The sequence below is a fragment of the Parabacteroides caecihominis genome, from assembly GCF_023656785.1.
GTDB classification, from domain to species: domain Bacteria; phylum Bacteroidota; class Bacteroidia; order Bacteroidales; family Tannerellaceae; genus Parabacteroides; species Parabacteroides segnis.
Window position 1 is genome coordinate 1 of sequence record NZ_JAMOKS010000010.1, and the last position, 115,343, is coordinate 115,343.

Annotated in this window: 60 protein-coding genes (1 of these 60 running past the window's edge); 7 read left to right on the plus strand and 53 right to left on the minus strand. The window is 43.0% G+C overall.

Annotated elements, in window-relative coordinates:
• Window positions 1–202 precede the first annotated feature (202 nt).
• From NBH14_RS10020 to NBH14_RS10275, 52 genes are all read right to left on the minus strand, one after another.
• Entirely contained in the window at window positions 203–3,229 is a 3,027-nt protein-coding gene (locus NBH14_RS10020) for a SusC/RagA family TonB-linked outer membrane protein (RefSeq protein WP_186959018.1), read from the minus strand.
• 156 nt (window positions 3,230–3,385) lie between these two features.
• A complete protein-coding gene (locus NBH14_RS10025) occupies window positions 3,386–4,342 on the minus strand; it encodes a FecR family protein (RefSeq protein WP_186959019.1) in 957 nt (318 codons plus the stop codon).
• Between the two features lie 10 nt (window positions 4,343–4,352).
• Entirely contained in the window at window positions 4,353–4,964 is a 612-nt protein-coding gene (locus NBH14_RS10030) for an RNA polymerase sigma factor (RefSeq protein WP_128133070.1), read from the minus strand.
• Window positions 4,965–5,191: 227 nt separating this feature from the next.
• Window positions 5,192–7,456, minus strand: coding sequence for a glycosyl hydrolase family 95 catalytic domain-containing protein (locus NBH14_RS10035; RefSeq protein WP_186959020.1), 2,265 nt, complete (start codon window positions 7,454–7,456; stop codon window positions 5,192–5,194).
• Between the two features lie 156 nt (window positions 7,457–7,612).
• Window positions 7,613–11,212 (minus strand): glycosyl hydrolase, encoded by a 3,600-nt coding sequence (locus NBH14_RS10040; protein WP_186959021.1) that lies wholly within the window; start codon window positions 11,210–11,212, stop codon window positions 7,613–7,615.
• 125 nt (window positions 11,213–11,337) lie between these two features.
• The gene (locus NBH14_RS10045; RefSeq protein ID WP_250817390.1) at window positions 11,338–13,125 is read right to left on the minus strand and encodes a RagB/SusD family nutrient uptake outer membrane protein; all 1,788 of its coding nucleotides are present in this window, start codon (window positions 13,123–13,125) and stop codon (window positions 11,338–11,340) included.
• An 18-nt stretch (window positions 13,126–13,143) separates the two neighbouring features.
• Complete coding sequence (locus NBH14_RS10050; protein WP_250817392.1) at window positions 13,144–16,362, minus strand: TonB-dependent receptor; 3,219 nt, start codon at window positions 16,360–16,362, stop codon at window positions 13,144–13,146.
• A 265-nt stretch (window positions 16,363–16,627) separates the two neighbouring features.
• Complete coding sequence (locus NBH14_RS10055) at window positions 16,628–17,638, minus strand: FecR family protein (protein WP_186959023.1); 1,011 nt, start codon at window positions 17,636–17,638, stop codon at window positions 16,628–16,630.
• 67 nt (window positions 17,639–17,705) lie between these two features.
• The gene (locus NBH14_RS10060; RefSeq protein ID WP_186959024.1) at window positions 17,706–18,254 is read right to left on the minus strand and encodes an RNA polymerase sigma-70 factor; all 549 of its coding nucleotides are present in this window, start codon (window positions 18,252–18,254) and stop codon (window positions 17,706–17,708) included.
• A 376-nt stretch (window positions 18,255–18,630) separates the two neighbouring features.
• On the minus strand, window positions 18,631–20,847 hold the full coding sequence (locus tag NBH14_RS10065) for a glycoside hydrolase family 3 C-terminal domain-containing protein (protein ID WP_186959025.1): 2,217 nt from the start codon (window positions 20,845–20,847) through the stop codon (window positions 18,631–18,633).
• Between the two features lie 13 nt (window positions 20,848–20,860).
• On the minus strand, window positions 20,861–23,305 hold the full coding sequence (galA, locus tag NBH14_RS10070; RefSeq protein ID WP_186959026.1) for a beta-galactosidase GalA: 2,445 nt from the start codon (window positions 23,303–23,305) through the stop codon (window positions 20,861–20,863).
• Window positions 23,306–23,333: 28 nt separating this feature from the next.
• Window positions 23,334–25,070, minus strand: a complete 1,737-nt coding sequence (locus NBH14_RS10075) for a discoidin domain-containing protein (protein WP_186959027.1) — start codon at window positions 25,068–25,070, stop codon at window positions 23,334–23,336.
• A gap of 120 nt (window positions 25,071–25,190) precedes the next feature.
• Window positions 25,191–27,455 (minus strand): GH92 family glycosyl hydrolase, encoded by a 2,265-nt coding sequence (locus NBH14_RS10080; RefSeq protein ID WP_186959028.1) that lies wholly within the window; start codon window positions 27,453–27,455, stop codon window positions 25,191–25,193.
• Window positions 27,456–27,581: 126 nt separating this feature from the next.
• Window positions 27,582–29,864: a hypothetical protein gene (locus NBH14_RS10085; protein ID WP_250817393.1), complete on the minus strand. Its 2,283-nt coding sequence runs from the start codon at window positions 29,862–29,864 to the stop codon at window positions 27,582–27,584.
• A 443-nt stretch (window positions 29,865–30,307) separates the two neighbouring features.
• On the minus strand, window positions 30,308–32,548 hold the full coding sequence (locus tag NBH14_RS10090) for a hypothetical protein (RefSeq protein ID WP_186959029.1): 2,241 nt from the start codon (window positions 32,546–32,548) through the stop codon (window positions 30,308–30,310).
• On the minus strand, window positions 32,545–34,686 hold the full coding sequence (locus tag NBH14_RS10095; RefSeq protein ID WP_250817395.1) for a glycoside hydrolase family 95 protein: 2,142 nt from the start codon (window positions 34,684–34,686) through the stop codon (window positions 32,545–32,547). Before NBH14_RS10095 ends, NBH14_RS10090 begins: the two co-directional genes overlap by 4 nt.
• A 324-nt stretch (window positions 34,687–35,010) precedes the next feature.
• Window positions 35,011–37,692, minus strand: coding sequence for a glycoside hydrolase family 38 N-terminal domain-containing protein (locus NBH14_RS10100; RefSeq protein ID WP_186959031.1), 2,682 nt, complete (start codon window positions 37,690–37,692; stop codon window positions 35,011–35,013).
• Between the two features lie 5 nt (window positions 37,693–37,697).
• Entirely contained in the window at window positions 37,698–38,105 is a 408-nt protein-coding gene (locus tag NBH14_RS10105; RefSeq protein ID WP_028729562.1) for a cupin domain-containing protein, read from the minus strand.
• Between the two features lie 8 nt (window positions 38,106–38,113).
• Window positions 38,114–39,181: a uroporphyrinogen decarboxylase family protein gene (locus tag NBH14_RS10110; protein ID WP_186959032.1), complete on the minus strand. Its 1,068-nt coding sequence runs from the start codon at window positions 39,179–39,181 to the stop codon at window positions 38,114–38,116.
• 20 nt (window positions 39,182–39,201) lie between these two features.
• Window positions 39,202–40,356, minus strand: a complete 1,155-nt coding sequence (locus tag NBH14_RS10115; RefSeq protein WP_186959033.1) for an MFS transporter — start codon at window positions 40,354–40,356, stop codon at window positions 39,202–39,204.
• Window positions 40,357–40,417: 61 nt separating this feature from the next.
• A complete protein-coding gene (locus NBH14_RS10120; protein ID WP_186959034.1) occupies window positions 40,418–41,413 on the minus strand; it encodes a LacI family DNA-binding transcriptional regulator in 996 nt (331 codons plus the stop codon).
• 148 nt (window positions 41,414–41,561) lie between these two features.
• On the minus strand, window positions 41,562–44,468 hold the full coding sequence (locus NBH14_RS10125) for a glycoside hydrolase family 38 N-terminal domain-containing protein (RefSeq protein WP_186959035.1): 2,907 nt from the start codon (window positions 44,466–44,468) through the stop codon (window positions 41,562–41,564).
• A gap of 832 nt (window positions 44,469–45,300) precedes the next feature.
• Entirely contained in the window at window positions 45,301–47,043 is a 1,743-nt protein-coding gene (locus NBH14_RS10130) for a DUF7402 domain-containing protein (RefSeq protein ID WP_186959036.1), read from the minus strand.
• Between the two features lie 20 nt (window positions 47,044–47,063).
• The gene (locus tag NBH14_RS10135) at window positions 47,064–50,039 is read right to left on the minus strand and encodes a LamG-like jellyroll fold domain-containing protein (protein WP_186959037.1); all 2,976 of its coding nucleotides are present in this window, start codon (window positions 50,037–50,039) and stop codon (window positions 47,064–47,066) included.
• A 101-nt stretch (window positions 50,040–50,140) separates the two neighbouring features.
• Window positions 50,141–52,876 carry a glycoside hydrolase family 38 N-terminal domain-containing protein gene (locus NBH14_RS10140; protein WP_186959038.1) on the minus strand — a complete coding sequence of 912 codons (2,736 nt, stop codon included), beginning with the start codon at window positions 52,874–52,876 and terminating at the stop codon, window positions 50,141–50,143.
• A gap of 221 nt (window positions 52,877–53,097) precedes the next feature.
• Window positions 53,098–54,888: a RagB/SusD family nutrient uptake outer membrane protein gene (locus tag NBH14_RS10145; RefSeq protein WP_186959039.1), complete on the minus strand. Its 1,791-nt coding sequence runs from the start codon at window positions 54,886–54,888 to the stop codon at window positions 53,098–53,100.
• 15 nt (window positions 54,889–54,903) lie between these two features.
• A complete protein-coding gene (locus tag NBH14_RS10150) occupies window positions 54,904–57,963 on the minus strand; it encodes a SusC/RagA family TonB-linked outer membrane protein (RefSeq protein ID WP_250817397.1) in 3,060 nt (1,019 codons plus the stop codon).
• Window positions 57,964–58,762: 799 nt separating this feature from the next.
• Complete coding sequence (locus NBH14_RS10155) at window positions 58,763–60,196, minus strand: family 43 glycosylhydrolase (RefSeq protein ID WP_250817399.1); 1,434 nt, start codon at window positions 60,194–60,196, stop codon at window positions 58,763–58,765.
• A gap of 6 nt (window positions 60,197–60,202) precedes the next feature.
• A complete protein-coding gene (locus NBH14_RS10160; protein WP_186959040.1) occupies window positions 60,203–62,098 on the minus strand; it encodes a right-handed parallel beta-helix repeat-containing protein in 1,896 nt (631 codons plus the stop codon).
• A gap of 98 nt (window positions 62,099–62,196) precedes the next feature.
• On the minus strand, window positions 62,197–64,461 hold the full coding sequence (locus NBH14_RS10165; RefSeq protein WP_186959041.1) for a hypothetical protein: 2,265 nt from the start codon (window positions 64,459–64,461) through the stop codon (window positions 62,197–62,199).
• 84 nt (window positions 64,462–64,545) lie between these two features.
• Window positions 64,546–67,053: an outer membrane protein assembly factor BamB family protein gene (locus NBH14_RS10170; protein ID WP_250817401.1), complete on the minus strand. Its 2,508-nt coding sequence runs from the start codon at window positions 67,051–67,053 to the stop codon at window positions 64,546–64,548.
• Window positions 67,054–67,729: 676 nt separating this feature from the next.
• On the minus strand, window positions 67,730–70,249 hold the full coding sequence (galB, locus tag NBH14_RS10175) for a beta-galactosidase GalB (protein ID WP_186959042.1): 2,520 nt from the start codon (window positions 70,247–70,249) through the stop codon (window positions 67,730–67,732).
• Window positions 70,250–70,263: 14 nt separating this feature from the next.
• A complete protein-coding gene (locus NBH14_RS10180; protein WP_186959043.1) occupies window positions 70,264–72,546 on the minus strand; it encodes a hypothetical protein in 2,283 nt (760 codons plus the stop codon).
• 375 nt (window positions 72,547–72,921) lie between these two features.
• Window positions 72,922–74,706, minus strand: a complete 1,785-nt coding sequence (locus NBH14_RS10185) for a RagB/SusD family nutrient uptake outer membrane protein (protein ID WP_128134614.1) — start codon at window positions 74,704–74,706, stop codon at window positions 72,922–72,924.
• A gap of 14 nt (window positions 74,707–74,720) precedes the next feature.
• Entirely contained in the window at window positions 74,721–78,146 is a 3,426-nt protein-coding gene (locus tag NBH14_RS10190) for a TonB-dependent receptor (protein WP_128134615.1), read from the minus strand.
• Between the two features lie 149 nt (window positions 78,147–78,295).
• The gene (locus NBH14_RS10195) at window positions 78,296–79,258 is read right to left on the minus strand and encodes a FecR family protein (RefSeq protein WP_250817403.1); all 963 of its coding nucleotides are present in this window, start codon (window positions 79,256–79,258) and stop codon (window positions 78,296–78,298) included.
• A 376-nt stretch (window positions 79,259–79,634) separates the two neighbouring features.
• Window positions 79,635–81,941, minus strand: coding sequence for a glycoside hydrolase family 3 N-terminal domain-containing protein (locus NBH14_RS10200; protein WP_186959045.1), 2,307 nt, complete (start codon window positions 81,939–81,941; stop codon window positions 79,635–79,637).
• A 92-nt stretch (window positions 81,942–82,033) separates the two neighbouring features.
• A complete protein-coding gene (locus tag NBH14_RS10205; protein WP_128134825.1) occupies window positions 82,034–83,107 on the minus strand; it encodes a uroporphyrinogen decarboxylase family protein in 1,074 nt (357 codons plus the stop codon).
• 1 nt (window position 83,108) lies between these two features.
• Window positions 83,109–83,780 (minus strand): cobalamin B12-binding domain-containing protein, encoded by a 672-nt coding sequence (locus NBH14_RS10210; protein WP_128134824.1) that lies wholly within the window; start codon window positions 83,778–83,780, stop codon window positions 83,109–83,111.
• A 10-nt stretch (window positions 83,781–83,790) separates the two neighbouring features.
• The gene (locus NBH14_RS10215) at window positions 83,791–84,855 is read right to left on the minus strand and encodes a uroporphyrinogen decarboxylase family protein (RefSeq protein ID WP_046145329.1); all 1,065 of its coding nucleotides are present in this window, start codon (window positions 84,853–84,855) and stop codon (window positions 83,791–83,793) included.
• 30 nt (window positions 84,856–84,885) lie between these two features.
• Entirely contained in the window at window positions 84,886–87,579 is a 2,694-nt protein-coding gene (locus NBH14_RS10220; protein ID WP_186959046.1) for a glycoside hydrolase family 38 N-terminal domain-containing protein, read from the minus strand.
• Window positions 87,580–87,729: 150 nt separating this feature from the next.
• On the minus strand, window positions 87,730–88,722 hold the full coding sequence (locus NBH14_RS10225; RefSeq protein WP_128134823.1) for a LacI family DNA-binding transcriptional regulator: 993 nt from the start codon (window positions 88,720–88,722) through the stop codon (window positions 87,730–87,732).
• A gap of 130 nt (window positions 88,723–88,852) precedes the next feature.
• Window positions 88,853–89,431: an RNA polymerase sigma-70 factor gene (locus NBH14_RS10230; RefSeq protein WP_128134822.1), complete on the minus strand. Its 579-nt coding sequence runs from the start codon at window positions 89,429–89,431 to the stop codon at window positions 88,853–88,855.
• A gap of 364 nt (window positions 89,432–89,795) precedes the next feature.
• Window positions 89,796–91,148, minus strand: coding sequence for a TolC family protein (locus tag NBH14_RS10235; RefSeq protein WP_186959047.1), 1,353 nt, complete (start codon window positions 91,146–91,148; stop codon window positions 89,796–89,798).
• A gap of 22 nt (window positions 91,149–91,170) precedes the next feature.
• Window positions 91,171–92,289: an efflux RND transporter periplasmic adaptor subunit gene (locus NBH14_RS10240; RefSeq protein ID WP_128134820.1), complete on the minus strand. Its 1,119-nt coding sequence runs from the start codon at window positions 92,287–92,289 to the stop codon at window positions 91,171–91,173.
• 45 nt (window positions 92,290–92,334) lie between these two features.
• Window positions 92,335–93,597, minus strand: coding sequence for an ABC transporter permease (locus NBH14_RS10245; protein WP_186959048.1), 1,263 nt, complete (start codon window positions 93,595–93,597; stop codon window positions 92,335–92,337).
• A gap of 13 nt (window positions 93,598–93,610) precedes the next feature.
• Window positions 93,611–94,876: an ABC transporter permease gene (locus NBH14_RS10250; RefSeq protein ID WP_128134818.1), complete on the minus strand. Its 1,266-nt coding sequence runs from the start codon at window positions 94,874–94,876 to the stop codon at window positions 93,611–93,613.
• Entirely contained in the window at window positions 94,863–95,552 is a 690-nt protein-coding gene (locus NBH14_RS10255; RefSeq protein WP_186959124.1) for an ABC transporter ATP-binding protein, read from the minus strand. The genes NBH14_RS10250 and NBH14_RS10255 overlap by 14 nt, the downstream gene beginning before the upstream one ends.
• Before the next feature lie 400 nt (window positions 95,553–95,952).
• Window positions 95,953–97,485, minus strand: coding sequence for a right-handed parallel beta-helix repeat-containing protein (locus NBH14_RS10260; RefSeq protein ID WP_186959049.1), 1,533 nt, complete (start codon window positions 97,483–97,485; stop codon window positions 95,953–95,955).
• Window positions 97,486–97,509: 24 nt separating this feature from the next.
• The gene (locus tag NBH14_RS10265; RefSeq protein ID WP_128134817.1) at window positions 97,510–99,099 is read right to left on the minus strand and encodes a RagB/SusD family nutrient uptake outer membrane protein; all 1,590 of its coding nucleotides are present in this window, start codon (window positions 99,097–99,099) and stop codon (window positions 97,510–97,512) included.
• A 16-nt stretch (window positions 99,100–99,115) separates the two neighbouring features.
• Entirely contained in the window at window positions 99,116–102,187 is a 3,072-nt protein-coding gene (locus tag NBH14_RS10270; RefSeq protein ID WP_186959050.1) for a SusC/RagA family TonB-linked outer membrane protein, read from the minus strand.
• A 320-nt stretch (window positions 102,188–102,507) separates the two neighbouring features.
• On the minus strand, window positions 102,508–106,617 hold the full coding sequence (locus NBH14_RS10275) for a hybrid sensor histidine kinase/response regulator transcription factor (protein WP_186959051.1): 4,110 nt from the start codon (window positions 106,615–106,617) through the stop codon (window positions 102,508–102,510).
• Between the two features lie 144 nt (window positions 106,618–106,761).
• Between NBH14_RS10275 and NBH14_RS10280 the strand changes: the two genes are divergently transcribed.
• Together NBH14_RS10280 and NBH14_RS10285 are read left to right on the plus strand one after the other, a co-directional pair.
• A complete protein-coding gene (locus NBH14_RS10280) occupies window positions 106,762–107,484 on the plus strand; it encodes an MBL fold metallo-hydrolase (RefSeq protein WP_186959052.1) in 723 nt (240 codons plus the stop codon).
• A gap of 18 nt (window positions 107,485–107,502) precedes the next feature.
• Entirely contained in the window at window positions 107,503–107,880 is a 378-nt protein-coding gene (locus NBH14_RS10285) for a VOC family protein (RefSeq protein WP_186959053.1), read from the plus strand.
• A gap of 28 nt (window positions 107,881–107,908) precedes the next feature.
• On the opposite strand, the gene NBH14_RS10290 is transcribed toward NBH14_RS10285, so the two are convergent.
• Window positions 107,909–108,382, minus strand: a complete 474-nt coding sequence (locus tag NBH14_RS10290; RefSeq protein WP_186959054.1) for a GyrI-like domain-containing protein — start codon at window positions 108,380–108,382, stop codon at window positions 107,909–107,911.
• 248 nt (window positions 108,383–108,630) lie between these two features.
• Here NBH14_RS10290 and NBH14_RS10295 point away from each other — a divergent pair, with 248 nt between their 5' ends.
• From NBH14_RS10295 to NBH14_RS10315, 5 genes are all read left to right on the plus strand, one after another.
• The gene (locus NBH14_RS10295) at window positions 108,631–109,596 is read left to right on the plus strand and encodes an ROK family protein (RefSeq protein WP_007654811.1); all 966 of its coding nucleotides are present in this window, start codon (window positions 108,631–108,633) and stop codon (window positions 109,594–109,596) included.
• Between the two features lie 83 nt (window positions 109,597–109,679).
• Complete coding sequence (locus NBH14_RS10300) at window positions 109,680–110,216, plus strand: NUDIX domain-containing protein (protein WP_186959055.1); 537 nt, start codon at window positions 109,680–109,682, stop codon at window positions 110,214–110,216.
• A 151-nt stretch (window positions 110,217–110,367) separates the two neighbouring features.
• Window positions 110,368–113,367 (plus strand): tetratricopeptide repeat protein, encoded by a 3,000-nt coding sequence (locus NBH14_RS10305; protein ID WP_186959056.1) that lies wholly within the window; start codon window positions 110,368–110,370, stop codon window positions 113,365–113,367.
• A gap of 9 nt (window positions 113,368–113,376) precedes the next feature.
• Window positions 113,377–115,176, plus strand: coding sequence for a TonB-dependent receptor (locus NBH14_RS10310; protein WP_186959057.1), 1,800 nt, complete (start codon window positions 113,377–113,379; stop codon window positions 115,174–115,176).
• 87 nt (window positions 115,177–115,263) lie between these two features.
• A protein-coding gene (locus NBH14_RS10315) for an MATE family efflux transporter (RefSeq protein WP_186959058.1) crosses the window boundary here: on the plus strand, window positions 115,264–115,343 show its 5' end (the start). Its footprint extends 1,252 nt past the window's final position; 80 of the gene's 1,332 nt are visible here — the first part of the coding sequence; the start codon lies at window positions 115,264–115,266; its stop codon lies beyond the right edge, outside the window.

The window sequence follows — 115,343 nt, forward strand, 5'->3', positions numbered from 1 at the left end:
TTTCATTCTTTTCTTGCCGGCACATATTCAATTACTGAAAGACAGAGATACGAAAAATTTCCTCTTTAAAGAACGTTTGGAACGAATTCGACTCAAGGATATCAATGAATGGGCATCAAAAAAACTATCGCCAAACCTAGTCTCCATGCGGAATCAAACACTAAAAAAAGTATGCTAAAATGAGAACACTTTACTGAACACCCTACCCTGCAGCCCCCTGGAAAAATAATTCAAGAGCCAGCCCTTTCCATTCACCACCAACACGAAAACCGTAATTAACAGGATTAGATTTATGATTAGCTATAACATCTTTATCGTAACCATCTATCGTTCCATCTGGTTTACCCTCTGGACCAGAAATATCCACATAATCTATTGACCCTAACTGAGGTACACGACCATGAATACGATAATTTCCAAAATCTGTCCCGTTACCATATTGATCTCTCAATTTTTGCAAATCCTCTTCCGTACGGATAATATCTTTTGCTACATATCCTTTCAAATAATCTGTATATTTACCATTCGGATTATCCACCCATTGTCCATTTTCTGCAAAATCTTTCAATTTCACTTTAGATACACCATAACCCAAATTACCTTTAACATACCAGGAAAAATCACCAGCAAGACCATTATATCCAATTTCCAAATCAAATCCCTGTGCCCTGGCTTTACCATAATTTTCCGGAGGCATCGTTGCTCCAAAACTAGAAGGTAAAGATATTATACGGTCACCCAAGATATCATAAGTGTATTTATTCCAATATTCTGCAGATACAGAAAAATTTTCCAAGAAACGAGTATCAACTCCCACATTAATAGACTGAGATTTTTCCCATGTAACTAAAGGATTCACAATACCAGAGTAAGCAATACCCTTTTGTAATGCATCACCAAAATACATAGAACTTCCATTAGTATATGTTTCCAGCCATCTCCACTGATTCACATTAACACCATCAACTATAAGTTGATCCTGTCCTGCTAAACCATAAGATGCACGTAGTTTCAATTGTTGAACATTTGATATTTTATTCATGAAAAAGTCTTCCTTTGCTATATCCCATCCTGCAGAAACAGCAGGGAACCAACCGAAGCGTTTTCCCGGAGCAAAAAACATAGATCCATCCCGTCTAACAGAGGCTGTAAGCATATACTTATTAGCATAGGAATAATTTATACGCCCAACATAAGAAACACGTGCCGATTCTGATTCAGAACCATCAACAGTTGAATCCACCGAATTTCCACTAGTAGCAAACCATTGATCCTTTACAATTATGGGAAAATCATTACGTCTTCCATCAAATTTATTCATGAAACCTTCTGCTTGTTCATATACCAACAAAGCATCAACTAAATGTTCTCCGAATGTACGATTATAGTTTACTTGAACATTCAATTGATAATCGTTATTTCTTTGAAACGCATTATATAAGTTTTCACGGTCCGGGTCACCACTAAGTATAACAGAGCCATCAGGACGGTTAGACATAATATGATTATTCCCCCCTTCTATTTCAAACCCATACAACGTGTGTTTTTTATCAAATGACTTTGTATATTGATTATTAAAGTTCTTACTAAATATACCTTTAACGGATAATCCTTCAACAAACGGAATTTTATATTCTAAAGAGATTAAAGCATCAACCATTTGGTTGGAGCGTTTCCAGTATCCACCATTCCTCATTCGTTCAATAGGATGAGCAATCCAACCAGCATACACAGGCTTTCCATCAATATATGGTGGTATATTCCAATTCATATTTAACAATTTACCCCAAAGATTATTCAAATCATCAGATTCATAATCATACGTAAAATTAAAACGATGACGATCCCCATATGTATTACTCAATGACAAAGAGGCTGTCAAATCTTTTGTTATTTTTGCGTTGATATTTGCACGCAAATTATATTTCTTATAATCTACATTCGGTAAAAAGCCCTTTTGATAAAAGAATGCCCCCCCAATATAATAATCTACTCGATCATTTCCTCCTGTTACATTTACAGCATGACGTGTATTAATCGGTGTTTCATAAGCTTCGTCATACCAGCTATATGCTCCTGTTTTTGCAAAATAAGCATACTCATCTTCAGAAAAATGATTTGAACTTGAAGGATCAGAAAAAACAAAATTAGTTAAGTTCATATGTGTTACAGCATCATTAAACTCCAATATTTTTGTAGGATGTTCAATCGTAACAGAACCTGAATATTGTAAAGTAGGCTTCCCCTTACGTCCTTGTTTTGTTGTAACCAACACAACGCCATCTCCTCCGCGAGAACCATAGATAGCAGTAGAAGCGGCGTCTTTCAACATAGAAATCTCATTTACTTCGGACTGGTCCAATGCATCAAATGCGGCTTTTGAACGGACAACACCATCAATAACGAAAATAGGATCTTGTGAATTCCATGAACCACTGGCACGAATTCTAATTTTAGATGATATACCAGGTGTACCTGTTGACTGAGTAACATTAACACCAGCTAAGCGTCCAGCTAAAGCATTAGATAAATTAGATACAGGGATAGACTCTATGACATCAGCCTTCATTGTTGAAATAGCTCCCGTCACCGTACTCTTTTTCATTGTACCATAACCAACAACAACAACTTCATCCAAATTTTGAGTGTCTTCAGTCATGATAATTTTATAAACCGACTGGTTTCCTACAGGTACTTCTTTGGTAGCATACCCAATATATGAAACAAGCAACGTCATGCCCGTTGAAACATCAAGACTAAAATTACCATCTATATCAGTTATAGTACCAGTAGTTGTTCCCTTAATCGAAACATTTGCACCAATAATCGGTTCATTATTGTTATCAAGAATTGTCCCGGATATTTTAATAATCTTTTCTTCTCCCCTTGCATTCTTGGCCGCAAGATAAATTTGATTATCCTCTCTTTTCTCATAGAACAAACCGGTTCCATTCAATAGTTTATTCATGGTCGCATCTATTGACTGATTGTTGACTTCGAAGGATACTGTTTTATTCAGATCCGGTAATTGATTACTGTAAAAAAAACGATAGTCTGTCGCCTTTTCGATAGTACGTAACGTTTGTTTGATGGTTTGTTGCTTTACATCGAGTGTTATCTGTGCAAAAACCGAAGTGGAGAGAAAGGCTGAAATACATATAACCCCTGCCTTTTTCATAATATTTCCTTTTTTCCTAAAAGAAGAAATAGTTTCTGATTTTTTATTCATACTTTTGTGTAGCATTAAAAGGTTAATTACTAGAGAGTGTTTACATGCAAATACTCCACTCTCTTGATTGACTAATAAGGGGAAGGTGTTGGAAGCACTTTCCCTTTTTTGTATACATATGCTTTTTTCTACGTCATATCGATAAAATTTAAAAGGTTAATCACTATAGAGTTCTATCACGTCATCTTTTTTCTTATAAGAGATAGAAGATGTAAATTGCAAAGCATATAGTGTTGATTGCAAGCTGGCATTTTTCAGTGTACCGGAGAAAGTAATGCTATTCAGTTTATCGCTTTTAATCTCAAACTTCACATTATAATTACGCTCCAGCAGTTTGATAATATTCAGGATCGGCTCATCGTTGAATACCATTTCATTATTCATCCAGGCGATAAACAACCGATCATCCTCCTCTTGTTTCTTTGTCATCCGGGTATCTGCCAACGAATAAACAGCCACTTCCCCCGGACTTAAATTAAGGGACTGGTCCGGCGATGAAACTATAACCGAACCTTCTGCCAGATAAGTCGTGATATTTTCATCATCAGGATAAGCATGGACATTAAATGAAGTCCCCAAAGCACGTACCTGAATATCGCCGGCTTTTACAATGAAAGGAGATTGGGCATCCTTTGCTACATCAAAATAGGCTTCGCCGGTCAGTTCTACCTGACGCTGTTTCCCGTTAAAATGACTGCCGTAACGCAGTTTGGAATCGGCATTCAGATGGACTATTGTGCCGTCCGGCAAGGAAATATCCGACTTTTGTCCGTGACCTACTTCTACGGTCATATCGTTATATTTGGTTAACAACCGGTTTTCGTTCCAATAGAACAATGATATGGCAACGGCACCGAAAACTGCCGCGCAGGTAGCCATACGCATAAAAAACCTTCTGATATTTATCTTTGCAGGATTGGCCGTTGCTGTGATAGCCTTAAAAATCCGCTCGTCTACCGAATCAGGCATATGACCGAAGGAATGATCCCATATTTCATCAAAATCATCCGTCCACCTGTCTGGATCATTCAACAGCCCGGCTAACTGACGTTTCTCACTTTCGGTAGCTTTATTGTCGTAGAATTTATCTAATAATTCAATCTGTCTGCTCATAGTTATTTCTTTAAAATAAGAATGAAAAAATAGGATAAAGTAATAAAGCTATGCCATTCAGCAGGTCACCCCTGTTCGCTCTCAGCATCTGGGTAAGGAACTTCGTCGACTGTTTCAGATGACTCTCCACCGTGTTTTCCGAAATACCCAGCAGGCTGGCTATCTCCTTTTGCGAAAGATGCTCGATGTGTTTCAAACGATATACTTTTTGTCTGGCGGGTGGCAACATGGAGATGATACGCTCCACTTCCTCCAGCAACAGGTTCAACTCGACTTCATCCTCCACACAATTCTCGGCTACCCTGACATTCTCTATCTGTGAGATCATCAATTGTTCCTGAATACGTTTTGCCGTTTCTTTCAGGAACAGGTTACGGGATACCTTTTTCAGATAACCCTGAAATGAAAATTCAACCACAATCTTCTTCCGGTTCTCCCAGATAATGATAAATGTCTCCTGCACAACTTCCTCTGCCATCGAATAATCGCCGTGCGAAAGCCGGATGACAAACTGAAAGAGAGTATGTTTATATCTATTGTAAAGCTCTGTGAAAGCTTTAAAGTTATCAGACACGATCTCCCTCATTAACTGTTGGTCTGATAACTGCTCCATTTTGTGCATTCGTGGTATTTTTTCTATAAATGATACATTGCATTATTACCGAATCTATATTAAGGATACTATACCGTTATAGTTTCCGTGATTCGAGTACAATTATTTAACATTGTTTTGCATAAGCGAGGTAACGGACTGGTAAAATGATGGCGTTACCATACAAATATAAAAGCAGCTATTACTATAAAAAATAGCAAATAGCTGCTTATTAAGTGGATTATTATTGCAGACCTTTATTTCTCAATTGCAAACCGGTACGTCTGACCGGCCTCTGTCTTCATTTTTATAAAATCACCGTCCACGGTTCTCTTACCGGCAACAGGGTCTGTAATCTCGACTTTCTTACCTTTCCACGGATTCTGCAAAGTTAAATCGCGACCTTTCTCACTGACAAGAGTCAAAGAAGTAACTGCTCCGCCTTTCAGTTCGCTGGAAACCAAGAAAGCGCCATCTACCCGGATCTGATGGAACGACGCATCCTTATCGCGAGGCCATACAGGAAAGACACGGACAATATCCTGGTGTCCCATACAGAGCATTTCGTTGATCGTATTAGGTACCGTGCTCCAGTTTTCGATGCCATGCGGGTTACCTGCTTGGAATCCATTCGGGTAAGTGTGTTTTGAATAAGCGTTCAAACGAACTAAGATGCTATCCGGTTTATAACCGATCCGCACAGCTGCCGGGAAAAAGCTGTTACTTCCATTAGAATCCAGCCAACGTTGCATTTCATCGACTGTGTTATAAGCAATCTCCAGCAACTTGGGATCACTGTTCAGACCGATCTGGCCTGCGGGATAAATATGCTGGATTCCCAGTGTGTTTCCGTCCCACCAGTCGCAACCTTTTTCCGTATACCGGAAGACTGTCTTACCGTTTCGCTCCTGCAACGGATAATCGGAAAGATGCTCGTTGATAAACTGCCACTGTGTTCTCTTTTCTTCATCGACTCCTAAAAGAGCGCTCATATCAGAAACGGTCTGCATCACCATCCGCACCAGTCCCAATGAAAGAATAGGATTCATCGTCCCGACCATACCTTCATGGATCGCATCATTATAAATGACATAGCGGTCACCTTCACGTGTCAGGTAATTCTCCCAAAAGGTGGCAACCCCTTTTACGAAAGGATACACTTTCCGGGTATAGGCTTCATCCCAGGTATGATAAAACTGCATAGACATATTAACGACAGCATAGGCAGAGTTGCTTTTTTGTCCCCAGAACATACCTTCGTCTTCTATATTTCCGCTTTTAATCCAGTCATAATAATAGGTATCCATGAACGGAGTCCTGCGGGTCGTCTCAACACCTAATGGTCCCGCACCTACAGGCAGCAAAATACCTCCCGGAATACCGGTGACTTTCTCCGAGTAATAGTTACCTCTCTCTATCTGTGCTAGCATAGAGGAAATATAGGGATCAGCCTGCTCAATCCTGTTTGCCGAGTAAAGCGCATAATAAGGGGCCATATGGTTATAGTTCAGATGATAATCCCCATTCCAGTAAGGACGTTCCTTCGTGATCCAAGTACCAAAAATAGAGGGTGGAAAATCAATATCCCGGCAACAGGAGCCCATACCATAAAGAGATAGATAATATTGTTTTTCAATTACACTGTCCGGTATGCTGACATACGATTTTTCCCAATAATTCCGCCACCATTCTTTATGGCTTTTCTCTATCTCAGCCTGTCGTGCCGGAGTAAAGTCTTCTACTTTTTTTATGACGGTAGCCACACAATCGTCACTCTTGAAATTGCTGGAGAAGGCACACACCAAACGGACCGTTTTTCCCGGTTCCAGGGTGAATTTGCCATCCGTAGATCCGCTCACCCGTAACGCCATAGCTCCTTTAATCGGTATATCGACAGAGTCTACAAAGGCACGGGATAGATACTCAATACCATTCGGTTTCGTCTCATGCTCCCTGACATCGGGGAATATCCGTTCACGAGGCGGATTATCAATCTGTTCTTCTTTTCCCAAGAAAGATATTCCGACTGTACCTTCCACAGAACCATTCCCTTCCATATTCAAATCCACAATCAACATATCTTCCGTGGCAGGAACAAAGGCTTTATAGGAAACGGAAATATCCCCTTTGGTAAAGCGGGCGGTCGATACGGCATCATATAGCTGTTGTTCCACCAGATAGGAGGCATCTTTCAATTGAGGGATATCCAGTTCTATCTTACCCAGAACAAGAGGAAATGATTCGTCCAAAGCAGACTTCAGTCTCCAGAAATCATTCCTGGCGACATAAAAGACCTGCGACTCCGGTGTTCCCGACAAGGCAACCCCGGTAAAACCATTCCCCAACAAAGGTGCATCGACCGAATGCGGTGCAGGTATACGTTTAGGAGGTTCCGTAAAGCGAATGGTGTGTTTTCTTATGATATTTTCTGCCTGACTTTCCTGATGATTAGCTTGATCCGTACAAGCAGAAAATAAGAGTGTACTCAATACGGACAGGGATAGTATTAAATTCTTCTTCATTTGTAAATAAATTGTGCTCCGCTAAGGGATATACTGTTCAATTATATGTTTTCATTTCAAATACAAATATAAAAGCAGCTATTACTATAAAAAATAGCAAATAGCTGCTTATTGTGTGGATTATTATTGCTTTTACAATAATAACAAGCTCTCTGATTATTCACATATGCTCAACGAGACAGGACCTAAAAGTCCGGCAACCCCATCTCCCTTATATGGAGTCGGGATCGTCTGATAATGATTCGACAACGTGCTATAAACCAAGACTTCCAATTGGTTATCACCTTGTTTAACATACTTGCCTATCTCTACTTTATATGGCGGCCTCATCAGTATGCCCACCTCTTTACCATTAACTTTTACCTCACAGGAAGCATTTACATTGCCCAGGTCCAGAATGACTTTACCGGATGCTTCGGCTTTTGGTATTGTTATCTGCTTTCTGTAATACATTCCACCTGAATAATATTTCAAGGCTCCGGTCTCCGACCAATTACCGGCATCCAAAAGCCCTTTCCCTGTTTTTATTTTAATGGGTTCACAAATCGCACCAGTCCCCTGATAACCGGGTTTTCGTTTGATCGAAAAAGCGACCAGGCCAACTTTCTTCCGAGTTTCAGGAAAGATAACCCGATACTTTCTCATCCCCGAAGAATCTTCGGATAGAAATCGGATATTCCCTTTTTCTATTGCTTTCCCATTAAACCATACTTTCAAATCGCTTCCGGCTATCATCATGTCCATTTCCTGCATTCCCGGAACAGAATTAAAACGATAATTCCAAGTAAGATTCTCTCCTCCGTAAGGATCATACAACAAATAATCTCCTAAAGCCCAGCGTGTAGAAATTATTTTGTCGTATGAAGACGGCTTTGCCGGGGTAACGGATGATGCAGGGAAAAATACAACGGAACTTCTCTTTCTAAAATCCCGATACGTACCTTTCTGAAACTTGAATTTACCTTTCTCTGTATTTGCATATGCTACAGTACATGGATGCCATCCTTCTTCCAACCAGATATTTTCATTCGCAGGCTTCTGGTCGATCAAAAGAAAATCAGGTTTAACACCATCTATTTCGATCCTATATGAGCCTGTTACAGGGACATAGACTTTACTTTTGTATATTTGATGCGCTCCCTGGTCCAAAATGAAAAAGCCATCGCTGACTTTACCTTTCAAACCATGCCATCCTTGTGATCCCGGATTGTCAAAAACACCATACTGCCATGAAAACTCCAACATCTCTCCTGACGATTCATTTCCTTGTAACACATTATCCAACGGGATATCCGTGGACGTACATTCTGTGACAAATTGAGGTCCAAACCCATACACACTTTCAGGCCATTCCGAATCATCGAAATCTGTCGACATCCAGTTTTGAGGAGAAAAAGCAGCCGGTCGATGTTTAAAAGAACGCGCCTCAGCACCGATAACATCCGAAGCCGGAAAACGATAATCCCCCCATTTATTATCTAATGTCGGCAACAATTCCGTCTCCCACAAACCTGTAATTAAGGATCGGTATATCAACTTCGATTCCTTTTTACCTTCAGGCATTACAATGGGTGTTCCTTTTGAAAAGACAAACAAATACGAATTATCCGGTTCTTTATCCAATCGGAGCCATGTTCCTTCTTTTGTTTGGCGAACAACCGGATAATCGGAGATTGTTCCGTCAGAAGCATTCCAAAGTTCAACTTTACCCGTAGCTCTGAAAAAACATTCTGTACCTTCAGGCACGTCCATAACCATATAGACATCACGTTCTCCCACATATCTATGTAAAACCTTCCCTTCTCCGGTTCCTGATATAAAATCCGGAACAATCAAAGATTTTATCTGCTCCGACACCTTATCCTCCGACATATACAATCCTACTCCCCCCGAATCATGAACCTGTTTCTTTACTTTTTTCCCTTGAGAAACTTCCAGGGATGTCGCACCGAATACTTCCCGGATAATTGCATCCGCTTTCGAATCGTTTTCTCCCATGCTAGTACTGGCCTTCGGCAACTCGCCTGTTGCTATTATTATCCCTCCCGAACGATAAAAGTCCCGTATTTTTAATAAAGAAGAATAATGCATCGCTTTCATATCTGCCAAAATCAATATACGATACTTTTCTCCCGAGATATTCAAACAGCCGTTCTCTACTTTTGATTTTTGCAATGACCTGTAATCCATAAAATCATAATCCAAACCGGAATTACTAAGTTTCATTGCCTGTTCAAACGCAATCTTTGTGTTAGCATCCGGATAGGCCTGCATCGATTCCGTAGGATACATCAAGGCTATATCACAGACATGAGTACCTTGACTCATCAGAAAACTCAATCTCTCTGTATATTGAAGCCATTGTTTCATATGCGGCCAATAAGGCATTCTGAAATGAAAACAGGGCGGAGCCCATTCCCACCAACCACCATGTGTGGAATAATATAATCCATGCATACAGACTAAATTTCCACCTGCCATAAAATGATGGTCCATTTGTTTGGTCAGCCATGAGCCCGTACTTCCCCATCCCATACTATGAAAAGCCTCAAGCCATGTTCGCGGACGTTCATATAAATGAGCTATTGAACTGGATACTTTCGTTTGCAAAAAACTAGAGCCGGTCGATGGAGCATCATTCCCCGGAGCTGTGTACCAAGAATTAGCCCTGAAATAATCGATGTATGCCAACGGTTCCATCCCACGTCCAAAATTATCGCTTCCATAAATCAAACCGCGTGAAGCATGCCAATTATAAATGGGCTGAAAAAAGCGTTCTTCCGCCAAATCCATTAATACATCACAATAATCCAAACGTATCTTTGGTGTTATATCTCCGATACTTTCTTTCAAAGCAGGAAGATAAAGTGTGATATCATACCCTTTCCTTTTTTCAAATTCCTCCTTAAAGTCCTCCGACCAGGACCCTATTTTAATAGGATAAGACAATTCATCCTGAAAAAAATAGTTCATGCCCCCCGAAGCTGCATCTCCCATATTCTTTTCAAAACGATCAAAATACACGTTCACATATTCTCTTCCGATATCCGGATGCAACAAATGACTTTTTTTCGTTGAAAGAATATATATTTTATAGTCTTTCCCTTCCGGAGCACTCCACAAAAGTTTTCCGCCTGATATATATTCTGTCAGATCTATTTTCCCTGGCCAGGCAACAGCACCGACCAATCTTTCCGGAATGTCATAAATAAAAGTGGTCCCTCCCCGAACAGAATCAGACACAATCTCCAATTCACCTTGATAATTCTGAAATTTTTCTTCTTTCAACAACTCATCCGTATAATACCCATTACCAATCCATCCTATGGTATAATCATCCATACCTAATCCGATGTTTTTCCGGGAACACTCTTTGGCAAACCAATTCCAGAAATTCCACCAATCTCCGGAGAACACCTTAGGCCTTCCTGCTTCTGTTTTTCCGGAAAGTCCATATCCGTCTTTCATTTCTCCGACATCCACTTCAGGGTCCATGTGTATATAACTTACAGCAAAACCATCTGTCGCAGATGCAGATAAAATATCAAGCTGTTCTTTCATTCTATCCTTATTCAAACTATCACCATTCCACCAATAAAAAGGAACGTTTCCATATCCCTTCGGAGGGTTGGCGAATTCAGAAAAGATATCCGTATCTTTTTTCGGATATCCCTTATATCTTTGTGACTGAGCATAAGTTACCTGACAGGAAAAAAGGTAAAAAGCAACTATTTGAAGAACGACTATCTTCCTCATAAATAAATTATTATTTTGTATTTTATTCGAAATCATAAACATCTGGTCATATAAAGAGGCTTCCCTTTTTACCATGGGAAACCTCTTTACTAATTTATTCTTGTCTTTAAATAACGACAAGATTATTACCAACCGGGATTTTGTTCCAGTACTACATCTTTATTCGTATCAATAACCGTTTGAGGAATAGGCCAAAGATTAAAGGGTTTTGTCAATGTTAATCTCGGATAGTCCCAATATGAATATTTTTTTATACGATCGGCAGCAACTGTACCTCCCATGCGAAGCAGAGTATTCCAACGACTCTCTTCATACATCAATTCACGGGTTCTCTCGTCAAGGATCAAATCAAGACTAACATCATTAGCAGTCACCAAGTAACTACATTTTGCCCGTGAACGTAACATGTTTATGTCAGATGCGGCACCAGACTTGTCTCCGACTCTCAATTTGGCCTCGGCACGCAATAAAATGGTTTCGGGTAAACGTATCAGATAATCATCACGGAAAATGCTGCGCAATACCCTGCCATCAGCCGCCAATGTATAAAAATCAGGACCTATTTTACATGATATCGGATATATCAAGGTATAAGCACCATCGTCATATTTACCATTTTGATCTTTTTTATAAAGAACATCCCATGGAATCTGTTTTCCATAGTATTCGGATGTTTTTATATTTCCCAAAAAGACACGGCGTAAAACAGCCTCCGAATTACGTATATCTTCACCCCATTTTCCTTCATAAACACCATCACGAGAATAAGGAGTAGGAGTTACCTGGCTACAACCAAAACCCCCGACGTCTTCCATCTGACCACCGATATGCGCTCCTCCCTGATCTCTGAAAACAGGTCCATAAATAGCAGGATAATCCAAACATGCCAAACTTCCGTCGGACTTATATACCTCATAATCTGATTGAGCACACCATATGGCTTCAGTGTTCCCATCCTGATAATCCTGATTTCCTACCTGGAAAAGATCCCAATAAACATTTCCTTCTATAGGATAACCTGCTGATGAATAAGTCCGGTCAGCAGTCTGTTCTACTGCCGAAGTTGCATAATAGAACTCCGGACCTTCATTTTTACGTGCACCGAAGCGCTCTGTCATAAGACTGTAAGTACCAGAATCTATAACATCATTGGCATACGAAATAGCCTTATTATATGCACTGGCAGCATCACCGCCTTCCGCTTCCAGCAACACACCCTTATCAATGTACAATTGGCAAAGATTATGCTGAACAGCCGCCCTTACCAAACGTCCGGCTTCCGCTGTTGTAACAGGCAAATCGTTTATGATATTTTCCATTTCATCGATAGCATATTGATAGGTCTCCATACGTGTCGAACGTTTATAATCATATTTAGGAGTAGAAGTTATTTCTGTTACCAACGGAACTCCACCAAATAGTTCTCCTAAATTTCTGTAAGCAAAAGCCCTGAAGAATCGGGCCTGAGCAATTATATAAGCTTTGTCGGATTCCGAATTCCACATTATATGCTCTAAATTTGTGGCATAAATGGCGGTATTGGCAGCATTAATCAGATAATAAAATGCGGCATATGTATCTTTGAATACCCCATATTCCGAATTAATTATACTGTAATCATTAAACCGGTAAGAATAACGTATAGTCGGTACATCCAGCACATCTGTTCCGTTACCCATTCCATACGACCACAAATTCAATTCTCCAAAGTTATTGTAAGGACAATATATATTATGTACTTTGATATAGCAAGTAGTAAGTACTTGATCTACCTGTTCGGAGGTAGTAAATACATTGTCGATTGTGTAAAATGTTTCAGGATCTTCTTCCAGAAATTTATTATCGTCACAACCAATGACAGTAAAGATTGCCATTAATAGCAATAACGTTTTATATATATATGTTCTTTCCATTGTTTTATAAAATAAAATTTAGAAACTCAAATTCAAACCCAAAGATACGTTCGTCATTATCGGATATGTCTGACTCAATGCAGTGCTACCTGTTTCCGGATCACCACCGTCCCAACCGGTAATCGTTGCCAGGTTTTTCCCTGTGATGAACATTTTAAAATTATTAATTCCCATATTCTTCACCCATGGCTGGTTGAATGTATACGAAAGCGTAACATCCTGTAAACGTACATAAGCCCGGCTTTGTAACCCCAGGAAATAGCTATCTCCTGTAAAAGTTGCAGACGGATATTTGTTACTCGGATTCGCCTCTGTCCAATAAGGAATGTACAGACCGTTGGAAGCAAACCACTTTCTATCCCCGCCTGTTATATAAGCGTTCGTATTTCCGGCCTGATAATAACCGTTACCTCCGAATACACCGGCAATCATAACATATAATTCCCAGTTTTTATATTGCAAAGTGTTACTTAAGTTAAGCTTGAAATTAGGAGCTTTATTCCCTATGATAGAACGATCTTTTTCATTAATCACTCCATCGTTGTTTTTATCCACATACTTAGGAGTTCCGGCAGAAACACCATTGGCTTTCATATATTCAGTATCATCCGTCTGAACAATTCCATCCTGTTCATATCCGAAAATAGAATGTATCGACTCCCCTATAAACAGGCCATTTCCAATATCATCATCTTCCTTTCCATCACCATCAAGATCCTCTCCATACAGATGAACCAACTTATTACGGTTCAACCAGAATGTCAGTCCCGTAGTCCAGTTAAATTCCTTATTCTGAATATTGACAGTCCGTACAGTAGCTTCCACACCTCTGTTTTTGACTTCTCCCATAGAAGAATACATACTTGCAAATCCCGTCATAACAGGAATCGACCGGGAGAAGATCTGGTCATATGTTTTAGAGAAATAAACATCTACATCGACGAATAAACGACTATTCAACCAGGTTGATTCAAATCCCATATTCCATGCTTCGGTTGTCTCCCATCCCAAGTCTGAATTACCGATAGTACTCTGGTTAATACCGTATGACGGTTTTCCTGAATTACCAAAAGGATAATATATCCCTCCGGAATGGCCGGTTGCAACCTGTGACAATGTGGAATATTGTGTTAATCCTTGATTTCCGTTTTTACCCCATGAAAGTTTTATCTTCATATCATCCAGAAAAGCCACACCTTTTATAAACGGTTCATTGGTGATACGCCAGGCTGTTCCTATGGCCCAGAAATTACCCCATTTGTTATTTGCACCAAAAACAGACGAACCGTCTCTCCTATAAGAAGCTGTCATATAATAAGTGTCGTCAAACGAATAAGATGCTCGTCCAAAATATCCGATATTCGTTCTTTTCCAGTTATTCAAAGAAATTTTCTGTGTAGAAGCGTAATGAAGGCCGTTCAACCCTAAAGCTGTGTTCCCGTTCGATGCAAAGTCACTACCCGACAAAGTTTGAGATTCATACTTCTGATAGTCACGAGTCGCTACAGCTGTCAGATCAATGCTATGTTTTCCAAATACCTGGTTATAATTTAAAATATTATCAATCACATAACTGGTTGTTCTTTCGTTTGCCATACTACCTCCGGCACTACTTAAATAACTATTTTGAGTTGCAACAGAGTAACGAGAATCATCATCATACGATCCGACCGGAACATTGTATGACTCATGCGTAAAGTCACCGGATTTCCTGTAATTAAGATTTCCTGCATAATTGAAACGGTAACTTAAACCGGAAATCCATGGGCATTTAACTACGGCATATGCATTTGCACGAAGATTATCACGAAAGTCTACATTTTCTTTCTTCGACTCATCATCGATCCCCCACAAAGGATTACCTCTACCACGTGTACCGTCAGGTATAGCTTCAAGCATCCCATTCGGTCTGTACATCATTGCATACGGAGATAATATTGTAGCAGACCAGATATTAGCACCAAGGCCGGAATAATCTGTTCGGGTATATGCAGCATCAAGACCGATCTGCAGCCAACTTGTAATATCGGTATCTATCTTAGCTAATACTGAAACACGTTCATAATCATCTCCTTTTATCACGCCACCACTCTCAGTATAAGAAGCAGACAAATAGTAATTCATTCTATCCCCTGCTCCGGATACAGCAGCCTGGTAATCCTGGGTCCATCCTGTCCGTGAGATTTCATCCAGCCAATTGATTTCTTTCCCTGAATTCAAATTCAGTTCTTCCTGAGGAACCAAAAAACTATAATCAGAATATCCGTTTGCCGCAGAAGTTGCATCAAGCCACTGTTCGCCATTCATCAGTTCCGGTTTAAGATGCCACGACTGCATGCTTCCTTTTGCATTAAAATGGATGACCGGCTTGCCTTGCTTACCTTTTTTAGTTGTAATAATAATTACTCCGTTAGCAGAACGGGAACCATATGCAGCAGCTGAAGTAGCATCCTTCAGGACATCATAAGAAGCTATATCATTAGGGTTAATATCATTAACACTTCCCATAAATATAACTCCATCTACTACCACCAACGGATCGTTTGAACCAGATATGGAATTCTGTCCGCGAATCTGCATAGAAGGAGTTCCCCCTGCCGTATTTGTAGCACCAATATCAAGTCCGGTCACATTTCCTTTCAGGGATTCCAATGCATTTGTATTTGTCGCCAAAGAAATCGGAGAATTCTCCAGCTTGACGGAAGATACAGAACCTGTAAAATCTTTTCTTTTAGTTGTTCCGTAACCGATCACAACGATTTCATCCAAAGATTGTAAATCTTCTTTCAACAGAACATCCAAATGTTCTTTGTTTCCCAAACTGATCTCCTGGGTAATATATCCTATATAGGAAATTTGAATTACCACATTCTCCGGCACTTCCAAGATAAAATTTCCATCAATATCAGTGATGGTTCCAATTGTCGTTCCTTTTACAGAGACATTCGCTCCGATAACAGATTCCCCATTCTGATCCTTGACTGTACCATTAATTTTTCGGGATTGACTACTTTGACTGTTACGCGATATTTTCAGAATAATCTGTTTCCCTACCACTTCATAGCTGATTTGTTTTCCCGCAAAAGCTTTTTTCAAAATAGCATCCAGACTTTCCTGGCGAGCCTCCACTGATACCTTTTGTGACTGATCTACTGTCTGATCCAGCATAAAGGAATAATCAGTTTTTGTTTCTATCTGTTTAATTAACTGCCGAAGCGATTCATTCTTTATTGACAAATCAATTTTTTCACTTTGGGCATAAGTAGAATTGAATATAAATAACGCAAGTAATAACGGAATTAACTTCCTTCTTAATTTAAACATTATGTAATAGCTTTAAGATTATAAAATATATTATATCTTTGCCTTTATATATCAATTAGTTATTCTGTCTAATTTTCGGCAGGATAAAAGTACAGGTATATATATTTCAAAAGGCATGGAGATTAGGGGTCTCTGTGCCTTTTACGCATAAGGCAAAACACGTCTGATAAAAGACACTCTATTTATATCTGATCGTCACCTCCTTTCCGTCCAGTTTATACTCTATCGGAGATATCTTATTGATCATCTCTAATAATTCCGTCAATGATTCCGTCTTAATTGTAAACCAATAAGACTTAAGGGTATCCACATTAGATAATGTAATATCCACTCCATACCAACGCTCCAATTTCTTCCATACTTCTTCCACTGGAGCACCATCAAACTTTAACAGGTTATGCCGCCAACTGGCTTCGATTTCCGCATCACAGGATTCGACCCGACAAGACAAATTCTTTTTAGAAACTATGGCTTCCTGATTAGGAGATAAATAAGTCAGCAAATTCTGGCCGGTAGCCGATAACAGACTTACTTTACCACGAAGCAGGGCAACCATAATATTCTCTTCATCCGCATAGGTACTGACATTGAAGGCCGTACCATGCACTTTGACATCTACTTCCCCGGCTTTCACAATAAATGGATATTGAGTATCTTTCTTTACATCAAAGAATGCCTCTCCTTCCAGATTGACGACACGGTCGTATGTACTATATTGATAATTATAAGATAAACGTGAACCGGAATTCAACCAGACAAGCGTCCCGTCAGGCAAGACAAGTTGTGTTTTTTGTCCGGGAGGAGCTATAATCACATTTTCAAACTGAGCAGCCTGCCAGGATTTTTCCGGGTTATTGATCAGAGAAGACAAAGCAAAACCCAGAACCAACGCCACGACAGCCGCTACGGAAGAGACGCGGATCAACAGGGAACGTGAATACAACGGAACCTGTTTCACTTTATGCCGGATACGGTCCTGTATCTTTCCCCAAACCATTTTCTTATCCGGTATCACATAAGCAGAAGTGTCCAAACGGACAGCTTCCCACTGCTTTCTTAACTTATCCAGTAAAAGGTGATGTCCTGGCTCTTCGTCAAGCCAGCGGATAACCTGTTCCTGCTCATCGGCCGTACATTGCCGGGAGAGGTATTTCGCCAATAGTTCGTAAGGTATCTGTTTTTCGTCCATATTCTGCTATTTTATTCAGTAGACACATGGACTGGGTCAAAACCCCCAAAAGGATATGAATATTTTTTTATTCTTCTGTCAGTTTTAGTAAAAGGAAGAGAAGGGCAATGGTTTCATCAGAGTGTGCAGTCAGATATTCCCGGATCTTTTTAAGTGCGATACCCATCTGATTTTCAACAGTCTTTACGGATATATCTTTTACTTGTGCTATTTCTTTATAGCTTAGTTGCTCTTCGCGGCTCAAGATGAATATTTCTCTACATTTCTCCGGCAAAGACTCAACGGCGGCTTGCAATAGCTGATAGAATAACTCCCGGTCAACACAATCTATGGATTCGTTCTTCTCCAACTCGATGCGGGCCCATTTCTCTAACAGGACATTGTGGTTTTCTTCATCACGCAAATAATTCAACATCCGGTTACGGGCACTATTATAAAGAAAGGTCTTGATGTACTGAACGTCTTTTCCTTCGTAATCTTCCCAAAGGTTTACAAAGACATCCTGCACGACTTCTTCTATCACCTGATAATCACGGGTATAATAATTCAGGAAGCGGCATATAATTTCAAAATATTCATTATATGCATCTTTGAATGTGCTCTCGTTAATAATCATAGCAATATAGTTTTTTCTCTGTATATAATAGTAAAAAGCGGATGTCTCATCTCCTTATATCCCCGCGCAAAAATAAGTAAATAAATAATTATACAATCAATATCGGAGTAAAAATAACAAAGCTTGCAGTAATTGATCCCAACAGATATGAAAACGGATCAATCGCCTGCAAGCTCGTATACCGAAGTGTTCGTTCTATCTCCCTTCCGGTTATTGGTTATTACAAGGGAGGCAGTGCTGTTTGGCTGCTTTTCCCTGTTATTTACAGCTGATTCTTTTTGCGTATCACAGCTGTGATACAAAAGAAATCCATCTGTGAAACAAACGGAATCCAACTGTGATATGAAAGGAGCACAGTTGTGATATGCAATAGAAATTAATAAACTACATATTTCTCCCCTTCAATCTTCAGTTCCCCGAAGCTACCTTCCGATTTATAAGGCTGGCCGCCGCCGATATATAATTCGACTGTGCCTTCTTTCTCGACCTGGTTACCCTTTTCATCCACCAAAGACAGTTCTTCGGGAGAAAGGGTGAAGGTTACCTGTCGGCTTTCACCTTTATCCAGATGGATACGTTTGAAACCTTTCAGGGCACGTAAGGGAACACGGGTGTTGCCGTTCTGCGGATGGGATACGTACAACTGAACCACTTCGTCGCCGGCACGCTTTCCGGTGTTCGTTACGGTTGTGGTTACCTGAATGCTTTCTCCGGTCTTGACGGTGGAGGCATTCTGCAAAGGAGCATACCCGAAGGTTGTATAACTCAAGCCATAGCCGAACGGATATCTTACATCGCCTTTGAAATAACGATACGTACGGTTCGCCATCGAATAATCCTCGAAATCCGGAAGATCCTCGTCATTCATATAGGTAGTCAACGGCATACGGCCGGCCGGGTTATAGTCGCCAAAGAGAACATCGGTGATGGCATCGCCGGCAGCTTGTCCGCCGTACCAGGCTTGCAGGATCGCATCGGCATTGCGGCTCTCCCAGTCGAAGCTCATCACGGAACCGGACATATTGACCAGGATCAGCGGACGGCCCGTCTTTTTCAGTTCCTTCATCAGTTCGGTCTGCACGGGAGGCAGTTTCATCGTTGTACGGTCACCGCTGGCAAACCCACCGTAACCGGCAGCTCCGGCATCACCGGCTTCGCCTTCGTAATCAGCGCTGATACCACCCACGAAAATGATAATGTCTGCTTTCTTAGCCTGAGCAGCCACCTGGGCAAAAGAAGGAGCGCCTTCGAGTTTCTGAACAATACCGACACCTGTCAGCGTATCGATCTGAATCGTATTGCCAAAACGTTTCTTCAAACTCTTGTAGGGGGTTATGATTTCGCTCGGAACACCAAAATAATTGGCTAGCAATGTGCTGCCATTATCCATATTCGGACCGATTAAAGCAATCCTTTTAATCTTGGAAGCATTCAGGGGAAGTATATTCTTGTTATTCTTCAATAAGACCATCGACTCTTGCGCCATCTTGTAAGCATGTGCCTTATGCGCATCGCATTCGATCACTTCACGTCCGATCGTAGCATACGGTACACGGTCGGCCGGATCATACATACCCAGCTTGAATTGTATTTTGAAAAGACGAGCCAAAGAAACATTAATGTCCTTCTCTGAAATAATACCTTGCTGAACACCCTCCTGAAGTTTCTGATACAAATTACCACACTCCAAGTCTGTACCTTTCAGTACAGCATCAGCCACAGCCTCTATATCATTGCTATGTGTTTTATGATGATGGGCAAAATCAGTCACCGCCCAACAGTCGGAAGTGACATAACCGTCAAACTTCCACTGGTTGCGAAGAATATCCTGCAACAACTCATTGTGACCACAGCAAGGTTGTCCTTCCAGTCGATTGTAGGCACACATCACGCCATGCACTTTCGCCTTCGTCACCAACTCGCGGAAAGCCGGCAGATACGTATCCCATAAATCATACAAAGAGGTACGTGCATCAAAATAATGCCGATTGCCTTCCGGTCCGCTATGCACAGCATAATGCTTGGCACAAGCTACCGCTTTCAGATAATGCGGATCATTACCTTCCAAGCCACGGACAATGGCCGTCCCCATCTTACCTGTCAGATAAGGATCTTCACCATAGCACTCCTGCCCACGTCCCCAGCGGGGATCACGGAAGATATTGATATTCGGAGTCCAATAAGTCAAGCCACGGTAGATTTCGCCGGTCTTGCCTGCTTTCAGGTCTTCATTGAACAGGGCGCGTCCTTCCGAAGAGGTCATATCCCCCATCTTCTGCAAAGCTTCCGTGTCGAAGGTGGCAGCCATACCGATCGCCTGCGGAAAAACAGTCACCTTTTCCTTCGTACGAGCCACGCCATGCAACGCTTCGTTCCACCAGTTATAAGCAGGAATACCCAAACGGGGAACAGCCGGGGCGGCATGCTTCATCAACTGGACTTTTTCTTCCAGCGTCAGACGGGAAATGATATCCTGTACCCGAACATCCAATGGAAGGTCCGGATTACGAAACGGATAGTCGTACGTTTGTGCCGTCAGGCCGCCCCAAGAGAGAACGGCCAGTAACACGATACTTTTCAGTTTGCTTTTCATGTGATTGCCTATTTTATTTGGTTACTTCTACAATTATCTTACTCTCTTTCAACCCTTCCGATACAGCAGTCAATTCGATAGGTTGTCCGGAACGGTCACTGGTGACAAGTACTTGGGCATAGCCGTTAAAAGCATTCCGGTGTACATCGCTGCCGGCAGGGAAGACATCAGGTTCTTGACTACAAGGATTACCATTACCCACTCCCAGGATCTTGCCGTTACGGACATCGAAATGAATTCCGTTTTCAGCAGTAGGTACTACACGTCCTTTGGCATCCAACACTTTTACGGTAATGATAGCAACGTCGTTACCATCGCCCTGGATAGAAGTTCCGTTTTCACTGACCAGTTGCAAGGAAGCCGGATTTCCGGTAGTTTCCACCAACTCGGTGTATTTCTTTCCGTTCTTCTTTCCTTTAGCCAACAGCTTACCCGGGGTATATTTAACACGCCAAGCAGGAATATCGAACTTTTCAACCGTCTTTTTACCCAGGCTTTTACCATTCAGGAACAATTCCACCTCATCCATATTGGTATACAGATGTACATCGACCGAATCCGTACCGATTCCATTCCAATGGGGAAGCACATGCAACACCGGCTCTTCCGTCCACCAAGCCTTGTAATACCAGAATGCATCTTTCGGGAAGCCGCAATAGTCTAATATTCCGAAATGAGAAACTACACCCGGCCAGAAATGCAACTGCGCCTCGCCTCCATAATCGAATCCGGTCCATACGAAAGCACCGGCAACAAACTTGCGTGCATCGACATAACGCATCCATTCTTGTGCACGTGCTCCCCATCCCGGAACATCACGATCGTAAGCCTGATGGAAACCTTTCTTTGCATCAGTCTCATAAATACCACGCGTCATCACCGTACTTGCCTCTTCGGTGAAGATACAAGGCAGGTTCGGGAACTTTTCATGTACTGCGTCGATATTGCCTATTTTGTAATAATTAGAACCTTGTACATCTACGGCATAGGTAAAACCTTCCCCCCAACTACCGTTCATGGCAGCCGTGCACGGACGAGTAGGATCCAGTTTGCGCTGGACGGCTTTCATGCGCTCAACAATCATACGCCCCTTCTCTGTTCCCTGTATGGCTGGTTCTTCGTTTCCCAAACACCAAATGATAACAGACGGATGATTCCTGTCACGGCGAATGATTGTCTTCAGCTGGCTCAGACCTTCATCACTGGAGCTCAATACACGCAGTTCATCCATGACCAGCATACCCAGCGTGTCGCAAGCATTCAAGACAGATTCCGTCGGAGGATTATGGGAGGCGCGGTATGCATTTACTCCATACTCTTTCAGACGGGCGATTCGCCACGCATTCAGCTGGTCAGGAACGGCAATCCCCACACCGGCATGATCTTGGTGGCAGCATACCCCCTGAATCTGTACACGTTCGCCATTGAGGAAGAAACCTTCGTTGGCATCGAAACGGATGTCACGGATACCGAAAGAGGTATCGTAGCTATCGACCACTGCCCCATCCAACAAAATATCAGTATGCAACGTATAAAGCGTCGGAGTCTTCAACGACCATAAGTCAACCTGCCGTACATCCATGTATGTTTCCACCTCTTTCGTTTCCAACGAGGGTACGGTAAGGGTTGTACCAGACTTGTTTACTTCTTTCCCTTGACAGTCGATTATACTGTTTTGCACAATAAGATCGACCGATTTACCACTTTGGTTCGTCACTTCTATCTGTGCCTTCACACGGGCTTCCTTCTTTTGCAGATCCACTTCGCTGGTGACAAACGTCCCCCATTGCGGGATATGCACGGGAGCCGTGCGGGTCAACCATACATTCCGATAAATACCGGCACCTTCGTACGACCATAATTCGGAATGAGTCGCATCTACACGGACGGAAATCACATTTTCCGCATCCTTTTCATAATTCAGGCATTCCGTTACATCGAAGACCAAAGGTACATAACCGCTCTCACCGCGTCCTAAATAGACACCGTTCATCCATACCTGTGCATCACGAAAGATACCCTCAAACTCCAGCGTATACCTATCCCCTTTTACCAACTCGGGAGTAAACCGTTTCCGATACCAGCCCACACTGTTTTCGGGTGCACGTCCGCCCAACTTGCGGTATCCTTTCATCTTGAATTGCTCTTGGCTATATCCCAAAGCCATCCCCCAGTCATGAGGCAAAGAGATCTTCTCCCACTTGCTATCGTCAAACCGTTGCGTATGAGGAATAGCCAAACGTGATTCCTGGTCTGCATCCAGCATAGTCGACTCCTGCAAAAAGGCAATCTTAGAGAACGACAATGCCTGCCCGTAATTAAAATCCTTCTCCGGATTGGCCGCATGCCCTTTAGCAAAAAGCCAATCCTGATTCAACAACTCTCTCTCCCGCTGTGACTGGGCACCCAGCCAGAGGCAGGGGAGTAATAACATCACTGTAAAAATCAATCTTTTCATTTCTCTGATCTATTGTTTCTTAAATGGATTAACGGCAGACCTCCACCTGTTCGGTCCGGGTAATGCCGTTTTCGTTATAAGTATCTATCGTGAAATAATAAGTAACTCCTTTATTCAGGCTGCCGATCTCCAGCGAGGTCTCTCCCATCACCTGGAAATTACTATACAGCTTGTCTTTGGCAATGCCATAACGGACAATATACCCCTGGGCATGCGGCACTTCGTTCCAGGCCAGGCTGACTTTACACGGGTCTTCTTCATTCCGCTTAACCGTAAAGCCGTTCACCGGACGGGGTTTGCTGCCTAAGCCGTTACCGAATATCCTCAAATCGCGGACCGAGAGGTTGGACGATACGGTATATTCCTTATTCTGTAGTTTGATATAGCGTGCCTTGAACGGTTCTTCAAACTCGATATAATCGTGCGGGGTATCCGTCTTTTTCGTGCTGTAATCCACTACCGGATACCAGTCCTCCCCATTCACCGAGGCATAAATCACATAACTCTGGTAAACACCCGGAACGAAGCCCTTCTGTTTGGCCCCATATTCATCGAAATTGACCTGAATGGCATTGACAGACGAAAGATGTTGCAAATCCACCTGCAACCATTCCGTATCGTTGTTGGTAGCGGCAACCCAGGCCGTACGCGAATCCTCATCCACGATGTTCTCTGCCGGAAAACCATCCAGCGTAGAGGAAGCAGTAACCGTCTTGCCGTAAGAAAGCAGCATCCAACCGGGTTGGTTGCTGCCGGAAGCCTGTCTTTTTCCCGTAGGTAAAAACATCGGATAGTCACCGAGATAAGTATCCGTATAGAGATAGCCGTCTTTGTCGAAACCAGCCGGAAAGAAAGAGACACGCCGTTCGAACATATGCCGGACGGAAATAGAATTGGTCGCCGCCTTCCAATAGTTTTCGTTACCTACGGTAAACATACAACCATGCCCGGCTCCCCCGATAAAGCCTGTCGGCTTATAAGAGACCGGACTGTTTTCCATATAGGTAAAAGGGCCCGAGGGAGAGTCGCTGACATACGTTCCGTCGGCATACGATTTCCATTCGGTTCCGGGAGCGGCATATTGTAAATAATATTTCCCCTGATGAGCCGTCATCCAGGCTCCTTCGATATAAGGGCGGCGGGGCAATTCGTTGTGTTCGCCTGTCCGTTCCCAGCCATATTCTTCTTTATTACTGTTGAAACAAGTAATCACTTCTGTCCGGGCCTCCAGGGTGTTCAGGTCCAAAACCTGTGCATAGATAGGGTCTACGGGCGAACAGCCGTAGTACATATAGAGATTATCCCCTTCCACATAAAAAGCGGGGTCCCAGTAAGACCAGATTTCCTTCACCGGTTCCCACTCGCCCGTTTCCGGTGCAGCCGAACGGTACAGCATGCCTTTCCCATGCGTAGAACCGACATAATAGAGATGGTCTTTATGTATAAAAAGCCCCGGTGCATAATCCTCTATCGGCAACACGGAATCGGTGATGAAGACATGTTTCCAATCTGTAAAATCCTCGGAATACCAGTAGCCGGACGACTTAGAGGCAAACAGGTAATATTTGTCTTTAAACGACACCACAACAGGGTCGGCAGCTTCGCGAATCCCCTCACCTCCATCTATTTTCATAAACCGGTAGTTGAGGTTGACCGGGTTACAAAAGGTTTTCGGGGACTGGGCAATCTTTGCCTTTATCAGATGAGTATCCTGGCAACCGATCAATAACGGTGCAATCAGAAAGGTTAGCAACAAACTTTTCATACTTCTTGTACAAATTACATCTTATTATTATGTTTTTCAAGCATCTACGGCCACAAATATACAGACTATCAATCATATAAACAATAAAAACGCACATATTTATTGTATACATAACAACATCTATATCATATCTTCTCCCTTCATTTCGAATACCAGTTCTCCTCCCTGCAATACTTCTTCGAAAGTAATATAGGTTCGCTTCAATTCCTCCCCGTTCAAAAAGACTTTATCGACATAGATATTGCTATCGGATAGATTTCTGGCCTTTATAATAAAATCCGTACCCGAAGGCAGTTTGATCTTTGCATATTCAAACAAAGGAGCTCCCAACTCATATTGGCCGGAAACCGGGTCCATCGGATAGAAACCTAAGGCACTAAAGACATACCAGGCACTCATCTGCCCCGTATCTTCATTCCCGCATATGCCATCCGGCGTATTATTATACAAGGTTGTCAGTACCTGATTGACATACTTCTGGGTTTTATATGGCTGCCCCACTTTATTATACATATAAATCGTATGATGACCGGGTTCGTTGCCATGGGCATATTGTCCGATCAGGCCGGAGATATCACCGGATACATCGTCGCCCTCCAATGCAGAAGACATTGTGAAAAGCGAATCCAGGCGGGCAGCCAGCCGTTCCTTTCCGCCCACCAAAGCCGCCAACCCTTCCACATCGTGAGGAACAAAGAAAGACCACTGCCAGGCATTCCCCTCGCAATAATCATCCTTACGATGCGAAGATGCCAACGGAGCAAAAGGTGTACGCCATTTACCCTCTTTTGTCTTTCCCCTGACAAAGCAAATATCAGTATCAAATACATTTTTATAATTGAAAGACTGTTCATTGAAATAAGCGGCCTCTTCGCTTCTTCCTATCTGTTCGGCAAAACGTGCCAGTGCCCTATCATCGAAAGCATATTCGAGTGTGCGGGCCACCGATTCCATTTCCATATCACAAGGGACGTAACCGTATTTCCTATAATTTTCCAATCCGACGAAATACCCCATCGAATACCCGCATGTATCCTTCATCGCCGATTCGGTCATTGCTTTGAGAGCCAGTTCCGTATCGAAACCGATAATACCGTTCAAATAAGCATTGGTAATTACGGGAAGCGAATGTATTCCGGTCATTTGATAATTCTCAATGCCCCACAACGTCCAGATAGGCAACTGTCCGGCATATTTATAATGCTCCAGCAACGTTTTTACATAGTCTTCGGCCACCTCCGGATGAAGCACCGAAAGAAGCGGGCAGGCCGCCCGGAACGTATCCCAAAAACCGATGACTCCCCCGTAATAATCGAACCCGTCCGTCTGATGGACCAGCCAATCCGGTCCCCTGAAACAATGATCCACATCAGAAAATAAAAACGGATACAGCATCACATTATGTAAAGAAGTATAAAACAACTCTTTCTTCTTACGGTCTGTCGTTTCGATTTCTATCTGCCCTAACACATCGTGCCACTTGCCGGCGGCCTCTTCGCGGATGGCATCAAATGTTTTATTTTTTGTCTCTGCCCAAAGATTCTTGGCAGCCCCCTGTGTATCCACCGAAGAGAGTGCCGTCCGGACCTCCAATTCGCCCGTATTACTCTCAAAAGTCAATAAAGCCTTTATATTCGTTCCTTCTGCCGAAGTCATCCCTTCCATTCGACGGTCGTCGACATATAAAACGCACTCTTTAATAGGGGAAGAAAAGGTGGAATAAAAATAAACCTGTTGCCCCGGCGTCCATCCGTTCGAGCAACGATATCCACGAACGGTATACGGATCAATCCATTCAAAAGCCGACGCATACACCGTATCGACATCATGCTCGCTTTGTATGGTACAAGCACTTTCCGAGCCATATTTTAAATCGACAATCACCGGTATCTCACCTTCAGAGGCATACGTATACCGCTGTAGGCCACAGCGTCGGGAAGCCGTCAGTTCAACCGTCAATTGTTTATCATATAAACCGACAGAATAATATCCGGGTTCGGCCTTCTCGTCTTTATGGGATAATACCGCCTGATACTGTTTTGAATAAAGTTCTTCGTCCGTCATACCGCTATTCAAAGGTAAGGGCATAAATAAGATATCCAGAAAATCGGCACATCCTCCGCCACTTTTATGCAGATGGCTGAAGCCCAGGATAGAGGGATCGTCATAATGATAGCCGGCACCATACGGACGCGTATCCGCTCCTATCTGCATCATCCCGAACGGAACAGACGCCACAGGAGCCACCCTTCCTTCCAAACCGGTCCCAATCCATTTATTTACATATTGATTATTACTGTCTGCCTCATTCCGGCAGGCAATCAGCAGGCAGAAAAGCAAGCCACTTAACAGACGATAGCTAAAAGATGATGAAGAAATATACATAGATTATTATTTAAAAAGATTCAAGATTCAAACGACAAATAACACAATAGTGCCACTATGCATAGCACTATAGAGCTACTATATGTAACACTATAATGCTATCCTTAGTGACACTACTGTGCTATTTTAATAACCTTTCGCCCGTTTCAGGTCAAAGGTTTCCACACTTTTTCCATCGACAAGCCGATGAAGCGTCCAACTGTTACCGTCTGCGCCTGCTTCCAGCCGCCAGTCGTAGGACGGGTCGCGCAGGAGTTTCTTTATCGCACGGGGGAAAGCGTTGGCATGGCGGGCATCTTCCCAGGTACGGATCGCAGCAAATATCTGATCTTTCTGCGGGCAACTTTCCACATCTTTCTGGTTGATCGCCAAGAAGTAAGTGGCCCCGTAACCGACCGAGATTGCCTGTACATGTTCATACTGCTCAACGGTAGAGGTATCTTTAATGGCAAAGTTTCCACCGAAAGAGACCGGGTAATAATTGGAATAAGTCACATCGCGCAAGTCTTTTCCCTGGCTGGTGGCACTGCCCCACTCGCGGGTATCGATATCATAGAGGTTACGTCCGCCACCGACATTCCAGACACTCTGGTAATGCCACGAACCTTCCGACAGGGTAGCGCCGGAGAAACGGATATAGGGTACTCCCAACTCTTTCGCCCGACCGAACATTTTCCGGAAGAAACGTTTGGCGGAATAGTAACCGTGACCGTTATTGAACAGGAATTCCTGCCCGTCGAAGTCGTAGAGGGTCAAACCGCACAGATGGGATACATCGGCATAATATTCGGCGATCTTGTCCTGGAGGGCCAGATTCGGGATAATGCCTTCGTAACCGTAATTGATGGTTACCTGCAATTTATAGACGGTATCATTCGCCTTATGTGCGGTTGGCTTGGTTCCCCAATAACCTCTGGTCACATTCTTCAGGGTATAAGGGGCTGTTTCGGAGACACCCAGGTAATGAATCAGTTCGCCGCCGATCTTTACCATATTCAGATTTTCACAATGTCCTTCCCAGCTGGCTATTTCTTCCAGATAGGTAGGATCGTCCACAATGATAACGGTATCTTCGGGGGAAAGGTCTTTCATCAAGATGCGTTTCTGCTGATAACACAGGCTATCGCTCGGAACAGGGCTGGCATCCTTCGTGCCCGGCGCCAGTGAATTCGTTATATTGACACGTCCCAGCATGATACCTTTCGCGGCCGCCATGTCGGCAAATTCACGGTGGGATTTGTTACCCGAGTGAAAGCGGAAAGGTTTCTTTTCCTGGTTCCTGCCGTCCAGATAACCTTCATTGGCACGGTCGGGACGCAAGAAACCCTGGTCGTAGGCATGGATAGCCGGGAAACCGAGTTTGGCGGTATAGGAAATGATGCTGTCGTACTGGTTTCCGCTGGTCATAACATCGGGCGAATAGGCGGCTGGGTCTTTAATCCATTTTCCATTGACAGTCGGATGAGGCAGTCCTTCGGACAGGACGATATTCTGTATCACGTCCATCAAAGCCGTGCTGTCGGGACTTCCCCACAAGGCGATGGAAGAACCGATAAAATCGACTCCCGGAATCGGTTCCACATCGATATGGTTCGGAATATTGGCCGGCATATTAGGAATCAGGGAATAATGAACCTGACGACTTTTCGTACGGTCGCGCGACTGATAATTCAAAAAGATACGTCCCAGACTATCGACCATCGCGGCATTTCCGTACATGATGCGGTAATAAGGTTCTTTATTGGCATAGAAAGCGACGTCGCTGATGCCGTTTCCGCCCAGTGTAAACACCTGTCCTTCATGCAGGCTGTCCGGCAACGGGAAACGTTTCGCGTCGGGCGTATGAATGATATATTGGAATGGAGCCGCATCCCCTTCTATATCAGCGGTACCGCCAATGGTATTGTCGTTGAGGGCAAGCATACCGATGCTGTAATTGACTACATCGCTGGTATCGCGGGCCACTCCGATGATTTCGCCCAGCAGATTGTCGATATTGGTATAATAGGAACCCCATTGGATGCAGTCGATGCCATTCCGGGGTTCGAGGCTGTTCAGGGTCAGTTTGAAATATTTATCGGCCGGTTGCAGGGTTATCGTTGCTACCGAACCGTTCGGGTATTCAAGGGTAAAACAATCAGCCTCTGCATTATAAACGGCCTTTTGGGGCGTATAATACACTTTCTTTTCACTGTCATAGAGGGACAGCAACGGAGAGGGTTTGTCGGCAGGACTGAACTCGCGGTTCGGGGAGACAGTCGTATTCTTCATACTCGTGATATACCCTTTGTCGTTAATGCCGATACTGAAATAATCGGTCTGAAAATCCCATGTCTTTTCGGTCGTACAACCGAAAAGCGTCAAGGATACAGCCAGGAGAGAGATACATTTCTTACACATATTATCCATATAAGTTATTCAATTAATTTGTTTGCAATTCAGATATTGGTTTGGATTCATATTGGGTTCAATTATTGTCAAATTTGAATGTAGCGTTGTTGGTAGGGGCGGTTCGTGAACCACCCTTACGGTGTCAATGTAAGCCTGTAAGGCTTTAACAAACCAGCCCAGGGTTCTAACCCTGGGTTTATGAAAACTCGTTCCTGCCTTTCCGCCCTGTAAGGGCGGGACAAGCTAAATATCAACCCTTTTCATCTTGTCGCACCCCTACAGGGTGCCTCAGGAAGAGAAGGACTCAAGAGGACCCAGGGTTGGAACCCTGGGCTAGTTTGTTACAGGCCTACAGCCTGAAGACACCGTCACTAATTGGTTCATCCTATAATTAGCAGATAGTTCATTTCTTTCCCAATTGCCACATTGGCACATATTCTATGACCGCCCCCCCTATAAATTCAAAACACTATCTTATAGTTTACCGTTTTACCGGCCTTTACCGTCACCTTGTCTTTCCATTGCAGGAAAGCGTTATCACCCAGAGGGCGGGAAGCCTGTTCCGCATTCTCGGCTAAGATTGTTACGGTGGCATCATAGGCGGTAGGATTTGTAATTTGAAGAACCATCTGCTTGTTGTTTTGCTTTACTATTTTCGCTTCCACATGATCGAAGATGTACAACGAACCGAGGTCGATACGCACATAAATACCGGGGATTTCCAACGCCATCAGGGCACCGTTCGTCTCGTTCCAACCCGTCTGTCCGCCGTCGCCACGTGAACCCCGGCTGTCGGCATCGCAATAGGTCAGGCGTTCCGTAATCTTTCCATTCGGCTGGATACCTTCGGCGTGCGCATGGATGACATCACGCAACAGTTCGGCATACGAGGCATCGCCGGTCGAACGATACAATTTGAACAGGGCATCGCCGGACTGGGTGCAGAAACCGGGAGCGCCATGCTTATTCTGCGTACTGGCCCATACGGCTCCGGTCAGGTTTGCCCCCAACTTTGCCAGGGGAGTATTCTCCGGCAAACGGTAAGGGAAAGAGACAGTCCAGGTGGCACACAGGTTTGCCAGGTCGGCCGACTGTTTCAGATATTGTTCCTTACCGGTTACTTCATACAATGTCATCAAGGAAGTCATCAAAGCAACTGCCGTCTCCGAATCCGCATTTTGCAGGATATCACCGCAACCACCGGAAGTAAAACCGACCAATGCGAAACTGTCATAGTAATCTTTTGCCGCTTCACAAGCGACCTTCAGATAATCCGGATTATTATAATAGTCGGAGGCCAATGCCAGGCCGGCCACCGCCATGGCACCACTGGTCGTATTGTAAACAGCGATATCGCCGGATTCTACGTCCAGGTAATTTCCCCATGTCCCATGTTTCTTCCAGGTATTGACGAAGGCATCCGCCAGGAGCCGTACATTGGTTTCCCATTCAGGATCGATAGCATTGGCTTTTTCCTGTTCTTTCAGCAACATAAACTGCTTAACCATCCAATACAGGATATCCCCGTTCTTGCGGGTCAGTCCGACTCCCGGATGATTGGCGGCGGCATCCCGGGAAAAAGGCTTTCCGTCTGCTCCCAGCACATCATAATAATATCCGCTTTTCCCTTTGGCACGCGGCAAGGCGAAATCGAATGTGTTCTTCACTTTTTGCAGATGTTCCGCATCACCCAAAGCCAGCATCGGATACGTATTCATCAGGCCGCCTATCCAACCGTACGACATCCAGTTGGCATTTTCCGGGCAATAGTATTGCCACTGGTCGCCGATATAGTAACGGTCATCGATATTTTTCACCATACGGGTCAACACTTCACTCATCGGCATCAGGTTGCGGGGCGCTTCTCCGCCGGCATGCGACTTACGGTCTTTCATGAAGCGGGCCAGCAGTTCAGGTACATCTTTACAAGGGAAAGTCACTTCCGTTACCCGGATAACGATCTGATCGCCTTTCTTTACCTGTACGCCCCGGTCGGGACTTTTGCTGAAACCGATAAATTCAGGCTTCCGTTCACGTACCCCCGGAGCACTGATTATAAAGGAAGCCACACTTCTGTCGGGAGTTTCCTCCACGATCAGGGCATGGTCCAGCACCTGGTTATTCCAGTCTATACCCTGGTCGGTCAACAGGAATATACCCTTTTGTTTTGCCCGGTCCAGGATCGTGATAGCCGGAGTAGCCGTATTACTTATATTCACTTCCAGGCGGGAACCGGCACCATATTCCGGGGACAATTGAGGAATAGGGTTAGAGGTCAGTGCCAGGTCTTTCCGGCGGTAATCGGTATTATCCAGTCCAGTCGCATACGCACGGTTAACGATACGCTGCCGGTTTCCATTGTACACGGAAGAGGGAATCATCACGTAGTTATCGCTCGTCCAGCCATATTGGTCGAAAGCGACTGCTACGCCGGCATCTTTCATATCCTGTTTGGCGGTAAAGGTGAAGGTATACGTTTTACCATCTTTCACCGCAGTCTGTTCCGTACGGACTTCCCAGGCAGTGGTCGTACTTATCTCCTTACTTTGCTTTAACTCTGCTTCATTGTATGTACACTCCAGCAAACGAATAGGCTTATCCGCATTCTTTACTACCGGAAGCCATGAAGCTTGTTGTGCAATGACACCAACATGAGCTCCCGACAAAAGACAGAGAGCACATAGAATAATTGTTTTTTTCATCTATCAGCTATTATTTTATATGTTTTATTTTTCTGGGGTTGAAAGGTTGTTATATAATGCCCGTGTTTGTCTTTTTCACAACTATATCCGGCATTTACAACTTTCAAAGGGACATCGGTACGAAGCGTGCACTCGCGATCTCCCGAAGCCTTAATTTGTGCAGAAGCCAGCTTCTTATCCCGCCAAACCATGTCTACTTCAAAGCCTCCCCTGCCCCGTAAACCGCGCACTTCGCCATCCGCCCATACGGAAGGAATGGCCGGCAACAGATGGAGTTCATTCCGGTGGCTCTGAATCAGCATCTCCGCCACTCCGGCTGTCGCGCCGAAATTGCCATCTATCTGATAAGGCAAGGCATTCAATAAATTCGGATAAACACCAAATCTACCCAGCGAACCATCCGCCAGCACCATCGCCTTTTTCAACAGCGAGTGCGCCCGTTCCCCGTCAAACAACCTGGCTCTTAATGCGATCTTCCAGGTCAGACTCCATCCCATTCCTACATCGGCACGGGCATCCAGACTCTTCTCGATGGCTTTCGCATACTCCGGCATCGTCAATGGAGAAACGGCATCCCCCGGATACAAAGCAATCAAATGGGATAAGTGGCGGTGCGTATCCTGCGGATCATCTTCTGTATATTTCCATTCTTTCAATTGCCCCCAGCTACCGATAGCGAGTCCTTTATCCAGACGGTTATATTTTTCTTCCAATTCCTTTATGAAAACATTGTCCGTGCCGATCAGCTTACCAGCTTCAATCGTGTTCTCAAACAGATCGGCTATCAATTGCTGTGCATAAGACACTCCATCTTCCCAAGGTCCGTGCTCCGGCGACCATTCATCGGGAGCAACCCAACAGCCCTGTTTATCGAGCACCAGCCTGTCCATCCAAAACTCACAGGCCGATTTCATGACAGGATATGCCATGTTCTCCAAATAATCTTTACACGGATCGTATAAATACTTTTCCCAGATATGCATACAATACCAAGCATTTGCCGGACGGTTCCAATTCCAGTCGGAATAACCGAAAATATTATTCTGCGTACGCATTGTCCAGCCTTTACAATTCTGTTCGCGTGCCATCTTTTTCCACGATTCATTCGTCTGCGATTCGTTATAGACATAATTGATAAAAGGCAAATGGCACTCTGCCAGATTGGTGACCTCCGCCGGCCAGTAATTCATCTGCACATTGATATTCGAATGGATGTCTCCTTCCCAAGGCGGTGTATTACTATTATTCCATAGCCCTTGCAGGTTTGACGGTACATCCAATCCGTCACGTGATGAAGCAATCATCAGATAACGCCCGTATTGAAAAAATAAGACATCGGCAACAGGATGGTATGTACCTTTCATATAATCGGCAAACAACTCATCGGTCGGCACATTGGACTTCTTTTCCCCTAACTTTAACTGAACCCGGCCGAACAATTTTTGATAGTCAGCGACATGCGCTTTTCTTATTTCTTTGTAACTCTTTCCCGATGCCCTGGAAACCGTAGCGTCTACGGCTTTCTTCCACGAATCTCCCTCCGTGATATAAGAGGAATTGGTCGCTGAGAAATTTGTTCCCATCCCCAACACGATTGTTGCAGCATCAGCGTTTTCAACCTGGAGCTTTCCGTTTTGTACAGTCAGCGAACCTCCTTCGTTTTGTACATGCAAACGGGCAGCATAGGATAATAAAGTAAGTTTGCCTGATAGGCTGATCTCCCGTCCTTCCACAACCTTGATTTCATCCGGGTGGGTACCCTCTAATGATAAAGAGAAATTGATTTTCCCTTTCTTATCTGCCGATAAACGGATAACGATCACATCATCCGGAAAGCTGGACAGATATTCTCTTTTATAAGATACTCCCTCCTGTTGATAACCGACCGAAGCGATTGCCTCTTCTATATCCAGAGACCTTTGATAGGAAGTGACCGGTCCCTGTGTTCCGAAGTCAATCCGTATATTTCCGAAATTCTGGAATGCCCCCCTCGATACCGTACTTCCCGTCCACAATGTTTTATCGTTAAACTGTATTGTGTCTTGTTCAATTCCTCCGAAAATCATTGCGCCTATACGACCGTTCCCTATCGGCAAGGCTTCAGTCATCCAGCCTGTAGCCGGTTTTGTGTACCACAACTTTAAACAATCAGTCTGTACCTTCCTCCCGGAAGGTACAGCTGATAATGCCTGGGAAAACCCAAACAACACAAAAAAACTAATACATATAAAAACACACTTGTATAGATTCATATCAAACCTGATTATTACTTTAATCGCCATTTTACAAATTACCTTTATCGACTAACAACCTACCGATGTAAAATTTACCATTATATAATAAATACACCTACCACTCCGGTAAGATTTATATACAACAGTCTTTTTTTACATTTTTAAGGTTCGACTACTACTACATTGATAGAATCTGTAAAGCAAACTGTATGATTGCTATTTCATCAATCAGAATTTCACCTTATAAGTTTCTATTGCATATTTTCCTAAAACAATCTCTTGAACCGGTTCCAACTCTTCTTCAATCAAATTTGTATGGATTACAGCCTTGGGTTGTACAGCCATTTGTAAACCGACTTTTTCTTCGTTGCCCGAACTGTTATACATACGAATAATCAGGCTATTGTCATCCTCACATTTTTTCAATGCCGTAATTTTCACATTCGGATTGTTTACGGATACGAAAGAATATTCTTCAGGCAAAGAAGCCTTTTGGAAACGCTCCGGATTGTAAACGGCGACCAGAGGGGTATTGGCAGAAACTCCGAATTCTTCCCTGGCCTTATCGCCTGCCGGATGCGAAGTTAACGAGAAATGATAAGAATGGTCTCCCGGTTGGAAAAAATCATTTCCCTTATCATGGCAACTTCTTCGGGAAGCCAATAAGATCGGTTGCAAAACAGGATAGTCGACCGGATCGTTAGTCGGATCGATGTAATCGGCAACAGCCACGGAAGAGGATAAAGTCAGCGCACAGTTTTCTCCCGCAACACTTAACCAGTTGCCAATACCACGCGGATGCTGTTTGCTGTTTTCCACATAATAGCGTTCGCCGGCAGCTCCTGGTAACTCGTCTTTTCCGACAGTCAACGCACCGAAAGGTACTTCGTAAGAAACAGCCGATTGTTTGAAAGCGACAGGCCACATCAAACGATATTCACGAAACATGACGCCCTCCCAGTTCAACAGATCGACATCCATATCAATCTTCTTAACCTGATGATAAACCCGTAAGGTCTGTTCAATCACGGCATTACGGATCGGAGTACGCATCTTATAAGAGGTAAAAACCGGACCATTCTCTACCAGTTCCCAAGCAACGGCATGGTTGAATGTCTTATCGAATCCTTCCATATCCGGCTGTTGTACGGCATCGAACTCACCGGCTCCGTTGCCGTAAGAATGCATGGTTATCACTTCACCACCTAAAAATTTCTCCGTATTCAATAAAGGACATCCGGTTGCTTTGTCGTAAATCTGCCGGATACCGCCATCTACCAGCTCGATTGAATAATAGGAATTCTCCACCAAGGTCGTTTTCCGTGCTTCCGTCAGTTTTTCCATTCCCGCCGGATTCAGATAATAGGTTTTCAATCCCATTGAGGGCATATCAGCGGCAGTAAAGGAAAGACGGGCCTTCTCGATGGAACCATCGCCATAATAGCAAACATCTGACAATTGAGATGCTATATTTTTCCCGTGGCTATCCTTCAACTGCAAATGCCGGGCATATCCCGGCTGAAAAGCGACATCGACCTGCACGGGAGCAGTTCTGCCGAAAGACAAATTATTAAAGACAACGATCGGATTCCCTTTTTCATTAGAAGTCTTCACAGAAGAGGCCAGGTAAAAAGCTTGCTGGTCTACGATCTGTTCAGCCCGTGACAAAGCGAATTCATATTTTCGGAGAAAAGTATTGTCCGTCATGATTCCTCCGTTGCCGCCCCATCCATGATCCGGATAGATTTTAGCCTCCCAGGCTTCCTCCAATTCCCGGGACGGATACCGTTCAAACGAGCCGCGAACCATCGCCGAATAAGATGACATTTTCTCTGCATCGGGCAATAAGACATCACCGGCACGGCTGGCAGTCAACGCTTTCTCATGCGAAGGCCCATGAATATATAACCAGACATTCGGACGCTCTCCCTGAACAACCGGCAACGCAGAGGTAGAATGATCCAACGTCTTGAAGAAATCGTCCGCCGTTGCATATTTAAATGAAGGCAAAGATACTTTTGTCTTTTTACCGGTTTCTTCATTTCTTATATAACGAATCCGATTCCATTTATCCATCAATACAGGACAATTTTCAACCGGCTTCTTACTCCATGAAAGCTCATAGTTGAGCATGGCCGGCATCACGGTCGGCACCTTTTTCACATCATTATATTTAGTATACCATAAGATGGATTCCTTACCGATCTCTTTAATAGCCGCTGTATCTTCTTTTCCCAATACATTGTAAAAATAGATATAATGTCCCGGCGTATATGTCCTGACTTTCGAACCGTCGGGTGATTGCCAGTAGAACAACCCTCTTTCGTGACGACTGATAATCAGGTTGTCGATGCCAGCCTTCTTCATTATCTGCGGCATTTGTAACGTGCGCCCCGGTACATCTACATTAAAATAGGACAACGGAGCATAACCGTCAAAATTCTTTTTCAACCAACGACTTCCAAGGTAAAACTGCCGGGCCAATGATTCTCCCGAATACATTTCTTCATAAGGCTGAATAAAAGTACCTCCCACACAGATACGTCCTTCCTTCATATATTTAGCAAACAAGGGCTGTGTCTCCGGATGACGATGAATATATTCTTTCAGAATAGATGTTTGCTCTATATCCATCCTGAAATTGGGATCATCGGCCAGACGTTTCAGAAACGGAGTAAGCCAAAGCGTATCCCGGTCTGCTATACAGGCATCGAGATGGTTCAGCCAGGCCAGGTCCTGATGCGTCGTGGTGAACACATAGATATTCCCCCGGCTTAACGGCGAATCCGACAAATTCTTCAAAAGTCCATATGATTCATTGTCACATGAATAAGTATCGTTCAGTACTTGCGCCTTAACAGATAAGGACGACAAGACACATAAAACAGTGAGTACAATTCCTTTTTTCATCGTGGTTACTTTAATACGTCTTCAATTATTGCATACAAACGATTCCTTTGCAAAGGAGTCAAATCCAAATAGGCACAATCCTGTTTATGGGTATCCGATTTTTCAACAATAATGATTTCAACCTCCGGATCCATAGCAATATTGTGCCAGGTTCCTGCCGGGATATTATAAGTGACTCCCGGCTTCATTTTTACACATTCAAAATGAACATCTTTATCGTCAGGTTTTGCCGCTATCAATACAGCCTCCCCTTTAAACAGAATAAAAACTTCATCCGTAGCCCGGTGAACTTCGATCTGGTCGATATCTGCCAAACCGTGTTTTGCCACATGATTCAATTGGGCAACCTGCCATCCTTCCCTGATAAGAAACGGATTATATCCTTCCTTATCGTGATAATATGTTTCTATCATCTCTTCCCCTATTGATTCTGTAAACGCATAATCTCCTCATAAGAACCGTATTTACGGGCAGCAGCAATAAAGGCCTTGAAATTCTCCGGAGGAGTATTCCGCCCCATGGCACAACCCGAACTGATGATATGGCTTCTGCCACGGGTTGCTTCCACCAGTTTTTTCACTGCCGCATCCACTTCGGCCGGCGTACCGTGTACCAGCGGGAAACTGGGATCTACATTTCCCATCAGGATCGTGTCCATCGGAACCAGTCTTCGCGCTTCTTCCATGTCGAGTTTCCAGTCGACTTCCAGAATCCGTGCCCCCGTTGTTCCCATATCCTCGATAATAGCATTTGTATTACCGCAAATATGCAGGGAAAGAGGTATTCCGTAGGCCTGGACTTCTTCCGTCATTTTCTTTTCCGGTTCCAAAGCAAACTGGCGATACATATCCGGTGAGATCAAATTCGGACCGGCCAGAGCATCACCGATAGACGTAGCGTGGGCTCCGGCATCTTTCTGCGCTTTAGCAAAAAGGACACTTGCCTGACGGCAATACTCGATCACATCCGCTATTACTTGAGGATCTTCCGACAACAAATCCATCATAAACTGAGTCGTACCCCTCAGCAGGCAAGCAATACTGAAAGGTCCCTGGTCGGCACGTCCCATAATAAAAACATGATCGCCGATAGCATCGACCAGAGTACGGGTAGCTTCCAGCCATTCACATAAACGTCCCGATTTCTGCGGATCCGGCAGAGGTAACTCATAAATATCACGCAAATCCTTCAATACGGGTTGTTCTTCATCGACCGTAGCCGGCTCATCTTCCCTGAATATGACCTTGGCTCCGATCGCTTCTGCAATCGACGCATCATCGAAATCGATCACACACCCATCGTATCCATATTTTTCCTGAGACAAAATATGCGCCTGGGCCATCTTTCGTCCGTCCTTGTTCACATCGCTGATTTTCAACCCGGCTGTTTCGACAGCATACATAAAACTTTGAGGTATCACAGGAAGCATATCAGGTACTTCCCCATTCAGAACAGCCATACAACGCTGTAAAGATGTCATTTCTTTCATAATCGTTCAATCATTATATATTAATATTTCATTTTTACAGAAACCAACATGATATAGATCAGGGCCAAAAGCGGTACGAACAAGCTGGTCCACTGATTGGTTGCATCGGCCAGAATCCCCATAACCATCGGAAGAATAGCACCTCCAGCTACTCCCATTATCATCAAGGCTGATATCTCATTGGCTTTAGAGGGATCAGACTGAATAGCCGAGGAAAATATAATGGGGAAAACATTGGCACAAAAGAGCCCGATAAGAAAAAGGGCTACCAGCAGAACCGTCATACTGGTTGTAGCCATAAACAACAGGAAGACGAGTACCGCTGCCACCATATTTCCTATCAGAAAACGCCGGGACGAGTAACGGGCTAAAATGATCGCTCCTAAAAACGTTCCTAACGTACGGGCCGAGAAATACAAACTACATCCTAGCCCCCCCTGCTCGATCGGCAGTTCACATCTCTCCAGAAAATATTTAGGTACAGCCGTCATCAGACTGATTTCAAAGCCTACAATCAATAAAATCACAGAAAAAGCAATCATCAACCGGCTATTTTTGAATAACGCCAGCACATCACGCCCCTTCTGTTTTGTCACCTCTCCTTCCACTTCACGAATAGGAGTAAATACCAACCAGAGCCATGAAAGTAATGTGATAAAGGCATAGATAGGAAATATCAAATGCCAATTTCCCCAGACCCCGGCAGCCACACCGGCGATAACCGGTCCCAAGGTGGAAGAGATTGCTTTAATAAATTGCCCCAACGTCAGCATACTGGTCACTTTCTCTTTCGAAACAACATCCAGCAACAACGGATTCAACGATACCTGCAAAATCGTATTTCCTATACCCAGCAAAGCAAAAGCCAGCAAGACCGTCGGAAAAGAATAATATATTAATGGAATAAGCATGGCCACACATGTCACCAACGAACTGAGAAGTACCGTTTTCTTCCGTCCGATACGCCCCATCAGTAATCCGGTCGGTAACGAACAAACGGCAAACCACAGAAAAACCATCATCGGTAACAGGTTTGCCAGCGTATCGCTTAAAGTAAAGTCGTTTTTCACATAGCTTGTGGAAATGCCTACTACGTCCACAAAGCCCATAACAAAAAAGGCAAACAAAACAGGCATCAGTTGATATACCTTACTCTTATTTTCTTGTGTTTTCATGGAATTAATCTATATTACAAAGTCTATTTAACCGGTTCAAAAGAAAAAGAAAAAATATATATTACGGCATTAACAGATTATCAACAACCACTCCTCTCGAGGTAAAATCTTTGTTTCCAATATTCTCCAAAAGGATTTGTACGGCCTGAGTTCCCATTTCCTGAATGGGCATTAACGTAATACTCATATCGGGAGCCAGAATGTCCAAAGCAATCGTTTCATGAAAACAACCCATGCTAAAGCGATTCTGATAATCAATTTTACGATTTACAAAATAACGTATGGCTTCTAAAGCCAGATAATGTGTGGAAAAGAAGAATCCGTCTATATCCGGCACTTCCTCAAAGAGGCAATCCAACTTATCGACTATATCCGTTCTGTAATTTGAGCGATCCACAAAAACTTCCAATGCAATTTCAGACTGAAGTCCTGCATCCGCCACAGCCTTCCGATACCCTTCTATGCGTTGTTTCATCACATACAGATGGACATCGGTCGTCAGCAAAGCGATCTTCCGGGATCCTTTTTTTATCAAATGAGATACCAGGTCATAGCAGCACTGGCAGTTGTTTACAATCACATAGTTTACAGGTAGGTTCGGATAATAACGATCAATCAATACAAACGGCAACGAGTCTTTCATCAACAGATTAATGCCTTTTCTTGAAATCTTGGTCGGTGCAATAATAATCCCGTCCACCTGTTTGGAACGAAGTATTTTGATCAATTCGAACTCTTTCTCCCCATCTCCCTCCGAACTACAAACCATTAATACATATTTATTACGGACCGCTTCCTGTTCGATAGCCTGTACCAACTGGGCATAAAAAGTATCTCCGATAAACGGAATGATCAGGCCGATCGTATTGGAAGTACCCAACGACAAACTGCGAGCCAGTAAATTAGGACGATAATTAACCGAATCCGCATATTCTTTCACCCGCTTAATAGTCGCTTGGCTAAAACCTTTTGTTTCTCCCTGATCCGATAGAATCCAGGAAACTGTAGCTTTAGAAAGATTCAAGGCTTGTGCGATATCTTTTATAGATGCATTCATGAATATACGATTTATTTAACCGGTTCAAATATACGTTTTTTATTAATTGACCCGGGAAGAATACCGCCTTTTATAACTCTAATTAACAGAATCACACCGGTTGTATCCTTCTCCCAGTCAATTCAATACATGAAAGAACATTCATTACTTACCAATCCAGTCTAACCGTAGCAAATCCCATGGCAGGAACCCTGATCTTTCCATCAGCAATCTGTTCGCTACCAGGTTCTTCTCCGGATTTACATAAAGAGACGCGCCGGGGTTTCTTTGTATCCCAGGCTAAAAAAACTACCTGATCGTTGTCGGATACGGAACGCAAACGTACGATCTGGGACTTGCCTTCTTCAATTGTCTTTATCATAGATACAACAACTGATTCATCTCCGGACAATTTCATATTCGGTGAATAGGTAAACTGTTGATCTACCGGAACCGCAATCATCGGCCGGATTTGTTCCATACCGAACCGGTTCGCATCGGCAGCCTTATAAGCTCCCTTTGCCGGTTGTACACGGTATTCAAACTTAATCGATCCGTCTTGCGACAAAGCGAAATTCGTATGCCAATGATTATTCAGAGCCCATGAATAAATGGTGGAAGAAGGTTTGATTTTACGGATCCATTCCGGTGACTTGAATGCACCTCCGAGAATATTAGCACTCATCTCTCCCACTTCAAACGCACAAGCATTGAGTGAACACCAGGTTACATTCTTTTCGTTGTCCGACAGGTTCAACCAACGCTGCAAAGCCAGCCAGTTTCTATTCCCTTCGGCAAGCTGGTCTTTTTCTACCTCCATAACACCCCAGGGAAGGTCGACGTGAATGACCGGTCGGTCAAGATCGAATGCAAAGCCGAAATGAACACCTTCTTTATCTGTTGTCGCTATTTTATCGAGTACATTATTAAATGAGACATATGACTGACCGGCAACCACAGAGACTTCGCGGTGCAAGCTGTTACACCCTTCCGCATCCGATTCAACCAGCAAAGAATTTACAAGCGGTCCGTTTTCCTTGACACGGATCTTTATATTGTAAGCTTTCGTTGCACGGCTTCCTTCATCATTCCCATGTAAATAACGGTAACTATTTATGGCGCACATGGATTTACTATCGACAAACTCTTCGCCGTCATATAGAAGGCTAACCACATCACCAGTTTCCTGACTTATAACTACACGAACCAGCCCATTATCCAGTACATTGTCTTTGATAGCCGGAGAGGCTTGCTTTTTGGCAGGCTTTGTTGAAAGCCGGTATTGCTTTGCTCCTAATGCACCGACATTCTCAGCCCAAAAAGCCAGTTCGCCGGTTGAAAGACGCTGGCTTGTTACTTCACGGCCCGTCTCCGCATCTACTACAGAAGCATACTTACCACTGATATCTTCAGGCAGCCTGACAACTTCGCTACGTGTCCATGAAGAGGTATTAAATAAACTGATAGTCGCCGACTCGCCGGTAATTTCCTTCACTGTCTCAGCGAACAGTTCTTTTTGCATCTTATCCGAATTACGGAAATAATCCAACTTAACATTCAATATGATATCACATATCGGCTGTTGCGAAGGGTTCATATAGGCCCAGGTATGTTCCGTACCCAATATGACATTCCGCCATGCTTCTTCGAAAGCCGTGCGGGGAGCGGCCGTCTCAGGTTTCAGCATACTCCAAAGCGTTTCGGTCTGTACCAGATCTTCTTTCACTTCCCGGTGATGTCCGGTAAATGCGGCTTTCGAACCGAGACCGTCAGTCCAGTATTCTGTAAAGTCACCCTTCAATACTGGCAGTTGATCACCATATTTATGATCGAAGGCACTCATCATTTCCGTAGCGGTACAAATCTTTAAATGCGGGAAGGCAAACTCTTCGTTCCAACTTTTTACGGCCTCCGGCAAATCATAATCGATCGGCGTATTATCGGCCATGCACCAGGTCATAGGGAAAATATCATACGGATAGTAATCGGCCTTTTCCAGCTCCGGCAACATCTGATTGATATACGGATCTATAAAATGCGCCCGTGGATTGTCTGTTTTGACGACTCTCAACAGTTTGTCCGGATCTGTCTGTCCTGCCATCTTCGGCCAGAACATATATCCTTTATTATGAGCGCCGGGCGTATAGGCACCGGGCTGAAGGAACAATACTTTCGATTTACCGTCGGCCCCTTGCCACCAGAAAGGTTTGAAGCTTATCTCATGAGCCAGTCCGACCCGGTCGGTTCCGTTAAATAAAGCCAGGCAATAAGGTATTCCCAGTTGAGAGGCCACGGGGACTACTCCCCAGGAAACGCCGGGGATATCCACCTGAACCATCGTTTCCACTTTCTTCCCGGTCAGCTTCTCCAACTTCTTGCCATAATTGAACAATTCAAACAGTTCCTCATCGTTCGCCGAACTAGTATTGGTGCTGACGTAACCAGCATCCACCGCTATCTGCCCCTCTTTAATGGCCCGGATCAGTTTGTCGCATTTCTCTTTCGACTCTGTCTTCAGATACCGTTCGATCGGCCATGTAACTTCGGGGTTCCATACAAAACGCGCTCCGTCAGGATAGTCTTTTGTTTTTTCCGCCAGTTCCATAGCATATTCCAGATTCCGTTTATGAATTAGTTCCACATTAGCCTGCGTATTCGTATAGCCGATATCGACATGCGAATGGGGATAGATATAGACAGTCCACTGACGGGCATAGGGGACAACGACTTGTTTCGAAATGGTATTCTTTTTATTCAGAACCAGATTGACCAGAATTGTATCGTCTTTCGATACACCCAGATCCGCCGGCAACAATACAGGAATGGAATCAGGTCTGCCGGTCGATAAAGGGGTTTGCTCTTTTCTGTCGCCTGCCACCACTTCGATATAGGCATTCTTCAATGGTTTCACCCCGTTATAGGAGACGAAGATTTGGCGACCGGCTTGCTTGTCTGCCCTGTATTTATAGTATCTGGCTACCTGACAATCGATACTTTCTTCGGGTATCTTACTGTCGGCCAATGCCACCACTGAAAAGATACTTAATAAAGTAACTGTGATAAAAAGACTTTTCATAATTTATATTTCTTTTGGGGTTTAACTATTTAACTAAAAAGAGATTCATCCAAGCGAGCTTCTAATCAAAAGACAAAGATAGAGATAATAGAGAGAGCTCTTTATTACTCTTTTTTCCGATTTACATATACTATCTTACTATTTAAACCCGAAACAGCCGATACATAATAGAGGTTAGGGGCATGACAAGGACATAGAAGAAGTAAACTTTTATTCTATATATAAAATAGAGACTTATACTATTCACCCTTCACCTCTATGCGACTATGACACTGTATTACATTATATTATAAAATAAAAAACTGATGAATGGTTAAATAAAAAGGTGAATGGTCTATTCAAACCATTCACCTTTTATTGGAATAATGAGGATGCTATATGGCTGTAAGATGACTTACTGCCGATTAAACCGGATCCTATAATCTACTAATCCGGTTCTTACTATCAAGTAATCTTAAAGTAATAACCTAAAGTCTTATCGACCTCCGTTGCAATGCTTATTGACCCAGGTCGTTAAGCTTACCCACGTAGGTCGATAAGCTTTGCGACGGAGATTAAGCAATAAGTAGTCTATATCTTTTAGGTTAGTTGTCAGCTAGTTCTGACTCTGTTTGTAGTAAGCTGTCTGTTACTTGCTGTCTATCTGCCTATGATTCACTGATTGTATCTCTTCCAAAGGTGAAGGGTTCAGGAGAACCATTCACCTTTTTCCTCAACCATTCACCCGCATTTCAACAGTACAACTAACTACTAAACAAATAATTATACCACAGCGAGTGAAGGGTGAATAGTTTATTGCCATACTACTGTGATGATTATGGCAAGACTGTTACTATTTTTCAAAAACAGCAAATTCAGACAAACCGCTATTCGTTGAATTACCGACACCGAGCACGACAAACTCAATCCATTCCACCTCTTTAGGTTCAAATGTAATTTCCAACCCCTCACCTTCGACATTCGACAAAGCTCCCAATTCGATTATCGTACCGTCGCTCATTTTCAGACCGCAAGACAATATCTGCTCGTATTGGTAAGGCCTGTCAAACAACCATATTTTCCCTACTGTTACTTTTTTATCCCACGTTAAACGTACCCAGGAATTTACAGTTTGGTTAGAAGCCCATTCGTTTTCCGGATGTCCGGGGAATCCATCTACAATCCCGTCGTTCACACCTTTTTCACTATAACCTTCCGCTAAAGAAGAAACCGATACCTTAGCCTGAAGTGCTAAATTTTCTTTCGAAGTCAATGGGTTTCGTTTATCCCATTCTGCTTTTTCAATGTCCAGTTTCTTTTTATTCTCTGCAAAAGGATAAGCAGCCAACTGTTTCTTATCCAGGAAACGCATCTCTTGCAAAACCATCGCATAGCGACCGCCGGGAGGATTTATCTTTAATTCCTGAAATGCTGCAAAATTACCTGAATAACAAAGCCAAAAAGAGTTTTTGTCCTTGTCGATAAATTTGGACGGAATATTGACAAAATAAGCCTGTTCACCAAAATTCTTCATATAAGTAACCATCTTCCAGGGTCCCTCAACATGGTCTGACTCCAAAAAATAAGTATTCATATACTTTATGGTAGGCCAGCCGTCTGTTATACACATGATATATTTTTTCAAATGAGGGAAATAAGTCATTGTAACGCATCCGCAATGATTATTCCATTCAAAAACAGGTTTAATCTTTTTAAAGTCCTTGCTCCAGACAGCTTTACCATTACGGTTATACCCCGCAAAATACTCATATTTAGACCGATTATTTATATTCTCGATTGTAGGAGTTACCCGGAGCAGATAAATCTGATCACCGCTAATCCAACTATTATTTGCAGGACGAGGCTGCGGATCTTCGGCAACCGACCCGTGTGCCACCAAATAAGCTTTACCATCCGGCGAATGTTCCATATTCTTTCCAAAATCGACAAAATGAGGAGCGCCTATTTTCACACAGCCACTGTCTTTAGCCGTTTCACCGAATAAAGGAGATAGAGGGGTATGAGGAGTATCTTCCCATGTCAGTCCGTAATCTTTAGAGATCCGGAAACCGACAAACGGGCCTAAAGTACCCCAGTTATATCCGCTAGGGTATCCATCCAGGCAATAAGTCCCATAATACCAAACGCCATTGTGCACCAAACTGCCACACGGATAGCGTCCGCCATAAGGAGCCGCCGAACCGGTCGTGGCTCCCAATGGGATCACTTTCAAATTTAACGGGTCATTCCCTACGATTTTAGCCTGACCGGTCATAGCCTTCGGCCCTGTCGCAGAAAAGACCAGCTTCCATATTCCCCACGTACCATCTGTAAAAGGCGAATACAACGTATCGTTCGAAGCCCATGAAGGATACCAGGTATCCGCTGCCGTATAACTTACGGACCGCCCCATAAATTCTGCTGCCGCCAAATCGGAGGATTGACTGACAGGAGGAGTCTCCGGCGTTTCATGAGGCCACAGATAAGGGCCCCACGGACGTGGCTCCGGTTTAATGACTCTTTGCTGATAGGGTATCTGTGCCACTAACAGAGTATGACAAAGTAAACTTCCTAAAAAAAAGACTAGTCTTCTCATGATAATTCATATAAGATTTATTATTCCTCTATTAAAAACCAGGAGGTACCTTGTGCCTTAATAGAAACCGGAAGAATTAACTCTCCATTTTGATCCAATGAAAAACGTTGTTTATTACCATCGGACGTTATGACCGTAGCTTTCTCTTTCAAGCCTGTATAATACAACGGAAGACGCATTTCTTTCGTTATATCGCGGTCGGTCGGATTAAAGACTATAACCATTCCTTTGTGTTTGATAAACGGATTTACATGCATCATGCAATCCAAGTCGCGTCCGGTCGGTCGGCTGACATGAATAATATCCGACGTAAGAATATCACGGTACTCTTTGAACCAGTTAATCCATTTAGATACCAACTGTTTTGTCTCCGGGGTATCGTATAAACGATTTCCACGGATAGTCAGATGGCAACCACTTCCCAGAAACTGAATCAATTGTTGTTCATAACGGTCCAGATTTTCGCATAACGGTTCCAGACCGACGCGCGGATCATTCGTATAGAAACCGACTAACTGCAAGGTCATCCACCCCATAGGCGGTATCTTATGCCAGGTTCCGTCATAGATATACTGACGGCCTAATAATAACTGCTGCTGCGGAGTCAGGTTAGCACTCGCTTCGCGATATCCCATTCCTGTCGAACATTGCCCATTCAGGAAATACCAGTCGGGAATAGGTATATACATGCCTCTGCGCTGTAATTCGTGGATCACTTCCACCTGCGTTTTCCACTGTTGCCACTGTGAATCCTCCAGGCCGGTATGATGCGGGTGGACGGTTGAAGCACAAGGATCGCCATGATACGGGCCATCCATATTGTAAGTCATAAAACCAGTCTTATCGAAGAACTCCCACATCTTCGGATAATAGGTATCTTTCCATTGGCTGGCAATACAAACACTTTGTCCGAAAAGACTACCCGTTTTTCCCGTCTCCGGATGGATGCAATCCACTTCTTTTCCTCGTCCGCGGGAAGCGACCTGCAACTCATAACCACCCATCACAATACCCCGTTCTTTGGCATAAGAAGCGACTCTACGCCATAATTGCACATAAGCAGAATCCAGATTATCATGGCTGACACCCGGCCACGCCTGAATATCCAGCTGTTCAAGTCCCAATTCCGACATCTGGTCGATGAAAGACTTCAGTTTCTCCTCATCGTGAGAGGTAATACCTCCCGCAATCAACGATTCGGTTGTCTGGGGAGCCAGTTTCTTATACATCCGGCGATGTCCCAACGATTGCCTTTCACGATCGTCGCTATCCTGCAACAACTCGAAAGTGATATAAGATTTGAACGGGCTATCCTTGCCTATCCGGGTATTTGGGCCCATCGGCAGTGTACTTATCAACAGATTATGATGAGGAAATCCTAAAAACTTATCCTCAGCCTGATTGTGGCTGGCCCAGGTATTATACTCCTTATCCACCGTCCATCTGGTCGTAGAACTACCGACATGGTAGATTTTGGGAGTTCCGGCATAATGCATCAGTGCACTGCCTTCTATATCGGCATTCACCAGTGCAAAAGAGAAATCGCTTTCGACATGGATGCGTTTTACCTGGTCCTGATTAACAGCCAATACCTCGCATTCCATATCATTCAGCACTATATTCGTATCATTTTCATTGATAACTTCAATCCATTTCGCCATAACCGGCAAACCCTGGTAAATCTCATAAATGACTTTCACTTTTACATTCTTTACGGCGGGCATGTTCTCTGTCGGGACAAATGTCATTTCCATACGCAACCCTTTGGCGGGCCAATCGGTAGAAACAGCATTAAACTTCCGGGTCCATGGGTAACGTTCCAAAGGCATTCCTGTTTCCACCTTTTCCAATGTAAATGCCAGGTCGGATGCTTCCAGTTGCGGATACCAGCTATCCAGTAAATAGGATAACTCCGGCTGTTCTTTCAGGCCCCCGACTTCATACCATACACTGTCGAGACATATACGGGCTTCGGGTTTTACGGCCCGAAGATACTCCGCTTCGTTGGAATGATTCTTATACCCCACACAAGCCAGATTCTCACCGACATAAAAAGTACGGGAAATCAGTCCGTTGTTCAGTTGAAACATCGAAGTCACTCCATCATCCGACTTCTGCACGTACATACGGCATTGGCTTTCTACGGGTTCAATCAACCAATCTTTTTGTTGGCGGAGATTCGGCAATTCCGATACGATTTCCTTACCCGCCCCCTCTTGTTCCAGTTGGCGAACCAGAGATTGCCGCTCAGTCAGACGCTGTTTGCTTTGTTCCTTTATCTTCTTGTAATCCAATAAAAAATCAGAGTCAGGGTCAAACTTCCCTGTGATAAACGTACTATACCTGACCTCATATATTTCACCATAGAATGCCTCCTTTCCTTCTTCAGATACAGCAATCGAAAAGTTGGAAGCAATCGCCTTGGTAGGATTAAAGGTACCGGTCTTCTTTCCGTTCAGCCATACGGAACCTTTCTCGCCGTCCACAACCATTGCCAGATGGGTCCATACATCTTCGGCAACCTCGCCGATAGTCACAATACCGGAACTACCGGAGATTAATTGCCATTTATCTCCTTTTCGGACAATTACATATCCTTCTTTTCCGTTACCATTAGCCACTACAACCTGTGTCGACCGGTTATCTTTCCCTCTTACCCCGTCATGACGTGGTTTGGCCCACACCTCCAGGACTTGATTCTCTGCTGATGCTCCGAATGGGTTCGCCAATCTGTAACCATCCCCGTCACCATTGAATAAAAGACCTCCTTCTCCTTTCATTTTTTTGTTACCGGGAGCATCGGCATAGAAAACAGGACGGCCTAAAGCGGTCAGCTCTCCCGTTCCGGTTACCGGTTTTAATTTATCGGGAGCCACCGCATAGGTCACATTTCCTGATTTACCGAAATTATAATATACAACGGGTTTTATCTTCGCCTCCGCGAAAAGACACAAGACCGTCAAAGCAGTCGTTATCGTTATTCTCTTTATTTTCATTGAATATATTTCATATACAGATTTAGTAACGCAAATATAGAAGTAGCTATCCCTATTAAAAATAGCAAATAACTGCTTATTTAGTGGATTATTATTGTAAATTAATAGATCAAATAACTGGCAGGTTCAAATCTGCCCAATTCTATTTTAAATACACCATTTTGTATCTTGACTGGATTACCATTGGGAACGCCTCTCAAATTCACAGGTTGTGCCACTCCATCTTTCTTTACCGGCAAAGAGATTTCACAGAGACCGCTTTCACCGCTTTGTTCCCATACACGCAATAATTTGCCGCCACCGTCAGGGTTATTGCCATAGGCCGTTAGTAATACTCCCTTACGGGATATTTTCACGCCTTCGTTCATTACCGGCAATTTACCGGCAGGACAGGTGGCGATTCCAACCTGCAAAGGCAGACGGGTTTCCCATGCGGGGGTTATTAAACCGGACTCATCATCTGCATTCTTCGGGTTCACCCATAGACGGACTTCCGTAGTCAGGTTGCCATTCCAAAAAGAAGCAAAGTTCGTATTCCAACGATTATTAAACAAGTTGAAGTACACATGCGACCGGGGATTTTCATAGGTATCGGCATAATGCATAAAATCCAAATCGCCTAAGACAAATGCAGGGGCATCTATCGGACAAACCCCAACAGAATACTCCCTATCCTTTATCATTATTCCCGAATTGGACCAGATATAATTAAACTGGCTGCCTTCTATCAAATCTTTGGCCGGATCGATAACCGAACCGATACGTCCTACCCTATATTCCGGAGATTTTGTTTTAAACGGCAATGCAATCCATCCGGCTTCAGGTTCTTCCGTTGCCGGCTTATTGATTACGGAAAGTTTCACATCTATACAAGGCATATTCTCGTAAAGCGTCACAGTCAGGCCAGCCGTATGTTTTTCCTCGTCGACAGATGCGGAAGGAGTTAACACGCCACGGATGGATGACTTATGGTTCTCCACATGAAATTCCATATTCCGGGGAGATTCATGTATGCCTTTTGTCCGTTCATCCAAATAGGTACTTTTACCTGTTATCTGATAATGAGAATTTTTGTATTTGTCATATATATATTCTTTCAGATAGCGATATGATTGTTCTTTGTCGTACCTTTCATACACATAAGAGCCAAAACCATTTTCAGACCGGTCATCCACCAATTCCCGCTTGTTTGTTTTATCCCAGATACCCCTGATGCATCCTTTCTTTTTGTCAAATGAGATTTTGTACCATTTGTTCTCTATATAATTACCCTGTTCTTCACCTTTTAATGAGTTTTCCACTTGGGCTGGCGACTCATCTGTCAGGATATATGTCTTATAGCCATTTGCCGGTATATCTTCGGCGAAGAAAGTACCCAGGCGCTTTGAATCGGCACCATACACTTTCAGGTCATAGATACGACCGGTCTCCACTTCTTTCACATAAGCTTCTTTGATAGAACCTTGTGACGGTAATACAAAATTCACCATCCCTCCACGTTCCCATGGAAGCGGATTGTATACAACGAAACGGAAACCTTCCCTGGCAACATTTTCAGCCAACGTAGCAAGTTCATTCTCCAGTTCCGGCCGCAAAGCCTGCTCAGCATCTTCAATATACCCGATATGTTCTTTCCATGACTCTTTCATCCGGGCATACGCAGGATCCAAACCGGTAACATACATCTTATACCAGTCTTTGCCGGTTAAGCCGGGAACAAAATGCTGGTTGGCAAGTCCCCAGGTATGTTCGCCGTACATCAGGCTTTTATCATATATATAAGCCAAATCTTCATCAATTTCGTAAGGCATGATTCCCCATTCCTTTTCCTGTGTATGCAAAGTTTCCAGCAAAGGCATCAGGGGACGGACTCTTCTTGCTGTCTGGGTTGCCTGCGGATTAGACATTACGCCATGTACCCAACTATCGGACATATCTCCACGTACCACCGGCAACTCGGGATTCTCTGCAAAAACAGCCTCTGCAAAATCAGACATTTTACCGATACGTATTTTAGCATTGGGATATTTCTCTTTTATATGGGCAATTACCTTTTCCACCTCTTCTGCCGTTGGAGGTCCGGCATTATCGCCGGCATGCACGAATGTAAGCCATGATTTCAGCTTCCATCCTTCAGGAGGAAACATTCCTCCACCATATCCCTCCGAAAACATGGTCAACACCCTTGAACCGTCTGGACCTTCCCACCAAAACAAAGTCGGAACCTTCACCACACGGTTGGTCGGATTGGAACCGAAATGAAAGAACTTGATTCCGGCATGATGTAAAATAGTCGGTAAAACCCAGGTATGCCCCGGAACATCCGTCATTTTCCCATCGGTCGGAAGTGGTAAACCGTATGTACGAGCCAACGAAGAAGAATAGCCCAGACCACGCACAAGATCTTCGAGTTCAAGCGTTCCCGTATGTGTTGTATAAGGAAGTGCATGCGTCACCAGGTTTCCGTTTTTTAAAGCACGTTCTATCCGCAACCTACGCTCCGGAGTCTGCCGATCCCAAAGCATTTGTTCCAAAGGCCATCCGGGGACAGTCCACGCAAACTGCATATCTTTCATTTTATCCGCATTTTTATCCATCACATCCATGGCTTTATCGATCATGGAAGTACGGTATTCATGCACAACATCACGTGCCAATGCCGAATAACCGATATCAAAATGACTTTTGAATACCAGATAAAACGTCATCTCTCGATTCGAGATTTGAGAGACATCGTCGTTCTTATGTTTTTCGTAATTGTCGGCTTGTGCATACAGCTGACCGGAAGATAGAAAAAGCAGGCTTAAAAGAGCCACAGACAATTTTAATATTTTCATTGTATTAGTCGTTGATATTTAAACTTTGAAAAAGCATCAGTATGAGGTAACCGTTTCCTGTCGATCGGACAAAAGTAAAGACAACAAAAACATCATCCAATAGCCAAAAGATGCTTATTCAGTGGATTATTATTGCTTTTAGGCTATAAGAATGTATAAAAAAGCATGCAGATAAATCTTTACAGATAAAATCTGCATGCTTTGAAGTCAATCAAGTCTGCTTATTTTAATGGGTCGAAAGTACCTCCCCATTCGTTGTTCTGCTCAATCTTAGAATTACGATCGAGAACATCTTTGGCAACAGATGTAAACCAATGGTTCAGATCTAAATTAAACATATACTGTTTATCCTTATCTACGCATTCTATATATTCAAAATGGAATAATTTGCGAACTTCAGGATCAAACATATCTTTTGTCCAATCGAATTTACCCTCTTTAACAAGATTATAGTCATTGATGACCGGATACAAGGTGGAACGATATTTTAAATTATTCAATATATCGTAGCGTTTCCAACGACGCAAATCGGAGAAACGTTTTCCTTCGTAAGCAAATTCGATAAAACGTTCGTTGATATAAGCCTCACGAATTTGGTCCTGGGTAGTAGCAGTAATACCATAATTAGTAGAAGACTGAATACCGGCACGCTTACGAATATCATACAACACCTGCAAAGCTTCACCGCTCTTTCCTAATTCATTAGCACATTCACCATAATTCATCAGCACCTCTGCAAAACGAATTTCAATCCAATCAGTTTCGGCATTATAAACTTCTGTAATCGTAAGTTCATCCAACCCTTTTTTCTGGTAGAAGTTAGCTCCTTCCTGCTGTCCTCTATCAATTTCATCACGGATCAATGAATAATATACAAATCCTTGTGAAGCTTCACTATCTTCTAATTTTGTCCAGGCATTCCAATATTTCATATCACCCGGCAGTTGGTCTGAAGCACCTGGATATTTTGTTCCCGGACAAAATATTGTAGCATGAAAACGTGGATCACGATTCATATAAAAATCATCCATAAACTGTTTGTTGTAATCCGGATCGGAGGCCAAACTCTCTATATCCAATTCCAATTTAGTACCGTCCAATTTTGGAAAAGCCAACAACAAAGGTAAAATAGCTTGGTTATCATTAGCACCATCCTTTGTTAATGCTTCCGGACGAATATTCTTCTGGTCAAACGCATGGTCAGGATAATAGAATTGGTTCACCATAATTACTTCTTTATTTTGCTCGTCATACCAAATATCCGCAAAGTCACCTTCATACAGTCCTTTCCCTACACCACGTAAGAAATCTACAGCATCTTTATTTGCTTTATAAGCTGCTTCCCAACGCGCCTTGTTATTATCAGGGTTAAACAACGGGCTGGCATACTGTAATAACATACGACCTTTGAAAGCCATTGCACAACCTTTATCAATTCGTCCATAATCAGCTCCAGCCCAAGTATCCGGCAAACTTTCGATAGCTTCATCCAAATCAGCCAAAATCTGTGCCACACAGTCGGATGTACTGCTACGCGGTACAAACAGACTTTCCACATTGGTCACATCTTGAAAATGGGTAATCAAAGGAACACCTCCAACGGAGAAAACTTTTCCCCAATAATCCCAAGCTCTCCAAAAAAGAGCTTGACCACGCATCTGCTTTTTTTCTACGTCGGTCAGAACAGTAACACCTTCTAACTGATCCAAAAAGAAATTGATACGGTCAATATTACCATACCCCCAGTTAGTGGTATAATTATCAATTGTTATCTGTCCCCGTGCAAATTGGCTCATATTAGTGGGTCCGTTCATCCCCTCATCGGTATTATTCGCTGATACAGGCCAACCAGGTAACATATTCCCATAAATATCTGTCAAAAAAGAAGATATCATGTTTTTATCAGACCATACATTATCGGGATTTATTGTTCCATTATTGGTATAATCCAAATCACAACTAGTCATCAAAACCACACATGCGCCAAACAACGCTACTATATTTCGTTTCATAATTTATTCGTCTTTTTAGAATTTGACATCTACACCCAAGTTTACAGATCGCAATATTGGGAATGCATTACCATTACCAATTTCAGGATCATAATAATTTTTATTGAAACTACTTAATACAAACAAGTTGGTACCGGTTACAAAGAATCGAACATTGTCGAACAACTTATTGTAAAATTGATTTTTAGGTAGATTGTAACTAACCGTCAGATATTTCAAACGCATAAAACTTGCATCTTTCAACCAATAACTTGAAGCTGTTTCATAAGTTTTTGTATTGTTACTACTGATACGCTTTGGTAAGGTTGCATTCTGATTTTCCGGTGTCCAACTGTCATTATACCATTTTTTCCACATACGGTTCCATTCAACGCCACCAGCCAAGTCAGTAGCCCATTTGTCAACGCCCAACTGTCCGGAGAACATCATATCCACACTTAGGCCTTTCCAACTACCACCCAAATTCAAACCATAAATGACAGGATTATTACTGTTTTTCAAAATAACTTTATCCCAATCATTAATAATACCATCAGGCTTTCCGTCAGGACCGCTCAAATCTTTAAATACCATCATACCTAACTCCGGTGATAAACCGTTATGCTGGTAATTCGGATGTTCTGCTTTAAATGCATCCAATTCTTCCTGCGTACGAATAATTTTATCAAATTCCCAGCCTGTGATATAACTACGAGATTTACCTACAGGGATGTCAATCCATCGAGCATTTTCAGCATAATCTTGCTTAATCGTCTTATTCCATCCATACGACATAGTCAAATTTCCATAATATGAGAAATCTTTATTGTTCCCATGATACCCCAATTGTAAGTCAAAACCTTGCGCATGAATTTCACCGTAATTTTCAGCTGGCATTGTTAAACTAAACGAGTTCGGCAATGTATTCTGACGACTCCCCAAAATATCGTAAGAATTACGATACCAGTAATCAGCCGAAACAGTCCAATGGTTCAAGAAATTCACATCTGCACCGACATTATAGCTCAATGCTTTTTCCCAAGTCAGATTCGGATTTACAACACTACCATAGGTAATACCGACCGATTTCGACGGACTACTGCCAAAATAAGCAGATGAACCGGATTTATAGGACTCCTGCCACTGCCAACCTCCGACAGAATCGTTACCGGTTAATCCGACAGATGCACGTAATTTCAAGAACTGAATTGCTGATTTATTAAAAAAGCTTTCTTCTGAAATAACCCATCCCAACGAACCGGCAGGGAAGAATCCCCAACGCTGACTGGGAGCAAAGTTCATAGATCCATCTTCGCGGAAAGAAAAACTAAGCAAATACTTGTCGGCATAAGAATAACTGAACTGTCCTATATAAGAAAAACGGCCGCTTTGCCAATCGGTATCACCACCTCCCCAAGTATCAGCTCGAGCACTACTGGCTGCCCAAAACTGGTCTGTCATATAAACCGGGAATGTCTCACGACCACCATGTACACTAGCCCCATCACCTTCATACCATTCTGTTACCAAAGTACCTGATACACGATGTAGGTTATTAAAAACATTTTCATAACTCAATTGAACGTTAAACTGCTTGTCACCACTCCAAGAGGACTTACGCTGTATGTAGTCTTTTCCTACCCAGGTAGTCTTCCGCGTTCCAATAATATCCTCATCCTTAGTAGAAAATATATGATTATGGGTACCGGATTTTTTTACTTGATACAAATCATAATTAGTATAATATATCTTATTAAGATCATGTACCCAACTTCTGCTATATGAAATCTTAGCACTTAGACCTTTGAGAAAAGGAGCTTTATATGTTGCACTTATAACAGCTTGAGGTTTCAACATTTGTGACTTATTATATCCTCCCTTACCATCAACTGAAGCTCCATTGTTTGCAATCCATCCAAAATCAATATGTTTACCACTATCGGTATATACCGGTTGATCAGGCTGCCAAACTCTCAATTTACCATAATTGGCTTCAGCATTTTCAAATACAGCATTCCCCTGGAAAGTATTATAAATAGCTAATCCGGCAAAAACCTCCAAATCTTTTGTAATATCCGCAGTCACATTCATACGAATGTTATATTTATCAAAGGTGTACGGTTTTAAAAAACCCTCCTGCTTAACATAAGAAGCAGCACCAAAATAACGAACTTTTTCACTACCGCCATTTACACTGAAATTATGAGTCTGAGTAACCGGATTACGCCAAACTGCGTCCAATTGATCATATCCCCAACCATTATTGATCGTTCTGATATGATCGATTTCTTCTTGAGACCAAGCCCAACCGGCAGGATCGGCTTCACCATTGATACGACCATACAACTCAGCTGCTTCAACGCCACTGGTTAAATCTGAATTCTTTGTACGTGTATCAATACTATACCCATAAGAATAATTGAAAACCGGCTTTCCTCTAGTACCTTTTTTTGTAGTAACGATAATTACACCTCCGGCAGAACGTGAACCGTAAATAGCAGCAGACGCAGCATCCTTCAAGACTGTTATATCTTCGATTTCGTTCGGACTTAAATTATTGAAATCTCCACCGCCTCTAACAACACCGTCAATGACATAAGTCACATTCTGATCATTCCAGGAAGAGCCTGTACGAATAGAAATGCTCGGAGCTGCTCCCGGAAGACCATTCGGAGTACTAACACTTACACCGGCCAATTTACCTACTAAAATATTCCCTGCCGAAGTTGTAGGTAATGTATTCAATTTTTCATCCATTTTCATAGATGATACGGCACCTGTCACCAAACCTTTCTTCTGTGTCATATAGCCGACTACCACCACTTCATCCAGCAATTCCGTATCATCAGCCAACCGGATATTGATTTTATCCTTTCCTTTCACTGCTATCTCCTGGTTTTTAAAACCGACAAAAGAGACAACTAAGGTTGCATTATCAGAAACATTCAAGGAGAATTTGCCATCTATATCAGTGATAGTACCATTGGTCTTTTCTCCTTTTTCAAATACATTAGCTCCAACAACGGGCTCTCCTTGCGAATCTAAGACAACTCCTGTTACGAGACGTTTTTGAGAGACCATAGTATTTTGTTCCATATTTTCCGGCTGATAACCAGAGCTTTCATTATTCGTATCGGCAAAGATTAACGAAGGGGACATCAGGTTAAACAAAAAACATATACTAAAAACTTTAAATGTGGTAAAAAAACTTCTCAAACAGTAAATGAGTATATCTACTGTTCTTCTTTTCTCTTTATTTTTCATACTTTTGTAAAGAATTTATTAGTTAATAACTAATTGATTTTAATTCAAATACGAATCGGAGAAAATTAGGCCTTTCTCCGGTTCTTTTTTTAGTAGGTCAATTCTCCATACGCATTCTGTTTTTATAAGGTTATACATAATTCTATTTCACACTATATTTATATTTCTAATGTATTCTTGCGATATATGGATTATGCATGCTTTTATAACCATAATCCACATTAAGCATTATCAAAAAAACCTTAGTCCTGTAAGAACTATGGTGAAAACACATAGAATACCAACTGTCTGACAAGACATTAGCAACACAAGCTTAGAATAAAGTTTTTAGAGAAAAAACTGGAGAGTATAATTATTAATGTTTTGGTTTAATTAAAAATGCTTAGTTCTTACAGAACTTAAAATAAAATCAACAAAACTCTATTTTCAAACACAAGCAAAACACTAATAGATTATTATAAAGACAATAAAATCCACAATATGTATCACTTGTGTTTTCAAATATTAATACATCAAAAGACTATTTATATAAAATCTACATAATATTAATACAAAGATATTGTATTAAGTACCATTTAAACTTGGCATATCTACCGAAATAGATGCACTATCTTACGATTTTCAAAAACATCTATTCTTTTCTATTCTCAAAAACAAACCACTCCAGATTCATCAAATCCAGCTCTTTAACAGCCGGATCAACAGCCTTAAACACAAATACCAATGCATGTTTTCCCGTAACTGATTTAATATTTGTTTCGTGAATAGCATAAGCTGTTTCACCTTCCATTGGAGTTATATCACACGTCCCGATCAATTCCCCTTCAGGGCTATCCAGCCGTATTTCTATCTGAGCAGCCTTGTTCCTATCCCATGTTTTACAAACAAAATGATTTACTTTTGTATCTGTAAAGTCATAATATTTCCAATAGGCATAATCACCATCGCGAATGTCCGCTAAGTATTCTACCGGAATATCATTATCCGGACGACGCACTGCAACCATAACATTTCCTGACATCAGACAAGCTCTTGCCGCATCCATCCGATAAAGAGGCGAAATAGGGCCACCGATTCCCTGCGTGGTCATTTCCACCTGCGGAATAGTACCGTCCGGATTAAATGTTATTGGTTCCAAACATGCTTTCCGCATGGTCGCACTCGCATGCGTCGGACGATGATAAGCGATATACCATTGTCCGTTAATTTCGACAAGACAACCATGATTATTCACCAAGTTCCTTCCGCTTCCCCAATTATCAATAATAACCCCTCTGTAAGTGTAGGGGCCCAGTGGAGATGTCGCAGTCGCATAATCTAATGTTGCACAGTTAGATTCTCCATGTTGAGAATGGCTTCCATATACAAAATAATAGATGCCGTTCCTTTTCCGGACGGAACTGCCTTCATTGAAGAAATGCGTTTCATAGGTTAGTAAACTATCATGAACTGCTCCTTCTATCGAGAGCATATCCTTACTTAGCTTTGCTCCCTTAGCATATCCCTGCCCCCAGAACAAATAAGCCTGCCCATCGTCATCAATAAATACAGACGGGTCAATGCCTTTTACCCCTTCTATAACCTTCCCATCCCTAAACGGACCATAAGGAGAAGAGGAAACTGCCACACCTTCATCGTCTCCACCTCCGGCAAGACAATAATAAAGGTAATATTTCCCGTTATGATGGATACAGTCCGGAGCATATAAAATTCTATCCGTGTAATCTACTTGTTTACCCGGACCATCAGTAGCAAAAGAAAATTGCTCCACACTCCAATTTACAAGATCGGACGAAGATAATACGTTATAAGAGCGAGAACACCAGGCATTACCAGGTTCGTCGCGCGATCCGTAGACATAAACACGTCCGTCAGGCATCTGCCTTACCTCAGGATCTGCAATATACAATCCCGGAGGAGCGATAGGATTTAGCATTCTGTTAGTCGAAACGACTGTAACCTTATCGTTCGATTGCCGTTTCCCATCGAATTGACACCCCGTAAACACTCCTGCTATAAACAGGCTACTTACCAGGAAAAAATAATTCATATATGAATAAAACATAAATTACTATTTTAAATTAGGCCATACTTTTATTCGTCTGGTAGAAGATAATTTTTCTATCGACCCAACAACCGGAGTAGCAGAACGTTCATTACCGAAAAAGTCTTTTTCCAGTTTGAAAGGTGTTCCGTCTGGATTCTCAAACGGGAATCCTGTCAGTTGAGTGATACCTAAACGTTCGGCATCTATCTTTTTTCCTTTAAATGAAGATAATTCTTGCAGATTAATGTCACTTACCAGATATACATCGCCGTCAGGATTCTCCTCCACTCTTAATTTGGGGTTGACTGTTTTCTCCACCCAATCCTGCGTCTTGTTCGTCATCGGAAGAGAACCGTTCAGGAACAGGTTGTTCTCTGCATAAATAGGACGTTGTGACACATCGAATACGATCATACCATATTTTAACTTACTGTTGTCGCCACCAATAAAGATATTATTAAAGAAGCGATGGTCGCCTTCAGTGATAGTCCGTATGCCTTTCACTTCGGTAGAATGATTCAAGTGATACGGAGTGTAACGCTGGTCGTCCAAACGGTTGATGTCTCCGGAAAAGATATTATGCAGATAGGCTCCGCCATCGGTATTCTCCTGTATCGTACGAGGTGAAAGGGATATGTTGTTATCTACGACATAAGGTCCGTGGGACACTTCAAAAAACAAATCCTGTGCCAGGTTATCATACAACAAATTGGAAGATACGCGTGCTCCCTGTGCCATCCAGTCCAGCCAGATTCCATAATTACCCGACTTATGAATCCGGTTATGATGAATATAAGTATCTATCGCACCATGTAATTTAATACCAGCCATTTCAGCTCCGCCAAATTGTTGTTTTACCAGGATATTATAGATATGGTTTCCGTAAATCTCGCTGAACGCCGCCCCCATGCTACCACAGATACCGGTTTGCTCGCAATCCGAAATGATGTTATTCCGAACGATATGAGAACCGACGTTATCTTTACTCCATCCGCGACGCAACGTATTGAATATTACTTCCACATAGTGTAATGTACCGTCAAGACGTTTGTCGTTACATTCCAGATTATGTCCACTGGCACGTTCTTTTCCCAAAGTGATACCGTTGGCTCGGGAATTCTTAATGACATTATCCTCGATAATCCAACCTTTACACCAATGAGTAGCCACCATACCCACCTGTTCGGCTGTCGGAGCAGCCCACTGCGTGGCGGCTTGACTGATATGGAAGCCACGAATCGTGATATAATTCAATCCCTCACGTGTCGGATAGAAACAAGTAGGACGAACCGATACCTCTACTGTTTCCTTATTCGGATCAACAGTACCGAAATTTGCATAAATCGTCGTATTATCCGCATCTACTTCTGCGAACCATACATTCGTATATCCTTGAGGATCACGCATTGTACGGAGTGTATCCGGTGCAAACACCTTATCCAGGCTAAATTCTTCATAAAGCGAAACATCATTCAAATAAACATCACCTGTATGATGAATTCGCTCAGACCAAAGCCAGTCACCATATAGGCGGTCATTGAACGGATTGTAGTTTCCAAAGAATGAATTAGGCAGTACCACCTTCCATACCCCCTTTGCTTTCTTCTCCTTTTTCCAACCAGTCACCAACTCTGAACCTTTTATTTCAGCTTTTTCACCTTCGGCCACTCGATACAGGATACGTTTTCCTTCCCGTTCCCCACCACTCAACGGATTCACCCATTCACGATAAACACCGTTATGTACCGTAACCGTATCTCCCGGCAACGCTTTCTGAGCAGCCCAATTTATAGTTTTAAAAGGAGATGAAATATCTCCGTTATTAGCATCACTCCCATTTACCGACACATGATATTCTTTGGCTGATAACACATTCCCACACAAACAGAACATCGAAATCAAGCATAGTATTTTTTTCATGGTTTAAAAATTATAATATTACAATTAATTAGATAATGCAAATATAAAGGCAGCTATTCCTATTTAAAATAGCAAATAGCTGCCTATTTTGTGGATTATTATTGCTTACTGTTCTCACACAAATCAAACGAACGTCCTTTTTGCCCGTTCTCCATCTGATACAAAGTCCAACCACTGTTATCCGCCTTTTTCTCCAATCGCCAACTCAATGCCGGGTTTTGTAACATCTTACGGATATGTGTCGGGAAAGCATCTGCCCTGCGAGCTTCTTCCCAGGTACGTACCACATTGAATATCGCATATTTTTGCGGACAACTTTCTACATCTTTCTGACCGATCCTGAACGCATACGTACAACCATAACCGATAGCTGTAGCTTCAATATGCTCATAATCTTCCACCGTCGACTCAGCCGTAATCGGGAAATTACCACCAAATGAAGACGGGAAAAAGTTGGCGTAAGTAACATCACGAAGGTCTTTACCCTGACTGGTCGTACTTCCCCATACACGCTTCTTCACATCATAAATATTCAAACCGCCTCCCACATTCCAAGTGCTTTGATAATGCCAGGATCCTTCCGATAAAGTCGCCCCCGTAAAACGAATATCAGGTAAACCATGCTTCTTCGCTTGCTCAAACATATTGCGGAAGAAACGTTTCACGCCATAGCCGCCAAAACCAGTGTGGAAATAAAACTCCTGTCCGTCATAATCGAACATGCCCAATCCGCTGTTCTTGCAAATATCGGCATAATGGCGTGCCAGTTCATCTTGTAATTCCAGGTTAGGAATCAATCCGGCATATGCACCACCTACCGTAGGTTGAAGTTTATCCACAGCATCCCCCTTTATATGAGCAGCAGGTTGAGTACCCCAATAACCACGTGTCACTTTCATGAGTCGATATGGTTTTTCCTTTGTAACACCCAAATAGTGAATCAATTCCTTACCGATCTTAACCATATTCAATTCCGGACTATGTCCTTCCCAACAAGCTATTTCTTCCAAATGAGTAGGATCATCGATATAAATCATCGTATCCGTCTCGCTCAAATTTTCCATAAGGAAACGACGATGCAAAATACAGATACTGTCCGAAGGTACCGGACTACAATCCTTCGTTCCGGGTGCCATTGAGTTAGATATGGATGTTCGTCCCAAAATCAAATCCTCTTTAGCCAACAAGTCGGCATACTCGCGAGTAGACAAATCCTTATCTGTGAAATGATAGCGTTTCTTTTCATGTCGCGGACCGTCAATGAAACCGCCATTTCCCCTATCGGCATGCAAGAAAGGTTGGTCGTACGTATGAATCACTTTCAATCCCATCTGTTTAGCATACGATGCCACACTGTCCATAAGTCCTCCGTATGTACATAGATCCGGCATGAAAGTTGTAGGATCTTTTACCCACTTACCCTGGAAAGTAGGATAAGGCAAGCCCTCATTCAAAACGATATCCTGAATAACTTCCATCAAAGCCGTACTATCCGGGCTACCCCACAAAGCGATAGACGAACCGATGAAATCCACTCCCGGAACATCCTGACGCATCATGTGGTTAGGTTCATTATTTTGGAAGATAGGATTACCTTCCGGAGAATAGATCATCTTACCTTTCCGGCGATCACGCGAATGATAGCGTATATTAATTCGTCCGTTACAATCAACAAAAGCCGTATTGCCATATAGAATACGGAAATACGATTCTTTCCGATTATAAAAAGCCACATCGTTGATTCCGTCGCCTCCCATCGTAAACTGTTGCCCTTCATGCAATGTTAACGGTAATGGATGATTCACCGGATCAGGTGTATGGGCAATATAACCCGAAGGACCTGTTTCGGATGTAAAACGTGATTCTCCGCCAATCGTATTATCGTCCAACGCCAAAGCTCCGATAGCATAACCTACCGCAGCCGAAGTATCACGGGCCACCCCGATCATTTCCCCTAATAAATTGGTAATATTCGTATAATAATTACCCCACTGTATGCCATCGATTCCATTGCGAGGTTCCAAACTTTCCAACTTCAACTTGAAATATTTTGTCTTCTCATCCAAAGCAACTGTTGCCACAGAGCCGTTCTCGTATTCCAACCGATACTTGCCTCCGCTGTAATGAGCTTTCTGCGGATAATAATACCGTTTCAGGTCTTCGTCATAAAGAGACAACAAGGGCGATGGCTGGTCTGCCGGGCTGAAATTGCGACTTTCGCGCGTAAGGTTCCACATACCGGTGATATATCCCCGGTTATCTATATCAATACCGAACCGATCTGTTTTAAACGATTGATGTGTACCCGACTCGCAACTACATAATAACAGAGTTACAGCTACAAAAGATAATGTTTTCTTCATGATATAATTTATATGTTTTATTTACTCTCTATATAAGAATACACTTCTTGTACCAAAAACATTTAGATAACATCCTTATTTTTCTTATTTATTTTGAGATTCGTAACCACTTTGAGCTGCAAACCCATACACGTTGCCCCCAAAATCTACTACAAAAATACCATTACCCGATACAGCAACCGTTGCAAAGACCGGAGTACCCAGATGATGCCGCCATTGCAAGCGTCCGGTCTTGGCATGGATGGCATAGAGTGTTCCATCGGAAGCCCCTATATAGATCTGATCCCCGCAAATGACCGGGCTGGCTTCCACCGTTACCGGATGGTTTCCTTGGTAAGGGGCGGAGAGAATCATAGCTTCGCGGGTCTTGAAACGCCATTTTTCTTCCAAAGTCTCTTTGTCCAATGCTACCACCCCATTGGTAGAGGTACCGAAGATGATCGCATCGTCCGTCACCAAAGGAGTAGAAGCCACTTCGACCCCTTCACCCAATTTCTTACGCATGAGGATACGCCCGGTCTTATTCTCTACCACCAACAACGAGTTGGCGGAGGTAACATACATGACATCTCCCCATACGGCTGGAGTAGCCGCACGGAAACGTAAATCAGGATCTATGTCTTCCCAAAGCTTCTCGCCGGTCTTTGCTTCGTTGCCGAACAAACCTCCCCAATGCCTGCTCCCGATCACAACATCATTCCGGCTCAACGCCAACGTGGCCACGCAACCTTCACCCCGTCTCCAGCCTTTGTTTTGCCAAATGATTTCACCCGTAGAAGCCTTAAAGGCTGTCAATTGAAGCCCCGTACCGGCATAAACAATGCCCTCTTTCGCAACCAGTCCATCGTTCAACCCCGGAGTCACGCCAATCTTCAAATCCTTTTGCCAGGCAATAGAGCCATCGGATGTTTTCACGGCATACACGATCCCTTGCACATCCTGGGCAAACACAAGCCCCGACTCAACCGCAATGCTATTGCGGACAGACGATTTCAACGGACATTTCCAGACACACTTGCCGGTAGCCGCGTCTATCTTGGTCAAAGAAGCCTTGCCGGTTTCGTTATCGTCGAGGGAAGCAACATAAATAAAGCCTTCACTGACCACTGGGGAAGACATATAGATGTTAGAACCCACGTTTGTTGTCCAAGCCAAACGGGGAGCACGAAGCGTATCTTTCACAATGCCGACATGCTCCGGATTCCCCAATAGGTTTGCCCAATCCCCATCGGCTACAATCCGGGGCGTATTCTTTTTGTCATACAAGAATGAGGCCGTCTTTTTACCGATCTCCCCGTTTGCATAATGAGCCTCGGCAATAACGGTCACATAATGTCCTTCGGCTATTTGTGGCAAAGTCATCTCGGCTGTCCAGGCAAAATCGCTTTGTTGTTTCATCGGCTTACCTGCCACGATGGTCTTCCCGTCGAAAGTACAGGAATAGCGTACTTGTGTTACCGGGCTGGCGGTCGAATAGGCATTCACAACCAAGGGGATAGTCCCTTCCGGGGTAATGGCCGCCTGGTGGTTCTGAATGGAAGCGATGACCATGTGTTTGTCCATATAGGAATAATGGAAATCAGAAGTAAAGTCGCCTTTGCCATCAATGTTCATGACACGGAAAGCGGATGAAGCATGGTCAATGCCGCCATAAACCGGCGTGGAAGAACAGATCACGCCAATCCCATTATCCGGATGGGTATAAATATGGTTGACATGCCAATGCCCGTAAAGCCATGCCTTCAGGTTATGAGCCAACAAATCAACCGTTTCTTTATTCTTCAACGTATATTTAAAGTCAGGACACCCGCATTCGCCGGGGATGGTGTGGTTGAACACATAAACCGCTTTATCCTTGCCGACATGCTTCAAATCATTCGCCATCCAAGTGAACACGTCATCCAACCGGTAACTTGGCGCATGGTCGCCTCCCGGCATCGGGGTGACAATGTAATGCACGTTACCTACCTCAAACGAATAAAATGTAGGTCCATAAATCTTTTCGAATAATTCCTCCCCGTATTTTCCAGCAACCAGGTCATGGTTACCTACCGAATAGAACACCTGCGTTTCGGGCATATTCGATGAATTCATCACCTTGATATGGTTATTTAAACCGCCTACATAACAAATATCGCCCGTGTGGATAATAAAAGCCACCTTTTCATTGGCGGCATATTCGCGCATTCCTTCCGTCCATTCGTCTTGCCCTTGTTCCTCGCCAATCTCGGTATCCGATATATGGATAAACTTATGGCTTCCATCACTTTTCACCGCATCATAGCGCAACAACCCGAAGTCATAGCTGGTCTGCCCTTCTTCAATACGGTGATAATACGCATTCTCGGTCTTATACCCCGAAGGAGTCGTGATAAAAATAAAACGCTCCTTCTCGTGCCCCGGCAAACAAAAACATCCTTTTTCATCGGTTAAAACTACGTTTAATCCATCGGAAACCGATATTCCTTTCATCAAGGTTTCACCTTTGTCCCAACGCCCATTATGGTTCGCGTCTACAAAAACTTTGCCGGTATGTTGCGCCGACACGATGGCAGGGAATGCCAACAACATTCCCAATATTATTTTTTTCATGCTTTAAATATTAACAAATTAGTCCATGCAAATATAAAAACAGCTACCGTTATTTAAAATAACAAATAGCTGCCTTTTCCGTGGATTATTATTGCAAATATCCCCGATAAGGATGCTATTGGTAGCATTATAGTGTCGCCCACCTTCACACAGTAGTACCAATGGCACTGACACTACGATGCTAACCAGATGACATAGTAGTGCTGGCATAATGGCACATCCACCCTATAACGTACGTACCAATAGGGTATAAGGGATCGGACGCTACTTTACAGGGCATGACCTGCCGGGATATAGGGGAAAAGCCGTACGTATTCTTGGAAAAAAACGTACGCTTTTCTTCCAACGGATGCGTAAACCTTCACCTTCTGACTTTTACCCTTTGATTATCCTTGTATAGAAGGGTAACGCCGCTTTTTATATCCGGCGTCACCCATGCGTATATTGAATATCATGCCGTAATTGTTTAAATGATGGGGGGAGGGACACCGACTGTTGTAAAAACTTTTATGAGCCTGTTTTTTTACTCTTGCCTTTTGATTAAGTGGGATATAACTATACGCCTCCCCCCACTGATTATCTTCTACCGACTTCACATCCGTATTCAACATGACAGCCCATCATTGATAAAACGATGGCTAAACACAATTTCAAACCCATATATGTTTTTATTTTATTATTCATGATCTATCTCAATATCAACCGTCGCCTTTTCCAATCCCTCCGAACTGATAATCAAGCGAAGCGGCTTTTTCCCTTCTCGTTTAGCTTTGACTATTGCCAGAAACAAACCGTTAAACGCCGGACGGGACGGTTCCGAAAAGGTGATCAAACAAGTCGGGTCACCATTATCGGTCGCGACAATTACCCCGTCACCTTCCAAGCTACAGAAGATACGGTTCTCGGCTGTCGGCACATCGTATCCATCTTTATCCACCAACGAAACTTTAACAAAGACTAAGTCTTCGCCATCTGCCTTAATAGATGTCTTATCCGCCACAGCTTTCAGGCGGACGGGATCACCGGTGGTCTGCACACGGGTTTCTGCCCACTTTTTATGCTGCTTATAAGCAACAGCCTTTAATTCTCCCGGTTCATACATCACACTGTCCCAACGGAAACGGTATTCATACGGTTGTTTCTTTTTCTTACCCAACGACTTGCCGTTCAGATAAAGTTCTACCTCGTCCCCCGAACTATATACAAAAACAGGTGTCACTTTACCTACCCGATCGGGAAAATTCCAGTGTGGAAGGATATGTACCATTGGCGTATCTGGCATCCAACGCGCCTTATATAGGTAATAGCGGTCTTTCGGGAAACCTGCCAGATCAACAATACCGAAATAACTGCTCCGCGATGTAGGACGATTACGCTCTATCTTGTTCAATTCTTCACGCTGTTTGGCTAGTTCTTCCTCTGTCATGGCCGCCGAATGATTCAACAAGACACTGGCATCACTATTAAATGGAGTCGGTTCACCCAAATAATCAAAGCCCGTCCATACAAATTCACCACAAATGGCCGGATATTTATCCAATGCAGCAAATTCCCAATCGGGTAATCCTCCCCATCCGGGTTGCGTTAAATCATAAGATGAAACATGGAGTTGACGTGGAAAATATTCGCCTCTGGAACTCATCGTCGAACTCGATTCACTGGAATATCCCGACAAATGCTCATGCCCTTTCTTATTCAAAAATTCCCCATAGAAATCAGGCCCTCCATATACGCCGGCAGCATAATTCATACCATGAACATCCACCTGCAATTCTGTTCCATTCACAGCTGACTTACTTGGATAAGAGGCCCCGAACGTAGCCGGACGAGTTGTATCGAAACGATGAACCACTTCTGTCAGATGTTTAACGATTCCAAGTTCCGGATTATATTGTTCCGGCAACTCATTCCCGGTACTCCATAAGATGACGGACGGGTGGTTCCGGTCCCGGCAAACAAGCATTTCTATATCTTTTTCATGCCACTTTTCATATAAAGAACTGTAATCACCCTCTTTTTTACCTATTGTCCAACTATCGAACAACTCATCCATAACCAGAAAACCCATTTTATCCGCTAACTCCAACAATTCCGGTGCCGGAGGATTATGAGAGGTACGTATTGCATTACAACCAAAACTTTTCAGTATGCGCAATTGGCGCTCCATAGCAACCTTATTTACGGCTGCTCCCAAAGCCCCCAAGTCGTGATGGTTACATGTCCCGTTTATCTGCACGCGTTTACCGTTTAACAGAAAGCCGTTATCATGTGTGAACTGAATGGTCCGGAAACCAAATGACGTATCATACACATCCACCAGTTTGTTTTTATTATAAACCGACACACGAGCCAAATAGCGGTTAGTATTCTCCAGACTCCATCGTTTCGGAGAGTTCACAAGCAAAGAGACCGTATCGCCAGTCAATTGGTTTGGTTTCAACAGTAATTGTTTCTTTAAACCGACTGCAACTTTCTCGCCCGGTACATCATCCTTATCCAGTTCATAAATATCGACCACGTACTGTCCGTCTACAGTTTCCGACAAATTATTCTGTATTTCGACATTGACCAAAGCACTAGCCCGTTCGTCCGTGATTTCAGGAGTTGTCACAAAAACACCCCAATGTGCCACATGTACAGGATTCGTTTTTACCAACCGTACATGCCGATAAATTCCGGCACCGGGATACCAGCGGGAACCAAACTTTTCGGTATTCAACCGGACAGCCACCACATTCTTCTTATCATACAAAAGATAAGGGGTCAAATCAACCCGGAAAGAGCTGTATCCGTAAGGCCATTCCCCCACTTTTTTCCCATTGAGCCAAACTTCGGCATTCGCCATCGCCCCATCGAAATCCAGATAAAACCGTTTCTTTTTATCTTTCGACGATACTTCAAAATATTTACGGTACCAGCCGATGCCCTGCCAAGGCAATTTTCCGGTATACCCATCCAGGTCGATCCGGAAAGGTCCCTCGATCGCCCAATCGTGGGGAACATCCAGCCTCTTCCAATCCCAATCGTTAAACGAATAAGCCTGCAAAGAATCCGGTTCCTCCACACGCGAACCATCCACCTGCAAACCAAACCGGGCAAACCGCCAATCCCTATCAAAATTTAGTTCGGACCGTTGCCCCCAGGCAAACAATCCGAACATGTTTATACATGCTATGATTAAATAAGACTTTCTCATATTGATATTCATTTTTATGGTACAAAACATATACTCTTCTCATCCGCCTTCAAATCGAAAGAACGCCCTTTTTGGCCATTCTCCATCTGGAACAACGTCCATTCATTATCCACCTTCTTTTCCAACCGCCAGCTCAATGCCGGATCTTGCAACATCTTACGGATATAGGTCGGGAAGGCATTCGCCCGGCGGGCTTCCTCCCATGTACGGATCACGTTGAAGATGGCATATTTCTGGGGACAACTTTCCACATCCTCTTGACCTATTTTCAAGAAATAAGTAGTTCCATGTCCTACTGCAATAGCCTCTATATGTTCATATTGCTCTACAGTCGACGCTGCCGTAATAGGGAAATTAACACCAAAGCTGGACGGGAAATAGTTCGCATACGTCACATCGCGCAAATCCTTTCCCTGGCTGGTCGTGCTTCCCCAGACACGTAAATCTGCATCATAAATATTCTTACCGCCACCTACATTCCATACGCTTTGATAATGCCAGGAGCCTTCGCTCAAACCGGCACCGGTAAACCGGATGTCAGCTGGCAAGTTCAACTTCTTTGCTTGGTCGAACATCGTCCGGTAAAACCTTTTAACCGAATAACCACCCATCCCGTTAAAGAACAGGAACTCCTGACCGTCGAAATCATAAAGCCCCAATCCTGACCGTCCGGCAACATCCGCATAATAACGTGCAAATTCATCCTGTAACTCCAAATTCGGGATAAGTCCCTGGTATCCCCAGCAAGTAGTCGCCTGCAACTTGTCGACCGCATCCCCCTTGCCATGGACTGCCGGTATCGTTCCCCAATAACCTCGTGCCACGTTCAACAACCGATAAGGCTTTTCTGCCGACACACCGGTAAAATGAATCAACTCCTTCCCTATCTTTACGAAGTTAAGCGGACAAAACTGGTCCGAAGCAATCAACTCGTTCAGGTAATCCGGAGCATCCACATAAATCAATGTATCACTCTCCGATATATCTTCACTCAAATAATGACGATTCAAGATACACACGCTGTCTGACGGGAACGGGCTGCAATCTTTCGTGCCGGGAGCCAAAGAGGTCGTGATATTGGTACGCCCCAAAATCAAACCATCCTTAGCCAGAAGGTCGGCATACTCACGATGCGACAAGCTGGTACCATCCGAAAAACGATACGTCTTACGTGGCTGGTCCTTTCCATCCAGATAACCCTCATTTGCCCGGTCAGGAACCAAGAAACCCTGGTCATAAGCATTGATCACCTTCAATCCCATTTGCTTGGCATACGAAGCGATACTATCGTAGCGGTTCCCGTATGTCTGCAAGTCGGGCATGAAAGAGGTCGGGTCTTTCACCCATTTCCCGTTGAAAATGGGATGAGGTAACCCTTCTTCCAAGACAATCGTCTGGATGACATCCATCAACGCCGTACTATCAGGACTTCCCCACAAGGCGATGGAAGAACCGATATAATCGACACCAGGCACCGCTTGCCGCTGTTGGTGATAACGGAATTTTTCACTCACAAGCGCAACTCCTTCCGGTGTGTAAATCATATTTTCCCCGCGGCGGTCACGCGAATGGTAACGGATATTGATGCGTCCGTTGCAATCCACTCCCGCCGTGCTACCATACAACGAACGATAAAACGGCTCTTTCCGGTTATAAAAAGCCACATCGCTGAACCCGTCGCCCCCTACGGAAAAACTCTCTCCCTCATGAAGAGTCAATGGCAACGGATACTTCTCCGGATCAGGCGTATGGACAATGTACCCCCCTGCGCCTGTCTCTGACGTATAACGCGACTCCCCGCCGATCGTATTGTCGTCCAATGCCAACGCCCCGATCGCGTAGCAGACCGCAGCCGATGTATCACGCGCCACTCCGATCATTTCGCCTAATACATTATTAATATTGGTATAATAATTTCCCCACTGCACACCATCGATACTCTCGCGCAGCGTTAAATCCTCCAAGGTCAATTTGAAATATTTGTCCTTTTCGTCCAACCGCACGGTCGCCACCGAACCGTTTTCATATTCCAGTTTGTATCTGCCTCCCGCATAACGGGCTTTCTGCGGATAATAATAACGTTTCAAACCGCTATCGTAAAGTGCCAACAAAGGCGACGGCTGATCGGCCGGACTGAAATTGCGACTCTCGCGCGTCAGGTTATACATGCCTGTGATATAACCGTGCGAATCGACATCGATACCGAAATAATCGGTTTGAAAGGATTGAGACGTATTTAAATTACAGCCGGATAACAGAACAGTTACCGCTGCCAATGATAATAATTTCTTTTTCATCGTATAATTGTAGATTATTAAACAAAAATACAGGTTGGCTATTTGCCTAAACATAGCAAAAAACTGCCTTTTCAGTGGATTATTAGTGCTTTTAACCACCTTAACATCCTCCTAAAAACAAAGTAAGCCCCGATACCGGGGCTTATCACATCCAAGCCTATTCTATCTCAGGCCTGTCACTCTCCCCGTTGTCCGGACGCGCACCGACATACAACGTCACCGGATAGTCAATCAGGCGCGCCTGTTTCAAACGTGTGAGAGAGTATATAAATTTAAAGATTAAAAGTATTTTGCTTATAAGGTATGAAAAAGCATGCAGACAAATCTTTACAGATAAAATCTGCATGCTTTAGTCAATCAATTCAAATCAAACACTTATTTCAACGGGTCGAAAGTGCCGCCCCATTCGTTGTTTTGTTCCAGTTTGGAATTGCGATCCAAGTCATTCTTCTTGAGCGGATAGAACCAATGGTTGTTATCCAGGTTAAAACGATACAGAGTCTTGTCACCATCCACGCATTCGATATAATCGAAACGGAAAAGCTTATTGACTTCCGGATCGAACATGTCTTTTGCCCAATCGAAATTACCATTTTTCACTACACTGTAATCGTTGATAACCAACCAAAGAGACGAACGGTATTTGATTTCGTTCAGGATGTCGAAACGTTTCCAGCGACGCAAGTCGTTCCAGCGTTTACCCTCGTAAGCGAATTCGATGTAACGTTCGGTCATATATGCTTCGCGAATATCACCCTGTGAAGTAGCTGTAATACCATAGTTACCTGTTGTGTTTTCTATACCGGCACGTTTCCGGACATCATATAACACCTGCAATGCTTCACTGCTCTTACCTACTTCATTTGCACACTCACCATAGTTCATCAACACCTCTGTGAAACGAATTTCAACCCAATCAACCTGAGCTTCATATACTTTACTGGCATTAATGTTATAGTCAAGACCTTTGCGTTGATAGAAGTTCGAACTGGCTCCGGCAGCTTTTCCGAACTCATCCATGGTAAGGTGAGCATAAGCTCCATCGCTCAGGATATGCCAACCATTCCAATACTTATTGTCACCGATAAGTACATCGTTGCAGGGATACTCCGTACCCGGACAAAATATCGTGGCATGGAAACGTGGATCACGGTTATTGTAGAACTCATTTACGAATTCATGGTTATAATCCATATCATTGGCTAAACGGTTTACATCCAGCTCCAGCGGTGTTCCATCCGCTTTCGGAAAAGCCAACAGCAATGGCAAGATAGCCTCGTTTTGATCAGCCATATCCTTTGTCAAAGGAAGCGGTCGGATATTCTTCTGATCCAGATAATGGTCCGGACCGAAAAATTGGTTCACCATGATAACCTCGCAGTTTTGTTCGTCATACCAAATATCTGCATATTTACCTTGATACAGTCCTTTACCTACGCCCTGCAAGAAATCGACTGCGGCTTTGTTAGCCTCATAGGCCTGCTGCCAACGAGTCTGATCGTGGTTCGGATTAAATAGTGGACTGGCGTATGCCAACAGAACACGTCCTTTGAAAGCCATAGCACATCCCTTATCAATCCGGGCATAGTCGCTATCTCCCCATACATCCGGAAGCAAAGAAATAGCCTCATCCAAGTCTTTCACGATCTGTGCCATGCATTCACTTGTTGAATTACGGGATACCAACAATGAATTGATATCAGATACATCCTGCCCCTCCAAGATCAAAGGGACACCACCCAACGTGAACACCTTTCCCCAATAATCCCACGCACGCCAAAACAAGGCTTGTCCGCGCATTCGGTCTTTCTCTACCTGAGTCAAAACAGAAAGTTCAACCGTTTCCAGATTCGTTAAAAAGAAATTAATCCTTTCTATAAATCGATAATCCAAACCTTGCCCACTAATATCTACGGAATATTCTCCACGTACATACTGGTTCATTTCTGTCGGTCCATTCATACCCTCATCCGTATTGTTGGCAGCAATAGGCCAACCGGGCATCATGTTTCCATAGATGTTAGACAGGAACGCATTGATCATTTCAGAATTTTTCCATACTCCGTCCGGTGTGATGGAATTTGTATTTTCGTAATCCAGACTGCATCCATACATAAGAAAAGCACAAAGCAGACCTGCTAATAATTTGAATCGTTTCATTGTTTACTTCAGATTTAAAATTTCACATCAATACCAAAATTGAATGACCGCATAATCGGATAGGCATTACCATGTTCCAGTTCAGGATCATAATATTTGAAGCTACTTAATACAAAAAGGTTAGACCCGGTCACGAAAAGCCGTACATTGTCAAATAGTTTATTGTATAACTGTCCCTTCGGCAGGTCATAGCTCAATGTGAGATATTTCAAACGCATGAAATTAGTCTTCTTCAACCAAAACTGACAGTCATCGTCCTTATATGTTCTCGGAGCATTTGCGCTCACCTGTTTCGGAAGCATGGCATTCGGGTTTTCAGGAGTCCAACTGTTGTCATACCATTCAGCCCATACACGGTTCCATTCCACATTGCCCGCCAAATCACGGAAGGAACGGTCTCTGCCCAACTCACCGGAGAACATCATGTCCAAACTGAGTCCTTTCCAACTACCACCCAAATTCAAGCCATATTGTACCGGGAAGTTCTTATCACGCAACACTACACGGTCCCAGCTATCGACAACGCCATCGGGTGTGCCATCCGGACCTGAATGGTCTTTATAAACAAGCATACCTAATTCCGGCTTCATACCTTTAAATGAATAATTCGGATGTTCCGCATTGAAAGCGTCCAACTCTTCTTGTGTACGGATAATGCGATCAAAATCATACGCAACCCAACGACTTGTAGATGTGCCGATAGGAATATCGATCCATTGAGCGTTTTCGGCGTAGTCTTTATATTTGATTTCGTTCCATCCATAAGACAGAGTCAAATTACCATAGTAGTTGAAATCGTGGCTTGCTCCCTTATACCCCAATTGCAAGTCGATACCTTGCGCGTTCATCTTACCGTAGTTTTCGGCAGGCATGTCACGGCTAAAAGTAGTAGGCAATGTTGCCTGACGATTATCCAAGATATCGTATGATTTACGGAACCAATAATCTGCACTCAAATTCCAATGATCCAGGAAGGTCATATCCAAACCGACGTTATAGTTCAATGCCTTTTCCCATGTCAGGTTCGGATTGACTACATTACCGTAATTCAAACCGACATGTTTAGAAGGATTCTTGCCGAAATAAGCCGGTAAGACATTATTGTTATCATTGAGCTTGACAGCCGTATAAGATTCTTGCCATTGCCATCCACCGACAGAGTCGTCACCGGTCAGACCGATAGAACCACGAAGCTTCATAAACTGGATCCATTTCTTGTTGAAGAAGTTTTCTTCAGACAGTACCCAGCCGGCAGAACCTGCCGGGAAGAACCCCCAACGCTGAGAAGGAGCAAAGTTCATGGAACCGTCTTCACGGAAAGAGAAACCTAACAAATATTTATTTGCATATGAGTAACTGAACTGTCCTACATAAGACATACGTCCGTTTTTATAAGAGGGATCTCCCCCACCGGAGGTGAACTCTCGCGAGCTACCTGCCGCCCAAAACTGGTCAGTCATATAAGTCGGGAAAGTTTCTCTGAGACCATAAACACTGTCATTGAACCCTTCGGACCACTCTGTCAATAATACCGCAGCCACATTATGCACATCGTTGAACGTATTGGCATAATTTAAATAGAAGTTCAACTGTTGAGTATCTCCCCATTTGGAATCCTTGCGCAAATAATCCCTGCCATATTGGCTGGACCGCTTAACCCCGACAATATCTTCATCTCGTGTAGACATGATACGTCCGTTGGCACCACTATGTTTGGTGATATACATATCATAGTTGGTATAATACCCGTTCACCGTATTGTGCGTCCAAGTCCTGTTGTATTGAACACTGGCACTCAATCCCTTCAGGAAAGGCATTTTATATGTTCCCTTTACGGTAAATGTCGGATTCAGACGCTTATCATAACGATATCCGTCATAACCCAATACACGGGCACCCACATTGCCGATCCAACCGTAATCAACCAATTTTCCACTATCGGTAAATACTGGCTGCTCCGGTTGCCAAATACGCAATTTACCATACGTATCGTATGCCCAATCCGTACCGTCACTGGCAATACGACCGATCTTGTCATTGGTTAATGAAAATCCGGTATACAATTCAAAATCGTCAGTCACTTTAGCCGTCACATTCATACGGATATTATATTTATCGTATGTAAGCGGAGACAAGAACCCTTGTTGTTTCATGTAGGAAGCTGCTCCAAAATAATGAATCCGGTCATTACCACCCGAGATATTCAAATTATGTGTTTGCGTAGTCGGGTTCTGATATACTTCATCCAACTGGTTATATCCGTATCCGCCATTAATAGAAGCGATATGGTCGATCTCTTCCTGTGTCCATTTACTGGTAGATTCAGGATTGACACGGTTATATATCTCGGCCGTTTGCACACCATCCGTCAGATCATAACCTTTCGTACGTGTATCGACAGAGAAACCATACGAATAATTGATAGTCGGCTTGCCAATCTTACCTTTCTTGGTCGTTACGATAACAACACCACCGGACGAACGTGATCCATAAATAGCAGCCGAAGCCGCATCTTTCAATACAGAAATATCTTCAATTTCATTTGCGCTCATCGCATTGAAAGACGTAGCATCCCTAACGACACCATCAATGACATAAGTTACTGGCTGCGGATTGTATTTTTCCTCTTTCCAGGAAGAAATGGTACGGATTTGTAATTTCGGATTTGTACCCGGAAGCCCGTTTTTAGAAGAGATATTGACACCCGCCATTTTTCCTGCCAATAAATTTGCAGCCGAGGCTGTCGGAATAGTCGTCAGGTTTTCTTCCATCTTCATGTTTGACACAGCTCCTGTTAATGACGTTTTTTTCTGTGTCAGATAACCGACCACAACAACCTCATCCAGCAATTCCGTATCATCCATCAGGACAATATTCAGGTTCATTTTGCCCTTCGTTGGTATCTCCTGAGACTTATACCCGATAAAGGAGATCTCCAATGCTGCATTATCTGCGACATTCAAAGTAAATTTACCATCTATATCCGTAATGGTACCATTTGTCTTGTCACCTTTATCTATGACATTGGCCCCGATTACCGGTTCATTGTTTTTATCGACAACAACACCTTTTACAATACGTTTCTGTTGGTTAACAGACTGGACTACAGTTACATCAGGTTTGTAAATGGAGATTGTCTTTCCTTCAACATCATATCGCACGTCCATCCCTTTAAAAACAGAGGCTAATACCTGTTCGATCGTTTTATTGTCTGCATTTACCGAAACCTTCTTCTTCACATTTATGTCGTTATTACGCACCAAAATGGAATAACCGGTCTGTTCTTCTATATCGTCAAGTACTCTGCTTATGGGAGCATTTTGACGATTTATAGTAATTTTTACATCTTGCATTATAGTATTGGCATACACAGATGAGGTTATTGCGCTCAATACTATAAATGAACTTAATTGTTTTATCAAAGAATAATTTCTTTTCATATCTTTGTAAGAAATTTGTTAGTTAACAACTAATTGAATTAAAATCTTTTGTGAATCGGAGAGAAGTGCCAACCATCTCCGATTCCTTTTTATCCACTCTCTATCATAATAATACTTTTTAGGTTAAACATAAAAACTAATCATTCTCTTTATCTATCTTTCACTGAAATAACACCACCGCTTACTTCGAACCGATATTTCTTATCCACATCAATAAAATTAAACACTTCCTGAAGCGACATTTCCAGATTGATACTTCCTGAAAAGTATTCCTTTTCGACCTTATCACTTTCTACATGAATCTTTACATTATATTTCCGTTCTATGTCTTTCAATATTTCGGCAAACGAAGTATTCACAAAACTCAGCCTTCCGGTTGTCCACAACGCTGACTTATAGGATTCAGTGCTTTCGCTGTACAATTGTCCTGTTCCACGATTATAAATAGCTTTTTCATCAGGTTTTAAGCGAACATATTTATTATTGACAGAAACATCTACCCCTCCGTTAATCAGGGAGACTTCGGCTGAAAGGTCTTCGGGATATGACCGGACATTGAAAACAGTACCCGTCACTTTGACCTTCATATCTCCGGCATGTACCTGGAATACTTTTTCTTTGTTCTTGGCCACCTCAAAATACCCCTCTCCTACCAGATAAACATTACGCTCTTTCTTTCCATAAGATAATGGATATTTCAGAATAGAACCGGAATTAAGGACTGCTGTCGAACCATCCGGCAAAAGAATCTTTGTCTGTGAACCCAGTGGCACCGTTGTCTCGTTATACAGCATATCTCCGGAATTATCCAGTTCTTCATATGTAATTATAGAACCTAAAGAAACTGTTACCATTAATAAGATAACCGCAGCTACATTCCGGGCATAGATTACCCATTTACGTCCGACAGTCATACCGGATGATACATGTAACCTCTCTTTCAAATTTGTATATTTAGAATCTTTCTGAGCCTCAAAAGCAGGGACATGAAGAAGAGCATACAGCTTGACCATCTCATCGTATTGCTTCCTATACAATTCAGACTTCTCCACCAACGAAAACAAAATACCTTTATTTTCATCGGTTATTGAACCCGCAATGTATTCGTTCATTAAATTCTCAAATAATATATCTTTATCTTGCATATGACTTTTTTCTAACCGTTCTTATATTAATACACATCCCGGCCGGAAATAATTTAGATGAAATCAAATTATTTTCAAAAAAAGTCCAAAAAGATCCGTTTAAGTGGTTCAATTCATTAGAAGCTTTACTGAAAGCGTATCTAATCATTTATTCGTTTGATATATATCAAACGAATAAAACACATATATGTTCCTTTCATTCGATATATATGTTTTATTCGTTCAATATTAATAATACGAATATTTGTACGGCTTGTCCTGTCCTGAAATAAGTAGACAAAAAACCAAAGTAAACTTATGTCAGGACAACTTGTTTTTATCCTGAACCCGAGTTTCAAATATGTTATTCTATATATTCTATTTTTTCTTTCAATAGGATATCTTCCGCAGAACGGCCTACCATCAGTTCAAATTCGCCAGGTTCGGTCACATATTGCATATTTTCATTCCATAGTCCCAGTTCATCGGGAGAAACCTGAAAGGTCACCCGCTTTGTTTCTCCGGGAACCAACTCTTCTTTCGTGAAGCCTATCAATTGTTTTACAGGAATGGATACGGAACTTATCAAGTCCCGAACATATAACTGGACAACTTCTTTGCCGGCTCTCTTTCCAGTATTAGTTACGTCCAAAGAAACCTGTATCTTATCATCCGGGCCAAATCTCTTTTTAGAAACTTGTAAACCCGAATATTCAAATGTAGTATAAGACAAACCGTAACCAAACGGGAACAACGGATCCGGAGAAGAAAAGACATAGTCGCGTCCAGGCTTTTCTTTTGTACCCGGTGAATGGTAAAAACCTCTGCCGGATGGCTTATGGTTGTAAAAGACCGGAACGTGGCCTACGCTCTGAGGGATGCTGACAGACAAGCGTCCGGACGGGTTTACTTCTCCAAATAATATCCGGGCAATCGCTGTTCCGCCTTTTTCTCCCGGATACCAGGCTTCAAGTATTGCCGGGATATGGGCTTTCTCCCAGGTTATCGACCAGGGGCGTCCATGTACCAGAACCAGAACGACCGGTTTGCCGGTTTTATATATTTCCTGCAATAACTCTCGTTGTACTCCATACGGATTCAAATCTGTTACATCGAAGCCTTCCCCACAAGTATTCGGATCGTCTGCTTTATTAGTCGATTCGTCTCCCCAACCGATGCCGGACAAAGTAGAACTGGTTTCGCCCATTACAAAAACGATAAGATCAGACTTATTTGCAGCGTCCAGTGCTTCTCCAAAACCATCCTTATCTTCACCGGAGATAGAACATCCTTTTGCATATCGTACCGTCGTACCTTTTCCCACAAACTCTTTAATTCCCTGTAATACAGTCACACCGGACAGATTTCCTTTGGTATAACTGTAATCGCCATACTGAACCTGATCGGCATTCGGACCTATTACGGCTACCGACTTTAATGACGAACGGTTTAACGGAAGAAGGGACGATTCATTTTTCAGCAGAATAACAGATTCTTCGGCTATTCGTTGAGCCAACTGTTTATGGCTTGCCTTTCCTACGACCTGCCGGGATATTTCCGGGGAAGCATAAGGTTTTTCGAATAATCCTGCTTTAAATTTAACACGTAATATGCGTTTTACACAGGTATCAATCATCGAAACAGGGATTGTACCATCCTCAACCAATTCCGCCAGAGAAGCATAACATTCCAGAGAGGGCGCTTCTAAATCAACGCCGGCCGTGATTGCTTTCCGGGCAACCTCTTTTCTGTCCGCCGATGTCCGATGAAAATAACGGAGCATATCCATCGCTCCATAATCGGAAAAGACATATCCCTGGAAATTCCACTCATCTCTCAAAACCTGTTGTAACAAGAACTTACTTTCATGAGCCGCTATACCGTCCACTTCATTATAAGAAGGCATAACCGAATAAATATTCGCTTCCGTTATAGCTTTACGGAAAGCCGGCAAGTGGGAAGAACGTAACTCCCGCTCACCGATAGAGGTCGGCCCCAGATTTATACCCGCCACCGGAGCAGAGTACCCGGCAAAATGTTTGGCTGTACAGATCAACTTGCCTGTACCTATTCTCTTTCTGGTCTGTTCCGGTTCACCTTGCATTCCACGAACGAAAGCGGAACCAATCTCACCGACCAAATAATAATCCTCTCCATAACACTCTTCTACCCGCCCATAACGGGGGTCACGTATAATATCAAACAAAGGGGATAAAGCCTGATCAACACCTGCACTACTAGCTTCCAGAGCTATAACCGAAGCCATTTCCTTTATCAGTTCCGGATTCCAGGTACTTCCCTGGGCTATAGCCTGGGGAAAAACGGTCGAACCATGGGACAGAAAACCATGCAAACATTCTGCGATCTGTATCGGTGGTATTCCCAAACGGGTGCTGTCACGGAAAAAACGTTTCGAAACAGCCGATATTCCGGCAATGTCGGCTGCTTTAATGAAAGGGCTTTCACAAGCTCCAATCCCATTTAATCCCTTCTTTCCGGCTTCATCCAGACGAATCATTCCCATCTGGGCAATTTTCTCATCCAGCGTCATCCGTGATAACAGATCTTCTACCCGCTCTTCCACAGGTACTGCCGGATCTTTATATTTCTGAGCCTGACAAATAACAGAACCACACAGCAACACAACAAATACCCATACAAACCGTATCATAATCCCCCTTTGTTTTTAATAATTGATCGACATCAAAAATACTTTATTTAAATTAAACTCTCCATTCTTATCGACTAAAATTATTATTTTCATCAGAAAGTCAAGTCAATAGGATATTTTCCATACTTATTGATTGTATCTATCAGACATCGCACGTTTTCCGTAGGGATCAGATCGTGAATACTATGATCTGTCGCAATCATATATCCTCCATCGACAGCAGCTTCCCTGATACACTCCAGTACTTCTTTACGAACAGCATCCGGATCGGAAGAAGCCATCGTCACTTTGTTATTGACATTACCGATAGGGGTCAACTTTCCTTTATATCTTTCTTTTACTTTTTTCAGATCCATACCGGCTGCCCGTTCTACAGGGTGAAGTCCATCGATACCGCAATCTACCAGATCGTCGAGGACATCCCAGATTCTTCCATCGTTGTGCATAATAACCGGCACTCCTAATTCTTTGATACCGGCAACCAAACGCCTGAAATAAGGGATGAAGAAAGTACGGAAGTCATCCGGAGAAATCAACAAAGCATTCGTACCACCCCAGTCATCAGATATTTGTACACAATCGACTCCCCCATCCTTTACAGCCAGGCGGATAGCCCCCAATGTCCATTCCAACACTGCTTCATTTATTTCATGTACCATTTCCGGATCCGTATACATGGTAATAGCCAATGTCTCGAAATCCATGATATACCAGGATAGCATGGTGAACGGTCCCAAAGTACCCAACACGACTGCCAGGTCTTCCGTATTAGCAGCCTTCACATCTTTGAAAATTTTGAGGCGATAAGGCGTATCGACCGGAGGTAAAGTATACGCTTCCCAATCTTCACGGCATTTTACAGGTGTATCGATTTGTGCGATGATCGGCCAGCCGTTTTTCTGATAGGTAACGCCCCATTCATCTTTGTATATCTCATTCGGTTCATGAGGAGTCTCTTCGATACCACAGAAACCGTTAATCGGCGTCCAGATACCATCGATACCCAGCTTGGTAGCCAGCTTTGCCTGTGTTTTACCATCATACAAAACCGTTGTATATCCCAACAGCTCCTGCATAAGTTTCAAACTGAAAAGATGTTCCATAATAGGAATTCTGTCGGGTACACCACCCGATAATGCTGTCAAAAAACGTTCTCTTGATGTCATATCAATTAGATGTTAACTGGTTTAAAATCTCTACTAACCGCTGAGGCTCTTCTGTATAATAGTCTGCACCTATTTTCTGAGCAAAATCGCTGCTCACAGGTGCTCCGCCTATAAATGTTTTCACTTGAGGAAACTCTGTCTTTATAGCTGTATTGATCGACTCCATATTGACCATTGTGGTTGTCAACAAAGCAGACATTCCAACAAAAGCATCCGGATTTTCTCTGACAGCGTCCACAAACTTTTCTTCCGTAACATCTACCCCCAAGTCGATAATCTCATAGCCATTTCCTTCCACCATCATACATACTAGATTCTTACCAATATCATGTAAATCTCCTTTTACCGTACCGATAATCAATTTACCTTTACGTTTGACCGAACCGTCATTAAAATATCTTTTCAGATGTTGCATGCCACCGCTCATAGCTTTTGCACTCATCAGAACCTGAGGCACAAACACTTTATTTTCTTTGAACTTCACACCGATATTGTTCATACCAACGATCAATCCCTTTGTTAAAATGTCATTGGGGGAATACCCCTGCTCCAAAGCCTTCAATGTCAATTCATCAGCTCCGTCTTCCCCTTTCATTGCCGGAGGATAAGGAGTTTTTGCATTGATCTTACCCACTTCGACACAAAGTGCTATTCTTTCTAATGTGTTTTCCATACTATTCTATTTATTTAGTTAATTGTTCCCTTCTTCTTATCTCTTTTACGGCATCTACCATTGCATAGAATCCCTCTATCTGCATGTAATCAGGTATTGAATTGCCGGATCCCAGACCGTATCCGTTCGCTTTTTTACGGAACCGTGTACCTTCCTCCAGAACTTTGTTAAAGACCTGGTCATACGGATTCAAGATCAGATAATTCATATCAAATCCTCCGAACAGACCGATTTTATCCGAATAGTTATCGATCCATTCATCAAAAAGACATATCTGGTCTTCATTCGAATGTTTGGCATCTATCCCGTTCTGAAGAATATCAGGCATGATCTCTTTGATATTCCCACAACAATGCAGTAAGAACTTCTTATTCTTATTATGTACGATATCGATCACTTTCTTATGCAGCGGTAAAATAAACTGACGGATCGTATCCGGTTCGAGCATTGTTGCCATACGATGCCCCAAATCATCTCCCATGCGATAGAAGACAAAAAGATCGTCGTACTCCTCCAACATCTTAGTCCACAATGTTTCGTAGAGTTCACCGATTTTCCGGAAAATGTCGGCAAAAAGTTCCGGGTCGAGATACTGCATGACACAAAGGCTTTCATAACCCACCAGATCCTGAGCTGTTTCAAAAATACCATATCCACAACCTCCATAGGCTTTCATCCCGGCGGGCATTACTCTCCGGATAGACTCCAACCGAGGTCTGTATGTTTCCCAGAAAATACGGGGAATATCGTCAAACGGATATCTGTCAAAATCATCGCGGGTCTGAATAGGACCGAGCATCCCCCCTAATATAGCCCCATGACCGGGAAGGATTTCGCAAATCGCAGCTTCATAACTGAATGCATCATAGGTATTTTCTTTCCAGAAAGAAATATATTTACTAAAATACTCATCCAGATCAGAGCGGCTTTTACGGCCATTTAACGACAATTCCTCCCCTATACATTTAGAAACAAAAGGGGCATCGATATTATGCTCATATAAAGGCAAATAATCAGGTTTCTGATTATATAATACCTTTAAAATATTTCTGTAGTCAGGCTCAAACGTATTCATATTTTCTTATTTATTTAATTACATTCCTTATTACCTTTTTAATATGATCGATACAGGCTGATAGGCATGCATCTCGACGGACAGCTCATTATTCTTTATTGGAAACGAATCTCCCAACGGTTCACCGCGCAGATTACAGAATTGAGCAGACCGATATGATTTTCCGGATAATGTAACAGTACATTTGCCTTTTTTACCAGCTTGTTCCCAAAGTCTCAACAAGTCTCCCTCACCATCTGTATTCGGTCCGAAAGCAGTAACTAAAATTCCTTTTTCCGACAATGTAATCCCCTCGGAAAAGAGCGGAAGTTCACCTCCATCATCCTCTGTATATGTTGCCATCAGAGGAACACGCGTTTCTTCTGTCGGTGTAATAAGAGAAGTCTCATTACTGTATTTATCGATCGACCATAGATATACTTTGGCAGAAAAACCTCCTTCTATCCATTCTGTAAAATTAGTTCCCCACTGATTATTAAACAGATTGACAAAAACATTAGGTCGTTGGGGAATAAACTCTCCGGAGAAACGGAACAGACCGGGACGGTCCAGACTGACAGCCGGGGCATTCGGTGTATTTAGACCAAACCCCTTCCCTTGATTATCAACAATAGCCATACCGGTATTCAGGAAGAAATAATCATGATTGGTGTTCTTTACAAAATCAGTGACCGGATTAACAACACCGCCGGTTCTCCCTAACCGGAATGAAGGATTCGACAGATTAAACGGAAAAGCAAGCCAACCACCTTCGGGTTGGGATTCAGCCGGTTTATTCCGTATCCCCCAACAAATTTCCAGATAAGGGGAGCTATCTTCTAACGTATAAGTTAATGTATAGTCATCGCCAGCACCTGTCTGACAGAATGCGGTAGCACTAACTGAATGGGAGGTCTGCAAATATTTGATTTTATTTAATCTGCCCTTTATCATTTCATATTTCAGGTCTGGATTTTCCGGCCGCCCCATCTCCTGATCAGCCCAGCCATGATGTCCGGGCTTCACATAATTCGCATTATAACGGTTGATTTCCTCTTGACCAAATTTCTCGTGGATATACTCTCCGAATCCATATTCATTCTTCCCATCGACCATTTCTTTCTGTTGTTGTTTATCCCAAACAGAAAGTAATGCACCGTTTTCCTTATTTATTTCTATTTTGAAATAGTTGTTTTCCAACACAGCTTCTACTTCATCAATACGGGAACTTCGGGAATCCTCAGATATAGGAGATGTTACCAACGTATAAGTCTTATACCCCAGGGATGGAATATCTTCTGCATGAAAAGACAGGTGATTGTAGTCGTTATATACCGGCAAAATCTTACCTGTCAATTCATCCTTCAAACCATAAACCTGGAAATTTTTTTTATAAACTCCCATATGGAAACTGACCAAACCCGAACGTTTCCAGGGAAGCGGGTTATAGACAACAACTTTACGCCCTTTAACGGCTACATTCTGAGCTAGTTTCTTCAAATCCTTTCGTAAAGAAGGAATAATATATTGTTCAGCGCGGTGCACCCTACTTCCTTTTTCATTCCAGGATGTTTCTATAAAATCATACAGCCCTTGCGCCCTGCTGACTGTAAAATCGTCCCCATATTTCCAAAAATCCTGGTGTCCATGACTCATTGCCAACCCAAAAGTATGTTCATCAAACAATAAAGATTGTTCAATAGCCTTTTCAACATAAGGTTCAACCGGTTCGGGAGTTATGTTCCACTGTTTGAGTAAGGAATTCAACGTTTCCGTATTATAAATGACACGCTGCATAGCCTTATTGATTTTTACTTCTTTAGGCATCGACATATATCCATGAATCCAGGTATCCGGCATATCCCCCTTTACTACAGGCAATGATGGGTTTTCTTTCATCAGGGCATCATAAAAATCTTCCAGCTGACCGATACGTATCCGAGCATTAGGTGCTTTTTCACGAGCTTCTTTCAATACAGCAGCAACATCTTCCGGTGTCGGAGCACCCGTATTTTCATGCGTATGTATCATTGCTAACCATGTCTTATATTTCCAGGTTGCCGGAGGAAGTACACCGGAACCGTAATATTCCGCCCAGTTAAAAGTGAGTAACCTCGAACCATCCGGTCCCTCCCACCAAAACAGGGTTGGTATATCCGGTGATACGGACCCGGGATTACAACCAATATGCAAAATCTTCACACCAGCCTGTGTCAATAATGTAGGAAGTATCCAGGAATGGCTAGGGACATCGGTAAGTTTAGCTCCACGTACCAACGGTTGGTCATATATTCTATTTATCTGCGAAGAATAGGACATTCCACGCACCAATGTTTCAAGATCACTCGATTCAGTCTCAAATGTGCAAGGAAGTGCATGCACTTTGAAACGTCCATCTTTTAATGCTTTTTCTATTCCGGATTTATAAACCTCAGAGGTATTTTCCATAATATATTTCATTGGCCAGCCAGGAAGAGTCCAAACAAATTGGTCTTCCTTAGGTAATTTACCCGTTTCTTCTACTGAACGTAATGTTTCATCCATCATAGAGGTTGTGTATTTCTGTAAAATAGATTCACTCCAGTCAGTATAACCAATATCAAAATGCATTTTGAAAACAATGATTATGTCTTCAACTTCAACCTTTTCGGTTCCTTTGTCTACATCTATAGCCGCAATCTGAGCGTTTAATGAGCTTAGTGATAGTATGAAAATCCATACTGAAAGAATAAATTGCCTTTTCATATTTCATGGTATTATGTTTCTCTCTTAATCAACTTTACCGGTTAAGTAAACTAAGAAAAAAATATTATTTTGCAAACATATGTGTCTTATCAGAGATAAACAATGATATTTATTCCGATTTTCTTATACTATCTTACGATTGATATGTTTTTAATCACATACAGGCAAAACCAGTTTTACCTTTTCGTCTTCATTATCGGTAGTTTCTAATTTTTCTATTAATACACGTACAGACTCACGACCAATCTCTTTTATAGGAAGATACGCTATATGCATATTAGGAGCCAAAAGTTCAAAACTCGGAGTACTATGCAAGCAAGCCAAACCTATTTTACTGACATCTATATTCCGTTTATAAAAATAGCGTAGCCCTTCCATTCCTAAATAATGCGTAGTGAAATAGAATCCATCGACATCCGGGACCGCATCAAAAATAGTATCCAATACACGAATGATATCTAACTCATACTCATTGCGTGACACCTCTCCATATAAGTGAGGAGAAATAAAACAATCATGTTCGATCAAAGCGGTCTTATATCCTTCATATCTTAAACTCATGGTAAAAAGGGCCGATGCCGTAGTTATAATGGCTATTTTTTTACGGCCTTCATTTATCAGTTTATTAACCAGATTATAACTACACCCGATATTGTCTATAATAATATAATTAGTATTCAATTCCGGAAAGAAACGGTCAATTAAAACAAACGGATATTTTTCTTGTATTAAATTCTCCAATTCACCTTTGGCATAATTAGTAGGAGCAATGATTAATCCATCAATATTCTTCGATCGTAACATTTGGATTATATTATTTTCTCTTACCGGATTAGATTCGGAACTGCAAAAAGTAACGGTATATCCCAGTTGTTCTGCCACAAGTTCAACCTCCATAGCTACTTGGGCATAAAAAGTATCTCCTATGAAGGGAACAACCAATCCAATTGTTTTCGTTTTACCTGAACTAAGACTTTTAGCAAGATGATTTGGTCTATATTTTACCTGTTTAGCATAATCTATTATTTTTTTCTGAGTAGCCGAACTTATCTTTTGTTCATCACCACGTCCTGACAACACCCATGAAACTGTTGTTTTTGAGACCTTAAGAGCTTCTGCAATATCTTTAAGAGATTTTCCCATCTGTTTTTAATTTGAACAACTTAACCGATCAACTATACATGCAAATATATTATTTAATTCGATACTCTACAATAGTGATGAAAGATCCTTTTCCGGAAAGAGGAATAAAAAAGGCTGGAGTAAACAGATTTCAACAGATAAAGAAAAGAAGCAGATGTTTAAGAGTTTGCTTCAAACGATCAGTCGCATTCTTTAACTGAACTCGTACTGTACTAACGGTCAAACCCATATTATCGGCAATTACATCAACTGATTTACCTGCATAAAAATACTCTTCAAATACTGCCTTACATTTTGATGGTAACTGATTTACTGCCAAGCGTACTTCTTCTTCCGTCTGACGCATTTCTACATACTGTAATGGAACCGGAGTCGATTGGATATAATTTTCCTGAAAAGCCAACATTTGTTCCTTATGTTCATCCAATACATTTTGCTGAACCCTTTGTGCCCGGATGTAATTGAGACAACCATTCTGAACAGAACGTACTAAATAATAATGAATTGGATACGATAAGGTATCTCGCTTGTTCCAGATATTAATAAAAACATCATCTACAATTTCTGCACCGGCCTCTTTATCGATCAGGTAACATAAAGCGACTGCATTCAAGTAGCTATAATAGGTACTGAACAATTCAGAAAAAGCCTTTTCCGAACCTTTTCTGATTTGTTCTATTATATCTTCATTTATACGGCTTATATTCATAATACATCTCCTTGTCGCTTTTTCATCTATATTAGTTCATGAAGAACTATGGAATAGATATTGTACTATTCCTTTTAAAATCAGAGAAGCATGTAATATGAAGATAATGTTTAAATTTTCTAATGAAACGCGAACGTGTTGATTCTTATAGATATTAAAAATTGAAAAGGGACATAGTTCTTCATGAACTATGTATTTTTAGAGGTTTCATATCCCTTTTCTGCGACAAATATAATATTTATTCACTCACATTGATGTGTATTTACAAAAACGGAAGGAAGTTTCCTCACGGAAACTTCCTTCCTCCTTGGTGTGTCTAATCAATTATGTTAAAAAAATAGGATTTAATCTTATTGCAATATTATTATAAAGTGATTGGTGTTCCATTATAGAAGTCAAGGATCTTGGTGCGGAAGATAAAGTTGTACTTTGCCTGTGTCTGTTCGGCCAGACTTTGCGCATACTTCGTCTTTGCTTCGCTATACTCAAATACAGTACTTTTTCCTGCACCATACCGTTCTTCAGCATATGAGAAAGCGACCTTGCTTGCATCAACTGACTTATCGGAAGAGATGTATTTCTCCTGTGCTGCCGTCGCATTATAATAAGCCTGTTGGATCTCCTTATAAAGTGATTTTTTGCTGTTCTCCATCATTAACTCACGGTTAGTTATGGAGAGACGGGCGGTACGGACGCTGTTACGTACCTGGAAACGATTGAAGATCGGAATACTCAGACTTAAACCGATTGATTTCTGCCCGTTATTCTTCAACTGATCACTGAACGGAGCGTTATTATAATCGCCATCACCGAAATTATGATAGTAACCGGTACTGTAACCGGCACTTAAATTCAGCTTCGGATAATATCCCGCCTGGGCTATACGGAGCGCTTTCTTCTGGCTTTCCAACAGATATTGCTGTTCCTTGATCTGCGGTTTGAATATGACAGCATTGTCATATACCTGGTCAGGAGGAATGATACTACCCATGTAACGTTCAATGGCATCACCGCTTTCCGGTTCCAGCACATCGAAGTTTTCACCGGCCCGCTCCAGTTCCAGACTTTGTGTCAGATCCAGTAAAGCCAGTTTCACATTGTTCTGCGATTCTGTCAATGTTACTTCATCTTTTGCCAATTGGGCTTTCATATCGTATAACTGGGAAACAGGGATTTTACCGGCATTATAGAGTGCCTCGGTTTTTGTCACCTGCTCAGAGCTCAGGTCTACCTGCAATTGGGCTATCTTCAACATTTCCTTATTATAAAGAACTTGCAGATAGTAAGAAGCCACATTGATAGACAAGTCCTCCTTTGCCTTATTCAAAGTCTCGATAGATGCTTTCAGGTCCAGTTTGCGGGCAGCAATATCGTTCGGTATTTTCAAACCGTCGAAGATAGGCATGCTCAATTGGATACCGGCACTCGTATTGGCCGAATTACGATCTACGATCAGGCCATCTTTCGATTCGGAGCGGCCGAAACCAAAGTTTTCACCCACACTGGCATTTACACTGGGCAGCCAGCTGTATTTACTGGTGTGTAAGTCCACTTCGCGGCTTTTCTGTTCCAGTTCCTTTTGTTTCAGATCTATATTGTTTTCGATAGCATACCGGATACATTCCTCCAACGACCATTGCTTTGCCGCTTCCTGTGCCCCAGCGGGCAGACAAAAAAGGAATGAGGCCAGCGCTACGGATGATATGATTTGTTTCATCGCTTATTAGTTTTTATTTCTATTACTTATTAGCAGCTACAATACCACCACGAATCTTGTCACCTTCTGCCAAACCTTCTTTCACTTCGATTTTGATACCGTCAGACAAACCGACCGTAACAGCACGTTTCTCAAATAACTGTTCCGGCTTTTCCTGTTTTACAATCTGTACGAAGGTAGAGTCTCCGCTGAATTCAACACAACTTTCAGGAACGGTCAGGACATCGGTCGCACGTTTCAGCACGATCTCAGCATTGGCACTATAACCGGCACGAATAAAGGCATCTTCCGGCATCTGAACGGCCGCTTTGATCTCGAACAGGACGGCACCGTTTTCTTCCACTCCTTTCGGAGCTACATATTCCAGGGTGGCATCAAACGTACGGCTATCCAAAGCACCGACTGTCAGTTTGATAGGCATACCTTCATGGATACGTCCTACTTCTGTTTCATCCACTTTTCCCCTGAAGATCATATTGTTCATATCGGCTACGGAAGCAATCGTCGTACCGTCGTTAAACGTATTCGACTGGATCACCGAATTACCAACTTTAATAGGAACATCCAGAATCATACCGGTAATGGTAGAACGAACCTGTGTCGTACTGGTGGAAGTAGACCTGCGTGAAATACCTTCACGGATAATCTCCAATGCATCCTGTGCATTTTCTGCTTCTTCCTGTGCTTTCTTATAATTAGACAAAGAGGTCTCATAATCTTCCTTGGCAACAACTCCTTGTTTATACAGTTCTTCATCACGTTTGTAGGTTGCCGTGATTTGTTCCAGATTGATACCAGCCACACGGACACGCGATTCAGCACTGTTCAGCTGAACCATTTCAGGGATTACCTTGATCTTTGCAATGATCTCACCTTCCTTCACCATCTGACCGGCCTCCTTCAACAATTCGGAGATGATACCGGACATCTGCGGTTTGATAAGTACCTCATCACGCGGTTCCACCTTTCCTGTCGCCACAGTCTTCGTCTCTACTGAGTCGCGTTTGGGAGTTACCACTTCATACATGGTGATGACAGGTTGTGCTTTTTTCCACAAGAAGTAGAAAGTGCCGACCACGGCGGCTCCCACCAATACTAAAAAGATGATTCGCAGGATTTTCTTAACGATACGATTCTTCATAACTATCTTAATTTTCAATTTTCAATTTATAATATTCAATTCCCCTTATTCTTCTCTGATAGCATCAATAGCCTTAATCTGCATGGCTCGCCAGGCCGGAATCAATCCAGCCATAAGCCCGCTGATAAGTAAAACAACGGTTGCGGCAACAGCAGCTCCGATATGTATCTCCGGATCACTGAAGAAAGTGTCATTAGACGGCCCACCTCCGCTATCCATCATCCGGTTCACTACATCGAGCAGGAATACTCCGCAACTCAATCCCATCAATCCGGCTAACGCTGTCAGCAAAAGACTCTCACTCATGATCTGTGAAATTATATCGAACGGTTTGGCTCCGATAGCACGCCTCACGCCGATCTCACGGGTACGCTCCTTTACTGTCACCATCATAATATTACTGACCCCGATAATCCCGGCGAGCAATGTTCCCATGCCGACCAGCCATACAAGAATATTGATACCCGTAAAAAGCATATCGAATGTTTCAAACTGCTTCGCGATCGTAAAGCTACTGACAGCCTGCGGATCGGTCGGCGAAATCTCATTCTGCGATTTCAACACCGCCGTAATCTCTTCCACCAGCTTGTCACAAGGATAACCGTCGTCAGCCGTAGCGCACAGGAACCAGAATTTATCTCCCTGGTTTGCTACCTGCTGCAAAGTGGTAAAAGGAGTCATGATACTTTCTTCCGTACGTCCGCCGATCTGCACACGGGGTTTGGGTTTTACAACTCCGACTACCTGATAATAAATTCCATTCACACGGATATACTCTCCGATCGGATCTTCACCCGGTGTAAACAACACCTCACGGACAATACTACCGATCACACATACTTTACGTTTTTCCAGTACATCTATCTCGTTTAGCAAACGTCCTTCCAGCACATGCTGCGTTTCTATCTGAAAATATTCCGAATGGACCCCGCGTACATTATATGTACCGGCCTTCTGTCCTCTCACTACATTATTCTGTCCACCCCACGACATCGCCATCGGCGACAAATAACGGACCCCTTTCACACGCTGGCGGATGGTCTCCAAATCGCGGTTACGCATCTGCCAGTAGCGTCCTTTCTTATATCCTTTATAAGCCTCCCCGGTGCGTTCGGAAAAAAAGAAAGCAGAGTTTGTGGCAAAGCCGTCCACATTCTTCAATACACCATTCTGGAATCCCGTCCCTGAACCCAGCAGGATAACGAGCATCAGGATTCCCCAGAACACCCCGAAACCGGTCAGCATACTTCTGGTCTTATTGCGGGTGATCGTCACCCATATTTCTACCCAACGGTCTATATCGAACATATCTATCTGTATTTTATTCGTTTCTCATGGCTTCGATAGCCGTTATCTTCACGGCCTTACGAGCCGGAAAATAACCAGCCAGCACGCCAGCTATAATAATCAGGGCCGTTGCCGACAAAGCTATACTCAGACTCACCGTCGGATTCATGAAGATACTCATATCGTCATTTGAAGAGGCCTTTCCCATATTACTACTTTCCATCACCATATTAATAGCTTCCGTCAATCCCACTCCGGTGATCATACCGAAATATCCGAAAACAGCCGTTATCAGGATCGATTCCACAATGATCAGTTTCAAGATAGAGAAAGGAGTGGCACCGATAGCTTTACGGATACCAAACTCACGGGTTCTTTCGCGCACGGTAATCAACATAATATTGCTCACCCCAACGATCCCAGCCGCCAGCGTTCCGATACCGATTACCCAGATAAACAAGGAAATACCATTCATCATCCCATTAAACATTGCAAAATCTTCAATCGTGCTCCACATACCTATCGCCCGCAAATCCTCCGGGTCAAAACGGTGACGTTTACCCATTTGCTCTCGGAAACGTTTCTCAAAAGCCTCATATTCTTCCTTCGTACTGACGCCATTCAGAGAGAATATAATATTATCCGTTCCATATCCCGAACGGTAAAGTTGTTGTGCCGTAGAAAACGGAATATAGGCAGGTGCATTATTATTGTTGTCCTCATCCGTATAAACCCCGACTACCTGGTAAGCGATATTGCTGGCATTCAAATATTTGCCCAGCGGATCTTCGCTACGGAAAAGCACTTCCTTCATACGGGGACTTATCACGATCACCTTTCTTTTCTGCAAAATATCCACCTCGTTAATAAAGCGCCCGTTGCCTACCAGCATCTTAATCTTGTCGATAGTGGCCTTATCCGGATGAACACCTTGCAAGGAATACGTATTATATTCTTCACCATACGAAAGCGTATCACTTTGATAGAGAACGCCCGAAACCAGATCCACTTCCGGATTCTGTTGTTTCAGCAACACCAAATCGTCATCTTTATACTCGACACGACGATTCGTCTGCATCCCTTTATAAGGTTTGCTGGCATAGCGGGGCCATGTCTCCACGCGGTTTCCCGTCCAACGGTCGAAGTTATGCATGATACCATTCTTCATCCCGTTGCCCGCTCCCAGCAAGACGATCAGCATAAAGATTCCCCACGATACGGAAAAGCCGGTGAGGAAGGTACGAAGTTTATTCTTCTTGATCGTACTCCATATTTCCCGGAAATTATCAAAGTCGAACATATCCCTCTCCTTTTTCGATGTTTTCTATCAGGCCATCCTTTACACGGATGATCTTTTCGGTCGCATTGGCTACGGATTGCTCGTGGGTCACGATAATCATAGTCATACCTTCTTTATTTACATTACGCAGAAGTTCCATTACTTCGACCGTAGTAACACTGTCGAGTGCACCGGTCGGCTCATCAGCCAGAATCACCTGCGGTTTAGCGATCAGGGCACGGGCTATAGCCACACGTTGTTTCTGTCCACCCGACATTTCGTTAGGCATATGCTCCGCCCAGTCTCTCAGACCGACCATATCCAGATATTCCATCGCCATCGCATTTCGTTTCTTACGGTTTATACCCTGATAATAGAGTGGCAAAGCGACATTCTCCACCGCATTCTTGAAAGAGATCAGATTAAATGACTGGAAAATGAAACCGATCATCTGGTTACGAAGTTCAGCTGCACGGCTTTCGCTGAGGTTCTGAATCAATTGTCCGTTTAAATGATAGGTACCAGTATCGTAAGTATCCAATATCCCCAGTATGTTCAACAGCGTCGATTTCCCCGAACCGGAGGCTCCCATAATGGAAACCATCTCACCTTTTTCGATCTCCAGGTCTATGCCTTTCAAGACATGCAGCGGAGCACCGTTGAAATACGTTTTGTTAATTCCTTTCAGCTGAATCATCATATTTGTCATTACATTTCTTTATTAGACGTACACTTTGTAAAAAATGTTACACATTTAAGGAACTTTTTTACCCTCTGATGCAACAAATGTATATTTATAGAAGATACCTTGTATCACAAGGTACTAATTTTTAAATCATATTAACTATATCATAATATTCTCCATAGGTAAACCATCCTTGTAAAGACTTAATAAATAAACTGATAATAGTTCATTTTACTGCATGTACCCACTCTCTTTTCAGGAGTTATAAAATAAATTATCAAAATTTCAAGCAAGACAGTCTCATACATATTTCCTTGTACAGATGTATTTCATCAGCTGGCTACTATAAAAAATGGCTTCAAAAGCTATTTATCTACTTTTGAAGCCATTTCCTTTTAACCTACAGGATTTTTCACTTATCCATGTTGCCCAACTTATCAAATAAGTTCCTGATTGCCTCCTGATTCACAAATGTGCCTTTTGCCCCGGCAATATCCATTGTCTCAAAAAGCATGGATAATCCTCCAAAACCGGAAGGGTCGGCCTCCAGGATTTCCTGATAAACATCAGAGAATGTCTTTGCCTGCGGGTCTTCCGGCTTAAAAGTAAATCTGCCTAGATAATAGTTAGCCTCAAACACATTGTTTGTCGATTCCGTCAAATTAATGGTAGTAACCTCGGGCGTATAAAATACATTACTCTTTATTAATGTACTATCAGCATAGCCGCCCCACGAGTCAAGGGTTATCACGCTACGGTCCACTTTACCTTCCGGCTTTTTATTTACATGGAAGATGTTATTGCAGATGGTTGTATTTTTCACCGGACCTGCCACATGAACCGTCGGTGAGAAAGTCCCTACACGTGTCTGCCTTGTGCGAATAGCATCATTAATACTGACGTTATAGCGGACAACAGTGCCTATATTTCCCCGGTTGAACGAGGCCGGAGATTCACCGGAATTACAGATCAACACCATCCCCCCCTCATTATCATGACTATAATTATACTGTATCACAGTATTCTCACAATTCCAGTCAGAATCGAATCCCTGAGCATCCCAAGGAGCCTTATGATCGCTGACTTCATTAAACTGGATTATCGTATTATCACAACTCCAAGGCCAAATACCGGCGGCGGCCTCCGTATCGGGTAAAATAGCCGGACAATTACGCATTACATTATACTCTATCAAGGTACTATCGCATCCGATCGGTACAATACCATCACCAGGAACCTCCTCAATCAAATTATTGCGAACAACCGTGTACTTACTGGGATGCCAGTTTTCACGGCTACTGTACCCCAACCAGATCATAGCATTGCGGGAACAACGTAGAATGCGGCAATTCTCTATTGTCAGACTGTCGAAAACAGAAACAATGTCCTCGCCTCCGTTCACGACCAGAATACCACTACCACCTCCTTCTTCCTTGACCAGAGAACCATTCACATCACGTACCTCCACGCCATCTATCACGATATTATGAGAAACCCCATAATCTCGGCATTCTATCTTCAAGCCGGTACGAAAAGGTTTACGCTCTTTTCCTGTATTCACTATTTCTACATTCCGAAGCGTTACATAATCCGAATTATAAATACGGACGGCATAAAGGGAGTTGTCGTACCCTACAATACAAGGCTTACTTCCTTCGCCATAAGCATCTATATATATTCTGTTGTCAGGTGTTCCCTGTCCGGATATTTCCAATTCCCCGGGAAAACTCCCTCCCCGTTTCAATAAGACCTTATCGCCTGGTTTAAGCCGGACATTCTTTAGTTTTGACAAACTTTTCCAAGCATTGTCCACAGAATGTCCGTTTTTGTTATCGTCGCCATTCATAGCGTCCAGATAGTAACAGGAAGAAGTATTCCCTGAACACCCCAGTAACAACAACGCAAACAAGGATAGTAATAAACTATTTATATTCTTTTTCTTCATACGCCAAATGAAGTTTTAAATGCCTTATTTCCACAAATCATTTTGAACCAACTTCTTATTCGTATCCAACTCACTGGTCGGGATCGGCCAGACGTAATCTCTTTCACCGTTAAAAATACGCTTTTCGTAATTAAAGCCATTCGCTACACGTTCGTTTTCAATATTCTTAACAGCCTTATCCAACTCTTTCCACCGATACAGGTCAAACAGCCTCAAACCTTCAAAAGCCAGTTCAACACGACGTTCATGTTTAATAACTTCCAACAATTCAAATTGAGAAAGCCCTGTTCCTTCTACACTTTCAACCGTGGGCATATCAACACGCCGGCGTACCTGATTGATCAGTCCGGTAACCTCACTAAACGAATAGCCCCCTTTCTGCACCAATGCCTCTGCTAATGACAACAGAACCTCCGAATAACGGATCAGATAAAAATCCTGACCATTATCAAAAGAATTAGAAACATCCGAAGGATTGAAATACTTATATACATAAACTGTTGAATAAGATGCAGAAGCACCACCATACCAATTACCTTCGCCTCCTTTGCCGTTCCAGAGCATTCCCGGAACAAAAAGAGTGGCATATAAACGGGGATCACGGTCGTTGTAACGGGCAGCATTCGGTTTATTTACGTCCGTAGAACCATCAACATTCGGTTCACCGATTTTCTTATCTGTTGTCGGTTTACCATTTGTACAGTAAAAAGCATCGGCCAGATCAACCGTGCCGTTTAATGCTTCCAGTGGCGTATTCCAATGTCCGTTATATGCAGCGCCTTCCGACAAACCCGGTCCTTCATAACGGACCGACCAAATGATCTCAGAAGAGTTTTCACCAGCTGTCGTAAACAAGGTTGAATAATCATCATATAAAGAATAGTTCATTTCCATAACTCCTTTATATGCACTAATGGCATCCTCCCATTTTTCATTATATAAAGCGATACGTCCCAAAAGCGCCTGGGCAGCTCCCTTTGTGATACGTCCCAAATCCGCAGTAGCCGGCAAAACAGAGATTGCCTCTTTCAAATCGTTCATAATTCCAGAAACAATAGTAGCCCGGTCTGTTTTTTCACATTGGGCATCCGTTATACTTTGAGGGGCTGTAATATAAGGTACATCCCGATAAAGCGATGTCAGATTACAATATATCAAAGCACGCAACGTCATAGCCTCAGCCTTGTAAACAGCCTTTGTTTCAGCAGCCATATCAATCTGATCAATATTGGCAAGAAGAGAATTGCAACGGTTTATAACCTCATAACAGGAACTCCAGTAAGCACTGAATATCCCGGAACTCGGAGAATGAACTCCCATAGCAACATCGAAACCTTCAATCCATCCGCTCCAGTTGAAATGACCGCCATTATCAGTAATACAATCCATATATAACGGTCCCAACGAATATTGATCGCTGTTGTAAAGCTGATTATCCTGTAAACCGGCATAACAGGCTGTAAGTCCCATCAAAGCATCGTCTGTGGTTTGCCAGAAGGTCTCATTCGATGTATCCGTCAACGAATCTCTCTGTAAAAAACTGTCGGAACAAGAAGTTGAGAACAAAGTCCCCGACAACAATAAAAATCCTATATACTTATTTATTAATTTCATCTTAGCAGGTATTTAATTAGAATTTAACATTAACCCCGAATGAGTAAGTTCTTGTATTCGGATGTACATCATTACGGGAATCCGAACTTTTCTTCTCCGGGTCATAATCATCCAGCGGAGTAAATGTAAGCAGATTGGTTCCGGCCAGATACAAACGTATGCTCTGTATTCCGAAATGTCCTAACTGGGGTTGTCTGAAAGTATACCCGATTTCCAAGTTCTTCAGTCGCAGATAATCCACTTTGGATAACCAGAAGGAAGAATACTTATCATTGAAAGTATTCCCCAGACGAGGCATGCTCCCATTTGGATTATCTTCGGTATAATGATCTTCCCAACGGATGGTACGGTTACCGCACCAGGTAGTCGTTTCATCCCAGTTATAGCGATAAAGACCGGAAACTCCCTGCCAAAACATACTCAAATCCAAATTTTTCCAGGCAAATCCCAGATTAAAAGAGTATTGCATCTTCGGGAACGGATTACCGATAATATCACGATCGTCATCGGTAATATTTCCATCTCCATTCACGTCTTCATACATGATATCTCCTAAAGAGGGTTTCTGGTTAAACTGAGTGATCACCACCTCTTTCCCGTCGACTATCGTTGTACGGTTCAGATCAGCTTCCGTACGGTATAGCCCTACCGCTTTCAGTCCGTAATAGGAACCGATCGGTGCCCCCTCACGGTTGATTGTATTATTACTGATATTTTCCACCCCTCTCATATCCAGAATCTTATTCTTTACAGCTGATAAACTGAATCCGGCCTGCCAGGAGAAATCACCTTTTTGATCGAAATAGTTGGCAGATAATTCCCAACCACGGTTACGAACTTCACCTGCATTCTGATAAGGAGCACTCAATGTTCCCAGATAAGAGGAAGGCATCGGTAACTGAAGCAAAATATCCGAAGTATTTTTATCAAACCAGTCGAAGATGGCAGAAATACGTCCCTGCCAGAAAGAGGCGTCCACCCCAAAGTCCGTAATCGTCGTCGTTTCCCATTTAATATCATCATTAGCAACAGCCTTGGGACGCAAACCGATATTTTTCGTACTGCCGAAATAATAATTGCCATCAGCCGCCAACAAGGATGTATAAGCGTAATCGCCAATCTCCTGGTTACCTAGTTTACCCCAACTTGCACGAAGTTTTAAAGATGAAAGAAATTTAACATCTTCCAAGAACTTTTCGTTTGTCATAATCCATGCTCCGGAGAAAGAAGGGAATGTCGCATAACGATGCGCTTTCGGCATGCGGGAAGAACCGTCATGGCGAATATTCACTTCAAATAGATAACGATCTGCAAAATTATAATTGATACGGCCGAAAAAAGACTGCAAAGAGTTTTCTTTTGCACTGCCTGTCACTTTATCATTGGATGTTCCACCATCCATTTCATAAATATTATCAGTTGGGAATCCCTGTTTGGAAGATTCGTTCTTATCCATCCGGTATGCCTGGATAGAATGACCGGCCAGAAAGTTGAACGAATGGCTTTTTATTTTCCAGTCATATGTCAGGATGTTTTCATTGATATAGGTAGATTCTATATAATGGTAATCTTTCAACGAATTAGTTCCTATCGTATTCAATACATTACCTTCTGCATCATAGCGGAGAGTATTTTTGGGGCTGAAAGCAGAAGTCGTTTGCATATAATATTTATAAGCCAGGCTGGAACGGAATTTCAAACCGTCAATAATATCCAACTCACCAAAAACCTTGCCGTCAAAACGATACTGGTCGTTTTCCTTGTTCCCCTGGCTCATTTCCTCCAGCGGATTCTTAAACTGCGACTGGGACAAGGATGAACCATCCACACATCCCCAATGGCCGTTCGAATATTTTACCGGAACCGTCGGGCGGGTAGACCAACTCAGATAACGCATCAGACCGGAACCATCCACCGATGTAACAGGTTCTTCAATCTCCTGTTTGCTACCGGCCAGATTCAATCCCAATTTCACACGTCCTAATGTGGCATCTACATTCGAACGGAAGTTATAACGTTTATTTCCCGTGTATTCCAAAATACCATCCTGATTGAAATATTGGGCAGACAACATATAACGGACATTCTGACTACCCCCGTTTACCGAAAGATGATGTTGATGCATCAGAGCATTACGGAACAGCGCATCCGCCCAATCGGTATTGGCAAAATGATCCGGATCGGAACCGTCTCTCAATTTCTGAATCATTTCTGCCGTATAAGTATTACTGTTGTGTGCTTCATTATACATTTGCGCCCAATCGGCTGAATTAAGAAAACTCGGCAAGACAGTAGGAGTCTGAAGCACTATATTCCCGGAATAACTAATCTGAGGTTTTTGTTCCATACCACGTTTGGTAGTCACCAGAATAACCCCGTTGGCTGCACGTACCCCATAAATAGAAGCAGACGCGGCATCTTTCAGTACAGAAACTGTTTCAATATCATCTGCCGGAATCTCTGAAATCTGGCTGACAGAACTTTCCACACCGTCGATCAATACCATCGGATTATTATTGTCGCTCAACGTGCCGACACCACGAATACGAATTTCAGGAGTATCTTTACCTGCCTGGGCACCATTATTGGTCAGCATTACACCAGGCAAACGCCCCTGTAGCATATTCGCTGTATTGGCCACCGGCATAGACGCTACATCCGTAAAATTTACGGCAGCAACAGAACCTGTCAGGTTAGCCTTCTTCTGTGTCCCGTAACCGACTACCACCACTTCATCGATCAGTTTGGAATCTTCTTCAAGCGTTACTTTCAATGAAGAACTTTTAGTAATCACATACTCTTTCTCCTTGTAGCCAATGTATGTAATACGGAGTTTGGCACCAGGAGCCACCTGAATAGAAAAGTCACCGTCAATACCGGTTATCGTACCGTTTGTAGTCCCGACTTCCACAACACTGGCACCAATAATTGTTTCACCTTTGGAATCGGTAATGACCCCTGTTACATTAATACTACCTGTCTGTAAACTTTCAGCAGATACTTCTTTCACCTGAAAGAAGAGACAACACAACAAAAGCAGAGTACATATCCACCCTCTTCTGTTTTCATTCAAAATTCTTTTATTCATAATACATTTTTAAAGGTTTAACACGTTAAGATTAACCCGTTTTTCACGAAGGCAAATATATTATGAACAGGAATGAACAGAGGTTGAATTATTACCGGGAAACGGTTCTCCAAAAGCATTAGAGACATTTTCCGGTAATAATTCAACCTCCGGACAGAGACTATGATAAAGAGATTCACAAAAAAACAACACTATAGTGCTAACTCTATCAGGACAGTAGTGCCGATTATACCGACACTATAGTGCTAGCAGACCAGCACAACTGTCCTGATCTGCCGATACAACTAGACAGGACATGCCGGGAAAGGGCAGTGCTATATTTACGACGAAACCTCATTATCTTCTTTATTCCTCAACATATAATCAGAAGGAGAAACACCGAATTTTTTCCTGAAGCAGGTACTGAAATATTTGGCATCATTGAACCCGACGGCATAAGCCAAATCGGCAATACGTATTTTCTTATTCTCGTCAATCAAACGGCAAGCGGCATTCAGACGGACATTACTGATAAAGCCCGAAGGAGTTAATCCGGTCAAAGATTTCAGCTTGTCGGCAACGGTTGTGCGTGACATACCCATCTCGGCAACAAACAGAGAAGGCTCGTAACTACAATCATCCAAATGATTATTTACACAATCTATTGCATTCCGGATGAAAGTCTCGTCCATCGATGTATAATCCAACTCTTTTGCCTCAAAGACAAGCTGTTTTCTAAAGTCAACGCCAGTCCGCTTCTTTTTCTTCAGCAGGTTTTCTATCCGGCTATGCAGCAAGGCCAGGTGGAGCGGTTTTGTCACATAGCTATCGGCTCCCGACTGGTAACCCGCCATCTGATCTTCTTCTGTACGTTTGGCAGTCAACAGGATCACAGGAATATGACATAATTCAAACTTGTTTTTTATATAATTGCATAGTTCGATACCATCCATCACAGGCATCATAACATCCGACACAACTAAATCGACCTCCTCCTTTTCCAATATACCGATCGCTTCCTGCCCCTGTGTAGCTGTTAATATCCTATAATGTGCACTCAGCAATCGAGTCATGATCGACAAAAGATCTTCATTGTCTTCAACCAGCAATAAAGCCGGTACATCCTGCTCTACCGCCAGTTCCCCAACCATCTGCGAATCAGCACACTCCTCATTTTCAGGCTGCAAAGGACTATTTGTCACCTGTAAACTATCATCAATCTCATCTTCCGCATAAGCAGAACGGTCTACCGGCAGCCATACCACAAAAGTATTACCTGTCACCGCATCGCTGTTTATCCGGATTTCCCCGTGATGGATATTTACCAGGTCTTTAGTCAACGCCAAACCTATACCAGTCCCGGTCGTATGAAATTTCCGGTAATCACCTTCATAGAAACGTTCAAAAAGATGTTCCATCTTATCTTTACTCATCGGCTCTCCCGGATTTGTGATGGAAAAAGAATAATGCCCTGTTTCCTTTTCATAACATTGTGAAACCACTACCGTGCCTCCTTTCTCCGTATATTTGGCAGCATTCGACAATAAGTTATAAAGAATCTTATCCAGCTTATCACTATCGAAGTAACCGGATATCTCCTCTTCTTCCTCTCTGAAATCAATGGAAAGGCCTTTTTTCCTGACCAAAGGCTGGAAAGCCTCGATACTGTTTTTCAGGAACTGTGTATAATTGCCCTTCGATACCTTTAATTGCAATTTACCGTTTTCCACTTTTCTGAACTCCAGTATTTGCTGGATCAGGCGCATCAAACGAACCGCATTGTTATTCAGTACCGCATACATCTTCGCATCACCCGGATGAAGTTGCTTCAATTCATCAACCGAGGCGCAGATAATAGTCAAAGGTGTAAAGAGTTCATGAGTTATATTCGTAAAAAACTGCAATTTAGCATGATTGACCTCTTCCATTTTCTGCCGTTCAATCTGCCCCATTTCTATTGCCTGCTTCATACGGATACGGTTCTTCACAATCCTGTAAATATACCACGACAGCAACGACAGCAGAAGCAGATATCCGCAATAAGCCCACCCCGTTTTCCAGGGAGGGGGCAATATCGTCACAAGCAACATACGCTCGTCAGGCATCCAAATCCCATTCTCGTTCGCTCCTTTTAGATGGAAAGTATATGTTCCACTTTTCAAATTATTATAATAGGCAAAATGATATCCGGCATCCGTATATACCCAGTCCGAATCATAACCATCCAGTTTATAGGCATATTTGTTCAAGGCCGGTTTCATATAATTAAGTACGGAAAAATCGATGCTGAAGTTATTCTCGGTATAAGACAAGACTATCTTGTCGGTAAAATCAATTGTTTTCTGCAATATCCGATTCCTTTTATCCGGCTTCATATCGCGCACGGATGTATTGAATACCTTTATATCCGTTATGACTACCGGTGAAAAGACAGTCTGCTTCTTTATCTTATCCGGATAAAAACTATTCAGTCCGCGATAACCTCCAAAAAACAATTCATTATCGGAACTCCTGAAACAAGCGTTGCGGTTAAAGAAACAATCCTGCAATCCGTCGGAAGCGGTAAAAGTGAGGATATCCTGAACCTTACCATCTGGAGTAGTTGTTAAGTGCACCATTTCCGAATTGGTAGTAAACCATATAGTACCATTATGATCTTCCAGAATATTAGATACATTTTCACCTGAATAGAGAGATTCGTGGGCGAGAGGAAAGAAACGGTCCTTCGACCTGTCATACATATTCAATCCATCTCCGTCAGTCCCTACCCAAAGCCGGTTGTTGGAGTCAAAGCAAAGACATGCGATATCATTAGTAGAAAGCAAGCCGTTTTCCGATGAATAACTCTTGATTGTTTTCTGTTCAGCATCATTTCCGATACAAAGGATACCATCATAATTAGTAGCCATCCATATATTTCCGTCCTTATCCTCTACCATAGAAATTACGGAAGACCGGGACAAATCGGGTTGCCCGGGACGCAGACATTCTCCCAACGGCCTAACATTCCCCCTGTCATCCATAAAACAAATACCTCCCCGGGACCCAATCCATAAATTACCTTTTGAGTCTTCCAAGACCGCATTCACATTATCATCCTTCAATGCCGGACAGTTTTTCACATTCAAAGCATAAACTGTCTCTTTTTCCGGATTATAGAACCACACACCGGCATCACAGGTTGCCATGCATATTTCATTTGTCGCACACCGTTTTATAATTCCATTAACCACAGAGTTATAAGCCATCTGCTTTAATACCGGATGGTTTGAACCGGATACAAAAGTCCCTTCTTCCCTGTCATAGATAATCAATCCGAATCCCATAATACCCATCCACAACAGACCTTTCTCATCCTGATAAATACTGCGCACGGAACTGGTCAAAAACTTTTCCCGCACCTTTTCAAGCGGATCATAATTAAAACGGAATCGGTCCGTGTTCGCTACATAAACGCCACCTCCCAACATTCCTAACCACATTAACCCTTCTTTCGTACAAATGATAGAGTTCACTTCATTAAACGGCAAGTCATAACGTGAATTACCGGGAAGTATATTAGTAAAAACACCTTCCCCCTCTTCCGATTCAAGAATACTGAGTCCGCTACGGGAACCGATCCACAGTTTCCCTGAATTACGGTCTTCGGCAATCGCATAAATGATATCATCAAGCAACGAATGAGGATTGCCCACACGGTAAGTATAATTCACATACGAAAAACGTTCCATATCATACGGAGCGAGCAGTTTCACCAACCCGCAATTCCAGGTGCCCACCCAAATGGTTCCCCTGCTGTCCTGGAAAATCACATGGGGTGAATTATTCTTCGTCACGGGCGGATAAACATAAGAACTATCTGTTTTCGGATCGTATCGGAGAAGCCCCCGCTCCCATCCTCCAACCCAAATGTAACCCTTATCATCTTTTATCATCGATTTAACATCGAGACTTTTGTTTACTTCCACAAAAGAAGAATCTTTACTCTTTCGGCGATACAGTCCCTTACTGCCTCCGACCCATATATCTCCATCAGAAAAAGTCACAATAGCTTCGACCGCAGATGTTTCCAGTAAAGTTTTTTCTATCTTTTGTATTTCACCATTGATCTTGTTAAGCACATATAACCCATTATTCGTTCCGATCCATAAATTATGATCATAATCCTCTTCCACGACATTGACATATTTATTGATAAACGATTTATGTCCGGATCCTTCCATATTATAAGTGCTAACCGTATATCCGTCATACCGTAACAAACCTTTGTAGGTGGGTATCCAGATATAGCCATCTCTATCCTGATAAAGTTTTCTTATCTCGTTTGTAGGAAAACTCTTTTGAGAAACAACAGGTTCAAACTGGAAAGAATAATTCTTTGCCCCTACAGAGAATATGGTTGTACATAATAATAATAATACGAATAAGCTATTTATCCGAATGCTCTTCATGTCGTTCAATATGTATTTTTCACAAAAATAATCATTTATCCTGTGTAAACTAAAAAATAAATTCCTTTTGTATATTTGTACCGTCTTAGCAACCAAAGCAGGAACTTACCTGTTTTTACTACAGGTTACTAAACAATAAAGAATATGCGACTTACATACATCTACCATAGCGGGTTCGCCATTGAAGCAGAGGGATATGCGATCCTGATCGATTATTTCAAAGATACGGGAAAGACACCGGATACCGGTTTTGTTCATGACGAACTGCTTCGACGCGCGGGTACATTATATATATTGTCCTCCCATTTCCATCCGGATCATTTCAATCCGGAGATACTGAAGTGGAAAGAGAAAAAACCGGATATCAAATACATTTTCTCCAAAGACATACTGAAACGGCGGCGGGCAAAAGCCGAAGACGCCCTGTATATGAAAAAAGGAGATGTTTTTGAAGATGAAAATATCCGTATCCGGGCATTCGGCTCGACTGATGTAGGCATTTCTTTCCTAATAGAAGCGGAAGGCAAACTGCTGTTTCATGCCGGCGACCTGAATAACTGGCACTGGAAAGACGAATCGACACCACAGGAAGTGGCTAAAGCCGAAGGCGATTATTTGCGGGAACTGGATATACTGGCTCAGGCAACCGGACATCTGCATCTCGCCATGTTTCCGGTCGATCCACGTATCGGAACAGATTTTATGCGGGGAGCGGAACAGTTTGTCGACCGGATAAAGACTGACGTTTTAGTCCCTATGCACTTTTGGGAACATCCCGCCGAAGTAGTAGCATTCGGTCCTTATGCCGAATCGAAGGGATGCCGTTATATCCTGTTGTCCTATCCTGGAGAAAGCACTGATTTTTAATTTATAAAGAAAACAAATATGGAAATCAAAAGTAGATTTGATCATTTCAACATCAATGTCCTCGACCTCGAAAGAAGCATTGCTTTCTACAACAAAGCACTGGGTCTGAAGGAACATCACCGCAAGGAAGCAGCCGACGGCTCTTTCGTTCTCGTTTACCTGACAGACGACCAGACAGGTTTCCTGCTAGAACTGACCTGGCTGAAAGACCGTAATGAGCCGTACGAACTGGGAGATAACGAAAGCCATCTCTGTTTCCGTGTAGTCGGCGACTACGATGAAGTACGCAAATTCCATAAGGAGATGGATTGCGTATGTTACGAAAATACCGCCATGGGATTGTATTTCATCAACGACCCGGACGATTACTGGATCGAAATACTACCGGCTAAATAAAAAAGGTAATACCTTAACCAAAATTGTATCAGCTCTTCACCGGCAATACAATTTTGGTTAACCGGTCATCGAAAGGTTCCTCTTTCCGCCGGTAATAAAATTCATAAGCCGTACCTTCCGGCTCGTATCCTTTCTGCATCATCCAGAAAGTCATCTCGCCATATAAATAATCAATTTCTTCGTAATCGCCTTTAAATAAGCAATGCACGACTTTGGATTGCGGTATTACGCGCGACCGGACATTTTCATCTCCTTCCATCAGGCAAGACACAGGGAAACAGATTTCCACATCCAGGTCATATATATCCATATTCAGATAATCGTAGTAAATAATAAAAGGCACATCCGTCATATATTCCCCTGTTTTCCGGAGAAGTGCCAGTGCATCCTGACGTTTTCGGGCAAGCGTCCACTCTAAATCCTTGTAACTGACTTTCGTACGGGCCGATAAAACAGGTTGTTCCGCCCGGACCATAAGCCGTATGTCTGAAACCTGTGGCATAGTGTTATTCATTAATGGGTTAAGAATCTATCAAATATAAAAAAAACGTTCCGGTACCGGTTATCCAAAGAGAGAAAAAAGCTGAAAATGACGTATTTTGATCCGGTAATTAAGTAAAGTTACATTTATTGTCACATTTGAAAACTGATACTATTCAGCATTTTTTTTAATAAAATCATTGCAGCTAAGCATATTCCTCTTATATTTGCTTTCCAGAAAGACTCATTATTAATCATAAATATAAAATCATGGAGAAGCCTTATGTAGTGGGTATTGATATAGGTGGTACCAATACTGTTTTCGGCGTAGTAGATGCAAGAGGAACAATCTTGTACAGTGGATCAATCAAAACTGGTAAATATACTGATATAGAAGAATATGTTGCGGAACTGGGACAAGGTCTTTTATCAGTAATCGACCAGGCCGGAGGTCCGGACAAAATCAAAGGTGTCGGCGTAGGAGCTCCTAACGGTAACTTCTTCAACGGTTGTATCGAATTTGCCCCGAACCTTCCATGGAAAGGCAAAATACCTTTGGCACAGTTGATCAGCGAACAAATCGGCGGTATTCCCGTTGCATTGACTAACGACGCTAACGCTGCAGCAATCGGTGAAATGACTTACGGTGCAGCACGTGGTATGAAAGACTTTATCGTTATCACTCTGGGAACAGGTGTAGGTAGTGGTATCGTTATCGGAGGTAATCTGGTTTACGGACATGACGGTTTTGCCGGTGAGTTGGGACACGTGATTATGCGTCGTAACAATGGCCGTCCTTGCGGTTGCGGTCGTCAGGGATGTCTTGAAACATATGCATCTGCTACTGGTGTGGCACGTACAGCCCGTGAATACCTCGAAATCCGCAAAGACGAAAGTCTGTTGCGCGATCTGGATCCGGATGAAATCACTTCAAAAGATGTATTCGATGCCGCCATGAAGAATGATAAACTGGCACTTGAAATCTTCGAATTTACAGGAAATATCCTGGGTGAAGCTTTTGCTGATGCTGTTGCATTCTCCAGTCCGGAAGCCATTATTCTGTTCGGTGGTCTTACCAAGGCAGGCGATCTGATCATGAATCCGATCAAACGTTCTATGGACAAGAACATGCTGAAGGTTTACGAAGGTAAAACAAAACTTCTTTTCTCTCAATTGAAAGAAAGCGATGCTGCCGTATTGGGAGCCAGCGCTTTGGGTTGGGAAGTGAAAGAGTAATCGTATTCACTGGGGTTCTGCCCCGGATCAAGGGCGGCCTGAGGTCGCCCTTCTTTTTTATATATCACTTAATTATCAGAGACATGAACCATCCTTTGCATCAATTTATCTATTGCCCCAAATGTGGAGCCAACACCTTCATCAAACGTAATGAAAAAGCGAAACAGTGTACAACGTGCGGTTTCGTATACTATTTCAATCCTTCTTCGGCAGTAGCCTGTTTCATCCGAAATGCCGCCGGAGAGATTCTACTGGTGCGCCGGGCTAAAGAACCTGCCAAAGGGACGCTCGACCTGCCGGGCGGATTCGTCGATATGTTCGAATCAGCGGAAGATGCGGCACACCGCGAAGTAAAAGAAGAAACGGGACTGGATATTACCGAATGCCATTATCTTTTTTCCATTCCTAATTTGTATATGTATTGCGGTTTTGAAGTGCACACGGTAGATATGTTCTTTGAATGCCATGTAAAGGATTTCATAGGTGTCCACGCAGAAGATGATGCTGCCGAAATCGTTATCCTGGAAAAGGAAGAGTTGAAAGCGGAAGAGTTCGGATTGATGTCTATAAAGAAAGCGATCGGCATTTATTTGAAAAACGAAGGACTTTCATCTCGCTAACTTTATCTTCAGAGCGGAAACATTTGTTTATGATTCCAAATATTAATTCTTTTTGTTAATAACTTACTTAGCTTTTGTATGTTATTCTTTATATTTGCAACTTAGAAATAACAGAGATTGTTTAATATCTGTACATTAAAGCGAAGGAGCGATGAAAAGAATACTTATTCCACTGTGCCTGGTGGTAGGAAGTCATGTGGCTAGCGGGCAACGGTCGTACCAGTTTGAGGCACCGGACCGTTTGTTCATAGAAGGTAAAGAATTGTTTAGTTTAAAGAACTATCCGGGTTGTATCGATAAGTTGGAAGCCTACAAACAGCATTCGAAAGATGCCGACCTGATCCAGGAAGCTGACTATATGATCGTATATGCAGCTTATGAACAGGGACGTCCCAATGCCGACGAACTATTGAAAGATTATCTGGAAGATTATCCGGCTTCACGCCATAGCGATGAAGTGAATTTCCTGATCGGTTCCATTCATTTCGAACGCGGGGAATACCAGAAAGCTATTTTCTGGTTCAACGAATCGGATATAGACATGCTCAGTCCGGAGCAACAGGAGGCTTACAGCTTCCGGCTGGCCTATTCATTATTGCAGACCGGTGAGATGGATAAGGCACGCGGATATTTTTCGCGGATACAGCAAATCGGTACCAAGTACCGTGAAGCGTCCACCTATTATGTGGCCTATATCGATTATGCAACCGGCAAATACAATAACGCGCTGGTAGAGTTCAGCCGCCTGAAAGAAATGCCGGATTACCGCGAGCAATCCTTGTACTATATTACACAGATCTATTTCATACAGAATAAATATGAAAAGGTAGTGAGTGAAGGGGAAGAACTTCTCTCCTCCTATCCGAACAGCAAGAATAACAGCGAAGTGTACCGTATCCTGGGTAATTCCTATTACCATTTGGGCAACCAGGACAAGGCGATCAACATGTTGAGCAAATATGTATCGTCGACCGACAGTCCGTTAAGAGGAGATTTGTACATTCTGGGTGTTTGCTACTTCAATAAAGGGAATTACAGCAGTGCTGTAAACGCCTTGTCGCAGACAGTACGTGAAAACGACGCACTCTCGCAGAATGCCTACCTTTATCTCGGACAATCTTACCTGAAGCTGAAAGACAAGAACAATGCTCGTATGGCTTTCGAGGCTGCGGCAACCTCTTCATTCGACAAACAGATTCAGGAAGTAGCCATGTTCAATTATGCATTGCTGATCCATGAAACGGCCTTTACCGGATTCGGCGAATCTGTTACGATCTTCGAAGATTTCCTGAATGATTTCCCGAACTCCCAATATGCCGACAAAGTAAACGACTACCTGGTGGAAGTCTACCTGACAACCAAAAACTACCAGGCAGCTCTCAACTCTATCAATAAGATCAACCACCCGAGCACCAAGATACTGGAAGCCAAACAGGACATTCTGTTCCAGCTCGGAACGCAGGCTTTCACCAACATGAAGCTGGATGAAGCAGTCGACCTGTTCTCTAAGGCTATCAACCTGGGTTCTTATAATATGGAATCGCGCAATGACGCTTATTTCTGGCGCGGCGAATCCTATTACCGCAAAGGAGATTACCGCCAGGCTATTTCAGACTACCGCACTTATCTGAACAACACCCGCCAGCGGAATACAGATATGTACGCACTGGCCCATTATAACCTGGGATATTGTTACTTCAAACTCAAAGAATACGGAGAGGCACAAAACCGTTTCCGCCAGTATATCAACCTGGAAAACAACCAGCAGGCACCGGCACTGGCAGATGCTTACAACCGTATCGGCGACTGCCTGTACCAAAATCGCCAGTTCGCACAGGCTGAAGAAAACTATACACGTGCCGCCCAATTGCAACCGTCTGCCGGCGACTATTCCGTTTACCAGAAAGGCTTCCTGCTGGGCTTGCAGAAAGATTACCGGGGTAAGATCAGCGCGATGGACCGTCTGCTCCGCGATTATCCGGAATCACAATATGTGGACGATGCTTTGTTCGAAAAAGGACGTTCTTATGTATTGCTTGAAAACAGCTCACAAGCTGCACAGGCTTTCGAGACATTGATACAGCAGTTCCCGCAAAGCAGCCTAGCCCGTAAAGCCGGCATCCAGTTAGGATTGCTTTACTTCAATGACAACCAACCGGAAAAAGCAGCTACAGCCTATAAGCAAGTGATCAGCAATTATCCGGGCAGCGAAGAAGCCAGAGTGGCTTTACAAGACTTAAAGTCGGTTTACATCGATCTGAACGATATCAATTCGTATGCCAACTACGTCAACTCACTGGGTGGAAATGTCCGTCTGGAAGTCAGCGAACAGGATTCGCTTACCTATATTGCCGCCGAGAAACTCTTCAACCGTGGCAACAACGAAGAAGCACGCCGCAGCCTGATCAACTATTTGCAGACCTTCCCCGAAGGCGCTTTCAGTTCGAATGCGAACTATTATCTGGGAAGCATCGCCTTTAGCAAGAAAGAATACGACGAAGCACTTCAGCGTTTCAAATCGGTTATCGAGAGCGGAGATACCAAATTCCTCGAAGAATCGGTAGCCCGCACGGCAGAAATGCAATACCTCACCCAGGACTTCCCTGCTGCATTGGAGAGCTTCAAGCGCTTACAGATCATAGCCGAAAATCCGGAGAACAAGCAAGCTGCCCGTTTAGGCATCATGCGTTGTGCTTTACAGACCGGACAACAGGAGGAAGCTCAACTGGCAGCCAACGAATTGCTGAAAGATCCGAAACTGTCACCCGAAGTGGAAGCCGAAGCCCGTTATATCCGTGCTAAAGCCTACATCGACCACAAACAGCCGGCTAAAGCCGTCGAAGACCTGAAAGTGCTCAGCAAAGATACCCGTACGGTACACGGTGCCGAAGCAAAATACCTGCTGGCCCAGTACTTCTACGATACCAACGACGATAAGAATGCGGAAAAGATCCTGGAAGACTTCGCCAAGAACGGCACGCCTCACCAGTACTGGTTGGCACGCGGTTTCATCCTCTGGGCCGATATTTATATCCGCCAGGGCGACGACCTTCAGGCACGTGCTTATCTGAACAACCTGAAGAACAACTATAAGGGTGATGACGAAATCGCCGCTATGATTGAGGACAGATTAGGTAAACTAAAGCAATAATAGAATACAATGAAGACTATATATAATGTAAAAGCGCTGTGTGTCGTAGCCTTGCTTGGGACTACCGCCACAATGAGTGCACAGGAAGATACTTCGAAGAAACAGAATCTGGACCGGGAGATGACACTCGAACGCGAGTACGACCCGACGGTACAGGATGCAAGCAAAGTGAACACCCTTCCGGTCATCAAGGAACCGGAAGTAAAGAAAATGCCGATCGACTATGCCAATTTCACGGTTGCAGCCGACCCGGCAAAAGAGATCAGCCTGCTTCCTTCAGGTAATATCATGACAGATATTCAGTACAACAAACGCCGCGGTTATTTCAACTTCGGCGGCGGTACCTATCTGAACCTGAACGGTGACCTGGGATACCATATCCTCAGCACAGACAAGGATCAATTGAATATCTGGTTCTCGCACCGTTCAACGAATGGGAAAGTAAAATACCTGCAAGTGGATGAAAAGGTTAAGGCGAAACTGAACGATAATATGGGTGGATTAAACTTCAAACATAACTTCGATAAGCTGGCATTGAAGATGGGAGTTAAATATGGTTATTCCGGATTTAATTATTACGGATTGCCAATAGAAAGCCTTACTCCTATCACCTCCTCAAACCCGACTCTCCCGGCTGCTGACATGGAAACCAACCAGGTTGCCCAAACCATTAAGGCAAACGTAGGCATAGAGTCCAAAGCAGATGCTCCTGTCGGATACCTGCTCGATCTCAGCTATACCAATTTTTCTTACAAATATGGATATTCAAAAGAGCATGATGCACCGTCGGAAGGGACATTCAATCTTGACTTCGGGTTAAGTTCTGGTTTCGGAGGCAATCAGCGTGTTGGCTTGAACGGTAATCTCCAATATTTCAATTACAGCATGCCCACAGAGCTAAAATCGCCTGAAACAAAAAATCCGTTAACCTACTTCGACAACTTTGCTGCCGCCACCCTGAATCCTTACTACAAGATAGAAGGAGACAACTGGCATGTAAAATTAGGGGTAAATGCAATGTTCTTCAGCGGCGAGCAGAAGAAGTTTATGGCTTCCCCCAACATCTCTGCCGACGTCGAAGTTGCCGATAAAACCGTACTATACCTGAATGCCGATGGTAAATTACAATCCAACAGTATGTATGATGTGAACCGGATCAACCGTTATGCCAATCCGTTGGAAAGACTGACGCCTTCCCGTAACTGGCTGGATGGTATCCTGGGTATCAAGAGCGGTGTTGCTCCCGGCTTCTGGTTCGACGTTTTCGGAGGATATAAAATCGTCAGCAATAACTATTTCTTTGTACCGACACTTGCTTACGGTGACAAAGATTACTTCGGTTCCGCTTGCGGTATGATGAATGAAATAGACACCAAACAGTTACTGGTCGGTGCCAACCTGAAATATAGTTACCAGCAATTATTTGAAATCTCCCTGAAAGGCGTTTATAATAATTGGACAGCCGAATACAGTGATAAATATTCAGAAACTAATTTAGCCGGTAAAGATGCTACAGCCTGGGGTATGCCCGAAATGGAGATCACAGCCGGCGTGACAGTCCGCCCGATTAATAACCTGTCTGCTTCCCTGGACTATTACCTGGCTACCGGACGTGAAGCCAGATTAGGAGAAAAGAACGTAAAGATGGACAACATCAACGAACTGAACCTCACCGGAGCATACAACTTCAACGATACCTTCGGACTGTATTTGAAACTGAACAACGTACTGTTCCAGAAATACGAACTTTACTACGGTTATCCGTTGCAGAAGTTCAGTGCGATGATCGGAGTGAACATCAATTTCTAATCAGATAAAGAAACATAGATCAGAAGGAGAATCCAATATCGGGTTCTCCTTTTTTATTCCTACTTTTGCACCCAAATAAGACAGAACATGCAAGGAACAAAAAACCTGACACAAGGCCCTATCAAACGGCAACTATTCAATCTGGCATTGCCGATCATGGGTACTTC

Excerpts from the sequence above, each read along its gene's own strand:
- NBH14_RS10020 (WP_186959018.1), bottom strand. The coding sequence starts at position 3,229 with ATGAATAAAAAATCAGAAACTATTTCTTCTTTTAGGAAAAAAGGAAAT.
- NBH14_RS10025 (WP_186959019.1), bottom strand. The coding sequence starts at position 4,342 with ATGAGCAGACAGATTGAATTATTAGATAAATTCTACGACAATAAAGCT.
- NBH14_RS10030 (WP_128133070.1), bottom strand. The coding sequence starts at position 4,964 with ATGCACAAAATGGAGCAGTTATCAGACCAACAGTTAATGAGGGAGATC.
- NBH14_RS10035 (WP_186959020.1), bottom strand. The coding sequence starts at position 7,456 with ATGAAGAAGAATTTAATACTATCCCTGTCCGTATTGAGTACACTCTTA.
- NBH14_RS10040 (WP_186959021.1), bottom strand. The coding sequence starts at position 11,212 with ATGAGGAAGATAGTCGTTCTTCAAATAGTTGCTTTTTACCTTTTTTCC.
- NBH14_RS10045 (WP_250817390.1), bottom strand. The coding sequence starts at position 13,125 with ATGGAAAGAACATATATATATAAAACGTTATTGCTATTAATGGCAATC.
- NBH14_RS10055 (WP_186959023.1), bottom strand. The coding sequence starts at position 17,638 with ATGGACGAAAAACAGATACCTTACGAACTATTGGCGAAATACCTCTCC.
- NBH14_RS10060 (WP_186959024.1), bottom strand. The coding sequence starts at position 18,254 with ATGATTATTAACGAGAGCACATTCAAAGATGCATATAATGAATATTTT.
- NBH14_RS10065 (WP_186959025.1), bottom strand. The coding sequence starts at position 20,847 with ATGAAAAGCAAACTGAAAAGTATCGTGTTACTGGCCGTTCTCTCTTGG.
- galA (WP_186959026.1), bottom strand. The coding sequence starts at position 23,305 with ATGAAAAGATTGATTTTTACAGTGATGTTATTACTCCCCTGCCTCTGG.
- NBH14_RS10075 (WP_186959027.1), bottom strand. The coding sequence starts at position 25,070 with ATGAAAAGTTTGTTGCTAACCTTTCTGATTGCACCGTTATTGATCGGT.
- NBH14_RS10080 (WP_186959028.1), bottom strand. The coding sequence starts at position 27,455 with ATGTATATTTCTTCATCATCTTTTAGCTATCGTCTGTTAAGTGGCTTG.
- NBH14_RS10085 (WP_250817393.1), bottom strand. The coding sequence starts at position 29,864 with ATGGATAATATGTGTAAGAAATGTATCTCTCTCCTGGCTGTATCCTTG.
- NBH14_RS10090 (WP_186959029.1), bottom strand. The coding sequence starts at position 32,548 with ATGAAAAAAACAATTATTCTATGTGCTCTCTGTCTTTTGTCGGGAGCT.
- NBH14_RS10100 (WP_186959031.1), bottom strand. The coding sequence starts at position 37,692 with ATGAAAAAAGGAATTGTACTCACTGTTTTATGTGTCTTGTCGTCCTTA.
- NBH14_RS10105 (WP_028729562.1), bottom strand. The coding sequence starts at position 38,105 with ATGATAGAAACATATTATCACGATAAGGAAGGATATAATCCGTTTCTT.
- NBH14_RS10110 (WP_186959032.1), bottom strand. The coding sequence starts at position 39,181 with ATGAAAGAAATGACATCTTTACAGCGTTGTATGGCTGTTCTGAATGGG.
- NBH14_RS10115 (WP_186959033.1), bottom strand. The coding sequence starts at position 40,356 with ATGAAAACACAAGAAAATAAGAGTAAGGTATATCAACTGATGCCTGTT.
- NBH14_RS10120 (WP_186959034.1), bottom strand. The coding sequence starts at position 41,413 with ATGAATGCATCTATAAAAGATATCGCACAAGCCTTGAATCTTTCTAAA.
- NBH14_RS10125 (WP_186959035.1), bottom strand. The coding sequence starts at position 44,468 with ATGAAAAGTCTTTTTATCACAGTTACTTTATTAAGTATCTTTTCAGTG.
- NBH14_RS10130 (WP_186959036.1), bottom strand. The coding sequence starts at position 47,043 with ATGAGAAGACTAGTCTTTTTTTTAGGAAGTTTACTTTGTCATACTCTG.
- NBH14_RS10135 (WP_186959037.1), bottom strand. The coding sequence starts at position 50,039 with ATGAAAATAAAGAGAATAACGATAACGACTGCTTTGACGGTCTTGTGT.
- NBH14_RS10140 (WP_186959038.1), bottom strand. The coding sequence starts at position 52,876 with ATGAAAATATTAAAATTGTCTGTGGCTCTTTTAAGCCTGCTTTTTCTA.
- NBH14_RS10145 (WP_186959039.1), bottom strand. The coding sequence starts at position 54,888 with ATGAAACGAAATATAGTAGCGTTGTTTGGCGCATGTGTGGTTTTGATG.
- NBH14_RS10150 (WP_250817397.1), bottom strand. The coding sequence starts at position 57,963 with ATGGAACAAAATACTATGGTCTCTCAAAAACGTCTCGTAACAGGAGTT.
- NBH14_RS10155 (WP_250817399.1), bottom strand. The coding sequence starts at position 60,196 with ATGTTTTATTCATATATGAATTATTTTTTCCTGGTAAGTAGCCTGTTT.
- NBH14_RS10160 (WP_186959040.1), bottom strand. The coding sequence starts at position 62,098 with ATGAAAAAAATACTATGCTTGATTTCGATGTTCTGTTTGTGTGGGAAT.
- NBH14_RS10165 (WP_186959041.1), bottom strand. The coding sequence starts at position 64,461 with ATGAAGAAAACATTATCTTTTGTAGCTGTAACTCTGTTATTATGTAGT.
- NBH14_RS10170 (WP_250817401.1), bottom strand. The coding sequence starts at position 67,053 with ATGAAAAAAATAATATTGGGAATGTTGTTGGCATTCCCTGCCATCGTG.
- galB (WP_186959042.1), bottom strand. The coding sequence starts at position 70,249 with ATGAGAAAGTCTTATTTAATCATAGCATGTATAAACATGTTCGGATTG.
- NBH14_RS10180 (WP_186959043.1), bottom strand. The coding sequence starts at position 72,546 with ATGAAAAAGAAATTATTATCATTGGCAGCGGTAACTGTTCTGTTATCC.
- NBH14_RS10185 (WP_128134614.1), bottom strand. The coding sequence starts at position 74,706 with ATGAAACGATTCAAATTATTAGCAGGTCTGCTTTGTGCTTTTCTTATG.
- NBH14_RS10190 (WP_128134615.1), bottom strand. The coding sequence starts at position 78,146 with ATGAAAAGAAATTATTCTTTGATAAAACAATTAAGTTCATTTATAGTA.
- NBH14_RS10195 (WP_250817403.1), bottom strand. The coding sequence starts at position 79,258 with ATGAACGAATACATTGCGGGTTCAATAACCGATGAAAATAAAGGTATT.
- NBH14_RS10200 (WP_186959045.1), bottom strand. The coding sequence starts at position 81,941 with ATGATACGGTTTGTATGGGTATTTGTTGTGTTGCTGTGTGGTTCTGTT.
- NBH14_RS10205 (WP_128134825.1), bottom strand. The coding sequence starts at position 83,107 with ATGACATCAAGAGAACGTTTTTTGACAGCATTATCGGGTGGTGTACCC.
- NBH14_RS10210 (WP_128134824.1), bottom strand. The coding sequence starts at position 83,780 with ATGGAAAACACATTAGAAAGAATAGCACTTTGTGTCGAAGTGGGTAAG.
- NBH14_RS10215 (WP_046145329.1), bottom strand. The coding sequence starts at position 84,855 with ATGAATACGTTTGAGCCTGACTACAGAAATATTTTAAAGGTATTATAT.
- NBH14_RS10220 (WP_186959046.1), bottom strand. The coding sequence starts at position 87,579 with ATGAAAAGGCAATTTATTCTTTCAGTATGGATTTTCATACTATCACTA.
- NBH14_RS10225 (WP_128134823.1), bottom strand. The coding sequence starts at position 88,722 with ATGGGAAAATCTCTTAAAGATATTGCAGAAGCTCTTAAGGTCTCAAAA.
- NBH14_RS10230 (WP_128134822.1), bottom strand. The coding sequence starts at position 89,431 with ATGAATATAAGCCGTATAAATGAAGATATAATAGAACAAATCAGAAAA.
- NBH14_RS10235 (WP_186959047.1), bottom strand. The coding sequence starts at position 91,148 with ATGAAACAAATCATATCATCCGTAGCGCTGGCCTCATTCCTTTTTTGT.
- NBH14_RS10240 (WP_128134820.1), bottom strand. The coding sequence starts at position 92,289 with ATGAAGAATCGTATCGTTAAGAAAATCCTGCGAATCATCTTTTTAGTA.
- NBH14_RS10245 (WP_186959048.1), bottom strand. The coding sequence starts at position 93,597 with ATGTTCGATATAGACCGTTGGGTAGAAATATGGGTGACGATCACCCGC.
- NBH14_RS10250 (WP_128134818.1), bottom strand. The coding sequence starts at position 94,876 with ATGTTCGACTTTGATAATTTCCGGGAAATATGGAGTACGATCAAGAAG.
- NBH14_RS10255 (WP_186959124.1), bottom strand. The coding sequence starts at position 95,552 with ATGATTCAGCTGAAAGGAATTAACAAAACGTATTTCAACGGTGCTCCG.
- NBH14_RS10260 (WP_186959049.1), bottom strand. The coding sequence starts at position 97,485 with ATGAAGAAAAAGAATATAAATAGTTTATTACTATCCTTGTTTGCGTTG.
- NBH14_RS10265 (WP_128134817.1), bottom strand. The coding sequence starts at position 99,099 with ATGAAATTAATAAATAAGTATATAGGATTTTTATTGTTGTCGGGGACT.
- NBH14_RS10270 (WP_186959050.1), bottom strand. The coding sequence starts at position 102,187 with ATGAATAAAAGAATTTTGAATGAAAACAGAAGAGGGTGGATATGTACT.
- NBH14_RS10275 (WP_186959051.1), bottom strand. The coding sequence starts at position 106,617 with ATGAAGAGCATTCGGATAAATAGCTTATTCGTATTATTATTATTATGT.
- NBH14_RS10280 (WP_186959052.1), top strand. The coding sequence starts at position 106,762 with ATGCGACTTACATACATCTACCATAGCGGGTTCGCCATTGAAGCAGAG.
- NBH14_RS10285 (WP_186959053.1), top strand. The coding sequence starts at position 107,503 with ATGGAAATCAAAAGTAGATTTGATCATTTCAACATCAATGTCCTCGAC.
- NBH14_RS10290 (WP_186959054.1), bottom strand. The coding sequence starts at position 108,382 with ATGCCACAGGTTTCAGACATACGGCTTATGGTCCGGGCGGAACAACCT.
- NBH14_RS10295 (WP_007654811.1), top strand. The coding sequence starts at position 108,631 with ATGGAGAAGCCTTATGTAGTGGGTATTGATATAGGTGGTACCAATACT.
- NBH14_RS10300 (WP_186959055.1), top strand. The coding sequence starts at position 109,680 with ATGAACCATCCTTTGCATCAATTTATCTATTGCCCCAAATGTGGAGCC.
- NBH14_RS10305 (WP_186959056.1), top strand. The coding sequence starts at position 110,368 with ATGAAAAGAATACTTATTCCACTGTGCCTGGTGGTAGGAAGTCATGTG.
- NBH14_RS10310 (WP_186959057.1), top strand. The coding sequence starts at position 113,377 with ATGAAGACTATATATAATGTAAAAGCGCTGTGTGTCGTAGCCTTGCTT.